The organism is Aeromonas sp. FDAARGOS 1405, assembly GCF_019048265.1.
In the GTDB taxonomy this organism is placed as follows: Bacteria; Pseudomonadota; Gammaproteobacteria; order Enterobacterales; family Aeromonadaceae; genus Aeromonas; species Aeromonas veronii_A.
In genome coordinates, this window is sequence record NZ_CP077311.1 from 1,032,501 (window position 1) to 1,143,409 (window position 110,909).

Here is a 110,909-nt window from a genome sequence, read left to right on the forward strand (position 1 = left end):
TATAACCGCCGGCGCGCTCCAGGTAGCGCGGGCCCAGTTCATTGAACAGCTTAGCCACGATCGCGTTATCGCGAGTGCGGGCAAATGCCAGACGACGATTAGCAACGCTATCAGTCTTGGCAAGGGTGATCAGCGGTTCAACTACACGACGCAGCTCTTTTGCCTTAGGCAGAGTTGTCTTGATGATCTCATGACGAACCAGGGAGCTGGCCATGTTGCGGAACATAGCCTGACGATGGCTGCTGTTCCGGTTCAGTTGACGACCACTCAAACGATGGCGCATGACCTTATCCTTCTAACTAAATCTGTGAAACCCGTAATCTGGATTACTCGTCAGCGATGCTGGCGGGCGGCCAGTTCTCAAGGCGCATGCCAAGAGACAGACCACGGGAGGCCAACACGTCCTTGATCTCAGTCAGGGACTTCTTACCGAGGTTAGGAGTTTTAAGCAACTCAACTTCGGTACGCTGTACCAGATCACCAATATAGTGGATAGCTTCTGCCTTCAGACAGTTCGCAGAACGAACTGTCAGCTCCAAATCATCGACAGGACGCAGCAGAATCGGATCAAACTCGGGTTTCTCTTCTTTCTTCTCGGGCACGCTGACATCGCGCAGATCCACGAAGGCTTCCAGTTGCTCAGCCAAGATAGTGGCAGAACGACGGATGGCTTCTTCAGGATCCAGAGTACCATTGGTCTCCATGTCGATAACCAGCTTGTCCAAGTCGGTACGCTGTTCCACACGTGCTGCCTCAACATTGTAGGCAATACGAACGATGGGGCTGAACGCAGAGTCCAGCAGCAGGCGACCAATAGGACGCTCTTCATCATCGTTGTGAACACGAGCAGAAGCAGGCACATAACCACGACCGCGCTGAACTTTCAGGCGCATGCTGATTTCAGCATTGGCACCAGTCAGGTGGCAGATTACGTGCTCCGGGTTTACGATCTCGACTTCATCACCGTGAGTGATATCACCTGCGGTAACGGGGCCTGTTCCAGACTTGGTCAGGGACAGAGTTACCTCGTCCTTGCCTTCCAGCTTCACAGCGATACCTTTCAGGTTGAGCAGGATTTCAAGAATGTCTTCCTGTACACCTTCTTTGCTGCTGTACTCATGCAGTACACCGTCAATTTCGACTTCAGTAACTGCACAACCGGGCATAGAAGACAGCAAAATACGACGCAGGGCGTTACCCAGCGTGTGACCAAAGCCACGCTCAAGTGGCTCAAGAGTCACTTTCGCATGAGTCGGGCTAACTTGCTCGATGTCAACTAGCCGCGGTTTAAGAAAATCTGTTACAGAACCCAGCATTGTGTCCTCTCTTTAGAAGCTAGCTTTACTTGGAGTAAAGCTCGACGATCAGCTGTTCGTTAATGTCGGCAGACAGGTCGGAACGCTCCGGCAGGCGCTTGAAGGCACCTTCCATTTTAGCGGCATCAACCTCTACCCAAGTCGGCTTCTCGCGCTGACCAGCAACCTCAAGGGCAGCTTTGATACGCGCTTGCTTCTTAGCCTTCTCACGAACGCAGATCACGTCCTCAGGGGAAACCTGGAAAGAAGGAATGTTCACAACGCGGCCGTTTACCATGATGGCCTTATGGCTCACCAGCTGACGAGATTCAGCGCGGGTAGCACCGAAGCCCATGCGGTATACGACGTTGTCCAGACGACCTTCCAGCAGCTGCAACAGGTTTTCACCGGTGTTACCCTTTTGACGGGCAGCGTCGCGGTAGTAGTTGCGGAACTGTTTTTCCAATACGCCGTAAATACGACGAACTTTTTGTTTCTCGCGCAGTTGTACACCGTAGTCGGACAGGCGGGGCTTACGAGCGCCGTGCTGACCAGGAGCGGTGTCAATCTTGCACTTAGAATCAATCGCGCGAACACCAGACTTCAGGAAGAGGTCTGTGCCCTCACGACGGCTAAGCTTAAGCTTAGGACCGATATATCTTGCCATCTTCTTTCTCCAACAATCCTAGACCAAGTAGCTACCAGCGTTACACGCGGCGCTTCTTGGGAGGACGACAACCGTTGTGCGGGATCGGAGTCACATCAGTAATGTTAGTGATGCGGAAACCAGCCGCGTTCAGGGCGCGGATGGAAGACTCACGACCGGGACCCGGACCTTTGACCATGACTTCCAGGTTCTTGACGCCATATTCTTTGGCCATCTCACCAGCGCGTTCAGCAGCTACCTGAGCAGCGAACGGGGTGGACTTACGAGAACCACGGAAACCGGAACCACCAGAAGTAGCCCAAGACAGAGCGTTGCCCTGACGGTCAGTAATGGTCACGATTGTGTTGTTGAAAGATGCATGAACGTGCGCAATACCGTCGCTCACTTGCTTTTTAACGCGCTTGCGAGCACGAGTCGGAGTTTTAGCCATTTTCTACCTTCCCGTTACTTCTTGATAGCCTTGCGCGGACCCTTACGGGTACGAGCGTTGGTCTTGGTACGTTGACCACGAACAGGCAGGCTACGACGGTGACGCAAACCACGGTAGCAACCCAGATCCATCAAACGCTTGATGTTCATGGAAATCTGACGACGCAGGTCACCTTCAACGGTGAATTTACCTACTTGTTCACGCAGACTCTCGATCTGAGCTTCGTCCAGGTCTTTAATTTTCACATTCTCAGCGATACCGGCTGCGGCACAGATGGCCTTGGAGCGGGTACGACCGACGCCATAAATAGCAGTCAAAGCGATGACTGCATGCTTATGGTCAGGAATGTTAATGCCAGCGATACGGGCCACTATTCACTCCTACATATAGTAGATTACGACCACCACAAAGCCCGTGAGCGGATACGTGGCGGTCAACCAATACACAACAAAAGTTGGCTGGCTATAGTAGCCAGCACAACTATTTGTTGCAAGTACTAACCGTAAAAAATTAGCCTTGGCGCTGTTTATGCTTTGGCTCGCTGCAAATCACACGCACCACACCGTGACGCTTGATGATTTTGCAGTTACGGCAGATTGCCTTAACGGAAGCACGAACTTTCATTGCTTAACTCCGTAACTACGCCGACCTTTAGCGGCCGTAGCCCTTCAGGTTGGCCTTCCTCAGGACGTCACCATATTGATGAGACATCATATGGGTTTGTACCTGAGCCATGAAGTCCATGATAACCACCACAATAATCAGCAGCGAAGTGCCACCGAAGTAGAACTGTACGTTCCAAGCAGTCATCAGGAACTGGGGTACCAGACAGATAAAGGTTATATAGAGCGCACCTGCCAATGTCAGGCGAGTCATAACCTTATCGATATAACGTGCTGTCTGCTCGCCCGGGCGGATCCCCGGGATAAAGGCTCCACTCTTCTTCAGGTTATCTGCTGTCTCGCGGGGGTTGAACACCAGCGCGGTATAGAAGAAACAGAAAAAGATAATGGCTGCTGCATACAGCATCTCGTAAAGCGGCTGACCCGGCTGCAGGACCATAGAGACCTGTTGCAGGATATCAGCGACTTTACCCTCACCCTGACCAAACCAGGAGGTAATGGTCCCCGGGAAGAGGATGATACTGGATGCGAAAATCGCAGGAATCACACCAGCCATATTCACTTTCAACGGCAGGTGTGTGCTTTGCGCAGCAAATACCTGGCGGCCTTGTTGACGCTTGGCATAGTTAACGACGATACGACGCTGACCACGCTCCACGAACACCACAAAGTAAGTCACTGCGAAAACAATCAAGCCCAGCAACAACAACAGCAGGATGTGCAATTCCCCTTGACGTGCCTGTTCGGCCGTAGCGCCAATGGCATGCGGCAGACCAGCAACGATACCTGTGAAAATAATCAACGAGATACCATTACCAATCCCACGCTCGGTAATCTGCTCACCCAACCACATCAAGAACATGGTACCGGTGACCAGACTCACAACCGCTGTGAAATAGAAGCCCAAACCCGGATGAGTCACGAGTCCTTGCATCATATTCGGCAGACCGGTTGCAATACCAATGGCCTGGAAAGTTCCCAAAACCAGCGTGCCCCAACGGGTATATTGGCTAATCTTGCGACGGCCGGATTCACCCTCTTTCTTGAGTTCAGCAAGAGCAGGATGAACCACTGTCAGCAGCTGGATAATGATCGACGCCGAAATGTACGGCATGATCCCCAACGCAAGAATAGAAGCACGCGATAGTGCACCACCACTGAACATGTTGAACATCTCAATGATGGTGCCCTTCTGTTGCTGGAACAACTCGGCCAGTACGGCGGCGTCAATACCAGGAATCGGCACATAAGAGCCTGCACGGAAAACGATAATCGCCCCGAGAACGAAGAGCAGACGGCTCTTTAGTTCACTCAGACCACCCTGTGCTTTAACATCCAATCCTGGTTTCTTAGCCATTGTACTGATTATTCCTCGATTTTACCGCCAGCGGCCTCGATGGCTGCACGTGCACCTTTGGTGACGGACAGACCACGAACGGTCACAGCACGGTCAATGTTGCCAGACAGAACAACTTTAGCGAACACGATGTTCTTGGTCAGAACGCCGGCTTGCTTCAGAGTGCTCACGTCGACTACATCACCTTCTACCAGGGCGATTTCGTTCAGGCGCACTTCGGCAGATACCAAAGATTTGCGAGAGAAGAAACCGAACTTCGGCAGACGGATTTTCAAAGGCATCTGGCCGCCTTCGAAACCGTTGCGGACTTTACCGCCACCGGAACGAGAGGTTTGACCTTTAACACCACGACCACCGGTCTTGCCCAGACCAGAACCGATACCACGGCCCGGACGGTGCTTAACGCGCTTGGAACCAGCGGCCGGAGACAGAGTATTCAGACGCATGCTTAGCCCTCCACCTTAACCATGTAATAAACCTGGTTGATCATACCACGTACGCAAGGAGTATCTTCCAGCTCAACGGTGTGACCAATGCGACGCAGACCCAGACCACGCAGAGTCGCCTTGTGCTTTGGCAGACGGCCGATAGAGCTGCGAGTTTGAGTTACTTTTACAGTGTTAGCCATGTCGCATTACCCCAGAATTTCTTCAACGCGCAGACCACGCTTGGCAGCGATCTGTTCCGGTGACTGACCGTGAACCAGAGCGTCTACAGTTGCGCGAACAACGTTGATTGGGTTGGTGGAACCGTAGGTCTTAGCCAGCACGTTGTGGATACCAGCAACTTCCAGAACGGCACGCATGGCGCCGCCTGCGATGATACCAGTACCTTGAGAGGCCGGCTTCATGAACACGGTGGAACCGGAGTGAACACCTTTCACCGGGTGGTGCAGGGTGCCGTTGTTCAGTTCAACCTTGTTCAGGTTACGCTTGGCCTGTTCCATTGCTTTTTGAATAGCAGCCGGAACTTCACGGGCTTTACCGTAACCGTAACCTACACGGCCGTTACCATCACCCACCACGGTCAACGCGGTGAAGGACATGATACGACCACCTTTAACAGTTTTCGAAACACGGTTTACTGCAATGAGCTTTTCTTGCAGTTCGCCGGCTTGAGATTCGACTTTAGCCATCTTCGACTCCTAGCTTAGAACTGAAGACCAGCGTCACGTGCGGCAGCTGCCAGGGCAGCGATGCGACCGTGATACTTGAAACCGGAACGATCGAAAGATACGTTCTGAACGCCTTTGGCAATAGCACGCTCAGCGATAGCTTTACCTACAGCGGTAGCCGCATCTGCGTTACCGGTGTATTTCAGAGCTTCACTGATGGCTTTCTCTACTGTGGAAGCAGAGGCCAGAACTTCGGAACCGTTGGCTGCAATAACCTGCGCATAGATATGACGCGGGGTACGGTGAACAACCAGACGGGTAGCTCCCAGTTCCTGCATCTTTTTCCGAGCACGAGTAGCACGACGGAGACGAGCTGCTTTCTTGTCCATAGTGTTACCTTACTTCTTCTTAGCTTCTTTAGTACGCACTTGCTCGTTGGCATAGCGTACACCCTTGCCCTTGTAGGGCTCCGGAGCGCGGTAAGCACGGATATCGGCGGCGACTTGGCCAACCAGCTGCTTGTCGACACCACGCAGAACGATTTCTGTGGCAGTCGGGCACTCAGCGGTCACACCAGCCGGCAGCGCATGCTCTACCGGGTGAGAGAAGCCCAGAGCCAGCGCAACAGCATTGCCCTTGATGGAGGCTTTATAACCTACACCAACCAGCTGCAGCTTGCGCTCGAAGCCTTGGGTAACACCGATTACCATGTTGTTGACCAATGCACGGGCAGTACCGGCCTGAGCGTCAGCACCAGCGATGCCGTCGCGCGGGGCGAACTTCAGTACATTGTCTTCTTTGGTCACTTCTACACCGGCGTGAATAGAGCGAACCAGGGAACCTTTACCACCTTTGATAGACAGTTCCTGGCCGTTCAGAGTCACCTCTACGCCAGCAGGAATAGTGACGGGTGCCTTAGCAACACGAGACATTTCCTACCTCCTATTAAGCGACGTAGCAGATGATCTCACCGCCCATGCTTGCTTTACGGGCAGCACGGTCAGTCATCACACCTTTAGACGTGGACACGATAGCAACACCGAGACCGCCCATAACTTTCGGCAGATCAGTAGTGCGCTTGTAAATACGCAGGCCGGGACGGCTCACGCGTTGGATCAGTTCTACAACTGGCTTGCCCTGGAAATATTTCAGTTCAATTTCCAGTTCCGGCTTCACGTCACCAGCTACGGAGTAGCCAGCGATGTAACCTTCTTCTTTCAGCACTTTGGCGATAGCCACTTTCAGCTTGGAAGAAGGCATGGAAACCGCAACTTTGCTCGCCGCCTGACCGTTACGGATGCGGGTCAGCATATCCGCGATCGGATCTTGCATGCTCATAAGTCTAACTCCCGAGATTCGTTACCAAGAAGCCTTCTTCAGGCCCGGAATTTCGCCCTTCATGGCATGCTCACGCACCTTGATGCGAGACAGGCCAAACTTGCGCAGGAAACCGTGCGGACGACCAGTAATATTGCAACGGTTACGCTGGCGGGACGGACTGGAATCACGGGGCAGCTGTTGCAGTTGCAGTACAGCATCCCAACGCGCTTCTTCAGAAGCGTTCATGTCAACGATGATAGCTTTCAGCTCGGCACGCTTGGTCGCGTACTTGGCTACCAGCTTGGCACGCTTTGCTTCGCGCGCTTTCATGGATGTTTTAGCCATAACCCTAACCTTACTTGCGGAATGGGAAGTTAAAGGCAGCCAGCAGAGCACGGCCTTCTTCATCGGTATTCGCGGAAGTGGTGATGGTGATATCCAGACCACGGACGCGATCGACTTTGTCATAGTCGATTTCCGGGAAGATGATCTGCTCACGCACGCCCATGGAGTAGTTACCACGACCGTCGAACGCTTTAGCGTTCAGGCCACGGAAGTCACGGATACGCGGTACGGAGATGCAGATCAGCCGTTCCAGGAACTCCCACATACGCTCGCCACGCAGGGTTACTTTACAACCTATCGGGTAGCCTTCACGAATCTTGAAGCCCGCAACAGATTTGCGAGCTTTGGTGATCAGCGGCTTCTGACCGGAAATGGCAGCCATATCGGCAGCAGCATTTTCCAGCAACTTCTTGTCAGAGATCGCTTCACCAACACCCATGTTCAGGGTGATTTTCTCGATCCGAGGGACTTGCATGATAGTCTTGTAACCGAACTGCTTTGACAGTTCATTTACTACATCGGATTTGTAGTAATCATGCAGTTTCGCCATCGTTAAACTCCAATTACTTCACAAGTTCGCCGGTGGATTTGAAGAAACGAACTTTTTTGCCGTCTTCAATCCGGAAACCAACGCGGTCAGCTTTGCCAGTGGCAGAGTTGAACAGCGCTACGTTTGATACATCGATGGGGGCTTCTTTGGTGACGATACCGCCAGCCTGACCCAGTGCGGGTACCGGCTTCTGGTGTTTCTTCACCTGATTGATGCCTTCCACGATTACCTTACCTTTAGCAATCAGAACCTGAGTGACTTTGCCACGCTTGCCCTTGTCTTTGCCGGTAAGAACAATCACTTCGTCTTCGCGACGGATTTTAGCTGCCATCGTTCGACTCCTTACAGTACTTCGGGTGCCAGGGACACAATCTTCATGAACTTCTCATTACGCAGTTCACGGGTCACCGGGCCAAAAATACGAGTACCGATTGGCTGTTGGTTGTTGTTAAGCAACACAGCCGCATTGTTGTCGAAACGGATGACAGAGCCGTCCGGACGACGAACGCCTTTACGGGTGCGTACGACCACCGCGTTATACACATCACCTTTCTTCACTTTACCGCGAGGAATGGCTTCCTTGATGGAAACCTTGATGATGTCGCCGATGCCGGCGTAACGGCGGTGCGAGCCACCCAGAACCTTAATACACATTACACTGCGAGCGCCGGAGTTGTCGGCAACACCCAGCATACTTTGCATCTGGATCATCTTAGTGCTCCGCTTTGTTTACTTCTTATCCCTAATGGGATCTGGCTGCCTTCAAAAGGCGCGAAACTATAACACAGGATTTTCAGAAAAGGTAGCCTAAAAAACAAACGGCCCCTGAAAGGGGCCGCTTGGACTACAAAGTACCGATTAGGCCTTTTCTACAACGGCAACCAGGGTCCAGGACTTGGTCTTGGACAGCGGGCGGCATTCGCGGATTTCCACGAGGTCGCCAGCTTTGCATTCGTTGTTTTCGTCATGCACGTGCAGCTTGGTAGTGCGCTTGATGATCTTACCGTAGATCGGGTGCTTTACCTTGCGCTCGATAGCAACAGTGATGGACTTGTCCATCTTGTCGCTGATTACACGACCTTGCAGAGTACGGATCTTGTCAGTCATTACGCACCTGCCTTCTCAGTCAGTACAGTCTTGATACGTGCGACGTCACGACGCACTTGTTTCAGAGTGTGAGTCTGAGCCAGCTGGCCGGTGGACGCTTGCATGCGCATGTTGAATTGCTCACGCAGCAGGCCCAGCAGCTCCTGGTTCAGTTCTTCGACGCTCTTTTGACGCAGATCTTGGGCTTTCATCACATCACCGTCTTAATTACGAAAGTGGTCTGAACAGACAGCTTAGCTGCGGCCAGGGCAAACGCTTCACGCGCCAGAGCCTCAGGTACACCGTCCATCTCGTACAGAACCTTGCCAGGCTGGATCGGGCAAACCCAGTATTCCACGTTACCCTTACCTTTACCCATACGAACTTCGAGGGGTTTTTCGGTGATGGGCTTGTCCGGGAACACACGGATCCAGATCTTACCTTGACGCTTAACGTGACGGGTCATGGCACGACGGGCTGCTTCGATTTGACGAGCAGTCAGTTGACCACGGGATGTCGCCTTCAGGCCAAAGGTACCGAAGGATACTTCGTTACCAGAGGTGGCCAGACCGCGGTTACGACCCTTGTGGGTCTTGCGGAATTTAGTACGCTTAGGTTGCAACATTTACCGAATCTCCTTACTTAGCAGCGCGGCGCTTGTTGTCACGCTTGGGCTTTGCAGGAGCTTGCTCTTGAGCAGCGGCAGCGTTAACAGCAGCCAGACCGCCCAGAACTTCGCCCTTGAAGATCCAAACTTTAACGCCGATCACACCGTAAGTGGTGTGGGCTTCAGAAGTTGCGTAGTCGATGTCGGCACGCAGGGTGTGCAACGGCACACGACCTTCACGGTACCATTCGGTACGCGCGATTTCAGCGCCGCCCAGACGACCGGAAACTTCCACTTTGATGCCCTTGGCACCCAGGCGCATTGCGTTCTGTACGGCGCGCTTCATAGCACGACGGAACATTACACGACGCTCCAGCTGGGAAGTGATGCTGTCGGCAACAAGTTTGCCATCCAGCTCCGGCTTGCGGACTTCGGAAATGTTGATCTGAGCAGGCACGCCAGCAATAGTGGCTACAGCTTTGCGCAGCTTCTCAACGTCTTCGCCTTTCTTACCGATGACAACACCCGGACGAGCGGTGTGAATGGTCACACGGATGCTCTTGGCCGGACGCTCAATGGTGATCTTGGACAAGGACGCGTTTTTCAGTTCCTTGGTCAGGAACTGGCGTACTTGAAAATCGCTGTACAGGTTGTCAGCGAAGTCTTTGGTGTTCGCGAACCAGGTAGAATTCCAAGGCTTGGTAATACCCAGGCGAATGCCATTAGGATGTACTTTCTGACCCATTGCTTATCTCCCAGCCTTAGCGTCGGATACCACTACAGTGATGTGAGCGGTACGCTTGAGGATACGATCCGCACGACCTTTGGCACGCGGACGGATGCGCTTCATGGAGGGACCTTCGTCGACCATGATAGTAGCAACACGCAGCGCGTCGATATCGGCGCCTTCGTTGTGCTCAGCGTTTGCAATGGCAGATTCCAGCACTTTCTTAACCAGCACTGCAGCCTTTTTCGGGCTGAAGGTCAGGATATTCAGAGCCTTGTCTACGGACAGACCACGTACTTGATCGGCTACCAGACGAGCTTTCTGGGCAGAAGTACGGGCATAACGGTGTTTAGCGATAGCTTCCATCATTTATCCCTTAGCGCTTCTTAGCCTTCTTATCAGCAGCATGGCCGCGATAAGTACGAGTCGGTGCGAATTCACCCAGTTTGTGACCGATCATTTCTTCGGTAACGAAAACCGGAACGTGCTGACGACCATTATGGACAGCGATGGTCAAACCGATCATGTTCGGGATGATCATTGAACGACGGGACCAGGTTTTAACCGGCTTTTTATCCCCGCTTTCCACCGCTTTCTCTACCTTCTTCAGCAAGTGCAGGTCAATAAATGGACCCTTCTTGAGAGAACGTGGCATGGTGATTCCTCTATGTTAACAATTACTTGTTACGACGACGTACGATGTACTTGTCGGTACGCTTGTTCTTACGGGTCTTGAAGCCTTTAGCCTTCTGGCCCCATGGGGACACAGGCTGCATGCCCTTGTTACGACCCTCACCACCACCGTGCGGGTGGTCAACCGGGTTCATCGCCATACCGCGAACGGTCGGACGAATACCACGCCAGCGGTTTGCACCGGCTTTACCCAGTTGACGCAACATGTGCTCGGAGTTACCGACTTCACCGATGGTAGCGCGGCACTCGGCCAGAACTTTACGTACTTCGCCGGAACGCAGACGCAGAGTTACATAGTTACCTTCACGAGCCAGGATCTGGATGAAAGTACCAGCGGAACGAGCCAGCTGGGCACCTTTACCAGGCTTCATCTCTACAGCGTGAACGGTAGAACCAACCGGGATGTTGCGCATCGGCAGGGCGTTACCTACCTTGATGGCTGCATCAGCACCAGAAGCGATCGCGTCACCAGCTTTCAGGCCTTTCGGAGCCAGGATGTAACGACGCTCACCGTCTGCATACAACACCAGAGCGATGTTAGCGGTACGGTTCGGATCGTATTCCAGACGCTCTACTTTAGCCGGAATACCGTCTTTGTCGCGCTTGAAGTCGACGATACGGTAGTGCTGCTTGTGACCACCACCGATATGACGGGTAGTGATGCGACCGTTGTTGTTACGACCACCGGACTTGCTTTTGCTGTCCAGCAGAGCGGCGAAGGGCTTGCCCTTGTACAGCTCTTGATTGACGATCTTGACGACGTGGCGGCGGCCCGGAGAAGTAGGCTTGCACTTAACGATTGCCATTTTTGAGAACTCCTCTTACTCGGCTGCGCCCATGAAGTCGATGTCCTGACCAGCTTTCAGGGTCACATAGGCCTTTTTCCAATCGGAACGACGGCCTACGCGTGCACCTGCGCGCTTGGTCTTACCCTTCATGTTCAGGGTACGGACGGTCTCAACTTCGACCTCGAACAGTTTCGCAACTGCAGCTTTGACTTCCGCCTTGGTGGCATCAACAGCAACTTTGAACACGATAGTGTTCTGCTTTTCTGCGACCATGGTGCTCTTTTCAGAGATGTGCGGAGCCTTCAGAACTTTCAGCAGACGCTCTTCACGGATCATGCCAGCATCTCCTCGATTTGCTTAACTGCGTCAGCAGTCATCAGAACCTTGTCGAAAGCGATCAGGCTGACCGGGTCGATACCGGCAACGTCACGCACGTCAACTTTGTACAGGTTGCGAGCAGCCAGGAACAGGTTCTCATCGACTTCAGCAGTCACGATCAGAACGTCAGTCAGTTCCATTTCTTTCAGCTTGGCGATCAGTTCTTTGGTCTTCGGAGCTTCGATGCCGAACTTCTCAACAACGATCAGGCGCTCTTGACGTACCAGCTCGGACAGAATGCTACGGATAGCGCCGCGGTACATCTTCTTGTTTACTTTCTGGCTGTGATCTTGCGGCTTAGCAGCAAAAGTCACACCACCGGAACGCCAAATGGGCGAACGGATGGAGCCAGCACGGGCACGACCAGTACCCTTCTGACGCCACGGCTTTTTGCCGCCACCAGACACTTCAGAGCGAGTCAGCTGCGCACGAGTACCCTGACGGGCACCAGCGGCATAAGCAACGACAACCTGGTGAACCAGAGCTTCGTTGAATTCGCGCCCGAAGGTAGTCTCGGAAACTTCAAGAGCGCTCTTGGCGTCTTTCATTACCAATTCCATTACTATCTCCTCAGACGTTACGCTTTGACGGCAGGTTTAACGATCACGTTGCCGTTGGTTGCACCCGGTACTGCACCTTTGATGAGCAGCAGGTTGCGTTCAGCGTCAACACGAACCAGTTCCAGGTTCTGAGTCGTTACACGCTCAGCACCCATGTGACCAGCCATCTTTTTGCCCTTGAATACACGACCCGGAGTCTGGTTCTGACCGATAGAACCCGGAACGCGGTGAGACAAGGAGTTACCGTGGGTCATATCCTGGGTGCGGAAGTTGTGGCGCTTAACAGTACCAGCAAAGCCCTTACCTTTGGATGTGCCGGTAACGTCTACCAGCTTAACGTCAGCGAGAAGATCTACTTTCAGCTCGCTACCAACAGTGAAAGTTTCACCGTTGTTCAGGCGGAATTCCCACAGACCGCGACCGGCTTCTACACCAGCTTTGGCGAAGTGGCCAGCTTCCGGCTTGGTTACACGGCTGGCTTTCTTGGCGCCAGTGGTAACCTGAATAGCGTTGTAGCCGTCGGTTTCTACAGATTTGACCTGAGTTACACGGTTAGCTTCAACTTCGATAACAGTCACCGGGATAGAAACGCCATCTTCAGTGAAGATGCGAGTCATACCCACTTTGCGACCTACAAGACCGATTGTCATTGTTATCAACCTCTTTCCGTAATTAACCCAGGCTGATCTGGACGTCTACACCAGCTGCCAGATCCAGACGCATCAGGGCGTCTACGGTCTTGTCAGTCGGCTCAACGATGTCTACCAGACGCTTGTGAGTGCGGATCTCGTACTGATCACGCGCATCTTTGTTGACGTGCGGGGAGATCAGGACGGTGAAGCGCTCTTTGCGAGTCGGCAGCGGAATAGGACCGCGAACCTGCGCGCCAGTGCGCTTTGCAGTTTCAACGATTTCCGCAGTGGATTGATCAATCAGGCGATGATCAAAAGCCTTCAGGCGGATACGGATTCTTTGGTTCTGCATTGACAGAGCTCCAATAGATAAAAGAACATAAATCAACACCGCCCGACCGAGATTTCTCCCGCCAGAGGTGCGATTTTTCACGTTTCCTCCCATATCGGGAGGACTGTATGGCTGGTCTCTGCAAGCAGTAAACTCAGCAACAGACATATCGTCTGGCTTACCTCATGGGTAAGCGGAGGGGATTATACGGATTTTTCAAATTTGCGCAAGGGAGAGCGAACAGATTATGCGCAGTTTTATGTGACAGATGGATCTCGCCTGCGGCAACGCGCTCTGCTGCCAACACCCAGGTAACGACAATGTTACAAGCAGACTGGTAGACTGTGCGCTTGCCTCTGTCAGTGGAACGACATCCCATGCTCAAAGATCAAAAGAAAGCCTATCAGTATGGCCTCTGCGCCGTTGCCCTCTGGTCGACGGTCGCCACAGCCTTCAAGATCTCCCTCGCCTATTTCGAACCTGTGCAACTGTTGCTTGTGGCCGCCTTCACCTCGACTCTCACGCTGACAGCCGTCGTCGCCAAACAGGGCAAGCTGCCGCTGCTGGGGAGCTACATCAAGGCCCGCCCTTTCTACTACCTGACTCTGGGTGTGCTGAACCCCTTTCTCTATTACTTGTTGCTGTTCAAGGCGTATGACCTGCTGCCTGCCCAGCAGGCACAGACCCTCAACTACACTTGGGCTATCACTCTCAGTCTGCTTGCCGTCCCCTTTCTCGGCCAGAAGCTGCGTCGGCGCGATGGCGTAGCCATCGTGTTGGGATATTTTGGCGCACTGGTGATCGCTACCAGAGGGGATGTATTCGGCCTGCAGTTCGACAGCCCCCTCGGCGTGACGCTGGCACTGGTCTCGACCCTCATCTGGGCCAGCTACTGGATCCTCAACACCCGCAATCAGGGGGATCCCATCGTCAGCCTGTTGCTCGGCTTTATGATCAGCCTGCCCTTTATCGTCGTTGCGACCTGGTTGCTCTCCGATTTTGCCATGACCGCCTGGCAGGGATGGGCTGGAGCCATTTATGTGGGACTGTTCGAGATGGGTTTCGGTTTCGTGCTCTGGCTGATGGCCCTGCGCCACGCTACCAACACAGCCCCCATCAGCAACCTCATCTTCATCTCGCCGTTTGCCTCGCTGGTGCTGCTCAACCTGTTGATCGGCGAAGCTATCCATCCGGCCACCCCCATCGGGTTGGCGCTCATCGTTGCCGCCCTGCTGATCCAGCAGCTCAAGTACGGCAAACGCTATCGTGCATCAGCCGATACAAAGAGCTGACCATGCAGAAGGGCGTATCCACGGATACGCCCTTCTCTCAATCCATCCACTCCTGTGGCTGATGTTTTGGCAGCCGCATCTCGACCAGCAAGCCGCCGAGCTCCGAGCTCCCCAACCGGATAGTACCGTGGTGCTGGGCGACAATTTTGGCCACAATTGCCAACCCCAAGCCACTGCCACCGACAGTGCGGGCGATATTCCCCTGAGTAAATGGTTTCAGTACCCGGGAATAGTCCTGCTCGGGGATGCCGGGGCCATCATCGGAGAGGCGCAGACGCACCCAGTGCCCATCGTCCTTCAATTCGGCATGCAACCTGCTCGCCCCATAGCGTAGCGAGTTGCTTGAGAGGTTGTTCAGCACCCGCCGGATGCTGACCGGATTGCAAGCCACCCGCACAGCCTCTTGTGGCAGCGCCAGATCGACGTCCAGCCCCTGCTCCGAATAGATCAACAGGGTATCGTGCACCAGCTGGGTCAGATCGACAGGTACCGGAGCCTGCCCCTCATCCGGGCGGATGTAATCGATGAACTGATCGATGATGGCATTGGACTCATCAATATCTGAGTTGATGCTCTCCTTGAGATATTCGTCACCGGAGGACATCATCTCGGTAGCCAGCCGGATACGGGTCAGCGGGGTTCGCAGGTCATGGGAAACCCCCGCCATCATCAGGTTACGCTCTTCGATCAGGCTCTTGATGGAGTGGGACATATGGTTGAAGGTGCGGGTCAGACGGCGTACCTCCCGTGACCCCAGCTCTCCCAGCGCCTCGGGGAAATGTCCCTTGGCCACGGCAACCGCGCCAGCCTCGAGATCCTCGAGCGGACGAACCAACTGGCGTGCAAAGCGCCAGGCCGCAAACAGGGTGATCACCAGCAGCACGCTCAGATAGATGATGAGGGGTTCGATATCGTCATCTTCAATCTCGGTCAGCGGGATCCGCACCCAGATTTTGCTGGCCTGTGGCGGCTGGATCCAGATGATGTAGTGATCCTGGATCTCGACCCGCACCTTGGCCGGGCCACCCAGTTCGCGGCTTATGTTCTCCTCCAGATAGGGGTACGGCTTGGCATCGTTGAAGCCATGCTGCACCGCCTCGCTCTGGGTATAGATGTCGGTACCGGTCGTCACATAGACCAGCGCCTCGGCATCTTCACTCAACGCCAGCTGCTCGGTATTGACCGGAAAGATCAGCTTGACCTGATTGGCCAGCAGGTGACTGATCTGTTTGACGGTGGGTGCCAGCAGATAGTTGTAGAAGGTGACATAGGAGACCGCTTGATAGACCACCAGAACGGCGGCCAGGAACCAGAGCATGCGCGAGAACATGCTGCCGACCTTTTTCATGCACCGTCACCATCTGGTACAAACACATACCCCAGACCCCAGACGGTCTGTAGATAGCGGGGCTGGGCCGGATCCTGCTCCAGCAGGCGGCGCAAGCGGGAAACCTGAACATCGATGCTGCGCTCGGTGGCGGTGTATTCGCGGCCACGGGCCAGATTCATCAGCTTGTCGCGGGAGAGCGGTTCACGCGGATGGCTGACCAGCACCTTGAGCACCGCAAACTCACCGCTGGTGAGCGCCATAGGCTCGCCATCCCGGCTCAGCTCGCGGGTCGCGAGATTGAGCTGGAAGGCCCCGAAGTTGACCACCTTCTCTGCAGCCGAGGGGGCCCCGGGCAACTCGACGGTATGACGGCGCAGCACGGCACGGATCCGCGCTAGCAGTTCGCGGGGGTTGAACGGCTTGGGCAGATAGTCATCGGCCCCCATCTCGAGCCCGACGATGCGATCCACTTCATCCCCCTTGGCGGTGAGCATCAGCACCGGGATCTGGTTACCCGCTTCCCGCAGACGGCGGCAGATGGAGAGCCCATCCTCCCCCGGCAACATCAGGTCGAGCACCATCAGGCTGAAGTTTTCACGAGTCAGCAAGCGATCGGCCTGCTCGCCATTGGCCACGCCGCGCACCACGAATCCCTGCTCGGTGAGATAGCGTTCCAACAGGGAACGTAATTTCAGGTCATCGTCCACGACCAGGACCTTGTATTGCTGCTGACTCATTGCTTTGCCTCTTCATTCTTTAGCTGCCCCCAATACTAGGGGGGGATATAGCGGGAGCAAAGCACAAATATGTTACCGGTTATTACCCGTCCCGAGAGCGTGACGGCCATCAAGTCACTGCGCTGGCCAGCGACTCCCTGAATGGCGCCAGCCGAGCCATCACGATTTCCCTCGACAGCAAGAGGACAAAAGCTAATATTCCCGAGCAGTTAGCGATGAATACCCCTCTTTGACCAGGTCCGCATCACCATGAAGACAAAGCTGATCACCCGCGAAGGCTACAACAAGCTGAAAGAAGAGCTCGATTTCCTCTGGCGCCAGGAGCGCCCCGAGGTAACCAGAAAGGTGGCATGGGCCGCCAGCCTGGGGGATCGCAGCGAAAATGCCGACTACCAGTACAACAAGAAGCGGCTGCGGGAGATCGACCGGCGGGTGCGCTACCTGCGCAAATGCCTCGAAGAGCTGGGGATCGTCGACTATGCCCCCGCGCAGGAGGGCAAGGTCTTCTTCGGCGCCTGGGTCGAGGTGGAAAACGATGAGGGCGAGACCAAGCGCTTTCGCATCGTCGGCTATGACGAGATCTTCGAGCGCAAGGATTACATCTCCATCGACTCCCCCATGGCCCGCGCCCTGCTCAAGAAAGAGGTCGGTGATGAGGCCATCGTCCGTACGCCAGTTGGTGACGTCTGCTGGTATATCAACGAGATCAGCTACCCCAAATAGCCGGACTGCTGGCGCGCTGCTTGCCACAGCCACATCCTGAGTCACAGGTGCAACGGCAAGATAGGCGCCCTCCCCTGCGACTTTATCAGTCTGACGGGTGCAGACCCCGGCGCAGGGTGGCATCCCGCAACACGACCCCATATAGTGCTCACACTTGGCGCCTGATGGCGCGGACTCGACCACAGAGGCCCTCAACAACATCATGATGCAAACCATAGAGAGACAGATTGCCGGTGAGCTCCATGCTCGCCCCGAGCAGGTGCAGGCCGCAGTGCGCCTGCTGGATGAAGGCTCGACCGTGCCCTTTATCGCCCGTTACCGTAAAGAGGTGACCGGCGGTCTGGACGACAGCCAACTACGTACCCTGGAGAGCCGCCTCGGCTATCTGCGTGAACTGGAAGATCGCCGTCAGGTGATCATTCGCTCCATCGAAGAGCAGGGCAAACTGACCCCCGAGCTGATGCGCGAATTGAATGGCGCCGACAGCAAGACCCGGCTGGAAGATCTCTACCTCCCCTACAAGCCCAAGCGCCGCACCAAGGGGCAGATGGCGATCGAAGCCGGGTTGGAGCCGCTTGCCAACCTGCTGCTCAGCGACCCGATGCAGGATCCCGAGCAAGCTGCAGCCACCTTCCTCAATCCCGAACAGGGCATTGCCGACAGCAAAGCGGCCCTCGACGGCGCCCGCTATATCCTGATGGAGCGCTTCGCCGAGCAGGCCGACCTGCTGGAGAAGCTGCGGGACTACCTGTGGCAGAATGCCACCCTGCGCGCCCGCGTGGTGGCAGGCAAGGAGCAGGAAGGGGCAAAGTTCAAGGATTACTTCGAACACGACGAACCACTGCACAAGGCCCCCTCCCACCGGGTGCTGGCCATGTTGCGCGGCCGCAATGAGGGGCTCCTCAATCTGGCGCTGGTCACCGGTGAAGACGAGAGTGCCAGCCCCTGCGAAGGGATCATTGCCCACCACCTCAAGCTCAATCTGCAGAACCGCCCGGCCGACAAATGGCTGCAGGGGGTAGTGAGCTGGACCTGGAAGATCAAGCTCTCCCTGCAGATGGAAACCGAACTGATCGGCCGCATCCGCGAATCGGCAGAGGAGGAGGCAATCAAGGTGTTCGCCATGAACCTCAAGGATCTGCTGATGGCGGCCCCGGCGGGCATGCGCTGCACCATGGGGCTGGATCCGGGCATCCGCACCGGGGTCAAGGTTGCCGTGGTGGATGCCACCGGCAAGCTGGTCGATCACGCCACCATCTATCCGTTCGAACCGAAACGCCAGATTGATCAGAGCCTCAAGACCCTGAGCGAGCTGTGCCAGAAACACAAGGTCGAGCTCATCAGCATCGGCAACGGTACCGCCTCGCGGGAGACCGACCGGCTGGTGAGCGACCTGTTCGAGCGCTACCCCGCCGCCAAGGCGCAGAAGATAGTGGTGAGCGAAGCAGGAGCCTCGGTCTACTCCGCCTCCGAACTCGCCTCTCAGGAGTTCCCGGATCTCGACGTCTCGATCCGTGGCGCCGTCTCCATCGCCCGCCGCCTGCAAGACCCGTTGGCCGAACTGGTCAAGATCGATCCCAAGAGTATCGGGGTCGGCCAGTATCAGCACGACGTCGGCCAGAGCCAGCTGGCCCGTCGGCTGGATGCCGTGGTTGAGGATTGCGTGAACGCGGTCGGGGTCGATGTGAACACCGCCTCGGTCGCCCTGCTCAACCGGGTTTCCGGCCTCTCCCAGACGCTGGCCCAGAACATCGTCGCCTATCGGGATGAGCACGGCGCTTTCAAGAGCCGTCAGCAGTTGCTGAAAGTGAGCCGACTCGGCCCCAAAGCCTTCGAACAGTGCGCCGGCTTCCTGCGCATTCGCGGCGGCAGCAATCCCCTCGACAGCTCGGCGGTGCACCCCGAGTCCTATCCGGTGGTGGAGCGGATCCTCGCCAAGCTGGAGCAGACAGTGGAGAGCCTGCTCGGCAACAGCAGCCTGCTGCGCAGCCTGAAACCGGCCGATTACACCGATGAGCAATTCGGTGTGCCCACCGTCACCGACATCATCGGCGAGCTGGACAAGCCGGGCCGCGACCCGCGCCCCGAGTTCATAACCGCGACCTTCAAGGAAGGGGTGGAGCAGATCAGCGACCTGGTGCCAGAGATGGTACTGGAAGGGGTGGTCACCAACGTCACCAACTTCGGCGCCTTCGTCGATATCGGTGTTCATCAGGACGGTCTGGTGCACATTTCCTCCCTGACCGACCGTTTCGTCAAGGATCCCCGTGAGGTGGTCAAGGCGGGCGACATTGTGCGGGTCAAGGTGCTGGAAGTGGACGCCCCGCGCAAGCGGATCAGTCTGACCATGCGCCTCGACGCAAAGGCAGGGCAACCCGCCCGCAAGCCGGCTGAAGCGCGCAACAGCAGTGCTGGCAACACCAAACCAAGAAATGAGCCGCGCCAAAGCCCCCCTATGGGTGGTGCCATGGGCAACGCCTTCGCGGCAGCGCTCTCCAAAGCGAAAAAGTAACGACACCTTCCGGAACGCCTCTGAATGCCAAAAGCCCCGCAAGGGGCTTTTTTACACGCGAAGCTCAGGATCACTGCGTCAGGGCAGCAAGAATACTTTCGGGCTCTCCATGCTGGGCCAGCACCTCCCGCAGTCGGTTGAATGCCTTGCAGGCCTCTTGCGGATACTTGCCATAAGAGACGACGCCGGTGTGGCTCCAGCCTGCCGCCAGCATCACTTTCTTCTTGAAACTGGTTCCTTCAGTTCCCCCTCCTCCGAGCTGCATCAGAAACTGCTCCATCTGCAGGTGGGGGGGCGGTACACGGGAGAAGGTGGTGAAATCTTCCGCTTTGACTTCATCGAAATGCATGACAGCTCCTGTGAAATTGGAATGGGCCTGATCTTCAGGTTAGTTGCAAAACAGGGAAAGGAGCTGAAAGTTTGGCGAGGGTGATTCAGATATGCAGACTGAGGGACTGGGTCGAGGCCGGGCTGACAGCCTGTTGATAGCGGCCCGCGATGACGCTGTTGCGCTTGTCCATATAGGCGCTCAGAACACCGCCCGATTTCGCGCTCTGCTCGGCCATCAGCTCTTTGCGTGCCTTGGCTTCACTGGCGGCGGCGCTGCGCGCGACGGCCAGATCCTGCGCGGAAGGCTCGGCAGGCGCCAGCGCCGCAGTGCGGATCTGCTGCATCTTGGCGATGGTAGCCGCAGGGTCACCGGGTACGACACTGGTATCGATCTGGACTTCGCCACCCGTTGCATAACGCTTGCCATCCGGCCCTTGCGTAAACTGATAGGTGGGCGAGCTGGCGTACTCTCCACCCGCAGACTGGTGAGCCTGCTCGTGAGTACGCACCTCCTTGTCACGCTCGACAAGATCCTGAACCTGCTGCTCTTGCCGCTGTTGCTGCTCCTGCTGTTTGGGATCTTGCTGCTTGCGCTGCCCATCCTCACCGGTTGCCTCAACAAAACGATTGTCTGGCAGTGTCGTCGGCGCTAATTGCCCGGTTTCACGGCTGTTCTGGGAGCTCTGATTGCTGGAGGCCTGACCGGCTTTGGATTTCTCTTTCTGGGAGCCGACTTCAGATTCGGCAACGGAAGCTTGGCCCGCTCGGGCCTGAGGGATCAGTTCTGCCCGGCGATTATCCGTCCTCGCCGCTTCCACCTGAGGTTGCAGCTGTGTCGGAATAAGGGGGGGCAGACTGACATTGATGTTCATCTCACACCCGGATGTCGATCAGGGTTCCCATCATATCGCTGGCGGTCTGCACTACCTTGGCGGAAGCGCCAGCCTGCAGCTCGGCCACCTTGAGATTGACGAGCTCATCGGTCACTTGCACCTGATCCCCGCTGGGGGTGTTGAGACGGGCGATCTGATTGGATGCCTTGTCGGCAATCTGCTCGGCTCGCTGAAATCCCTGTACCCCGCTGTTGAAAGCAGAATCAATACGCATGATGTTACTCCTCTGGTCACAGCTTAATTATCCGCCAGACCAGAGGATTAATGAAGCTTGTTGGCTATTTTTTATCCAACAAAATCTCGAACGATTTCAATGAATTCGTCAGGGTGGGAGATAAAAGGTGCGTGTGAGGCCTTATTGAGGGTCACGCTGCGGCTGGCAGGATAGAGATCATCCAGCAGGGGAATGGCCGCCTTGGGTACCAATGAATCCAGTCGCCCATAGATCCGCAACCAGGGCAGATCGAGCTCCTGCAGCGGTTCGCGCAGGTCAATCTCGGCCAACAGTGTCAGTCCAGCCTCGAGTGCGGCAAACTCGGGCGCCGGCCGCTCGGCCAGCCAGTGGCGCAACTGACGGATATCGTCCCGGGCATGTTCGCTGCCCATCGCCTGGATCGCCAGAAAGCGCTCTATGGTCTGGCGAAAATCCCCCGCCAGCATCTGGTTGAAGCCGGTCAGTACCTTGGGGGCGATCCCCGGCCACTCGTCGCGGGCCATGAAACAGGGGGAGCTGGCCACGGTGATCAGGGAGTGCAGCCGATCGGGATGCATCAGCGCCAACTGGCTTGCCACCAGCCCCCCGAGCGACCAACCAAGCAGATGGCACTTCTGCGGCATGATGGCAGCCACCTGCTCGGCAAGCCAGGGCAGGCTGTAATCCACCTCGTCTGCCAGCGGGCTGTTGCCAAAACCGGGCAAATCCACTAGATGAACCCGATAGTGGGACGCCAACTGTTGGGCAATGCCATGCCAGACCGCACCATTCATCCCCCAACCGTGCAACAGCACCAGATCGGGCCCCTGGCCAAACTGCTCTACCGATATGCTCATCTAGACTAAAGATCCCTGTTCATGCTCTTGGGGTCAGCATGTTAAAGCGACTGCTCGCTAAAGCAAGCCCACTGCTCGGCAGCCACGCCGACTGGCAAGGGAGCTGCCTGCTCTGTCATCAGCCTTGTGACAACGAGCCCCTGCTCTGCAGCTGGTGTCGGCAGGCGTTGCACCAATCAGAGCCAAGATGCCGCCTCTGCGCCGCACCGCTGGCTGACTATATAAAAGAGAGCATACCGGTCTGCGGCCGCTGCCAGCGCAGACCTCCCCCCTGGGAGCGGCTGCAGGTGATCGGCGACTACCAAACCCCCTACCCCATGCTGATCCCCCGGCTCAAATATTCCGGCCAGATCCTGCTGGCGCCGCTACTGGCACGCCTCTTGGCCGATCATCTGGATGGCCGCGAGCCGCCGGAGGCGATCATTCCTGTTCCCCTGCACTGGTGGCGACAGTGGCGGCGCGGTTTCAATCAGGCGGAGGAGATCGCGCACACCCTTGGCGAGCTCACCGGCATTCCCTGCGACAACACCCTGTTGCAGCGCATCAAGGCAACCCCACAGCAAACAACTCTCAGCGCCGGGCTGCGACGGCGCAATCTGCGCGGGGCATTCCGGATCCGCCCCCACCACTATCGCCATGTTGCCCTGCTCGATGACGTTGTGACCACAGGCGCCACCGCCGGTCAGCTCAGCCGTTTGCTCCATGAGAGCGGCATCACAAAGGTAGAAGTGTGGGCAATCTGTCGTACCCTTCGGCACAGCAAGTAGCCATCGGCATGCTACCCAAGCATTAATAACCGCGTTATCATGAATACCCTAGTCGTACACTCAGGTTTATGAGGATAGTGATGATCAGCATTTCCGACGCCGCCCAGGCCCATTTCCGTAAACTGCTGGAAAAACAGCCTGATGGCACCAATATCCGGGTGTTTGTGGTCAATCCGGGAACCCAGAATGCCGAGTGTGGCGTATCGTATTGCCCGCCCGATGCCGTGGACCCGGAAGATCAACACCTGCCCTTCAGCGGCTTCGACTGCATGGTCGATCCCCTGAGCGCCCCCTTCCTGGTGGATGCCACCATCGACTTCGTGACCGATCAGATGGGCTCCCAGCTCACCCTGAAAGCACCGAACGCCAAGATGCGTAAAGTGGCCGATGACGCGCCGCTGATCGAGCGCATCGAGTACGTGTTGATGTCCGAAGTGAACCCCATGCTGGCCGGTCACGGTGGCAAAGTCACCCTGGTCGAGCTGACTGAAGACAAACTGGCCATCCTGCAGTTTGGCGGTGGTTGCAACGGTTGCTCCATGGTCGATTACACCCTGAAAGAGGGGATCGAGAAGCAGCTGCTAGAGAAGTTCCCGGGTGAGCTCAACGGTGTGAAAGACGCCACCGAGCACCAGCGCGGCGACCACTCCTACTACTGATTTGCAGCCCTTGCAGCAAAGAAAAGGCCCCGCCATCTGGCGGGGCCTTTTGCATGGACAATCGGCAGATTACTCGTCCTTCTTGTCTCGCGACAGCAGGGCGATGGCCGCCTCTTTCGGGTTCTTACCCTCGTAGAGCACCTTGAAGATCTGCTCGCAGATGGGCATCTCGACGCCGCAGCGGGCCGCCAGCAGATGCACCTCTTTGGTGTTGCGATACCCCTCCACCACCTGACCGATCTCGGTCATGGCGGTGTTCACATCCTTGCCTGCCCCGAGGGCCAGCCCGAAGCGACGGTTGCGCGACTGGTTGTCGGTACAGGTGAGCACCAGATCCCCGAGCCCCGCCATCCCCATAAAGGTTTTGGCATCGGCACCCAGCGCCGCGCCCAGACGCTGCATCTCCACCAGACCCCGGGTGATGAGCGCGGTTCTGGCATTGGCGCCAAACCCTAGCCCATCGGAAAGACCGGCACCGATGGCGATGACGTTCTTCACCGCCCCGCCCAGCTGCAGACCGACGAAGTCCGGATTGGTATAGACCCGGAACGAGCGGCCACAGTGCAGCAGATGGGAGAGATCGTCGGCGAACTCATCGTGAGTCGAGGCGACCGAGATGGCGGTCGGCAGACCGGCAGCCAGCTCCTTGGCGAAGGTGGGACCAGAGATCACCGCCAGCGGTATCTCGTCACCCAGCACTTCACGGGCCACGTCCTGCAGCAGACGGCCACTGTCCGGCTCCAGACCCTTGGTGGCCCAGGCGATACGGGTATCGGGGCGCAGGAAGGGTTTGATCCGGATCAGCACATCGCCAAATACATGGCTCGGCACGACCAGCAGCAGCACGGGAGCCGCTTGTACCGCACGTTGCAGATCCGCAGTCAGCTGCAAATCGGCGGGAAAAGGGACATCAGGCAAAAATGCCTTGTTGCAGCGGTCTTGTTCCAACTCGGCGACATGAGCGGGGTCGTGACCCCACAGCAGGGTCGGATGACCATTGCGCGCCAGAGAAATGGCAAGGGCGGAGCCATAAGACCCCGCCCCCAAGACCGAGATAGCGATCTGGTCAGCCATTATCAGGCTTCCGCAGTCGCCTGCTGGGCCTGTGCTTGCGCCATGTGCTGGGCAAACAGGGCATCGAAGTTGACCGGTGCCAGGTTCAGCTGCGGGAAGGAACCCTTGCTCACCATGTTGGCCACGGCTTCGCGGGCATACGGGAACAGGATGTTCGGGCAGAAGGCAGCCAGGCAGTGAGCCAGTTGCGGCTCCGGCAGGTTACCGATGGTGAAGATACCGGCTTGCTGTACTTCGCACAGGAAGGCGGTTTCGGTTTCCAGTTTGCAAGTCACGGTCAGAGTCAGGACAACCTCATACACGTTCTCAGCCAGGATGTTGGTCTTTGTATCCATATCCAGCTTGACGTCCGGCTGCCACTCTTTCTGGAAGATGTGCGGGGTGTTCGGCGCTTCGAAAGAGACATCCTTGGTGTAAACACGCTGGATGTGGAATTCCGGTTGTACTTCCTGGTTGTTGATCTCGTCAGCCATTTCGTTTGATTCCTTGTTATATGGATAAGTGGGCTCAGGCCCTGCTTAAATCAGCGTTTCTTGGTTACCGGCAGATTCTCTGCACGCCATTGGGCCATGCCACCGCCGAGCACGTAAACCTGCTTGAAGCCAGCTTTGCTCAGCTGACGGCCCGCGCCGCCCGCAGTCATTCCCGACTCGCACACCACTATGATGGGGGCATCTTTATGCTTTTCAACCGGGCCCAGATTATTGCTCTGGATCTGGGTCAGCGGCAGGTGCTGGGCACCGGCCAGATGGCCCTTGGCATACTCTTCCTGACTGCGAATATCCACCACGGTGGCATTCTCGCGGTTGATCAGCAGGGTCGCGGTGTGGTTGTTGACGGTTTTTACCGGGGACAAACGGGCACGCACAGTGGTGTAAACCAGGGCGCCAGCCAGACCCAACCAGGCTGCGGTCAGCAGCGGGTTACGGGCCGCAAAATCCAAATACTCTTGCATCTTCTACTATCCAGGGACCAAGACAAGGGCCCGAGTATACATGGGGGTATTGATAAGATCAGCCATCTTGGCGGCAAAGCGCGAGCAGGCTCCCATCATCATTGGGCAGCGAGCATGGCAGGAAGGGCGTGGCTTGCGGGGCCACGGGAGCGCCCCTTGGCTATCAGGTGACTATTTCGGCAGATGTAGTAATATTACGCTAGTTTCATTTCCCGCATTTTTTCCAATCCGAGAGGACATAGTCTTATGTCAACAGCTAAGAAACCTTTGGTTCTGGTCATCATGGACGGTTGGGGCTACAGCACCAAGCAAGAGCACAATGCCGTCGCTGCCGCCAAGACTCCCAACCTCGATCGTCTGGCCCGTGACTACACCAGCACCCTGATCTCCGGCTCCGGTCTGGACGTCGGTCTGCCGGATGGCCAGATGGGCAACTCCGAAGTGGGCCACGTCAACATCGGTGCCGGTCGCATCGTCTATCAGGAGCTGACCCGCATCTCCAAAGACATCCAGGACGGCGACTTCTTCCAGAACGTCGAGCTGGCCAAGGCTGTTGACGCTGCCGTCACCAACGGCAAGGCCGTGCACATCATGGGCCTGATGTCCCCGGGTGGCGTACACAGCCACGAAGAGCACATCATGGGCATGATCGAAATGGCTGCCAAGCGTGGCGCCGAGAAGATCTACCTGCATGCCTTCCTGGATGGCCGCGACGTTCCGCCGCGCTCCGCCCAGTCCTCCATCGAGCTGTTCGACGCCCTGTTCGCCAAGCTGGGCAAGGGTCGTTTCGCCTCCATGATCGGTCGTTACTTCGCCATGGATCGGGACAACCGCTGGGATCGCGTGCAGCAAGCCTATGACCTGATGACCCAGGGCAAGGGCGAGTTCACCGCCGAGAGCGCCACCGAAGCACTGGCTGCCGCCTATGCCCGCGACGAGAACGACGAGTTCGTCAAAGCCACCCGCATCGGCGAAGCTGCACCGATGGAAGATGGTGATGCACTGATTTTCATGAACTTCCGTGCCGACCGTGCCCGTGAAATCACCCGCGCCTTCGTTGACACCGACTTCACCGGCTTCGCCCGTGCAGTCGAGCCGAAGCTGAACTTCGTGATGCTGACCGAATACGCGGCCGACATCAAAACTGCCTGTGCCTACCCGCCGACCGCTCTGGTCAACACCCTGGGTGAGTGGCTGGCCAAGCAGGGCAAGACCCAGCTGCGCATCTCCGAAACCGAGAAGTATGCTCACGTCACCTTCTTCTTCAACGGTGGCGAAGAGTCCTGCTTCACCGGCGAAGATCGCGAGATCGTGGCCAGCCCGAAAGTGGCGACCTATGACCTGCAGCCGGAGATGAGCTCCGAAGAGCTGACTGACAAGCTGGTTGCGGCCATCAAGAGCGGCAAGTACGACGTCATCATCTGTAACTACCCGAATGGCGACATGGTTGGCCACACCGGTGTGTTCGATGCCGCCGTCAAAGCTTGTGAAGCCGTTGACCACTGCATCGGTCGTGTCACCGACGCGCTGGCCGAAGTGGGTGGCGAGTGCCTGATCACTGCCGACCACGGCAACGCCGAGAAGATGCTGGACGAAGAGACTGGTCAGGCCCACACCGCCCACACCAATCTGCCGGTTCCTCTCATCTATTTCGGTCGCAAAGCCGAGGTAGTTGAAGGTGGCAAACTGTCCGATCTGGCCCCCACCATGCTGACCCTGATGGGTCTTCCGGTGCCGCCGGAAATGACTGGCAAGCCCCTGATGATTCTGAAATAATCCTTCCCCATGCGGGGATGCGAAGTTATTTCAAACAAAACCAGTCGCGTCGGCCTGTTGGCCGGCGCGCTGTTTTTTTGCCTGTCATTTGGCGCCAGCACACCGGCTTTGGCCGCCAATCAGCAGCTGGGGACCATGCAGTCCCAGATCAAAGAGCAACAGAAGACCATCAAGCTCAGCAAGCAGGAGCTTGCCAAGCTCAATACCCAGCTCAAGGCTGACGAGCAGGCCATCTCGGCCGCCGCCGCCAAACTCAACCAGACCAAGCAGCAGTTGAAGCAGAACCAGCAGACGCTGGCGACCCTGCAAAAAGACAAGCTAGCGCTGGAAGTTCAAGCCAAACATCAGAAGCAGTTGCTGGCCAAACAGGCGGAGAGCGCCTTTCAGGCGGGCAACCACGACTACCTCAAACTGCTGCTCAATCAGCAGGATCCGGCCAAACTGAGCCGCTCACTCGACTACTACGACTACCTCAACAAGGCCCGCATCGAGGCCATCGACGCCCTGCGCGCCACCCGTGACAAGCTGGCGAAAAACCAGCAGGCCACCAAAGAGACCGAAACCAGACTGCAGACCCTGCTTGCCGAACAGCAGGAGCATCACCAGGCCCTGCTGGCCAGCCAGCAGAGCCGGGCCAAGGTGCGCAACCAGTTGCAGCAGTCGGTACAGGATGACGAGCAGAAGCTCTCCAAGCTGGTCAAGGCGGAGAAGGCGCTGAAAGCGCGGCTGGAGGAGCTGCGCCGCCAGCGGGAAGAGCAGGAGCGCCGCGAACGGGCCGAACGGGAACGGCTGGCCAAGCTGAAAGCGGAACAGGAACGTCAGCGCAAGCTGGCCGAGCAGCGCCGCGCCGAGCAACAACGACTTGCCGCCCAGCAGAACAAAACCGTCAAACCGGCAGAACCGGTCGAAGAGATGTCCAGTACCAAACCGGAGCGAGGCTCTGGGATTGGGACCGCAGGTTACTACAGCGGGCTCAAGACCAATGGCAGCCTGCGCTGGCCGGTACAGGGGCCGATCCTCATCGCCTACGGCTCGCCGCGCACCGCCCAGCTCAAGTGGAAAGGAACCCTGATCGGCGCCAGCGAAGGAACCCAGGTAAAGGCGGTCGCACCGGGACAAGTGGTTTACGCCGACTGGCTCGACGGCTTCGGTATGCTGCTGGTAATCGATCACGGTAAGGGCTACATGAGCCTCTACGGTCACAATCAGTCGCTGCTGCGTCAGGTTGGCCAGAATGTGGAACAGGGTGAACCAGTGGCACTGGTCGGTGACAGTGGTGGCCAGGACAGACCGGGCCTCTACTTCGAAATTCGCTATCAGGGCGAGGCCATCAACCCGACCAAATGGCTGGCCAAGGGTTGAGTCAACCCGGCCGACAAACGCATCACACGCTCACTAGCAAAAGCCTGCATCACGCAGGCTTTTGTCGTTTCAGGAGTACAGCAACCCGCTGTCACTCCCATTTGATGAAAAATTACCTATTTTTTTGCTCGACTCAGGGGAAGACAACCAGACCTATCTGCTCCAGCAATGTCTGCTGCTGATCCTCGTTGATCTGTACTCCCTGCAGATCGACCCGGCGCAGATCCAGCCCTGGCAGATCGCACTGGCGCAGATCGCAGCCCTGCAGCTTGAAGCTGGTCCAGTCAATCTGGCCAAACTCGGAGCCGCTGAGATCGGAACCCGCCAGCGAGGCACCAAACAGGTTGGCCCCCTGCCAACGGTTGCCGGTCAGCTCGCACTTCTCCAGCAGGCAGCCCTCGAAGCTGGCATAGCTGAAGTTGTTGCCGGTCAGATGGGCCTCGCAGAAGTAGCTTTTGGCGGTGATCTGGTTGGCGAAGCTGGCATGGCTGAAGTTAATACCGACCGCCTGACAGTCGCGCATCTCCAACCCCAGACACTGGCTGCGGCTGCAATCGGCCATGGTGAGATCGCAGCGTAGAAAGCTGGCCTCGCGCAGATCGCAACCCTGCAACAGGCAGCCCCGTTCGCTCTCCCGATCGTAGAAGCTGCAGTCGATGAAGCGGCTATCGCTCAAATCCAGCCAGGAGAAGTTGCAGCCGATAAAGCGGCACTCCGAGAACTGCTCCCCCTCCACATCCTGTTGCTCGAACCGGACATCCACAAACTGCTTGCCTCTGATCATCGGAAAACTCCTGCCAAAACGGCTTCATATGCTGACTTTATCCGCCAAAAACGGTAATGTTACATGTAACATCCACGCTGGACACCCCTATGAGCCCCACCCGCAAGCGCCGCCCCACCCTGCAAGATATCGCCGACCAGACCGGCGTGACCAAGATGACTGTCAGCCGCTATCTGCGCGACCCGCAGACCGTGGCGGAGGGGACCCGCGAGCGGATCGCAGCTGTAGTGGAAGAGCTGGGTTATATCCCCAATCGGGCGCCGGATATTCTCTCCAACGCGACCAGCAAGGCGATCGGCATCCTGATCCCCTCACTTTCCAACCAAGTATTCTCGGCGGTGATCCACGGCATCGAGTCGGTGACCCGACCGGCCGGCTACCAGACCCTGCTGGCCCACTACGGCTACAGTCCGGAGCGGGAGGAGGAGCAGGTCGCGTCCCTACTCTCCTACCATGTGGATGGCCTCATCCTCTCCGACAGCCAGCACACAGAGCGCACTCGCAAGATGATCGCCACCGCCGGCATTCCGGTGGTGGAGACCATGGATCTGCCGCAAACCCCCATCGATATGGTGGTCGGCATGGACCATAGAGCCGCGGCCCGGGCCATGGTAACAGAGATGCTGCGCCGGGGCCGACGCAAGGTGGTCTATCTGGGGGCGCGGCTCGACGTGCGCACCCAGCTGCGGATGGAGGGTTACTATCAGGCGATGACCGACTTCGGCCTCACCGGCCAGCATCTGCTGACCGAACAATCCTCCAGCTTCACTCTGGGGGGCGAGCTGCTGGATCAGGCGCTGGTGCGCTATCCCGACCTCGACGGCCTGTTCTGCACCAACGATGACCTGGCGGTGGGTGCTCTGCTGCAGTGTCAGGCCAAGTGGATCCCGGTGCCCCAGCAGATCGCCATCGCCGGTTGCAACGCTCTCGACATCGGCCACGCCATGACCCCCAAACTGGCCAGTATCGCCACCCCGCGGGAAGCGATCGGTCGGGAGGCGGCCACCATGCTGCTGGCTCGTCTCAACGGCCAATCCCAACCCGACACCCGCAAGGATATCGGCTTCTCCCTCTATGTCGGGGAGAGTCTGGGCTGACCCCCAGCCATCATGGCGTGTTTAACCGCTATGATGGCGCATTCTGCAACCTCTTATCACAATCCTCTGCTCTATGCTGGCCCGGCATTACAGCCACATTTCAGGAGCAGAAAATGAACAACACCGAACGATTGCGAGCCTGCCTGCAGCGCGTTGTCTGCGATCCTCGTTTTACCCTGGCCGAGCTCGACCAGTGGTTCACCCCGGACTACTGCCAGCAGGTGAATGGCGAGCATCTCGACTACCCCGCCTTTTGCCAGCACATTGCGGCGCTGAGAGCTCATCTGGCCGAAGCCACCATCGAGTTTGTCGCCACAATCGCGCAAGGGGACAGGGTGCACTCGACCCATGTGGTGCGAGCTACCCGCTACGATGGCGCCCCACTGGTCTGCAAGGTGAGCGGCCTCTTCACCTTTCGCGACGGCAAGATCTGCCAGACCGACGAGGTGACCTGCCTGCTGAGCGGCAGCAAGCAGGATGCCGACATAGGTTCACGACGCTGAGCCACGCCGGGCGAAGCGCTGGAGCGCGCGGGAGAAGGCGGCGGGATCTTCGTAACCAAGCAGGTCGGCAATCTGCACCGATGTGAACCCCTGATACTGCAACTGACGGGCCCGCCCCATCACCACCTGCTCTCGCCACTGGCGGAAGGTACAACCCAGCTGCTGGAGGAAAAGCCGGTTGAGGGTGCGCAGCGAAGCGCCGCAATCCATGGCCAGCTCGGCAAGCATGGTGTTGATGGAGGGTGCCTGACAGAAACGCTCCAGCACCCGCAGCAGGCGCGGGTCGAGGTTGGCCGCCAGCGCAGGCTGGGCTGCTTGCGAAACAGCTCGCACCAACTCGTGGCCAATCACTGTCAGATAGGCCTCCTGCTCGGCCCCCTCCTCCAGATCGCTCAGGCGGTCAAAGAGCCCGGCCAGCAGCGGCGTTACCTGCCGCAGACCAAAAGGGGCTGATGCGGACGAATCGGTATAGATAAGCGACAGGCGAGAGTGGCGCAGCACGCGAAACTCGTGCTCCCAGCCCGCCGGAATAAAGCAGAGCTGGCCGGCAACCAGCAGCTCGCTGGCAGCACCGCCGGTGATAACACCGCCACCTTCGTGCATGTAGCAATACTGGGCCTGCGGATGGCAGTGCCGCGGAGTGAAGTGCCCTTGCGGGCAGGAGCGATGGAGAAAGGACATGCCGACCAGCCGGATAAGAAACCGACCACGACCATAAGGGAGCAGACGGCACCCTGTAAATGGCTTTGCCGCTGTCAGAATGGCCAAAAGAAACAGGCCACCCGAGGGTGGCCTGTTTGGTTTTCTGCACACAACTGATGCTTAGCGTTTTACCAACTCAACCGCTTCGCGGGAGAGGCGGGTCACCTCTTCCCAGTTACCGTTCTTGACGGCCTCGGCCGGCAGCATCCAGGAGCCGCCGACGGTGGCAACGCACTTGAGCGCCAGATAGTCGGCCACGTTTTTCGGGCCGATACCGCCGGTCGGGCAGAACTTCACCTGGGGCAGCGGCGCGGCAATGGCGGAGAGCGCCTTGGTGCCGCCGTTCGCTTCGGCCGGGAAGAACTTCAGGTGGTCATAGCCCGCTTCCAGCGCCTGCATCACTTCAGACGGAGTTGCCACACCCGGGATCAGCGGCGCGGTGCTCTTGGCCGCGTGAGCCAGCAGGGCCGGCGTCATCCCCGGGGAGATGACGAAGCGGGCACCGGCGGCAACGGCTGCGTCAAACTGCTCGCAGTTGAGCACGGTACCAGCACCGACCATGGCATCCGGCATCGCCTTGGCAATGAGGGCGATGGCATCGAGCGCCACCGGGGTGCGCAGGGTGATTTCGAAGACAGAGATGCCGCCGTCGAGCAGCGCCTTGGCCATCGGCAGGGCTTGATCCAGCTCGTTGATAACCATCACGGGTACCAGCGGGGAGGCGGCAAACACCTCGGCCGGGGTCACTTTCCAGTTCTGCATAGCTCTTCCTTAGTCAAAGATGGTGGCGCCACACTCGGCGCTCGATACCGCGCGACGCATCACGCTGAACAGTTCACGGCCCCACCCCTCTTGTTCCGGAGTGAGGTCAATCTCGGCCTGGGTACGGCCACTCAAATCGGTCAGGCAGTCGAGGCTGCCGTTTACCGCATCAACCCGCAGCAGGTCGCCGTCGGCCAGCAGGCCGATGGCCCCGCCGTGCAGCGCTTCCGGGGTGACGTGGATGGCGGCCGGGATCTTGCCGGAGGCACCGGAGAGACGGCCATCGGTGACCAGCGCCACCTTGTAACCCGCCTTCTGCAGGTTGCCGAGCACCGGCATCAGCTTGTGCAGCTCCGGCATACCGTTGGCGGCCGGGCCATTGTGGCGCACCACGATAACGGCATCCTGATTGAGATCGCCCGCCTTGTAGGCCGCTTCCACCGCATGCTGGGAGGAGAAGACCCGCGCTGGTGCTTCAATCACCCGATACTCGGGAGCCACGGCGGAGACCTTGACCACGGCGCGGCCCAGATTGCCCGCCAGCAGCTTGGTGCCGCCGGTGGCCTGGAACACGCTACCGGAAGGCGACAACACGCTCGCGTCGCCGCTCTCGCCCACCGGCTGCCATACCAGCTGGCCATCGACCAGTGCCGGACGGCTGAGGTAATCCTGCATCTCGCCAAAGACCGGAGTGGCATCCATGTGGATCAGCCCCTCTTGCGCCAGACGGCGCATCAGGCCGGGCACGCCGCCCGCCTGTTCGAAGGCGTTGACGTCGGCCGGGCCGTTCGGGTACATGCGAACCAGCAGCGGCACCACGTCGGAGAGATCGCTGATGTCATCCCAGGTCAGTACCAGACCGGCCGCGCGGGCCAGTGCCACCATATGGATGCTGTGGTTGGTGCTGCCGCCGGAGGCGAGCAGGGCCACCAGACCGTTGACCAGCGAGCGCTCATCCAGCACCTCGCTCAACGGGCGATAGGCCGGGGAACCCGGGATCATGGCGCTGATACGACGGGCCGCTTCGGCGGTCAGGGCGCGGCGCAGCTCGCTATGCGGGTGCACAAAGGCGGAGCCCGGCAGCATCAGGCCCATGGCCTCGAACACCAGCTGGTTGGTGTTGGCGGTGCCGTAGAAGGTGCAGGTGCCTGCTGCGTGGTAGGCGCCGCACTCCATCTCCAGCAGGGCATCGCGACCCACTTCACCGGCGGCGTACTTCTGACGCACCTTCACCTTCTCGTCGTTGCTGATGCCGCTCGCCATGGGGCCGGCAGGAACAAATGCCGTCGGCAGGTGAGCGTGGGAGAGGGCCCCCATGATCTGACCCGGAGCGATCTTGTCACAAATGCCGAGCAGCAGGGTGGCGTCGAAGGTGTTGTGAGAGAGCGACAGCGCGGTCGCCTGGGCGATTAGGTCGCGGGAGAAGAGGGACATGTCCATTCCCGGCTGACCCTGGGTCACGCCATCGCACATGGCGGGCACGCCGCCGGCGACCTGGGCGCTGTGGCCCAGCTCGGCCAGTACCGCCTTGATCTGATCCGGATAGCCCTGATAGGGCTGGTGTGCGCTCAACATATCGTTGTAGGCGGTGACGATGCCGACGTTAGCGCGGGTCATATCGAGAATGCGACCCTTCTCGTCACTGCTGCAGGCGGCCACGGCGTGGGCCAGGTTGCCGCAGGCCAGCGCGGCGCGGGTCTTGCCCTGCTCTGCCTGACGCTGGATGCGGGCCAGAAATGCCTGACGACGGGCGATACTGCGCTCGCGGATGCGGGCGGTGACGTCGGAAATTACCTGATGAATCATTGGGCTTGCTCCAATGCTGTGACGGCGCGGTCAACCACCTGTTCGAAGGTGCCGTCTATATCAATGTGGAATACACCGGCTTCGCCATCCGGGCGCTCCAGAGTATCGAACTGACTTTGTACCATGCTTTCACGCATGAAGTGGCCCTTGCGGGCACGCATCCGCTCGAGGATCAGCGGCTGGCTGCCATCGAGGAAAATGAAGCTGACCGACTCGTTGCCTTCGCGGATCTGGTCGCGGTACTTCTTTTTGAGGGCGGAACAGACAATGATGCCGGTCTCGTTCTTCTGCTCGAGACTGTAGGCGGCGTCGCGGATCCGCTCCAGCCAGGGGGCACGATCCTCATCGTTGAGGGGGTTGCCGCCAGCCATCTTCTGGATGTTGGCCTTGGGGTGCAGGTCATCACCATCGATGAACTTGGCGCCCAGCGCTTCGGCCACTTTCAGACCCACGCTGGATTTGCCGCTACCACACACACCCATCACGATAATGCACTTACCCGCCATAATTTGACCTCTGTCCCACTTTTCAAAAAACCAGCTGTTGATGGGTTCTAATCTAACACGTTACCGGTAACATGTTACCGGTAACGATTGAAAATGTGAAGTCTGCCACAGACTGAGCAAACCCATAGTCACCTGGGCATATGATGTTGAGCCCTTGCCATAAATCTAAATAAATCATAAAGATATGGTTTGCCGACGGATCGGCAAGGTGTCACGACTGAACTTGGAAAAAGGAACGCATAACAATGTCTGACCTCTCCCTGATCATGACAGCCGCCGGCTCGATTGTGCTGCTGCTCTTCCTGGTGATGAAGGCCCGGCTCCACGCCGTGGTAGCCCTGATCTTGGTCTCCATGGTGGCGGGTCTCGCCGCTGGCATGAACCCGGCCGATATCGCCGCCACCATCCAGAAAGGGATGGGTGGCACCCTCGGTTTCGTCGCGGTAGTGGTGGCGCTGGGCGCCATGTTCGGCAAGGTGATGGAAGTGACCGGTGCCCTCGACCGGGTGGCCCACACCCTGCTCGGCAAGTTCGGCGTCAAGCGCGCCAACTGGGCCATGGCACTGACCGGCTTTGTCTGCGCCCTGCCGCTCTTCTTTGACGTGGCCGTGGTGCTGCTGATCGGCGTCGCCTTCGCCATCGTCCGTCGTGGCGGCGGCAGCGTAGTGAAGATCGGTATCGCCCTGCTGGCGGGTATCGCCACCTGTCAGGCGTTCCTTATTCCGGCGCCGGGCCCGATCCTGGTCGCTTCCCAGCTGGGTGCCGACTTCGGCTACATGATCCTGTTCGGCCTGATCGCCGCCATACCGGCGCTGATCCTGGCGGGCCCGCTGTTCGGTGACTTCATCAGCAAGATCGTCGATGTACCGCTGCCTGCCGATGCCCAGAACAGTGTCCACGATGACAGCAAATCCCTGCCCTCCTTTGGGCTGGCCATGGGCCTCATCGGTCTGCCGCTGCTGCTGATCGGCCTCAAGACCATCGTCGGTCGTTTCGTCGAGGCGGGCTCCACCCTGCACAACTGGCTGGAGTTCATCGGTCACCCCTTCACCGCCATCATGGTCGCCTGTCTGGCCGCCTTCTATCTGCTGGGCATTCGCCGCGGCATGTCCCGTGACGAGGTGATGAGCGTCTGCAACAGCGCCATCCAGCCGGCGGGCGTCATCATTCTGGTGACCGGTGCCGGTGGCGTGTTCAAGCAGGTGCTGGTTGATTCCGGTGTGGGTGCCGCCCTTGGCAACATGCTGGCCGATTCCGGTCTGCCCATCGTCGCGCTGGCCTTCATTCTGGCCGCTGCGGTACGGGTGATTCAGGGCTCTGCCACCGTCGCCATGCTGACCGCCTGTGGTCTGGTGCTGCCGATGCTGGAGCCGCTCGGCCTGAACGGTGCCCAGCTGGCGGCCGTCACCATCGCCATCGGCGGCGGTGCCATCGTGCTCTCCCACGTCAACGACTCCGGTTTCTGGCTGGCCAACCGCTACCTCGGCCTCACCGAGAAGCAGACCCTGCAGACCTGGACCGTGATGGAAACCATCATCGGCACCACCGGCGGCGTGATGGCGATGATCATCTACAGCTTCCTCTGACAAGGGCAAAATGCTGACAAAAAGGCCTCACTCGTGAGGCCTTTTTCATCTTTCTGATGATTCTTTCTTTGGCTGAGAGGGCGAGATTGCTAGAATCGCCTATTCATCGCTCCGAGTGGAACGCTTAACCCCGTGATTTCAGGTTTATCTATGCATTCATCGGCCCATTATCGACAACTGCTGGCGCGCCTGCCCCAGATCGCCGTCGCAGCGGATCAGTTTGAAGTGCTCTACAGCGCCCAGGATTTCAAACGCCGCATTCTTGCGCTTATCGCCAGTGCCACCCGGCGCATCTATCTGGTCGCGCTCTATCTGCAGGATGACGAAGCAGGCCGGGAGATCCTCTCCGCCCTCTACGCCGCCAAGCAGCGCAATCCGGCCCTCGACATCAAGCTGTTCGTCGACTTTCACCGTGCCCAGCGCGGCCTGATCGGCAAGGGCAAGCAGGGCGGCAACCACCTGATGTATCAGGCCATGGCTGCCGAACACGAGCACCAGATCGAAATCTACGGCGTGCCGGTCAAAGGGCGCGAGCTGCTCGGCGTGCTCCACCTCAAGGGCTTCATCTTCGATGATGTGGTGCTCTACTCCGGTGCCAGCCTCAACGACATCTACCTGCACCAGCAGGATCGCTACCGCTTCGATCGCTATCACCAGATCACCAGCCCGGAGCTGGCCCGCAGCATGGTCAACTATGTGGATGACCTGTTCGTGAAGAGCGACGCGGTGCAGCGACTGGATCACAGCGATATCCCCAGCGCCAAACAGCTGAAGGGGCCGATCCGCCGCTTCAAGCAGAACCTGCGCCAGAGCCAGTACCGCTTCAGCACCATGCCGGTCAACACCCAGGAGGTGGCCGTCACCCCCATGGTGGGTCTGGGCAAGCGCAACAATCAGCTCAACCTGATGATCCGCAATCTGGTGCGCGCCACCGAGCGGGAGATCTTTATCTGTACCCCTTACTTCAACCCGCCCAAGGAGTTGAGCAAGGATATCGAGGATCTGCTGCAGCGCGGTTGCAAAGTCACCATCGTAGTGGGCGACAAGACCGCCAACGACTTCTTCATTCCGCCGGAAGAGAAGTTCTCCACCATCGGTGGCCTGCCCTATCTCTACGAAACCAACCTGCGCAAGTTTGCCGAGCGCAACCAGCGCCACATCGACGACGGTCGCCTCAACCTGATGCTCTGGTGTTGCGAGCGCAACTCCTACCATCTCAAGGGGATCTTCGTGGATGACGAGTGGGCCCTGCTCACCGGCAACAACCTCAACCCCCGCGCCTGGGCGCTGGATCTGGAGAACGGCCTGCTGGTGCACGATCGTCGCCACCTGCTGCGTCCCCAGTTCAACGCGGAGCGGGAGAACATCCTGACCAACACCAAGCGGATCAGTCACTTCGATCAGGTGGAGCAGATCCAGGACTACCCGGAACAGGTGCGCAAGCTGCTGGGACGGATCCACCGGGTCAAGGCCCATCTGCTGCTCAAGCGGATTATCTGACCCTGGGCGCCATGCGCCCGCACCTTGCCTGTTGGCAACCACACAAAGGCCTCCCGTTTTCGGCAGGCCTTTGTTATATCCGCCGTTTCCCCCGCCTTGGCGGCCCTGCCAGCAGCAACTCGGCTTGCATCGGCCCCTCAACAACCCCTATCATCTGGACATATTTACAGTGTTTTCGGGCATCTAATTGATGAAATTGGATAAAATTCCTCTCGATAGCCTCAAGGGTGTCGGCAGCAAGATGCTGGAGAAGCTCGAGCGGCTGGGGCTGGCCACGGTACAGGATCTGCTGTTCCACCTTCCCCTGCGCTACGAGGACCGCACCCAGGTGTGGCCCATCGGCGATCTGCCGCCCGGCCTGCACGGCGCCGTCGAGGGCGAAATCCAGGACACTCAGCTGGTGATGGGGCGCCGCCGCATGATGGTCTGTCGCATCAGCGATGGCACCGGCACCCTCACCCTACGCTTCTTCAACTTCACCGCCGCCCAGAAAAACAGTCTGGCGGCGGGCCGCCTGATCCGCTGTTTTGGCGAGGTGCGCCCCGGCAAATACGGGCTGGAGATGGCCCACCCCGAGTACAAGCTGCTCGGCGAGGAGCAGGCCGGTCAGACCGAAGAGGCGCTCACCCCCGTCTACCCGACTACCGAAGGGCTACGCCAGCTCACCCTGCGCAACCTCACCGATCAGGCGCTGGCCCAGCTCGACCTCTATGGCGTGGAGGAGCTGCTGCCCGCCGGCCTCTATCCCCACCAGATTGAACTGGCCGCCGCCCTGAAACTGCTGCATCGCCCGCCCCCATCGGTAGCGCTGCCGCTGCTGGAAAGCGGCCAACATCCGGCCCAGCAGCGACTGGTACTGGAGGAGCTGCTGGCTCACAATCTCTCGGTACTCAAGGTACGTGCTCAGGCACAAACCCAGCTGGCCCGCACCCTCAAACCGGCGCCTGCGCTGGTCGAACAGCTGCTCGGCGCCCTGCCGTTCAAGCCCACCGGCGCCCAGAGCAGGGTGGTAGCCGAGATAAGCAAGGATCTGCAACAGAGCCACCCCATGATGCGGCTGGTGCAGGGGGATGTGGGCTCCGGCAAGACCCTGGTCGCAGCGCTGGCCGCCCTGCAGGCCATCGGCAACGGCTGTCAGGTGGGCCTGATGGCGCCGACCGAACTGCTGGCGGAACAACACGCCATCAACTTCGCCAAGTGGCTGGAGCCGCTCGGCATCGGAGTCGGCTGGCTGGCGGGCAAGCAGAAAGGCAAGGCACGGGAGGAGGCGCTGGCCGCGATCAAAGATGGCAGCGTCAAGATGGTGGTGGGCACCCACGCCATCTTTCAGGAGCAGGTGGTGTTCCAGCGTCTGGCGCTGGTCATCATCGATGAACAGCACAGATTCGGGGTGCATCAGCGCCTCGCCCTGCGCGAGAAAGGGGAACGTGAGGGGGTGCATCCCCATCAACTCATCATGACCGCCACCCCCATCCCCCGCACCCTAGCGATGACAGCTTATGCCGACCTCGACACCTCGGTGATCGACGAACTGCCGCCGGGCCGCAACCCCATCACCACAGTCGCGCTGCCCGACAGCCGTCGCGGCGACGTGATCGAGCGGGTCAAACTCGCCTGCACCGAGGGCAAGCAGGCCTACTGGGTCTGCACCCTGATCGAGGAGTCGGAGGTGCTGGAGTGTCAGGCCGCCGAGGATACCGCCGCCGAGCTGCAAAACCTGCTGCCCGGCCTGCATATCGGGCTGGTACACGGCCGGATGCGGCCGGTGGAGAAACAGCGGGTGATGGAGGAGTTCAAGGCAGGCATACTGCAACTGCTGGTCGCCACCACCGTCATCGAGGTGGGGGTGGATGTGCCCAACGCCAGCCTGATGATCATCGAGAACCCGGAACGGCTCGGGCTGGCGCAGTTGCACCAGCTGCGCGGTCGGGTTGGCCGGGGAGCGGTGGCCTCACACTGCGTGCTGCTCTATCATGCCCCCTTGTCCAAGACGGCCCAGAGCCGGCTCGGGGTGCTGCGGGAAACCAACGACGGCTTCCTCATCGCCCAGCGCGATCTGGAACTGCGCGGCCCGGGGGAACTGCTCGGCACCCGCCAGACCGGTCTGGCCGACCTCAAGATCGCTGATCTGGTGCGGGATCAGCCGCTTATTCCACAGGTGCAAAAAATGGCGCGCTTCCTGATGGATAGGCATCCGAGTCATGTCGAACCCTTGATACGGCGCTGGCTCGGCTTACGGGATCACTATTCCAATGCCTGATCGAGGTAGATGCAGAAAATGGACACATGTCCTCATGGATAGGCATCCAAGCCATGTCGAACCCTTGATTCGCCGTTGGCTCGGTCTGCGAGACCACTACTCAAACGCCTGACAACACATCCCAAAACAGGAGGAAAGCACCCATGAATTCCTGGCTACGCGGCCTGCTCTACACCTTCGCCTTCCTGCTGCTGTTTGTCTGGGTTGCCCTCGGCCTGTTCGACGCCGAGCGCGCCAAAGGCCCCATCGCCAGCTGGATCAGCCAGCAGACCGGCGTGCCGGTCACCATAGGGCGACTGGTGTTCAACCCGCTGCACCCCTACACCCTGCTGGCGGAGCAGGTGCGTTACGGCGATGCGGTCTCCCTAGACAAGATCTATCTGGAGGTCGAGAGCATCGACTGGCTGAGCCGCGACGTGCGCATCGCCCATCTCGATCTCATTCGCCCCGCCATCAAGCTGCCGCTGCCCAACCAGCTACCTAGCCTGCCGGTGCACTCCCTCACCATCAGCGACAGCACCATAGACAGGCTCAGTCTGGAGAGCCCCGAGCTGACCCTGCGTGGACTCAATGCCACCCTGAGTGACTGGGAGCTGATCGACCCGAAACGGCAACCACAGGCCAACCTGAGCCTCAATATCGGCCAGCTGGAGACTCCGCAGTTCACCTTCGCCCGTCTCAACCTGCAAGGACGGCTGGAAGGAGAAGTGCTGCGCACCGACAAGCTGGTGACCAACCTGTTTGACGGTCTGCTGGAGACCGGCATGGTGCTGGACTGGCCCGCTCGCACCCTGCAACTGCATGACCTCAAGGCGCGCGGCATGCGGGTCGAGCTGGGGGATCTGACACAGCAAGGCTTCCCGCAGCGCTTCCCGTTGCAAAGCGTATCGCTGGATCGTGGTCAGCTGGACGGCGTCAGCCTCAACGACATCAATCAAGAACTCTCCTTCAACAACTTCAGCGGCCAGCTCACCGCCTTCAACTGGCAGGCGGGCAGCCAGCCCACCGGCTATCTGAGCGGCACCCTGGGCGACATGGGCCGTGGCCTGTTCCAGCTGGAGGAGATCAAGGGCAAGCTCGCCTTCTCGCCCCAGCAGATCGACGGCGAACTGCAGGGCAAGGCCTATGAAGGGGAGTTCAATGTCGAGCTCTCCCTCGATAGCCAGCAGCAGAAGCTGACCCTGAAAGACGTGGCGCTGAGCGGCATGGATATCAGCCTGCCGCAAGGGTGGTGGCAGGATTGGCAGAGCTGGCGCCCGCAGCAGGTCGATATCCGCAAGCTGGCGTTCGACAAGCTCAAGGTGCTCTCCTTCGACGATACCCTGCCCCTGTCGCTGACCGGCTGGCAGCTCTATCTGAGCGATCTCGCCCTGCGCGATAACCAACCCGGCCCGCTGCTCGGCCGTGCTCGTATCGAGAGCAAGTGGTTCGAGCTGGTGTGGGATGGCCTCAGCGCCCGCAACGGCGAACTGTATGGGGAGCTGACCCCCAGCTCCTGGCAACTGGGCAAGCTCACCAGCTCGCTGCCGGATGAGGGCTCCCTCAGCCTGAGTGGCCAGTGGGGCCGCGAACCGGGCCAGAGCAGCCGCCTCCAACTGCAGGCGACCAAGCTGGATCTACAGCAATGGGGCAAGCTATTCCACTCCCCGGTCTCCTTTGCCGGCAAGGCGGACGTGAGCGCCGACCTGCAAGCCGAACACGGCAAAACGGCGGGCGAGTGGCGCCAGACCCTGCAGGGCAGCTTTGCCCTCGATGCCGACGAGCCGTTCTGGGACAAGGTAAAGATAGATCCGCTGCTGGATGAGTGGTTCAAGGGAGCGACCCCGCCCACCCTGACGCCGGAACAGCTGTGGCAGGCGATGCAGGAGGGTGACACCCCCTTCTACCGCATCAAGCTGCAGGGCAAGATCGACAAGGGGCAACTACAAGTCGAGCAGGCTGGCGCCTCCACCATCACCCATCTGCTGGCGCTGCAAGGTGGGATCGATCTGGTCAACGAGCAGTGGCAGCTGGATCTGGGGATCCTCAACGGCAACCGCTGCGCCGAGCTGCTCGGCCAGTGGCGCGGGCCGTTGACGGAACCCACGCTGGCCTGGAGCTTCCCGCAGAAGCAGGACTCTTGCGGCTGGGAAGTGGGAGTACGCTATCCGCCGCAAGGCAACAGCGCCCCGCTCTGGCGACCGGCTCCCGCAACGAAAGCCCAAAACCAGGCCCAAGTGCAGACCCAAGCCGGGCAGACAAGCGACAGCCAACAAGGGTAAAAACAGACAAGGCCTCATGATGAGGCCTTGTTGTTTGATGGGGAAACGACGCGGTTACTGGCCCGGACGGCGGGGCGGCTGCACCACATAGTGACCGCAGAACTCCGCCGCCAGCTTGCTGCCGCTGAACAGCTGGATCTTGAGGCTGAAGGTGGCAGGCTCCCCCCGTTTGAGCGGCTGCAGCACAGCGGGCATCCCCTCGCGGGCTACTCGCGCCTCCGGCTCCTCATCGACCGGGCCATGATATTTGATGGAGCTCTCGGCCAGCACCGGCTCGCCCACCAGCCCCTCCTCTTTAAGCTGCAACCAGATCAGCCCCCAGCCTGCCAGCACGCACTGGCTGTAGACACTGCCGGCGAACATGCTGCCATGCACGTTGAAGTTGGCCGCCAGATTGGCCTTGAGGTGGAAGGTCTGGCCGTCGTAGTGGCTGATGTGCATCCCCATCTTCTCACTGATGGGTACCCCGCGCGACCAGCGGGTGGTGAGATCCTGACACCACTCCGGGCGGTACTGGATAGTCTGCAACGGGCTCAGGGATTTGATCATCTGGCGATGGGGAATCCGACCAAAGGAGACGGGGCCGCCCCCCACTTCGAGAAAGCCACACTTGCGATAGAACTCCACCGCCTCCTGGCGGGCGTTCATCACCAGCCGTTTCACCTTCTCGCTGCGGGCCAGCTGCTCGAGATCCTCCACCATTTTGGCGCCCAGCCCCTGGCCGCGATATTCGGGACGCAGCGCCATAAAGCGGATCTGCGCCTCGTCACCGCCGATAAAGAGGCGGCCCACAGCGATGGGAGTACCATCGGGAGCCAACATCAGACGGTGAATGGCGACCGTATCGTATTCGTCCCGCTCGGAACCGACGGGCAGATTGAAGGGCTTACGCAGAAGCTCCCAGCGCAACTGGTAGTAGGCATCCAGCTCGGCGACTGTCTGAGGGGTGACTACCCGGTACATAGTTTCATCCTTGAGTTACACTGGTCGGAAACCATCTTGCCGTGCAAATTCATGGACTTCAATCTGCAAGCGTACCAAGCCGATCACTTGTTGCACCTCAGCGTCAAACCCCAGCGCCGCCTCACGGTACAGGAAAATGACCAGCACCGCTGGCTGGAGATAGACGGCGTGGTGCAATCCGCCATGTCGCTCGCCGACCCCGCCGCCCTCTGTCTGCCTCATCAGCGGGTCATCGCCTGCCTGCTGCCGGAGCAGGCCACCCGGATCCTAGAACTGGGTCTGGGTGGCGGCGATCTCACCCGCCATCTGAGTCAGCGCTGGCCCGATGCCCGCCACGAGTGCGTCGACCTCGACGAAGAGGTGCTGACCATTTATCAGCAGTTTTTCCAGTATCAGGAGAGCGATGAACGCGCCGCTCCGGCACTCCATCAGGCCGATGCCCTCGCCTTTCTCGAGCAGAGCGAGCAGCAGTACGACCTCATCCTGCTCGATCTCTTCAGTCAGGATGGCAACCCGCTGCTGCTGTTTCAGGAGCGGCTCTACCGGGCGCTGGCCCCCCGCCTGACCGGCCCCCTGGTCATCAACCTGCTGCCGCGCACCGAACTGGAGCTAACCCACGCCCTGACGCTGATCGAGCAGTGGATTGGCCCGGCTACCCCCTATCCGGTCGCTGGGCTTATCAACGTGATCGTCCACGTCACACCGCGGGACGAAACATCCTCAGACCTGTAGCCAAAAGGTCGTTGGTCCCTCGTTGACCAGCGCCACCTTCATGTCGGCGGCAAAACGCCCGGTTGCGGCCGGGATGCCGCTGGCGGCGGCCTTGGCCACGAAGTAGTCATAGAGCCGCTCGGCCTCGCTCGGGTGAGCACCGCAGGAGAAGCTGGGGCGCATCCCTCGCTTGGTATCCGCCGCCAGCGTGAATTGGGAGACCACCAGTAGACTGCCGCCGATCTGGCTGACATTGAGGTTCATCTTGCCCTCCTGATCCGGAAAGATGCGATAACCACTGACCCGATGCAGCAACTTGTCGGCCTTGGCCTCGTCATCCCCCTGCTCTACCCCGAGCAGTACCAGCAATCCCTGACCGATGGCGCCGGTCACCTCCCCCTCGACAGTCACGCTGGCCTCGGAGACCCGCTGAATCAGTGCAATCACATCCCTCTCCTCTCAAAACAGAACGACCGCCCCCTCACAGGGGCGGTCGTCGATGCTACCAATAAACGGGTGGCCAAGGCGATGGCTTAGCCCAGCTCTTCACTGGCTGGCTTCTCGTATTCACCGAGGCAGGCCGTGGTTTCAGCCCCCAACAGCACCACCAGCCAGCTGAGATAGACCCAAACAAACAGGATCGGGATGGTGGCCAGCGCGCCGTAGATGGCCTGATAGGAGGGGAAGTTGGTGATGTAGATGGCAAAGCCGCGCTTGGCCAGCTCGAACAGGGTCGCCGCTACCAGCGCACCGATAAAGGCGTGGATCAGCCGCACCTTGCAGTTCGGCACCACGGTATAGACCAGCAGGAAGGTGAGCACCGAGAAGAGGAACGGCAAACCGCGCAACAGCAGATAACCGATACCGAACAGGCTTTCGGCGCCAAACAGCCGCAACGAGAAGATGTAGGAGGAGATGGCGATACTGGCCCCGATAAGCACGGGCCCCAGGGTCAGGATCATCCAGTACATGGCAAACGCCTGCGCCAGCGGGCGGCCCTGGGTCGAACGCCAGATGTAGTTGAGGTTCTTGTCGATGGCGGAGATCAGCATCAACGCCACCACCACCAGCGCCCCAATCCCCACTGCCGTGGTGTTGGTGGCATTGGCGACGAAGCCGTCGATGTACTCCTTGAGCATGTCTCCCGCAGTCGGCACAAAGTTGTGGTAGACGAACTGCTCCATCGCCTGCTTGAGGCTCTGGAACACCGGGAAGGCGGACATCATGCCAAAGACCACGGCGATCATCGGCACCAGCGAAAGCAGGGTGACATAGGCCAGATAACCGGCGGTGACCGTCAATCTGTCCTGCTGGAAACGGCCCCAGACAAACTGGGCAAAGTGGCGACCATCATGGCGCAAGAAGGAGAGGGCGTGGGCCAAACGGCCGCTGACAGGCTGCTGCATCTTGATTCTCGTTAGCGTCATAGTGGCAATATTGTGTCAGAGGAGAGCGCTGTTTGACCACCTTTGCACCCGATTTGCCTCCATCTGCCCCAACCTGTCGCCCGGCTGGCGTCTCTGGCTGTCGTCAGAAGCAGAAATAAAAACGGCCCCGCTATGGGGCCGTTTGCAATGCCGGATTACAGCATGTAGTCCGCGGGCAGCTCGATGCGGGCGACGCCGGAGGCCACCGCCGCCAGCGCCACGGCGCGGGCAACCCGCGGCAGCAGACGGGCATCCATCGGCTTGGGAATGACGTAATCCTTGCCGAAGGCGAGCTCGTTGACCCCGGCGGCGGTCAGCACCTCGGCCGGCACCGGCTCCTTGGCCAGCGCGCGGATCGCCTCGACCGCGGCAATCTTCATGGCATCGTTGATGCGGCTTGCACGGGCGTCGAGGGCACCGCGGAAGATGAAGGGGAAGCAGAGCACGTTGTTGATCTGGTTCGGGTAGTCGGAGCGGCCGGTGCCCATGATAAGGTCGCTACGCACCCCGTGGGCCAGCGCAGGCTTGATCTCCGGATCCGGGTTGGAGCAGGCGAAGATCACCGGATTGGGCGCCATCAGGGCGACCGCTTCAGCGGGCAGCACATCGGGGCCGGAAACACCGACAAACACATCAGCCCCTTCGATGACATCCATCAGGGTACGCAACGGGGTCTCGTTGGCGAAACGCTGCTTGTACTTGTTGAGATCGCTGCGGCCGGTGTGAATCACCCCCTGACGATCCAGCATGAAGATGTTGTGCGCTCTGGCGCCACACTTGATCAGCAGATCCATGCAGGCGGTGGCGGCAGCCCCCGCCCCCATGCAGACGATGCGGCTGTCACTGATCTGCTTGCCCTGCACTTCCAGCGCGTTGAGCAGACCGGCGGCGGTGACGATGGCGGTACCATGCTGATCATCGTGAAACACCGGAATATCGCAGCGCGCGATCAGCGCCTCTTCAATCTCGAAACACTCCGGCGCCTTGATATCTTCCAGATTGATGCCACCGAAGGTATCGGCGATAGCCGCCACCGTGTCGATAAACTGCTGGCTGGTCTCGTGCTTCACCTCGATGTCGATGGCGTCGATGCCGGCGAAGCGCTTGAACAGCAGGGCCTTGCCCTCCATCACCGGCTTGGAGGCCAGCGGCCCCAGATTGCCCAGCCCCAGAATGGCGGTGCCGTTGGAGATGACGGCCACCAGATTGCCCTTGCCGGTATAGCGGTAGGCATCGGCCGGGTTGGCGGCGATCTCGTGCACCGGCTCGGCAACACCCGGGCTGTAGGCCAGCGCCAGATCACGGGCGGTTTCGGCAGGCTTGGTCAGGGCGATGGCAATTTTGCCCGGTACGGGCTGGGCGTGGTAATCGAGTGCTTCTTGACGCAGATCGGACATGGGGGACCCCGATGTGGTTGGTGCAAATGAGGTGCCGACAGGGGGCACACAGAAGGGCGGGGATCATAAAAGAAAGCGCTGAGCATGCCCAGCAGATCATGCTGCCATCAGCCAGATCAGACCAGTTATTTCAGCACCTTACCCCGCCCGCACATACCACTTTAGTTATAGATCCTGCTATGTGGGGTAAAAATGGCGCAAAAAGGGCGGCAAGTTGGCCTTGCCGCCCTTTCTGTCAGTGCTGTAGACCTGACTCAGTTGCCCAGATAGACCGGCAACAGATTTGCCATAGACAGAAAGTGGAACAGCGCGGTCGCCAACCCGAACAGGATCAGCAACCAGGCCATCAGCTTGCCGCCGGGGGTAACGAAGTGGGGAGTCACTTCGCCCCGCTCGGCCCGCGCCCGGGTGCGCAGCACCAGCAGTGCCGGGATGATGCAGGTCCAGATGGTGGCTGCAGCACCGGCATAGCCGATGGCCAGCAGGAAGCCAAACGGGAAGAGCAGGGAGAGCACCAGCGGCGGCAGGAAGGTGACCGCCCAGGTCTTGCAGCGACCGGCGCGGCTGTTATCGAACTTGAACAGATCAGCCAGATAGTCGAACACCCCGAGCCCCACCCCGATAAAGGAGGAGAGGATCGCCGCCATGGAGAAGCCGTTGATGGCGCTGGCCACCTTCTCCGATTCGATCACCCCTGAAAGCGCGGAGAGCAGCACACTCACGTCTCCCCCTTTGGCAATCACAGGGGCAAAATCCTGACGGGGCAGGTTGCCGAAGATCCCCAGCAGCCAGAGCACGTAGAGCGCCAGCGCGATCAGGGTTCCCCCCAGAATGGCCCATCTGGCCTGCTGCTCGTTCTGGTAATAGGCACGCAGGGAGGCAACAGAGTGGTGATAGCCGAACGAGGTGAGCGCCACCGGCAGCATCGCCATGGCATAAGGGGCGTAGCGACTCTCGCTGCCCGCCAGATCGAGCAGGGTCGGCAGCTTGATACTGCCGAGCAGCCCGGCCACACCGAGGGCGAAACTGAGGATCATGAAGGCGATCAGCACCACCGAAATACGGTCAACGGCGCGAGTCGAGTGCCACACCACCGCAGAGAAGAGCGCCACGAACAGCACGGATGCAAGCTTGCTGTCGATCCCCAGTATCCCCTGCAGGATGGCACCGGAGGAGGTGATATAGGCGTAGAGCAGAATGCCGCCAACAAAGTAGACCGAGAGGTTGTTGAGGAGATTGAGCTTCTCCCCCAGCAACTCGCGAGTCACGGTATTGAAGGAGACCCGCATATCGTGGTGCTGGAAGGATTCCAGCAACATCCAGCCGGAGAGGGTCATCATCACCATGGTGACGGTCAGCGCCAGCACCGACCAGAGGGTCCAGGCCCCCGCCCCCGAACTTGGCAGACCGAGCATGCCGGCCCCCACGCAGACGCTGGCAATGATGCAGGCGCCCCCCAAAATTGACGGTTTTTTCTTCATAATCCCTTCTTTTTCTGACTGATTATCTATCCGCGGTAAACAAGACCGCGGCATGATGCCAGCCTTTGCCATGAGACGCCTACCACTATCTGCCATAACCGGGCATGGCCGCCGCATAAAAAATGCCCCGAACGGGGCACTCTATAAGCGGAAATGGTGTGAAGAGGGTTAATCCATCACCGGAATGCCCGCTCTCGCTTCGGCCTGACGGGCAATGGCCTCGGTCATCCCCTGAAAGATAAAGAGGTGGAACGGCAGCATGGCCAGCCAGTAGGCCAGCCCCCAGGCGCCCTGCGGATGCCAGTGAGCGGTGACCCGGATGCGGGTCAGACCCGACTCCTCCGGCAGGATATTGAACTCCAGCCGCCCGACGCCCGGGGCCTTCATGTTGAACAACAGATCGAGCCTGCGCCCCTCATCCACCCCGAGGATCTGCCAGGAGTCGAGCATATCCCCCTTCACGAAACGATCCGGATTGGTGCGGCCACGGGTGCGGGCCGGGCCGCCGATCAGATGATCCATCCATTCGCGCACCACCCACAGCTGGTTCATGTAGAAGTAGCGCTGCTCACCCCCCAACTGCTGCAACACCTGCCACACCACCTCGGGGGAGGCGAGGCAGATGGCCTCGCCGCTGGCGGTACGGTCATAGAAACCATATTCGGGATGGCGCCAGCGCAGGCCGAGCGGCGTCTCCTGCCCCTGCTGTTCGGCACCCAGCTTCTGCTCCAGCGCCAGACTCTCCGCCAGCGCCTCGTCGAAGCTGAGCAGGGTCTGGGGAAGCAAGGCGCGCAGCGGGCCGTCATCGGCTGGAATATCGTGCTTGAGACCCCCCACCAGCGCCTTGGCCACCGGCTGCGGCACAGAAGTGACAAACTGCAGCCACCAGGCGGAGAGGCGCGGACTCAGAAACGGAATGGGAATGATGGGACAGCGCTTGCCGATATGGGCGGCGAACTTCTGCAACTGCTGTTGATAGCTGAGCAGCTCGGGGCCGACCGCATTGAAGATGCGGCCATCCACCTCGTCGGCTTCCACCAGCCCGCCCAGATAGTGAAGCAGGTTGGACAGCGCAATCGGCGGCGTGCGCGAGCGCACCCATTTGGGCGTCACCATCATCGGCAGGTTAAACACCAGATCCCGCATCACCTCGAACGCCGCCGAACCGGGCCCTATGATGATGCCGGCGCGCAGTTCCACCGTCGGCACGCCGGAGTCACGAAACAACTCGCCACAATGGCGGCGGGAGTTGAGATGGCGACTGTTGCACTGCTCCGGCTGGATTGCCCCGAGATAGATGATGCGGCGCACCCCGGCGGCGCGGGCCGCCGCCGCAAAGTTCTTCACCCCCTGCTGCTCCAGCCGGTGAAAATCGGCCCCCGCCCCCATGGCATGCACCAGATAGAAGACGGTATCTATGCCCGCCAGCGCAGGCAGCAAGGTGGTGGGCTTGAGGCTATCGGCGAGGCGAAACTCCACCCCCTCAGGCAAGCGGCAGGGACGGCGCGCCCCGGCAATCACCTTGTAGCCGAGGGTTTGCAGGTGAGGCACCAGATAGGAACCGATATAGCCTGCCGCTCCCATCACCAGACAATTACGCATGAGTGCAGCCCTCAGCATCATTGATGCAAGGGGCGCCAGACAGGAATCCACCATAGCCCGCCACGTCCATCACCAGACAATTTCTCATGTAATTCTCCCTATCCTCATCGATGCCGCTTGTCAGCCAGCGCGCGCAACGCTACCTGAAAATGTTCAACTAGAGCGCCACTATCCAGTCTCTTGCCATCCTGCCACGCCACCACCTTGCAACCTAGTACTAACCACCTCTCTGATTAGTCCGATTTGGTGTTAATCCCGGTTCATTCGCTGGTCGATAACTGACCAGATGTATAGCGCCGAGGGCGAAGATATGCGCATCGATCACTACGACCTCCAGGGAGAGGTGCAATACCGGCAGCAACAGGCGCAGGCCCGCAAGGTGCGCAGACTGGGGCCGGTCGCGCCGCAGGCCAATGGCGTGAGCGGAACGGCCGCCACACCGCCATCCGGCGAGCAGCGAACCACCTTGATGCAAGCCAGTGCCCTGACGCTGCAAGCCAGCAGCCGGAGCAATACCCAGACTCCCCCGCAGACAACAGCCGCGCCAGCCAAGGCAGAGGGGAGCAGAAATCAGGAGGAGAACGGCGTTCCCAACGACGGGCTCGACAACCACCAGCGGCTTATCAAGCTGATGATCGAGGCGATGCTGGGCCACGAGATAGAGCTGCCGGATCCGATCAAACCGACCGACCAGAGCGCGGAGGGGGTGAACTCCCCGACGGGCGACAGCAGTCAACCCGCCGCCGAGCCGGATCAACTGGTGGAAGTAACCGACAGCCTGCTGCAAAAGGAGCAGCTCAACGTAGTCGCCTCGGCCAGCATAGAGACTCAGGATGGCCAGAGCCTGCAACTTGATCTGGGTTTTGTGCTGGACTGGCGCCAGCTCGATATCAGCAAGCGCCGCACTACCCTCAATGCCCTCAAGGATCCACTGGTGCTCAGTCTGGATGGAAAAATCGCCGGTCTGACCGACGCCCGGGTCAAGTTCGACATTGATCAGGATGGCAAAGAGGATAGCCTGCCGGGCTTGAGTGAAGGCAGCGGCTTTGTGGCGCTGGATCGCAACGGCAACGGCACCATAGATGACGGCGGCGAGCTGTTCGGGGCCCGCTCCGGCAACGGTTTTGGCGAGCTGGCGACCCTGGATGAGGATGGCAACGGGGTGCTGGACGAGCGGGATAGTCAGTTCTCGGCGCTGCAATTCTGGCAGCCGGAGCAATCCCCCATCGCCCTGGTGGAGCTGGGGATCGGCGCCATCCTGCTACGCCCCCTCGACACCCCCTTCCACCATCTGGGGGAGAGCGGCAATCAGGGGGTGCTGCGCCAATCCGGCCTCTATCTCACCGAGCAGGGTAAAGGAGGCTGGGTGCAGCAGATCGATCTGCGGGTCTGAGCCTTTAAACGGAATCAGCAGCCCGGTCGCTGACGAGATCTGCCAGCGACCGTCTCCGGTGCCATCAACTGAGCTCGGTGGGATCGATATCCAGACTCCAGCGCACCTTTTTGGTCTCGGACCAGCCTTCCAGCTCCTTAACCGCCCAATCCAGCAGCTGGGCCAGCGGGGCCCGGTTCGGCCCCTGCACCAGCAACTGCATGCGGAACTTGCCCGCCTTGCGCTCCATAAAACCGCTGATGGGTCCCAGCACCTGAACGTGGGGATAGCGGGCGCTGCGCAGGGTATCGGCGAGGCGGGCGAGGAACAGCTGCACCTCGTCACGGCCGTTGGCCTCGGCGCGGAACAGCCCCTGATAGCTGAACGGCGGCAGCCCCAGCAGGCGGCGCTCTTTCAAGGCCGTATCGGCGAAGTGGCCGTAACCGTTCTGGGTCAGATCCTGCAGCAGGGCATGTTCCGGATGGTGGCTCTGCAGCACTACCAACCCGGGTTTGCTGGCGCGCCCGGCACGACCCGCCACCTGGGTGTAGAGCTGGGCCAGCTTCTCGGCGGCGCGAAAATCGGCGCTGAACAGGGCGCCATCCACATCCAGCAGCCCCACCAAGGTCACATCCGGGAAGTGGTGGCCCTTGGCCAGCATCTGGGTGCCAATCAGGATCTTGTACTTGCCCGCCTTGATGTCGCCGAGATGGGCCTCCAACTCCCCCTTGCGGCGGGTGTTGTCCCGATCGATGCGTACTACGGGATATTGCGGGAAAACCTTAGTGAGCAACTGCTCCAACTGCTCGGTGCCCACCCCGGAGCCGATGAGCTCGTTGCTGCCACACTCGGGGCAGTGGTGGGGCAGCGGGCGCACGCTGTCACAGTGGTGGCAGTGCAGCCGTCGTCCAGCCTGATGCCAGGTGTACCAGGCATCACAGCGCTCGCAGGCGGCGCTCCAGCCACACTGGTGGCAGATAAGAGCCGGGGCATAGCCACGGCGGTTGAGAAACAGCATCACCTGATTGCCCGCCGCCAGATGCTCCGCCATCAGCTGCTCCAACTGGGGGGAGAGCCCGGCCTGCAACCGCACGTTCTTGATATCCAGGATCACCTGACGGGCGGTCTGGGCATTGCCGGCACGGCGAGTCAGTGTAAGGTGGTGATACTTGCCGGTGCGGGCGTTGTGCAATGTCTCCAGGGACGGGGTGGCCGAGCCAAGCAAGATCGGAATACCGGCACGATGGGCCCGCATCACCGCCAGATCCCGCGCGTGGTAGCGAAAACCGTCCTGCTGCTTGAAGGAGCCGTCGTGCTCCTCGTCGATGATAATGATGCCGAGGTTGTGAAACGGGGTGAACACCGCGGAGCGGGTGCCGATCAGGATGGCGGCACCGCCGTCACGGCAGGCGAGCCAGGCGTCGAGCCGCTCCCTGTCGTTCATGGCCGAGTTCATCGCTACCACAGGCACGTTGAAGCGGCGCCGGAAGCGGTTGATGGTCTGCGGGGTGAGACCGATCTCCGGCACCATCACCAGCGCCTGCTTGCCCGCCTTGAGCAAGGGCTCGAGGATGCTTAAATACACCTCGGTTTTGCCGGAGCCTGTGATGCCATCCAGCAGAAAGGCACCAAACTTGTCGCTCTGGCTGGTGACGGCGGAGACGGCCAATGCCTGTTCGCCATTGAGGCGCAGCCCCTCCCCCGGCTCGAAACGGGCAGCCCAATCGCCATCGTGGCTCGGCTCCAGCGAGCGCTTCTCCAGCAACCCCTTCTTCTCCAGCGCAGTGAGGGCTGCGCTCTGGATCTCCTCCTGCTTGAGGGCGGAGGGGGTCTGCGGCCCCTTGCGCAGCAGGGCGAGCGCCTGCTGCTGCTTGGCCGCCCGCTTGAGTTCGTTGAGATCGATGGCCATACCGGCCTCGGTGGCGAACCAGAACTCCAGCTCGCGATAGGCGGCAGGCTCCCCCCTGCGCACCAGCACCGGCAGGGCGTGAGGCAACACCTCACCCAGCGGATACTGGTAGTAGCTGGCGCTCCAGTTCATCAGCGCCAGAATATCCGGCCCCAGCACCGGCGTCGCATCGAGTACGCGCTTGATGGGCTTGAGCTTGTTGCGAGGCACCTGGCTGTCAGCCGGATGATCCACCACCAGCCCGACCAGGGTCTGGGGACCGAAAGGGATCTCGACCCGGCAACCGGGGGCAGGTAACGGCAGGGGAGAGAGATAGTCGAAGTGACGGCGTAACGGTACCGGGACAGCGACACGAACCAGATCCAGCGTTTGGGAAGAATTCACCAGGGGTTGCCTATTTTTTCTGCGAAGCCACTTGCCTGATCTCAGGCATTTCCTATATTATTCGCAGCCTTTGAAACTGTGTTCAACAATCGTGTGGTGTCCGACAAGAGATCGGATGGCGACACGGCCTATTAATTGAGGTTGTCCATGAAAGCTGGTATCCATCCTGACTACGTAGCCATCACCGCCAAGTGCTCTTGCGGTAACGTCATCAACACTTTCTCTACCATCGGTAAAGATCTGAACCTGGACGTGTGCTCCGAGTGCCACCCGTTCTACACCGGCAAGCAGAAAGAAGTTTCTAGCGGCGGCCGCGTAGACAAGTTCAACAAGCGTTTCGGTGCGATGACCACCAAGAAGTAATTTTACTTCTGAAGAATTCTGAAAAAGGCGCCCATCGGGCGCCTTTTTTACGATCCCTATTTTTCATCCTTCATGTTCCCGCAGCCAGACGCACTCTCCCCTACTGGCCAAATCCTTTGGAACGCCGCAAATAGACATACCCCTCACCAGGGCTGCCCCAGCGCGGGCTCCCTGCGTTGTCATAGGCGCGATCCAGCAATCTGACGCTATCGGGGCCAATCCAGATATGCTGCACCAACGTCGTGGCACCTCCAAAATCGGTGGAGCAATGGCCCACCCGGGTATGACCGGCATATTCGCCGGAGGGAGTGCGTGTCAGCCAGATCTCGCAACCGTGGCGCAAGGAGAGCTGCTGCGGGGTCAGACTGTCGAGCAGGGCGGGATCATGCCAGGCACCGGCAAAATCGGTGGCACGGGGCATGGTCAGCTCTGCCATCAGGATCCGCCCGTCAGGGGCGGGGGAGAAGCGATAGATGCGCTGGCGGAAGGGACGGACGGAGCGCAGACTCAGGTACTGCTCGGCATAGACCCAGCGATAGCCCTGATAGCCGGGCCAGATCTCCATCAGGCGCAGCTCGGCACTGGTAAAGCGGCTGTCGTAACTGGCCTGCTCCCGGCTCGTAAAGGCCCCGTTGAACCAGCTGAGTAGCGGCTCCATACCGGGCTTGAGTGGGGTAGCCTGAGGCGCCGAACCTGCCAACACCAGACAGGAACAGAGCAGCCCGAAGACGGCCACCAACAACTTTGCCATCGAATCCTTCCGAATCATCATAGTGGCGGCGATTATATGAGCGAATTTCCCCAATAACAGCCATTACGATCAAATCATTACCACTCTGGTGCAAAAACCTCACAAGGATGCCAGTCCGCTCACTAAACCCGATATTTTGCCACCGCCTTGTTGAGCAGCTGGGCCTGCTCGTTGAGACCCTCGCTGGATCTCGCATTTTCCTCCGCCATGATGCTCGACTCCTGGGCGATGTCGCGGATGTTGTTGACGTTGCGGTTCACCTCGTTGGCCACCAGACTCTGCTGTTCGATGGCGGCGGCAATCTGGGTGCTCATGTCCATGATGTTGGTAACATCCTGAGTGATCTGCCCCAGCAACTCCCCTGCTGTACTGGCCTGATCCGAGCTGCGGTTGCCCTGCTCGCGGCAGGTTGCCATCACCTCGACGATGCTGCCGGTCTGTTTCTGCAGCGAGCTGATGATGCCGGCGATCTCCTGGGTCGATTTCTGGGTACGGATGGCCAGATTGCGCACCTCATCGGCCACCACCGCAAAACCACGTCCCTGATCCCCTGCCCGAGCTGCTTCGATGGCTGCGTTGAGGGCCAGCAGGTTGGTCTGCTCGGCAATACCACGGATCACGTCAAGCACGGAGCCGATGGTCTCGCTCTCTTTTTGCAGCTGGCTCACCTCGCGGGATGAGCTCTCCAGATTGCCCGCCAGCGAGCGGATCTGCTCGACAGTATTCTCGACCGCAGTCCGCCCCTCCATCGCCTTGTTGTTAGTCGCCTGCGCATTGTTGGCCGCCTGCTCGGTGTTGCGGGCGATCTCTTCGATGGTGGAGCCCATCTCGGTGGACGCGGTCGCCACCATGTCGGTCTCCTGCAGCTGGCGCGCCGCCCCTTCACTGGTGCGTTTGACGTTGGCCGAGAGGTGATCAGCCGCTTCGGTCAGGGTGTGCACGCTCTGCTTCACATCGCCGATCAGGTCGCGAAACCCGCCCAGCATCACATCGAGATTGCCTGCCAGTTGGGCCATTTCATCTGCCCCGCGCAGATCTATCTTCAGGCGCAGGTCATTATCCTGACGAATGCGGTTGACGGTATCATTCACCTGAGTAATGGGACGGTCGATGCTGCGCCCCAGCAGCACGCTCATGATGCCGATCAGCACCACAATCACCCCGCCACAGACCAGCATCAGGCTGTTGAGGCGAGCGCTCTGCCGCTCCAGCTCAGCGACAATGTGCTGATCGACGGCGGCAAACCCCTGTTCGGTCTGATGCACCAGATCCCGCATCTGGTTGCGCAGCCCCTCATCCTCTTTCAGCCCCAGTATCTGCATCCCCTGCACCAGCGCCACAAAGTCCTGCCGGTACTGCTTGCTGGCCTGCTCCAGCTTGCCGCGACCCGCCTCCGGCAAAGTGGCAAGGCTATCCTGAAAACTCTTGTGCAAGGTTTCGAAACGCTCCAGATACTGGATATCGGAGCGCAGCATGAAGTCTTTCTCCGCCCGTCTCAGCTGCAACATGGTGATAAGCAGCCCCTGCTGATCCAGCTGCTTGAGCCCATTCTCCACCTCATGCACCGCCGCCCTCAGCTTGCCATAGAGCCCCTCCTCAGGCCCCAGACCAATCTTCTGCTGCTGGACCACCAGATCGTTGAAGGCTTTGCCATAACCGCTGATCTGCTGATCCAGTCTGGTCAGCTCCCCCTCGACGGCCGCCAGATTGTCATCAGTCACCAGCTCCCGGTTGTGCTGGTGAAAATCTGACAGCCCCTGATTGAAGCGCTCGACGAAGGTCATATCCTTACGGATCAGAAAATCCTTCTCGGCCCGCCGCAAGTTGAGCATGGCGATCTCCAGCTGGTCGATATTGCGCTGGGCTTCGGTCAGATGACGGTGCACCTGGCTGGAGTAGATAAACAGGCCGCTCAGTACCAGCATGGCAACGGCAACCAGCACGGTATTCAGGATCAACTTATGACGGATAAGCACGATGGACCTCTCGCAAACTGGCAGTGAACTGCATTGAGCTTATGCAGAAAAGCGGCGACAGGTGATCTGTGCAAGGAATATTCATTGAAATGCCACACCCACTCCTTATACTGGTTGCACCTGTTTCCAGCCGTGGATTTGACACTATGGAATACAATACTTCTGAACTGTGCGACATCTATCAGGACATGGTGGATGTGCTTGAACCCATGCTCTGCTCCTTCGGCGGCCGCGCCTCTTTCGGCGGCGTCATCACCACCGTCAAATGCTTCGAATCGAATGGCCTGATCCGTGAACTCGTCAAAGAGAACGGACTGGGACGCGTCTTGCTGATCGATGGCGGTGGCTCCATGCGCCGTGCCCTGATTGACAGCGACATCGCCACCACGGCGGCCGAGAATGATTGGGAAGGGATTGTCTGCTACGGCTGCGTCCGCGAAGTCGATATTCTGGAAGATCTGGATATCGGCATTCAGGCACTGGCAGCCATTCCGGTCGGTGCCGACAGCAAGGATGTAGGGGAGACCGATCTGCCGGTCAACTTCGGTGGCGTGACCTTCCTGCCTGACGACCACCTCTACGCCGATACCACAGGGGTGATCCTCTCCCCCGAGGCACTCGATATCGAGTAAGCCACAAACAGCGTGACGACGGGAGCCTTGGCTCCCGTTTTTTATGCCTGCAACTTGCTGAAAAATGACAAAAAAGAGGGCCAGATAAACTGGCCCTTAACTGGAAGCAATGTGAGCAATGTCGTGCCTTCACAAGAAGTCCATCACGTTGGAACGAATGAAGTCTTTCCCGGAAAACAAGTTAACAATAATCATTCTCATTTAACTAGGCAAGCGCTATTTGCAGAAAGTGCAAAAAAATTGACCACCGCGAAGGGTGGTCAATCTGGTCAGGCTTGCCGGGTGGCCGTTTGCAGACTGGATAATCCGGCCTCACCCACCAGCTTGCGGCTGAGGTAGCGCAACAAGACACCGTAGAGCGGCACGAACAAACCAAGGCTTATCAGCAACTTGAATACGTAATCGACGGTTGCGATCTCGACCCAGTGCTCTGCCATGAAAGGATCTGTGGTGCGCCAGAAGGCCACACTGAAGAAAGCGATGGTATCAACCAGATTACCGAACAGGGTGGAGGCCGCAGGTGCAATCCACCACTGCTTGAGCAGACGCAGGCGGTTGAACACCATCACATCCATGAACTGACCCACCAGATAGGCCATAAAGCTGGCCAGCGCGATACGCGCTACGAACAGGTTGAACTCGGCCAGATGACCAACGCCCTGGAAACTCCCTTCGAAGAAGAGCACAGAGAGCGCATAGGAGACTGCCAGCGCAGGCAGCATCACGGTCTGGATAATCTTGCGTGCCAGACCGGCACCGAAGATCCGCACCGTCAGATCAGTGGCCAAGAAGATAAACGGGAAGCTGAACGCACCCCAGGTGGTATGGAAGCCAAACACGGTGATCGGCAGCTGCACCAGATAGTTGCTGCTGGCAATGATCAGAATGTGGAACAACGACAGGCGAACGAGCGCCGTTTGGTACTGCGCAGGGGTCAGATTCATCTTGTGACCTTTTTGGTTAATGGGGTTAGGGAACCCATATCGCCACCATTGGCGATAATCGAGGGGCGAGATTATACGCCCCCAAACCGATAGTTCAATCTTTATGCGATTACGCTTGTCCAGGTTGGCCAGCGGCAGAGCTGGCCTTGTGGGCGATAGTCACGCCTTGTGCAGTCTGGCGAGCCAGAGCAGTACCTCCCGATCCGCCGGGCGCACCGTCTCCAGCCAGCAGCCGCTGTAGTGTTCATACTCCAGCCGAAACTGGCTCCCTTCAAACTCCAGCAACCAGCTATGGCGATCGGCCCCCGCATCCTGCTCGAGCGGCTGCAGCTCCCACTCTCGCAGCAAGACCTGCGCCAACAGCGGAAACGAGTCCCACTCGAGCGCCGGACAATCCAGCGTCACTACGCCAACTTCGCTATCTACCTGTTTGATTTGCCAACTCATGCCCAATCTCTCAGCTGCTGCAGGAGAGCTCACCACCGCAATACCATGCCGGAGTCGGGGTGGCGAGATCCTCATATTCGGGTTGTTCATCATAGGGGCGTTGCAGGGCGGCGAACAGCCGCTCGAACGGCCGCATATCCCCTGTGTCGGCGGCGTCGATCACCTGCTGGGCCAGCGCATTGCGCAGCACATACTTGGGATTGATGGCATCCATCTGCGCCTTGCGCACGGCATCCTCGCTTCCTTCGCGCATTAGCCGCGCCCGATAGCGCTCCAGCCACTCCTGCCAAACACCAGGTTCAGACAACAGGGCCAGCAGAGACGCAGGCCACGCCCCCTCTTGCGTTACCTCACTGAGACGACGAAGGAACAGGTGGTAATCCACCTTGTGGGCCGCCAGCAACCGGAACAACTCGCGGAACAGCGCCGGGTCATACTCCTCCCACACCGCCAGCCCGAGTTTGGCCCGCATCAGCTCGGAGTAGTGCAGCATCAGCTGCTGCTCGTACTGGGCCAACGCAGCAGCCAGCGCATCACCGTCTACATGGCCAGCCAGCGCCTGTGCCAGCTTTTGCAAATTCCAGTAACCGACCGCGGGCTGCTGATCCAGCGCGTAGCGGCCCGCAGGGTCCGAGTGGTTGCAGACAAAATCGGGCACGTAAGCATCGATAAAGCCGTATGGCCCGTAATCCAGCGTCAAGCCGAGCAGCGACATGTTGTCGGTATTCATTACCCCGTGACAGAAGCCCGCCGCCTGCCATTTGGCAATCAGCCGCGCGGTGCGGCGCACCACTTCGGCAAACAGTTCGGCACCACTCTCCTGTTCGGGGAAGTGGTGGCGCAGCAGATAGTCGATGAGTGGCGGGATCTTCTCCCCCTGCCCGCTCCAGGCGAAATACTCGATATGACCGAAGCGCAGATGGCTGGGGGCGGTGCGCAGCACGGTCGCCCCGGTCTCCACTAGCTCGCGGTAAACGGGCTCCTGACTCCCCACCAATACCAGCGCCCGGGTGGTCGGGATGCCGAGGGCATGGAGCGCCTCGGAGGCGAGATACTCGCGGATGCTGGAGCGCAGCACGGCGCGGCCGTCGCCAAAGCGGGAAAACGGCGTCTTTCCTGCCCCCTTCAGGTGCAGATCCCAGCGCTGACCATCCGGCGCCAGCTGCTCACCCAGCAACAACGCGCGACCATCCCCAAGCCGCGGGCTATAACCCCCGAACTGATGGCCGGCATAGACCTGCGCTACCGGCTGCATACCGGGCAGTACTTTTCCCTCGCCACAACAGGCGATCCAGTCAGCCTCGCTGACGCCTCCCAATCCCAGCTCATCCAGCAAAGCCCGGTTGAGATGAAGCAACCGGGGCTGCTGCAGCGGCTGGGGGGCCACGGGTTCACAGGCCCAGGGCAACTCGGTCGCAAAAGTGTTGATCAACTTCATGGTTGTACCATTCGTCCCTGCGTATGCTCGTGTCACTCTTTATACTGCCGTCAGCCATGCTTGCGCTAACTGGCAACCATCATTTTTCAATTCAAGGAGAAGAAGATGCAAAAATGGGTATATGCCCTGCCCTTGCTGGCACTGGCGTGGGGTCATCAGGCCAAGGCTGCCGATATTGAAGCCGGCAAGGCCAAGGCGGCGGTCTGTGCGGCCTGCCACGGGGTGGAAGGCAAGGCGATGATCCCCAACTATCCCCATCTGGCGGGTCAGAATGCAGCCTATCTGGTGAAACAGTTGAAAGCGTTCAAGGATGGCACTCGCAAAGAGCCCTTGATGGACCCCTTCATGGCGCCCCTGACCGATGCGGATATCGACAATCTGGCCGCCTTCTACGCCAGCCTGAAATAACCTCGCGTCTGACCCCAGGTTCTTCCGAGCCGCGCTTACCGTGGTCGATTAGGCTGCCTAATCGACCCTAACGACGGCAGTAGTCGATGATCAGATCCATAAAGGCTTCGCCAAAGCGCTCTAGCTTGCGGTGCCCGACACCGTTGATAGCCAGCATCTCGTCTTCGGTCATCGGCATCAGCTGAGCCATCTCCACCAGGGTCGCATCGTTGAACACCACGTAAGGCGGCACCTCTTCGTCCTCGGCAATCTGCTTGCGCAGGCCGCGCAACTCCTTGAACAGCCGTTTGTCGTAGTTGGCGTTGTCGAGCAGGCCATTGCGCTTCTCCTTGCGGCTGGAGATGGGCTGCAAGCGGGGCACCGCCAGTTCCAGCTTCACCTCGCCACGCAGCACGGGGCGGGCCGCCTCGGTCAACTGCAACACCAGATTGCGGGTGATGTTCTGGGTCAGCAGCCCCTTGTGGATCAGTTGGCGGATCACACTCATCCAGTATTCGTGGCTCTGATCCTTGCCGATGCCGTAGGTCGAGAGCTTGTCGTGGCCGTGATCCTTGATACGCTGGTTGAGGGAACCGCGCAGCACCTCCACTACATAACCCACCCCGAAATTCTGCCCCACCCGCCAGACGCAGGAGAGCGCCTTCTGGGCATCTTCGGTGCCGTCATAACTTTTGGGCGGATCGAGGCAGATATCGCAGTTGCCGCACGGCTTGTCGTTGTACTCGCCGAAGTAGTTGAGCAGCACCTGACGGCGGCAGGTTTGCGCCTCGGCAAACGCCGCCATCACGTTGAGCTTGTACTGCTCCACCTGCAGCTGCTGGGGATTCTCGATGTTGTCGAGCAGGCGGCGCACTCGGCCGATATCGGCGGGATCGTAGAGCAGCAACGCCTCGGCGGGAGTGCCATCGCGCCCGGCACGGCCGGTTTCCTGATAGTAGGATTCAATGTTCTTCGGAATGTCGTAGTGCACCACGAAGCGTACGTTGGGCTTGTCGATACCCATACCGAACGCCACCGTCGCCACCACTATCTCGATGTCATCCTTGAGGAAGGCATCCTGCGTCTGCTGGCGCTGCTCGAGCGGCAGTCCCGCATGATAGGGCGCGGCCTTGCAGCCGTGGCGGGATAGCCGCTCGGCCACCTCCTCCACCCGGTTGCGGCTGGAGCAGTAGACGATGCCGCAGTTGCCCTTCTGGCTCTGCACGTAACGCAGCAGCTGCTCAGCGGCCTTGAACTTCTCCACCAGGCTGTAGCGGATATTGGGGCGATCGAAGCTGGCGGTGTGGATAAAGGGATCGTTGAGCTCCAACCGGTGGAGCATGTCGCTGCGGGTCGCCTCGTCGGCAGTGGCGGTCAGCGCTACCACCGGCACCTGCGGGAACCACTGTTTTAGCCGCCCCAGCGCCGCATACTCAGGCCGGAAATCGTGGCCCCACTGGGAGACGCAGTGCGCCTCGTCGATGGCGAACAGCCCGAGCGGCAGCTCGGCCAGCCGATCCATAAACTCGTGCTGCAGCAAGCGCTCGGGGGAGACATAGACCAGCTTGATCTCGCCGCGGCGCATGGCGGCAAAGTTCTGGATCATCTCCTCCCGACTGAGGGCCGAGTTGATGTAGACCGCCGCTACGCCGTTGGCGCGCAGGCTGTCGACCTGATCCTTCATCAGCGAAATAAGAGGAGAGACCACCACACCGAGCCCGGGCCGCAGCAGTGCCGGGATCTGGTAGCAGAGCGACTTGCCGCCGCCAGTGGGCTTGAGCACCAGCGCATCGCGCCCCGCGACGATCTGCTCGATGATTTCGAGCTGACCCGGCCGAAACTGCTGATAGCCGAAGACCGCCTGCAGCAGGGCAAGCGGACTCTCTGGCTGAGGATCTGGCAGGGTTTCGGCAATCGCGGTCATGGGCTCTCCTTTGGGGTCGCCATTCTAAAGCAGCCGCCGCCCACAATAAACCTGCCATTGCGACTGTTAAGGAACTGTTGCAGACTGGCTGGAGTTTTTACTCGGCTTTGATGACAAGGATTGGGATCAGAGAATGAAACAGATGCTCAAGAAGATGGCGCTCAGTGGCATTGCCAACCTGTTTGCCGAGAAGATGCCGTTCAACAAGCTGATCGGCATGCAGGTGACCCACTACGACTTCGACAAGGTGGAACTGCGCATCAAGATGGACGACAAGCTGATCGGCAACCCTTTCCACAACATCCTGCACGGCGGCGTCACCGCCACGCTGCTGGATGTGGCAGGCGGTATGATAGTCGCCGCCTCCTGCATCGACGAGCTGGAGGAGTTCTCCCCCAGCTATCTCAAGGAGCGCTTCGCCCGCCTAGGCACTATCGATCTGCGGGTGGATTACCTGCGCCCGGGACGCGGCAACGAGTTTATCGCCACCGCCCACATCATCCGGGCTGGCAGCAAGGTGGCCGTCGCCCGGATGGAGCTGCACAACGAAGAGGGCACCCACATCGCCTTCGGCACTGGTACCTATCTGGTGGGTTGAACCAAGTTAGTGCATAAAAACCACGCGGCTAATCTACTTTTAATCATTAGATTCCTTACCCCCTCTGGCCGAACAAGGTCCATACTGATAGTCGGGATTGTGTGCAGAGGGAGGATTGCAGGCGATGAGTGCGAAACTGGCCATCAAACCATCCAGAGCCTTGTTGACACAGCTCGAGTCCATGCTCGACGAGGTGCAGACACCCGAGTGTCGCCACTGGTTGGAACAGGAGCTTGAGGGGTATTCTCTCTCCTCACCCCTGCCTTGGTATCGCATCGTTCCCTGTCGGCAACGCGGTCACTTTCTGGATCTGAAAACGGGAAAATATTTGACCTGTCATATCAACAGTCAAACGCTATGCCAACGCGATCTGGCCCAAATTCAGTTCATTTATGCCCGTGAACCCGCCGCCCACTATTTGCTGCAACGCAATTCCGGTATTGAACCCTGGCCAGAACAGCTGCTGGAAGATTATCAGGAGCAGTTGATCCCCGGCCATCTATGCCTGCAAGCCTGGCATGAGCCCGTTATTTCATTACGTGCACAACTGATGGAGGGAATAGAACATTTCATTAGTGAGTACCCCAAGCACGCGGCCTTGCTGCCTCAACACAGTTTCAAGGCTTTGCGGCATCAGCACTGGCATATCTGAGTAAGCGCCTGGCGCGCAAGGAGGGCACCATAGACAAGACCCATAGCGAGATTGCCACAATCTAGAGTGCCGGAGTCAGGATCAGACTCCACCGATGGGCCACCGAGCGGTGGCCCTTTTAATGTCTGTGGGCTTGCTTCGACCCTGCATACATCAAGTCAGATCACTTGGCCAGGTAACAGGTCAGCAGCTAATGAAAAACCGAGTAACTGGAAGGAAAATGCAAAAAGGCCGCTCTATTGAGCGGCCTTTTCAAATTTGGTCGGTGTGAGAGGATTCGAACCTCCGACCCCTTCGTCCCGAACGAAGTGCGCTACCAAGCTGCGCTACACACCGATGTCTGCGGGACGGGAATTTACCGAAAGCCCAGACCTGACACAAGCCTTTTTTGCATTTTGCAGGAAAAAAAGTGCTGTTCGCTCAACTATTCAGCACTCTTTTCATCCGTTTACCGGGCTGCAGCCAGCTGGTGACATTCCGGTAACCGACTGTCAGGCCAGGCGCAGGGATGCCGGTCCCAGCAGACGGCGCTGCCAGTCAGCCACAGTGCCATGCTCCAGCCAGTCGGCTGCATGCTGGCGCCAGTTGGGGGAAAGGGCCGGATTCTCCAGCAACATCAGCAGATCCGCTTCATTGCGCACCTGATTGAATAGGATATCCGCCGTGCGCTTCACCGTCAGTTCGGGATAGGGTCTGTCTACCAGCTCCATGGCCGACTCCGGCGACACCCTCCCCTCCTCCAGCACCCGCAGCAGCCAGCCACAACGGCCATTCAGTTGCATCACCTGCGACATCTGGCCATAGCCAAAGCGCTGGTTGAGCTTGAAACAGGGGGATCTCGGCTGGCTGATCTGGATCAGCGCCTCGCCGAGTCGATAGACATCGCCAATGCAGGCTTGCACCTCGGTCAGCCCGAGACCGGAGAGGTTCTCGCCAAAGGCGGCAGGTTGCCAGGCTGTACGTGGCGCAGGCAAGCCCAGCGCGGTTTGCCAGGTCTGCCACCAGAGATAGTGATCGGCCGGATAGTAGTGGAGCGCCCGATCCGGGCCACCGTGGTGGCGCGTGTCACACTGCTCATCCCCTTCCAGACCGGCAAAGGTACAGCGAACTGGTGCAGAGATCGGTTGCTTGTGAATGGCGCTGGTGAGGCCGGGCACCAGCTCGGTGCCACGACCACTGAAAAAGGAGATCCGCATACTCATCCTCCGGATTGACGAGAGTAGGCGGATCTTATCATCTGACGAGTCAGGCGACTGCCTGCATCTGGTTGCTCATGGCGATCTCGGCGCGACGGCGCTTCTCCGCCTTGGCCATCAGATACCAGCTGCCGAAGGTAAAGAGCGATACCGACAGCAGGATCAGGCTGGCTACCGCGTTGATCTCGGGTTTCACCCCGAGCCGTACCGCCGAGAAGACCTCCATCGGCAAGGTAGTGGAGCCCGGGCCGGAGACGAAGCTCGCCAGCACCAGATCATCCAGCGACAGGGCGAACGACATCATGCCGCCTGCTGCCAGCGAGGGGGCGATCATCGGGATGGTGATCAGGAAGAACACCTTCCACGGCTTGGCGCCAAGATCCATGGCCGCCTCCTCTATGGAGAGATCCAGCTCCCGCAACCGCGCCGACACAACGATGGCTACGTAGGCGGTACAGAAGGTAGTGTGCGCGATCCAGATGGTCAACATGCCCCGCTCGGCGGGCCATCCCACCAGCTGGGCCATCGCCACGAACAGCAGCAGCAGCGACAGACCGGTGATCACCTCGGGCATCACCAGCGGTGCCGTCACCATGCCACCGAACAGGGTGCGACCACGGAAGTGGGGAATTCGGGTCAGCACGAATGCCGCCACCGTCCCCAGCGCCACCGCGGCGATCGCGGTGTAAAAAGCGATCTCCAGCGAGCGGAACACGGATCCAATCAGCTGCTTGTTGTCGAGCAGGCCGAAGTACCACTTGAGTGACCATCCGCCCCACACCGTCACCAGCTTGGAGGCGTTGAAGGAGTAGATCACCATGATGATCATGGGCAGGTAGATAAACAGCAGCCCAAGCCAGAGCATCAGCTTGGCAAAACCGAAACGTCTCATCATGCCTTGCCCTCCAGCTCTTTGGCCTGGTTACGGTTGAAGAGGATGATCGGAATGATCAGCACCGCCAGCATCACCACCGCCAGTGCAGAGGCGACCGGCCAGTCGCGGTTGTTGAAGAACTCCTGCCATAGCACCTTACCGATCATCAGGGTCTCCGGGCCACCCAGCATTTCCGGAATAACGAACTCCCCCACCACCGGAATAAACACCAGCATGCAGCCGGCGATAATGCCGTTTTTGGAGAGCGGCACAGTGATCTGCCAGAAACGGGTCAGGTTGCGGGCCCCTAGGTCGGAGGCCGCCTCCAGCAGGCTCTGATCGTGTTTGACCAGATTGGCGTAAAGCGGCAGCACCATGAAGGGCAGATAGGAGTAAACGATGCCGATATAGACCGCTAGGTTGGTATTGAGGATCTGCAGCGGTTCGTCAATCAGCCCGATCCCCAGCAAGACGCTGTTGAGCAGGCCGTTGTTACTGAGGATCCCCATCCACGCATAGACCCGGATCAGAATGGCGGTCCAGGTCGGCATCATGATCAGCAACAGCAGAACGGTCTGGGTCTCCTTGTTGGCCCGAGCGATGGAGTAGGCCATCGGATAGCCAATCAACAGGCAGAGCAGGGTGCTGACGAAGGCCATCTTGAGGGAGCCCAGATAGGCTGCGATATAGAGCTCATCCTCCTGCAGCAGCAGGTAGTTCCCCATATTGAGCAGGATGGTGAGCTGATTGTCGGCCCAGCTCACCACGTCGGTGTAGGGCGGGATCGCCACATCCGCTTCCGCAAAACTGATTTTTACCACTATGACAAAGGGCAGCAGGAAGAAGAGGAACAGCCAGAAGAAGGGGATGCCGATCACCAGCCGGCGCCCTCCGCCCCGCTTCAGTCGTTGCAAGATCTTCATGATTGCAGCACCACGCCGCTGTCATCTTCCCAGTAGAGGAACACCTGGTCATCCCAGGTTGGCCGCTTGCCGTGGCGTTCGGCATTGGCGATGAAAGCCTGAACGATTTTGCCCGAGGGCAGCTGGATGTGGTACACCGAGTGTCCGCCCAGATAAGCGATGTCATAGACCTCGCCCTTGGTCCAGTTGAAGTCCGGATGCTCGATTTCGGCCGGCTTTTGCAGGCTCATCAGCAGCTTCTCCGGCCGCAGGGCGTAGGTCACCTTCTTGTTCTCGGCACGGGAGCTGATCCCGTGGCCCACATAGATGGGCTGCTCCAGATCGGCACAGGCGATGATGGCGTGGTCCTGCTCATCCTCCACCAGCAGGCCGTCGAACAGGTTGACGTTGCCGATGAACTCGCACACCAGCCGACTGGCCGGGGTTTCGTAGATATCCATCGGGCTACCGATCTGCTCGATACAACCGTGATGCATGATGGCGATCCGCTCCGCCATGGTCATGGCCTCTTCTTGATCGTGGGTCACCATGACACAGGTAACCCCGACCCGCTCGATGATCTCCACCAGCTCCAGCTGCATCTTGGAGCGCAGCTTCTTGTCGAGCGCCCCCATCGGCTCATCAAGCAGCAGCAACTTGGGACGTTTCGCCAGCGAACGGGCCAGCGCTACCCGCTGGCGCTGGCCACCGGAGAGCTGGTGAGGCTTGCGACGGGCATACTGGGTCATCTGTACCAGCTTGAGCATCTCTTCGACACGGGCGTCGATCTCGGCCTTGGGCAGGCCATCCTGCTTGAGACCGAAAGCAATATTCTGTGCCACCGTCATATGGGGAAACAGGGCGTAGGACTGGAACATCATGTTGATGGGGCGTTCATAGGGGGGCATATCGGTGATATCCACCCCGTCGAGGAACAGACGCCCTTCGGTCGGGCGCTCGAACCCTGCCAGCATCCGCAGCAAGGTCGATTTACCGGAACCGGATCCTCCCAGCAGGGCGAAGATCTCCCCCTTGTGAATATTCAGGGAAACATTATCGACCGCCAGGGTTTCATCGAACTGCTTGCTAACCCTGTCTATTTTTACCAGCACTTCTTTGCGTTGCTGGCTGCCCTCAAGGGCTTTCTTGTAGGCACTGGAGGCTATCGCCATTACCAAACTCCCTAACGTGATACTGGCCTCACGGCCAATCCATAAAAGCGATTTGGCGCCCCAGAGCGGGCACCAAGGTCAGGTACCGGACTTGATCTTGCTCCAACTCCGGGTGATTTGACGCTGTACCGCGCGGGAATGTGCCTCCTGCACATAGAGCCGCTCCAGCACAGCCTGAGGCGGATAAACCCCCTCATCATTGCGCACCGTCTCATCCATGAACTCGCCAGCCTTGGCATTGGGATTCGCATAGCCCACATAATTGCTGACCTTGGCGATCACCTCGGGCTGCAGAACATAGTTGATGAGAGCATGTGCCTCTTTGACATTGGTGGCATCAGACGGGATCGCCATCATGTCAAACCAGAGATTGCCCCCCTCTTTAGGAATGCTGTAGGCAATCTTCACCCCCTTGCCGGCCTCGTCGGCACGGGCTGCCGCCTGCAAGATGTCGCCGGAAAAGCCCGCTGCCACACAGATATCGCCGTTGGCGAGATCACCTATGTATTTGGAGGAGTGGAAGTAGGCCACATAGGGGCGCACCTTGAGCAACTGCGCCTCGGCGCGCTTGATATCGGCCGCGTCCTGGCTGTTGGGGTTCAGTCCAAGGTAGTTGAGGGCAGCCGGGATCATCTCGTCTGCCGAGTCGAGGAAGGCGACGCCGCAACGGGAGAGCTTCTCCATGTTTTCCGGCTCGAAGATGGCCGCCCAGGAGTCGATCTTGTCGACCCCCAGCACCGCCTTGATTTTGTCGACGTTGTAGCCGATGCCGTTGGTTCCCCACAGATAGGGCACCGCGTACTGATGGCCCGGATCCACCTTCTCGAGCTGCTTGAGCAGCACGGGATCCAGGTTGGCCAGATTGGGCAGCAAGCTCTTGTCCAGCTTCTGGAAAGCCCCCGCCTTGATCTGCTTGGAGAGGAAATTATTTGAGGGCACCACCAGATCGTAACCGGTCCGTCCGGTCAGCAACTTGCCTTCCAGGGTTTCGTTGGAGTCAAATACGTCATAGACGGTCTTGATCCCGGTCTCCTGCTGGAAATCGCTGAGGGTGGTCTCGCCGATATAGTCAGACCAGTTGTAGAAATGGAGCACAGGGGCTGCCTGGACTGCATTCGCCAATCCCATGGTCAGCGCTATGGTTAGCAATCTGGTTGTATTCACGGTGTCAGTTCTCCTGTTCAGTGGTTGACCGTCTGCGCATCCATTCGCGCGGCCCATCCGGATGGATGGCATCACTACCCTCCCGGCCGAACTGCGGACCGGGAGGGGTATTCGTTACTTACCGGACTTGATCTTGGTCCAGCTGCGGGTCATCAGACGCTGCACCTTGGCCGGCAGATCCGGGAAGGTGTAGATCTTCTGCAAGGTTGCAGAGTCCGGATAAACCCCCGGATCGGTACGGATCGCCTCGTCAACCAGCGGGGTCGCAGCCTTGTTGCCGTTAGGCGCCTGCACCTGATTGGTGATGTTGGCGATCACGTCGGGCTTCATCAGATAGTTGATGAAGGTGTGGGCCGCCTCGACGTTCTTGGCATCCGCCGGGATGGCGATCATGTCAAAGAAGCTGCCTGCCCCCTCTTTCGGAATGGTGTAGGTAAGTGCCACGCCATTTTTGGCTTCCGCCGCCCGCGCCTTGGACTGCTGCAAATCCATGGAGTAACCGACAGCAACACACAAGTTGCCGTTGGCCAGATCCGAGATGTACTTGGAGGAGTGGAAATAGGCGGTATAGGGACGAATGGAGAGGAACAGCTCCTCGGCCTTCTTCAGCTCGTCCGGCTTCTGGCTATCCGGTTTGAAGCCCAGATATTGCAGGGCGGCCGGTAACATTTCGGTCGGCGAGTCGAGGAAGGAGACGCCGCACTCCTTCAGCTTGGCCATGTTCTCCGGCTTGAACACCAGATCCCAGGAGTTGAGCGGCGCATCGGCCCCCAGTACGGCCTTCACCTTCTCGGCATTGTAGGCATAACCGATGGTGCCCCACAGATAGGGGATGGAGTACTGGTTGCCCGGATCGCTCGGGTCGAGCGCCTTGAGCAGGTCGGTATCCATATTTTGCCAGTTGGAGAGCTTGGACTTGTCCAGCTTCTGGAACACGCCAGCCCTGATCTGTTTGGCCAGGAAGGGGTTGGACGGCACCACGATGTCGTAGCCGGATTTACCAGCCAGCAACTTGGCTTCCAGTACCTCGTTGCTGTCAAACACGTCATAAACCACCTTGATGCCCGTCTCCTTCTGGAAGTTTTCCAGGGTATCCGGGGCGATATAGTCGCTCCAGTTGTAGACGTGCAACACCTTCTCTTCAGCCATTGCTCCGGCACTTGCCATGACCAGAGCCACAGAGGCAGCGATCACTCCCGTTTTGAAAGACATCATCCTTGTCTCCTAAGCAAATTGTATGCGCATGCCAACCTGCCCGGCCGCACCTCAACCCTTCAGCTTGGCGGCTGTCAGATCCAGACTGAGCCTGGCTAGCTTGACCAATTCATCAACCTGTTCCTCGGTGATCACCAAGGGGGGCGATATGATCATGGTATCGCCTACCGCCCTCATCACCAAGCCATTGTTAAAACAGAATTCCCGGCAAGTCATCCCGGCATTGGCATGGGCCGGGAAACGCCGGTTGGTCTGCTTGTCCTGGACGATTTCCAGGGCTGCGACCAGCCCGCGGCCACGGGTTTCACCCACCAGCGGGTGGTCAGCCAGCTCTGCCCAGCGGCGCTGCAAATAGGGGCCGATGGTATCATGCACTCGCTTAACTATGCTCTCCTTTTGCATAAGCTGGATATTGGCCACCGCCACCGCGCAAGAGACCGGATGGCCCGAGTAGGTGAAGCCGTGGTTGAACTCGCCCCCCTCTTCCACCAGCCCCTTGGCAACCCGGTCACTCACCATCACAGCGCCGAGCGGCAGATAACCGGAGGTAATCCCCTTGGCCAGACACATCAGATCCGGCTTGATGCCAAACCCTTCGCTGGCAAACCAGTGGCCGGTACGGCCAAAGCCGCAGATCACCTCGTCGGCTATCAGCAAAATGCCGTAGTGATCGCAGATGCGCTGGATCTCCGGCCAGTAGCTGTCAGGCGGAATGATGACACCGCCCGCCCCCTGGATCGGCTCGCCGATAAAGGCGGCCACCTTCTCCACCCCCAGCTCCAGAATCTTCTGCTCCAGCTGACGGGCCCGCTCCAGCCCGAACTCGTGGGCACTCATCCCCTGCCCCTCACCGAAGTGATAAGGCTGGTCGATGTGCACTATGCCGGGAATGGGCAGACCACCCTGGGCATGCATCCCTTTCATGCCACCCAGACTCGCCCCCGCCACGGTGGAGCCGTGATAGGCGTTGTGGCGGCTGATGATCACCTGTTTTTCCGGTTGCCCCTTGCTGGCCCAGTAGTGGCGCACCATCCGCAGCACGGTGTCGTTGCACTCGGAGCCGGAGCCGGTAAAGAAGACATGGTTGAGATGGGATGGCGTCACTTCGGCCAGCAAGGTGGCCAGCTCGATCACCGGCGGGTGCGCGGTCTGGAAGAAGAGGTTGTAGTAGGGCAACTGCTGCATCTGACGGGTGGCAGCATCCACCAGCTCCTGCCGACCATAGCCCATATTGACGCACCAAAGCCCCGCCATGCCGTCCAGAATGCGCTTGCCTTCGGAGTCTTCCAGATAGACGCCACTGGCTTTGGTGATGATACGGCTGCCCTTCTTGTTCAGAGCCTGAAAGTCGGTAAAGGGGTGCAGGTGGTGGCTGGCATCCTGCTGCTGCCACTCACGGGTAGTCTGTTGCATTGTTAGCTCCTCGGTTCCTTCGATTTAGCTGGTTCTGTTCGTCAATCATCAGGAGGGCTGCCACTCCCGCAATCACTGCCACTTTCGCGTGGACTGCGGCACGGCCTGCTCCTCACATCCTTCAATTCGAGCCAAAAACTGTTATCAACCATGCAACCAGAGCGGTGGCGAGCCAACTTCCGCTCACAACCATCCGCAGGCGGAGGCACTCCTCCATCCCGTATTACCGGTTACAGGCAGGGGAGGCAGCCTGCCTCCCCGATTCGGACGATGCGTGGCCGGCACGCATCCGGGTCAGACGTTCAGCAGCAGGAACTCTCGCTCCCAGCGGCTGATCACCCCGAAGTAGGTCTCGTACTCTTTGCGTTTGACCGCGACAAAGGCGCGTGTGAAACGCTCCCCCAACATCTCCTTGATCGGCTCGCACTGTTCGAGATGGCTGAGCGCCTCCTCCAGCGAGCGGGGCAGACTGTAGGGCAGGTCGTAGGCGCTGGATTTCATCTCCTGCATGGGCTCCAGCTTCTCCATCATGCCGAGATAGCCGCACGCCAGGGTGGCGGCCAGCGCCAGATAGGGGTTGGCATCGGCACCGGCGAAGCGGTTCTCCACCCGGCGGGCACTGGGGTCGGAGAAGGGTACCCGCAGACCACAGGTGCGGTTCTCGACACCCCACTGGACGTTGCGTGGCGCGCTCTCACCGAAGGTGAGGCGGCGGTAGGAGTTGACGTTGGGAGCCAGCAGGGCTGTCACCGCCGGGGTGTACTTCTGCAGACCTGCGATGAAATGCATGAAGAGTTCGGAGTTGCCGCCATCCGGGGTACCGAACAGATTTCGACCGTTCATATCCTCCAGACTCTGGTGGATGTGCATGGCGGAGCCCGGCTCGTTGCTCATCGGCTTGGCCATAAAGGTGGCGTAGATGCCGTGGCGATGGGCCGCCTCACGCATGGTGCGCTTGAAAAGGAACACCTGATCCGCCAGATCGATGGCATCCCCGTGCAGGAAGTTGATCTCCATCTGGGCAGCACCGGACTCGTGGATCAGGGTATCCACCTCCAGCTCCTGCGCTTCGCAGTAGTCATACATGTCTTCGAAGATGGGATCGAACTCGTTGACCGCATCGATACTGAAGGACTGGCGAGCGGTCTCCGGACGGCCGTTGCGCCCTACCGGCGGCATCAGTGGATAGTCGGGGTCTTCGTTGCGGGTGACCAGATAGAACTCCAGCTCGGGCGCCACCACCGGCTTCCAGCCCTGAGCCTCGTAAAATGACAGAACCCGACGCAGTACGGAGCGAGGTGCAATGTCGATCAGCTTGCCGTTGACGTCGTAACAGTCATGGATAACCTGAGCGGTAGGTTCCAGCGCCCAAGGGACGAAACGGATGGTGTTGGGGTCAGGATAGAGCTGCATGTCCCGCTCCAGCGGATCGATCATGCTGTCGTCATCCGGATATTCGCCGGTCACTGTCTGGGTGAAGATCACCTCGGGCAGACGCATGCCCCCTTCTCGCAAAAACTTGTTGGCTGGGATGATCTTGCCCCGGGCGTTGCCGGTGAAATCAGGGAAGAGACACTCCACTTCCGTGATGCGATTGCTCTCCATCCAGCCCTTGATACTGTCCATGTTAAACCCCGACTCTACGGTTGCCATTGGCAAGGGTGTCTAATATATGGAACACCCTTGTTATCAAATTGTAATCAACACCACCATAAAAGCCCGCTATCAGGGGTAATGTCAAGCAGTGGTGTTTAAAAAACTATAAATAACGGCGCATATAATGACCAAGTCGGCACCAAATACTAAACACTCGTGGTCTCGCCTCTCCCCAGTGCAAAGCCGGTGCCAACCGGCCAAATCCAGATGTCAGATCCCGTCAGATCAGCCGCTAAAGGGGCCATTTTTTTGCAAAGGCGCACAATCCCTGTCCTATTTGCTTTGCTTGGCTGCTTTTTTTTGGTACAAGGCCCGCCCTGATTTGCACTCTCTTGCATGAAAACGGTGCAAATCAGACGAGAAGGGCTTGGTCTGCAGGCAGACAGCCCCCATAAACAGGGATAATTGGGTTAGTAAACTGACTGGTAGTAAATCGTATGTGTGATTTCATGACTGAAGACCAACTGGCCTTTTACAAGGGGCAGATCGAGCGGCAGATCGCCGAGCTCGAAGAGCGCCTGAACTCCCAGGCCAGCCAGGCCATCGCCACCGACACCAACGAGATGGCCGATGAAATTGACCGTGCCAGTATCGAGGAAGCCCGCCGTCTGGAGCTGAACCGCATCGAGCACGACAAGCTGCACCTGCGCAAGCTGAGGGGCGCATTGAAGCGAATGAACGATGGAGATTTCGGTTACTGTGAATCTTGTGGTGACGAGATCTCTCTCAAGCGGCTGCAAGCTCGTCCAGAGTCCCGTTTCTGCGTCGAATGCCAGAGCACCAAGGAATTTAACGATACCCACGTGTTCCGCCGCGTCGCCTGATTCTTCGAAGAACCGTCACCATTCAGGTGCAACAGACGCCAACAAGGCTGGGCCCGCGCTCAACCTTGCACAACGCCTCGCAGCAAGATGGTGACAAGTTCTGTTAGACTCCGGACACCTTCCGGAATCTACAGGAGAATAGAGAGTGAAATGGCTCATCAAACTGTGTTTGTGCCTGCCACTGCTGGCACAAGCACAGGTTCTGACGGTCAAGGTTCCCAGCCGTCCCGTCAACAATCTTGATCAGGAGTACCAGCTCAAACTGCTGGAACTGGCCCTGACCCGCTCCGGACAACCCTTTCGCATCCAGCCTGTCGAACTCGACCTCAACCAGTTCACCCTTCAGCAGCAGCTGAGCAAGGGCAAGACCATCAACGTCTTCTGGATGGGTACCTCCAGCGCACTCGAATCCTCCCTGATTGCCGTCCCCATTCCGCTGTTTCGCGGACTGGAAGGATTGCGGCTGTCGTTCATCCACGCGGACGCTCAGGAGAAGTTCAACCAGATCAATACCCTGGCCGATCTCAAACAGCTGAAGGCGGCGCAAGGGGTCGGTTGGGCCGATAACAAAATTCTGGAAAATGCGGGCATCCCGACCTTCTCCGGCCGATACAGCAGCCTGTTTCGCCTTATCAACGACGGCGACAAGATCGACTTCTTCCCGCGCGCCCTGGTGGAGATCTTCGCCGAGCGCAGCGAGCTGGTGGCGCAGTATCCCAACCTCGCTATCGAGCAGCATCTGCTGATCCGCTACCCCTTCGCCCAGTTCTTCTTCGTCAGCCCCGAATACCCCAAGCTGGCCAAGGCGATTCAGACCGGGCTGGAGCGGGCCTATGCCGATGGCAGCTTTATGAAGTTCTTCAATGACAACCCCAAGATCCGCGAAGCGCTCGCCAGCGCCAACCTCGATCAGCGGGTCACCATCGCCCTGCCCAATCCGGATATGACCCCGTTGCTAAAATCCATTCCGGCCCAATATTGGGAGTATCCACCGCAGGGATAAGCATCCCGAGCGCCTGACCATGAGGGTCGGGCAGCGAGAACACAGTGCGCCAGGGAGGTGCCATGAAGGGAATCCAGGAGTGGTTTGCGGAGTATGGCCAGAGCCATCGCCATCCGATAAACGTCGCCATCCACAAACTGGCGGTGCCGGGCATCTATCTCTGCTCGCTGGCGCTGCTCTGGTGTCTGCCACACGGGCCCTTGCCAGAGCCCCTCAACTGGGCGGCAGTGGCAGCCATTCCGGTGCTGCTGTTCTATCTGCAGCTGTCGTTTTCGCTGTTCGCGGGGATGACCGGGCTGACCGCGCTGGGACTGTGGCTCTGCCACCAGTGGCAGGGGCCGCTGCTGTGGCCCGCAGTGGCAGGGTTCGTGCTGCTCTGGATAGCCCAGTTTGTCGGCCACAAGATCGAGGGCAAGCGCCCCTCCTTCCTCGCCGACCTGCAATTTCTGCTGATCGGCCCCGCCTGGGTGCTTGCCAGCCTCTATCGTCGCGTGCGCCTTCCCTACTGAGGAAGGCCAACAGGAGAGACCATGACACATCGCCACACGATCAATAACACCCTTCGCCGCGCCCTGCCCCTGCTGCTGGGAGCCCTGTTTGCTGGCCCGGCGCTGGCCGACAAAGCCGACCCGGTCGGTGAAGTGAGCACCGCCTTCAAGCTCTTCGGCCCCAACCACAAGATCCTGGTGGAGGCGTTCGACGACCCGCGCATTAACGGCGTCGCCTGCTATCTGGCTCGCCCCAAAACCGGTGGCGTCAAGGGCGGGCTGGGACTGGCGGAAGATCCCTCCCACGCCTCCCTGTCGTGCCACCAGATCGGCCCCATCACCCTGCCCGAGAAGCTGAAGGCAGGGGAAGAGGTGTTCGATGTCAGCACTTCGCTGGTGTTCAAGGAGCAGAAAGTGGTGCGTTTTTACGACAAGAAACGCAATGCACTGGTTTACCTGACCTACAGCACCAAACTGGTAGATGGTTCGTACAAAAGTGCAGTCAGCGCCGTTCCCATCATGCCGTGGGGACAATAACCAGCCGGTTTGTCCGGTGATAGCTGACCCATTTTGTTGTAATTTGACGACACACACGCTGCGGAGCACATACCATGAAAGTCGCCGTATTCAGTACCAAGAGCTATGACAAAGAGCATTTCAACCAGGCCAACAGCCAGTACGGCTTCGACCTGGAGTTTTTCGATGTGCGGCTGGAGGCCAAAACGGCCCGACTGGCTCACGGCTTCCCAGTGGTGTGTCTGTTCGTCAATGACGATGCCGACCGCGAGGTATTGACCGAACTGGCTGCCAACGGCACCCAGGTGATCGCCCTGCGCTGCGCCGGTTACAACAACGTGGATCTGGCCGCGGCCAAAGAGCTGGGGCTGAAAGTGGTGCGGGTGCCCGCCTACTCCCCCGAGGCGACCGCAGAACACGCGGTCGGCATGATGATGTGCCTCAACCGCCGCATCCATAAGGCTTATCAGCGCACCCGCGACGCCAACTTCTCGCTGGAAGGGCTGGTCGGCTTCAACATGCATGGCAAGACCGTTGGCGTCATCGGCACCGGCAAGATCGGTCTGGCCGCCCTGCGCATCCTCAAGGGCTTCGGGGTTCGCCTGCTGGTCAACGATCCTTACCAGAATCCGGCAGCCATCGAGCTGGGAGCCGAGTACGTGGATCTCGATACCCTGTTCCGCCAATCCGACATCATCAGCCTGCACTGCCCGCTGTTCAAAGAGAACTACCACCTGTTGAACAAGGAGGCGTTCGCCAAGATGAAGGACGGGGTGATGATCATCAACACCAGTCGTGGTGGCCTGCTCGACTCCAACGCCGCCATCGAGGCGCTCAAGACCTCCCGTATCGGCGCGCTGGGGCTGGACGTCTACGAAGAGGAAGAGGATCTCTTCTTCTCCGACAAGTCCAACGAGGTGATCACCGATGACGTGTTCCGCCGCCTGTCCGCCTGCCATAACGTGCTATTCACCGGCCATCAGGCGTTTCTGACCCGCGAGGCACTGCACGCCATCGCCGATACCACCCTCGGCAATATCCGCGCTATCGAGAGCCAGGGTCGCTGCGAAAACGAAGTGGAGTAATCCTCTCGCACCCGTAGCCATGAACGACAGAGGGAGCCATTCCCTCTGTTATCCACACCGACATGCTCCCCCCCGTGTATTTTCCCCTGCGCCCTCAATATCCGGGGTGCCGGGTTGTGAGACCCGGCGCCTTCGGGTAGGCTAGCCCCCCTTTTTTATTCAGGAGTCTGGCGCCCATGTTTATCGGATTTGATTACGGCACCTCCAACTGTGCCGTGGCCGTGATGGAACAAGGTAGCCCCAGGCTGCTGAATCTTGGCGCATCCCGCTATCTCCCCTCCACCCTGCATGCGCCCCACCGGGATGCCATCGCCGGTCTGTTGGCCGAAGGGCTGGCCCCCGCCCAGCAGGCGGAGTACCTCAAGCTGCGTGGCCCCGTGGTCACCCGCGCCCAGACGGTTCGTCGCCAGATGCGCGAAGAGGGACTGATCGACGAGCTGAGCTTTGGCGGTGCCGCGCTGGAGCGCTATCTGGAAGAGCCGGACGACGGCTACTACATCAAATCGCCGAAATCCTTCCTCGGCGCTTATGGCCTCAAGGCCCCCCAGATCGCCCTGTTTGAAGACATCGTCTGCGCCATGATGCTCCATGTCCGCCAGCAGGCGGAGCAGCAGCTCGGCGCCCCGATCCGCCAGGCGGTGATCGGCCGACCGGTCAACTTCCAGGGTCTGGCGGGGGAAGAGAGCAACCAGCAAGCTATCGCCATCCTGACCGAGGCAGCCCGTCTGGCCGGTTTCGAGCAGGTGGAGTTCCTCTATGAACCGGTGGCCGCCGGGTTTGAATTCGAGGCGCGCCTCACCGAAGACGCCGTGGTGCTGGTGGTGGATATCGGTGGCGGTACCACCGACTGCTCCATGCTGCGGATGGGCCCGAGCTACCGCGATCAGCTGGATCGCAGCGGCGATCTGCTCGGCCACAGCGGCCAGCGGATCGGCGGCAACGACTTCGATATCCGCCTGACGGTGGAAGGGATGATGCCGCTGCTCGGCATGCACGAGACCCTCAAGACCGGCAAGCCGCTGCCCCACCCGCTGTTCTGGGATGCGGCCGCCATCAACGACGTCAGCGCCCAGAGCCGTTTCTACAGCCTCGACACCGCCCGCCAGCTACAGGACCTGCAGCTCGACAGCCAACCCGGCAGCAAGCTGGGTCGTCTGGCCAGCCTGCGGGCCCACAAGCTGAGCCACCAGCTGGTATGGCGTGCCGAGCAGGGCAAGATCGCCCTCTCGGAGCAGGAACTCAATCGCCAGTCGCTGGCCGAGCTGGAAAAAGGGCTGGAAGCGGAACTGACCCGTGAACAGCTGGCCAACGCCTCGGCCCTGCTGCTGGAGAAGATTGGCGAGCTGATGGACGAAGCGATTGCCGCCGCCGGTGTGCAGCCGGATCGCATCTTCGTCACCGGCGGTAGCGCCCGCTCGCCGCTGATCGCCAGCTTTATCCGCCAGAAGCTCCCGTCCATCCCGCTTGAAGGGGGCGATGACTTCGGCTCGGTGGCTGCGGGTCTTGCCCGTTATGCCGAGCGGCTGTTCGCCAACTGAGCCCTGAGATAGCGTAAATCGATGGCAACATCACCCGTGTGTTGCCATTATGCGACAGTCATGCGGGACAAGGGGCGACAGAAGCGGTCGGTCGTCCCCTCTCCCGCCCTGCTCCCGACTGCCCAAAAAGGGTATTCTTGACGCTCCCCCAACCGGAGCCCCCTCATGCCCAGATTGCCCTTTTTGCTGATCCCCCTGTTACTGCTCGCTGGCTGCAGCTCGACCGCCTTTGTTCAGCAAGATCTGCAACACCACCACTGGGTACTGAGCAAACTGGATGGCGAACCGATCAAGGCCCCCCGCGACAATCCCCCCGATTTCGAGATCGGCGAGCACTTCACCGTCAACGGCATCGCCGGTTGCAACCGCTACTTCGGTCAGGGCCATCTGGAAGATGACAAACTGTGGGTCACCAGTCTGGGCAGTACCGAAATGGCCTGCATGCCACCGCTCGACACTATCGAACAGGCTGTACTGACCACCCTTACCGAGGGTGCGACCCTGAGCGGCACCAGTCAGAACCTGATCCTGCAGGGCAAACAGCACCGTTTGGAATACACCTTGCGCGACTGGGTGTTCTAGCGCTCACAAAGCCGCATCACAAACAGGAACATGTTGTCCGGCTGTGGCACAATATGAGGCAGAGTTCGCAATGGAGGCTGCCTCAGCCATGTCGATGGATCGCCTGTTTGACAAGATCAAACAACTCCCCACTATTCCCAAGCTGCTGCACGAGTTGATGCAGAGCTTCAACGACGAGAATGCCCGCATCGACGAGATTGCGGCCAAGATCGCCATGGATCAGGTGATCAGCGTCAAAGTGCTGCGGATGGCCAACTCGGCCGCCCTGCGCCGGGGCAACGAAGTGACCTCCATCGAACAGGCGGTGATCCGGCTCGGCTTCAACCGGCTGCGCTCCGTGGTGGTCGCCTCCGGCATCATCGGCACCTTCAAGGCCCCGCCCAGCTTCGACAAGAACAAGTTCTGGACCGAGACCTTCCAGGTCGCCACCATAGCCAAAACCCTGGCCCAGGAGGCCAAGGTGATGGATCCCGAGACCGCCTTCACCTGCGCTCTGATCCACAACATCGGCGAACTGCTTATCCAGAGCACCTTGCCGGAAGAGGCCGAGCTCATCAACATGGCGATCCAGAACGGCAGCAGCCGGGTCGAGGCCCAGCGGGAGATGCTGGGCTACGACTATGCCCAGCTCGGTGCCGAGCTGGCGCGGCGCTGGAACCTCTCCGAGGCCTTCGTCGATGCCATCTCCCAACAGCTTGACCCGCTCTCCCACGATCCGGTCAGCAAGGAGGCGGTGCTGATCCGCCTCGCCGTGTTTATCTCCTTCGCCTGGAACGCGGGCGTGCCTGCCCAGGCCATCATCGCCCGCTTCCCCAAACCGCTCGCCGACCAGCTGGGACTGGATCCCAAGTCGCTGGCAGGCCAGCTCGAAACACTGCATGAACAGGGTAATGCCCTCGCCGATCTTCTGACTCAATAAGCATCATGACCCATCCGTTTCTGTTTCATCCCCAGGTGGCGCCCTGGTTCAAAGAGAGCGCCGACGCACTGCAATTGACTCTTTTTAGCGAGCTGGATGCACCGATCCGCGAGGTGTGGCTGCGCCACGAGCCGGATAACGAGGAGTACCTGATCCCGATGACGGCGGTCTCCACCCGCGATCGGCTGCAGGTGTGGCAGGCGACCCTGCCGCTCATCAAAGGACAGGATATCCACCTCTACAGCTTCAAGTGCCTCACCGACGAGGAGCAGTGGTGGCTGCACGGGGCGGGCGTCAGCGCGTCCATGCCGCCACGGGAGCAACATTTTCGCTTCAACAGCCTGCACCAGCCACCGGCCTGGGTGCAGGATCAGGTGTTCTACCAGATCTTCCCCGACCGCTTCTGCAACGGCGATCCATCGCTGAGCGTCAAGCATCACGAGTACGAATATCGCGGCAAAGCGGTGATCAGCAAGGCGTGGGGCGAGCCGGTCAGTCGTCATGAAGAGGGCCACGGCGCCTGCGAATTTTACGGCGGTGATCTGGCGGGCATCGATGCCAAGCTGCACTATCTGCAATCTCTCGGGGTAACGGCGCTCTACCTCAACCCCATCTTCGATTCGCCGAGCAACCACAAGTACGACACCCAGGACTACTTCAAGGTGGATGCCCACCTCGGCAGCAACGAGCAGTTCGCCGAGCTGACCCGCAACCTGCACCAGCGCGGCATGAAGATCATCCTCGATGCGGTGGTCAACCACACCTCTACCGAGCACCCCTGGTTCTGCCCGCCACTGGGCGCCCAGAGCAACCCGGACTCCCCGTGGCGCAGCTTCTACACCTTTGACAAACAAGGGGATTACGTCAGCTGGAAGGGCATTCGTAGCCTGCCCAAGCTCGACTTCTCCTGCGAGAAGGTACAGGACGCCGTCTATCGGGCTGACGACGCCATCCTCCGTTACTGGATGCGCTCCCCCTACCAGATCGATGGCTGGCGTTTCGACGTCATCCACATGCTGGGTGAGCGCGGCACCGCCGAGGGCAACAGCGGCCACGTGCGCGCCATTCGCGGCGCGGTGAAGCAGGAGAACCCGGACGCCTACGTGCTGGGCGAGCACTTCTTCGAGGCGAGCCAGTGGCTACAGGGGGATCAGGAGGACGGCGCCATGAACTACTACGGCTTCGCCCATCCGGTCCGCGCCTTCCTGGCCGGCAAAGATATCGCCTACCACCCCATCAAGATCAGCGCCGAAGAGCTGGATCGCTGGCTCAAGCTGGCGCGGGCCCACATCCCGTTCAAGAACCAGCTGGCCCAGTTCAACCTGCTGGACAGCCACGATACCGCCCGTTTCCTCCATCTGCTGGGAGAGGACAAGCAGCGGATGCGTCTCGCCGCCACCCTGCTGCTCACCTATATCGGTGTACCCTCCATCTACTACGGCGATGAAGTGGGGCTATCCGGCGGCAACGACCCGGACTGCCGCCGCTGCTTCCCGTGGGATACCACAGACTGGGATCACGTGCTGCACGACCACTATCGTCGGCTGATCCAGATCCGCCGCCAGCGCCCCTCCCTGCGCCGTGGCGATATCCAGACCCTCTACGCCGGGCCCCACAGCTATGTGTTCGCCCGTACCCTGCAAAGCGATCAGGTGGTGGTGGCCTGCAACCGTCACCCGAGCGAGCCGCGCACCATCAGCCTGCCCCTGTGGCAGACCGCGAGCCCGGCCAGCCGCTTCACAGACGCCTTCAACGGCGAAAAGTTCGAAGTAGTACAAGGCGAATTGCAGCTCACCATCCCGGCCAACTCGGCCCGGGTACTGATCTCCAGCTGAGCGAACAACTTACGCGCTGAAAAACAAAACCGGAGTCCAAGGCTCCGGTTTTTTATTCCGTTCAATCCACCATGGCGTTCGGCTCTTTGCCTGCCGACATCAGTAATTGATGCTGACGTAGGGTACTTCCGGCACCTGCCAGCGCTGCTTGAGGTATACGGTGAGCACGAAGAAGAAGTTGGCCAGCAGGTTAGCGAAGCGATAGAGAATGGGATCGAAGGCCACCTCGCTCTCTTCCAGCCTGACCAGCAGCCGCACCACCTTCTTGCTGCCGCAGCGGCACAGATGGAGGGTGGGAATGGGCTGCGGCCCCTGTGGCAGCACAAAACCGGTGACGCTGCCGCGACTCGCCTCGTTGTAGTGGTCGTAACGGGCCTTGAGCCACTCAAGGTCTGCATCGAAGATCCCCAGCTTGCCGCGTACCGAGCCGTTTAGGTTGTAGATAAGTCGCTGCAACGCCGCGAGATCCACCAGCATGGGCTCGGTATCGGCATCCGGCGCAAGGTGTGACAGCACGGCCCCGACCTGACAGCAGAGCTCGTCGGTGGCGATTTCAAAATCACATTTGAGCGAGCTTTCAAAGATAAAGGGGTAGCAGAGCTCGCGCTTGTCTCTTGGCTTCTTGGGGTTCATGGGGCAACCGGATTGGAGAAAAGGCCAGTTTGCCAGCCCCGGGAAGGGCTGGCAAACGGCAGCTCATTACTTGCGTTACGCGCTGTGGCTCAGGCGTTCTTACTGGCGGGCTCGGTGGACGGCTGGAACTGGCCAATCATCCGCAGCGCCTCCAGCATCCGCTGGTTGAAGTTGGTGAAGCTGCTGATCTGTGCCGGATCGCTCTGACCGCGAGCGGCCAGCACTGCCGGGGTCAGCGCCTGTTGCTGGGACTCCGGCAGCAGGGTATCTGCCTGCTTCTGTACCTGATCCAGCTTGGGCAGATAGTCGGCAAACGGCTTGAGCAGATCCTGCAGGGAGCTGGCCCCCTGATAGGTCTGGCTCAACTTGACGCTCTGCTTGAGTTTGAGGGAATAGGAGGCCAGCTGACTGTCGTCCAGCTTCAGTTCATTCGCCTTATCCAGCAGATCCTCGAAGTTGCCGGAGAAGAAGTTCCCCGCCAGCTCGTCGATCCCCTTGACCAGCTTGCCGATGGACTCCATCTCGTCGCTGTTGAGATCCCCCTCCAGTGAGAAGCTGAAGCTCTGACTCGATTTGAGGCTGAACTGACTGCCGCTCTCATCCTTCTGGGACTTGGTCTGCCAGCTGTCGTTGAAGCGCAGCACCACCTTGTCGCCATCCTTGGTCTGGATTTCCAGATAGCCCTGCTGGCGGCTGGCCATCTCGGCCTGCCCCATGTCGGTCGGGGAGACCTTGCCGAAGAACTCCTTCTCGAACTCCTCGAGCCCTTTCTGGATCAGCTTGTAGCTCTGATCGATACCGGTTTTGATATCGTCGTTGTCAGTCGCCCACTTGCCGAGCTGCTTCTTCGCCTCCTCAAAGCCCTTGTCGACCCCCTTGCGGGCCTGCTCCATCATCCCGGTCAGGTCGTCGTCGGATTTGCCATCGGCCCGCGCGGCACCAAGCCGCCCGGTCACAAACTGCAGCACGTTGTCCGCCACCGACTGGAAGTCGAACAGGGTCTCCGGGGTGATCTCCTCGGGCTCTTTCACCTTCGGCGCCTGATAGCCCTGGCCGTTGATCTCCAGCGAGAACTGCAACGCCTGCTGGATCAGCACCTGCGCCCACTTGGGCGGCTTGTGCAAGGAGACCTCCTCCTCGCTCTTGACCTGTTTCTGCTCCGCCGGTTGGGGCGATTTGGGAGAAACACCCACTCCCTTGGGTTGGGCTGCGCCCACGCCTTCGATCTGCATAATGTGTCCTCCCACCATGCCTGTAGATCAGCTATCGGCCTGACTGAACACTTCTTGACCACAAAATACTGGACAATCTGCGGCTGGCTTTTAAAATCGGGCCCCTTTGGGTGGCCTGTTGCCTTCCCCCGATTTCGACCCGGCCCGGCCGGTGTGCATGTGAGGTATTTATGACCCAGTCCCAACAGCCTTCCGCGAACGCTCCGGCGCCTAGAACCGCGGCCGACTATCAGGCCCAACTCGACGAAAAGCGCGCTCGCCTCACCGAGCTGTTTGCCGGCTTCACCCTCCCGGCACTGGAAGTGCACAGCTCGCCGGCGGAGTACTACCGGATGCGCGCCGAATTTCGCATCTGGCACGAAGGGGATGACCTCTTCCACTGCATGTATGCCCCGGCGACCAAAGAGATCATCAAGATAGACCACTTCCCCACCGCCAGCCGCCTCATCAACCAGTTGATGCCGCTGCTGCTGGAGGGGCTGCGCCCACACCCGGTGCTGCGCCGCAAGCTGTTCCAGATCGACTACCTCTCCACCCAGTCCGGCCAGATCATTGTCAGCCTGCTCTATCACCGCAAGCTGGAGGCCGAATGGCAACAAGCCGCCGAAGTGCTGCAGGCCGATCTGCGCGCCAAGGGGTTCGAGCTGCAATTGATTGGCCGCGCCCACAAGCAGAAGATCTGTCTGGGGGATGACTTCGTCATCGAACAGCTCAACGTGGAGGGTCGCCAGCTCATCTACAAGCAGGTGGAGAACAGCTTCACCCAGCCCAACGCCGCCATCAACGAGCAAATGCTGGCCTGGGCGCTGGATGTGACCAAGGGGAGCGAAGGGGACCTGCTGGAGCTCTATTGCGGCAACGGCAACTTCTCCATCGCGCTGGCGCAGAACTTCCGCAAGGTGCTGGCCACCGAGATCGCCAAGCCAAGCGTCGACTCCGCCCAGTTCAACATCGCCGCCAACGGCGTCGACAACCTGATCATCCTGCGCATGTCGGCCGAAGAGTTCACCATGGCGATGCGTGGCGAGCGGGAGTTCAACCGCCTCAAGGGGGTCGATCTCAAGAGCTACCAGTGCAACACCATCTTCGTCGACCCGCCCCGCGCCGGTCTCGACGATGCGACCGTCAAGCTGGTACAGGAGTACGACAACATCCTCTACATCTCCTGCAACCCCGAAACCCTGCAGGCCAACATGACCGTGCTGGGCGAAACCCACGAGATCGCCCGTTTCGCCCTGTTCGACCAGTTCCCCTGGACCCATCACATGGAAGCCGGGGTCTATCTGCGTCGCAAGGCCGATTGATTAAGGCAGACAGGAAAACAACAACAGGGCCGGATGGCCCTGTTTTGTTATTGGCTCAACATTGACCTTACTCCAGTCGGAAGTGGCCCACGATCTCCCGCAGCCGGTCGTAGGTTTGCTGCATCGCGGCGGAACTGGCAACCGTCGCTTCGCCATTGTGGGTCAGCTGGCGGATCACTTCGGCAATGGCACTCATGTTGCGATTGATCTCTTCAGCCACCGCACTCTGCTGCTCCGCTGCCGTGGCGATATGGCTGATGAGATCATTGATCTCCACCACTTCCCCCGCCATCAGATCCAGCGACTCGTTGACTTTAGTGGTGTTCTCGGCAGCCCCCTGACAGCTCTGCTTGGTGTTGCCCATGGCCTCCACCACAGTCCGGGTGCCCCGCTGCAGGCTGGCCAGCATGGTCTGGATCTCTGCAGTGCTCTTCTGGGTACGGGCCGCAAGCGAGCGTACCTCATCCGCCACCACCGCAAAGCCACGACCCTGTTCCCCGGCGCGAGCCGCCTCGATGGCGGCGTTGAGCGCCAGCAGGTTGGTCTGTTCGGCAATGCTGCCGATCACCCCCAATACAGAGCCAATCTGCTGCACATCCTGCTGCATCGCCTCGATGGAACGGGCGGTCTCCTCCACCTCGTCCACCAGCGCCATCACGCTGGCCATCGCCTGATCCACTACCTGGCGGGACTGGCTCGCCAGCTGCTGGCTCTGGCCGGTAAGCTGGGCGGTGCTGGCCGCACTCTCGGAGACGGAGACCGCGGTGCGGCTCATCTCGTTGATGGCGGTCACCACCTGCTCGGTCTCGCGCACGTGGTCCGCCAATAGGGACTGGGCGGCGCCGGTCTGGCTGGCCAGCCCCTCGATGCCGCTGTTGAGCTGGCCGCTCGCCTGTTGCACCTCCCCCATCATCTCCTGCAAGCGTTCGATAAAACGGTTGATCCCGGCCGAGATCTGGCCCAGGTCATCCTTGCTGGTCACCGCCAACCGGCGGGTGAGATCGCCGCTGCCGCGAGAGAGCTCCAGCACCAGATCCCGTAACGAAACAATGGGTCGATAAGCCACGTTGAGCGCCAGCATTGCCAGCACCATCACCACTATCGCCACACCAAACAGCGCCATGATGATCTGGCCGTTGAGTGACCGGGTCATGGCACGGATATAGTCAAGATCGATGTAGCCGGTCAGGGTCCAGCTGTTACCGCGAATATCCAGCTGGTTGGGGCGCGCTTCGCTCTCCCCCTGCGGTTTGCTGCTGTAGAGCTCATTGCCCTGGCCGTCGGCCAGCGAGAAGTAGCGCCCCTCGCCGCTCATCTTCTCCAGTAGGCTCTTGAACTCGCTCATGTCGAGGTAGTAGAGATAGGCCGAATCTGCACCTCGCGGCACCAGTATGGTGATGACCGGCTTGCCATCCACCTGTTGCAGCGGGCTGACGGTGATCTGGTTGTTGGCGGCGGGGATCAGCTTGCGCAGCGCATCGACCCTGGCGCTGTCGTTGATGACACCGCTCACGTCGAACGCCATGTCGCCGATCACTTTGACGATATTGTGAAAGCCGGTCTCTTGCAGGGTCTTCTTGACGTTGGTCACCCCGAAGTTGAGGTTGGCGGCCAGCAGGATTTTCTGATTGATGTCGCTGGCCAGCTTCTCTTTGACCAGAGTGATCTGTTCGTTGATGTTCTTGGTCGCCTGGGTGCGGATGTAGGCGCTGATGAAGTGATTGACGCTGAACCAGGCGGTACCGATGGTGACCAGAATGGCCAGCAGCAACAGGACGTAAATCTTGACCTTGAATGGCATGGGATCCCTCCAGAAGAGAGGGCTGGCAGCGCCAACCCTCCCTGCCAATCGTTATTTCTTCTTGGCGTACTTCATGGAATCCAATGCCACCGCCAGAATGATGATGCCGCCCTTGATGATGAACTGCCAGTAAGGGCTGACCCCGATATAGGTCAAACCATAGTTGATCAGGGTGAAGATAAGTACGCCGGTGATCACACCCGCGACCGTTCCCACCCCGCCGGCAAACGACACGCCGCCCACCACGCACGCCGCGATGGCATCCAGCTCGTACATGAAGCCGAGGTTGTTGGTGGCGCTACCGATACGGCCTGCTTCCAGCATGCCGCCGAAGGCGTAGAAGACCCCCGCCAGCGCATAGATCATTACCAGATTGACCGCCACATTGACGCCGGAGACCTTGGCCGCCTCGGGGTTGCCGCCGATGGCGAAGATGTTTTTGCCAAAGCGGGTCTTGTTCCACAGCACCCAGACAAAGACGCTGGCGATGGCCGCATAGAAGGTGAGATAGGAGAGCTTGAATCCTCCTATCCGGATAAAGCCCTGCGCGAAGCTGGAGAAGCGGGGGTCAAACCCGGCCACCGGCGAAGCCCCTACCGAGTCAAAGTAGAGGGAGTTGATACCGTAGACGATGATCATGGTGCCCAGGGTGGTAATGAACGGGGTAACGTTCAGGTAGGCCACGATCAGACCGTTGACCAGACCAATCAGCGCCCCCACCACACAGACCAGCAGGATCACCGCAGGAATGGGCACCTCCCCCAACGTCGGGAACACCTTGTTGACGTTGGTCAGCGCCTGCAACATGGTTGCTGCTATGAGTGCCGCCAGACCGACCTGACGACCGGCCGAGAGATCCGTCCCCTGAGTGATGATGATGCCCGCCACCCCCAGCGCTATGATGACCCGCACCGAGGACTGGGTCAGGATGTTGCTGAAGTTGGTGAGGCTCAGGAAGGAAGGCTCCTGGATCACGATGACCATGAGCAGCACCAGCAGCACCAGATAGATGGCGTTTTCCTTGAGCGCCTGCATCAGATTGAAATTTTTAGCCGACTCCATAAATGTCTTCCTGTCTCTAGAGGTACAGAGATGCCAGGCGCAGTATCTCGCTCTGGTCAGTTTCTTTGGTATTGACGATCCCGGCGACCCGGCCATTGCTCATCACCATGATGCGGTCGGTGATCCCCAGCAATTCCGGCATCTCTGACGAGATGATGATGATCCCCTTGTCCTTCTTCGCCAGCTCCAGGATGAGCTGGTAGATCTCGAACTTGGCCCCGACGTCTATGCCGCGGGTGGGCTCGTCGAGCATCAGGATCTCCGGCTGGGTCAGCAGCCAGCGACCGATGATCACCTTCTGCTGGTTGCCCCCGGAGAGGGAACCTATCTGGGTCTGCTGGGTCGGCGTCTTGACCCGCATGGAGTCGATCACCCACTGGGTATCGCTCTTCATCTTGTTGTCGCTGAGCAGCCCCATGGAGCCCTTGTAGCTGTCCATGTTGGCGATCAGGGAGTTGAAGGCGATATCGAGCCGGGAGTAGATACCGGTGGAGCGGCGCTCTTCCGTCACCAGCGCAAAGCCGTTGCGGATCGCTTCGTGGGCGTTGTGGTTGGCCACCTCTTTGCCGTGCAGCTTGATGCTGCCCTGACTGCGATCGCGAATACCGAACAGGGTCTCGACGATATCGGTGCGCTTGGCCCCCACCAGTCCGGCGATGCCGAGGATCTCCCCCTTGTGCAGGTTGAAGGTCACATCCTGAATGGAGGGCTGGTTTTTCGCCGTCAGGTGTTCGATCTCGAGGATCACCTCTTTCGGCTGGTTGGTCTTTTCCGGGAAACGCTGGGTCAGTTCACGGCCGACCATCATCCCGATGATCTGATCCATGGTCATGCCCTTGAGCGGCTGGGTTGCCACCCACTGGCCATCCCGCAATATGGTGATCTCGTCACAGAGCTGGAAGATCTCCTCCATCTTGTGAGAGATGTAGACGATGCCGCACCCCTTCTCCTTCAACTTGTTGATGATCTTGAAGAGGTGGTTCACCTCTTTCTCGGTCAGGGAGGAGGTGGGTTCATCCATGATGACGATCTTGGCGTCGTAGGAGAACGCCTTGGCGATCTCGATCATCTGCATCTGGGAGACCGACAGGGTCGCGACCTTCACCTTGGGGTCGATGTCGATATCCAGCTCATCGAAGATGCGCTTGGTGTCGTCATACATCTTGCCGTGGTCGATAAACCACCCCTTGGTGGGGTAGCGGCCGAGCCACATGTTGTCCATCACGGTACGCTGCAGCACCAGGTTGAGCTCCTGATGCACCATGGAGACGCCATTTTCCAGCGCCTCTTTCGAGGAGGTGAAGTTGATCTCCTGCCCCTTGAAGAAGATCTTGCCCTGATCCTTCTCGTAAATGCCGAACAGGCACTTGAGCAGTGTGGATTTTCCCGCTCCGTTCTCGCCCATCAACGCATGCACAGAATGAGGACGGACCCGTAAATTGACATTATCGAGTGCCTTGACGCCGGGAAAGCTCTTACTGACGTCAATCATCTCCAACAGCCATTCTGATTGTTGCTGTGTTGTCATATCAGCCATCACATCTGGTTGAAAAAAGGGCAAGGGGATCTCCCTTGCCCTGGAGGAGGGAATTACTCGAATTGGGACAGGTTGTCTTTATCCACACCGACGTAGGCAACACGTACAACCTTGTCGACGATATTCCACTTGGTGCCTTCACCGGCCGGTTTGCCTTCAGCCAGGTTCTTGGTCAGCTCGAAGGTGGCTTTGGCCTGGTTGGCCGCATCGTTCAGCACGGTACCCGCCATGGCACCGCTCTTGACCATGGCCAGCGCTTCCGGCAGCGCATCGACGCCGAACACCGGAATGGCAGTCTTGCCCTGTGCTTTCAGTGATTCGACTGCGCCCATTGCCATGCCGTCGTTGTTGGCGATGACCACTTCGATCTTGTTGGCGTTGGGGCCGGAGATCCAGGCGTCCATCTTGTCTTTCGCCATGGCGGTATCCCACATACCGGTATCCATATGCAGTTGTTCAGTCTTGACGCCGCCATCGTTCAGGGTCTTGACCACGTAGGAGGTGCGCGCTTCGGCATCCGGGTGGCCCGGCTCCCCTTTCAGCAGCACGAACTGGATCACGCCATCCTTGTTCAGATCCCACTCCGGATGGGCTTTCCAGTGTTTGGCAATCAGCTGACCCTGGATGATCCCTGACTCCTTGGAGTCGGTACCCACGTAGTAGGCCTTGTCGTAGCTGGCCAGATCGGTAGCGCTTGGCTCCTTGTTGTAGAAGACCACCGGGATATCTTCGCCACGGGCTTTCTCAATCACCACCGGTGCCGCAGCGGGGTCAACCAGGTTGATGGCCAGCGCCTTCACCCCTTTGGCCAGCAGCACGTCGATCTGGTCGTTCTGCTTGGACTGGTCGTTCTGGGAGTCGTTCATCAGCAGTTCCACCCCCGGAGTGGCTGCCGCCTCCTTCTCGATGGCCTTGCGCACGACCGCCATGAAGTTGTCGTCGTACTTGTAGACGGTTACCCCGATACGGGTGTCAGCCTGGGCATTGGCTCCAGCCATCATGCCCATCAGCAGGGCGGCAACTGTGGTCAGTTTTTTCATTATGTGTGCTCCGATGTGTCTATCTGTGTTGTAGGGTGGCGAGCAATTGAGCAAGCGCCAATCAATGTAATCAGTTTGTTGTCATTTCTTCTGTGATCATGACGACAAAATGAAAACGATTACACTCTGTTACATTGAAACTTTGTTTTTATTTTTCAAATGCATATGAATAAAAATCAGTTTTGAGACTCAATCATTTCCACAGCATTGAGGCTAGTCGTTACTGGCCTGTTGTCAAAATGGCGCACTGGCTAGGCAGTCGTCTCAATAGCTGGCTTAACAGAGAGTGCAGCCCCAACGGTAACGATGCTCGAGCAGTTGATACTCGGGACGCACGCTCTGGCTCCAGGAGTCATCTCCGCCCACTCCCATGTGAGCACCATCGAGACAGACCCACAGCCCCTCCTCTGCCACCAGATCGCTCTGGTGACGAGCAGCGGCCAGCTGTTGCTGACTGAAGCGGCTGGCACTGAAATGGAAGCTGCCGCTCACCGTCGTGCTGCCCAACTGCAACTGGCGGGTATCGCAGCGCAAGCCGTTGTCGCTCGGGAAGATGTAAGGGGTATGCATCGCCTCCAGCGGCAAACTCCAGCGCCCCAGATCGGCGCCCAACAGGCGATCCGGATAGTTCTCATGAGGGCCACGCCCCAGCCATTCTGCTCGCGCCGGTACCTCGGCCAGATGGAGCAACAGACCGATCCGCGGTAGCGAAGGCAGCACCTGCGCCAGCTCGGTCTCTATCTCCAGGCTCATGGCGCCATCGTCGGTAAAGCGGTGATGCCAGTGACTCACCAGCAGCAGCTCATCGCGGTGGAAGTAGCCATGGCTGACACGGATATCCCCTCCGGCGACCGCGAGCCCCAGACAGCGGTGCTGCCACTGACCGAGACCACAGCCCTGCCAGAGGGCAATCCAGGAGCCAGGGTCGGCGTGATCCGCTTCGCTGGTGCCGATGTCGTTGTCGAGCGGCGCCCGATAGAAGTGATCCATGATCGGCGCCAGCAGCTGCTCCTGCCCCGATTTTTGCCAACTGGTGATACGGCCGCTCTGCTTGTCGAGCCACCACTGGCTGTTTGCGGCGGTGATCCGCCAGCCATCCGGCTGCTCGCTCAGGGTGGCGGCAGCGGCGGGAGCAGGCAGAGCAAGGGGGGTCGGCAGGGTGAACTGCTGACGGGCGACCTTGTGATCCGCCTGCGACCAGGGGGTGGCCTGCGGCTGAACGATGGCCAGATCGAGCCAGGCCAGTGAACCTGCCGCAAAGGTGGGCAACGCCTCGCTCAGGGTCAACTCGACCACCCCCTGTGGCGCCAGCTCAAGGGAAACGTCCCCCTGCTGCTGCACATGACCGTTCTCGCACAGCTGCCAGCAAAGCCGCTCGTTGTCGGTTTCCCGGAACAGGTATTCGCTCTCGATCCGCACCCGCAGCGGGGTGTGCTCGAGCAGGGTGAAGTGGAACGGCTGCTGGGCACGCTTCGCCTCGCACAGGGCAGGATGGGGGGTACGATCCGGGAACAGCAGACCGTTGCAGCAGAACTGGCGATCGTTTTGCACATCACCGAAGTCGCCGCCATAGCCCCAGTAGTGGCGGCCATCGGCGGTGTATTTGTCGAGCCCCTGATCGACCCAATCCCAGACAAACCCGCCTTGCAGGCGTGGATGATCGCGAAACGCCTGCCAGTAGTGGGCGTAGCCCCCCAGACTGTTGCCCATGGCGTGGGCATATTCGCAGAGGATCAACGGCCGGTGCTCGCCGGGCAGGCCGATCCACTTGGCCAGCGCCCACTTGGGCACCGCCAGGAAGGGTTGATCCTGATGGGTTCTGGCATACATGGGGCAGATGATGTCGGTGGCCGGGGTATCGGCCCCACCCCCCTCGTACTGCACCGGGCGGCTCGGGTCGCTGCGCTTGATCCAGCCATACATGGCATCGTGGGCCGGGCCGTAACCCGACTCGTTGCCCAGCGACCAGATGATGATCGAGGGGTTGTTGAAATCCCGTGCCACCATGCGGGTCGCCCGCTCCAGAAAGGCGTTACTCCAGGCGGGATCCCGCGCCAGCCGCCCCATGGGGGTCATGCCGTGGGTCTCCAGATTCGCCTCGTCCACCACATAGAGGCCGAGCCGATCGCACAGGCGATAGAAGTCGGGGTGGTTGGGATAATGGGAGCAGCGCACCGCGTTGAAGTTATGGCGCTTCATCAGCAGCAGATCCCGCTCCATGGTGGCGCGATCAATGGCATACCCTTTGGCGGGGTGGTGTTCGTGACGGTTGGCACCACGGATCAGCAGCGGCTGGCCGTTGACCAGCAGCAGGCCACCACGGATCTCCACCACCCGAAAGCCCACATCGCACGCCTCACTCTCGATGGCGCGGCCCTGCTCGTCCAGCAGGGTCAGGGTCAGGCGATAGAGATGAGGCGTCTCGGCGCTCCACTTGCGCGGCGCAGCCACGTCGAGCCAGAACTCGGCGCGATCGTCATACGCCCCTTTTTCATCAATAGCTTGGGTGCCGATTGGCTGGCGCAGGGTCACGACCCGCTCGCTACCGTCATAGAGATTGGCCTCTACCGACAGACCAGCCCCATTGGCTACCTGCAGTGCAATCTTGAGACGGCCATCCCGATAGCAGGCATCCAGCTCGGGGGTCACCCGCATATCCATAAGATAACGGGACGGTTTGTGCAGCAGGCTGACGGAGCGGAAGATCCCTGACAGCCACCACATATCCTGATCTTCCAGATAGGAGCCATCGGACCAGCGCAGCACCAGCACCGCCAGCCGGTTGCGACCGGCTTGCAGATAAGGAGTCAGATCGAATTCGGCGGGCAGCCGGCTGTCCTGGGAGTAGCCGACCCAGCGGCCGTTGCAGAAGAGATAGAAGGCACTGCTCACCCCGTCAAAGATGATCCGGCTCTGGCCGCTGGCCAGCCAGTCGGCGGGCAGCTCGAACTCGCGGGAGTAGCAGCCAGTAGGATTGTCTGCCGGCACTCGCGGTGGATCGCAGGGAAAGGGGTACTTGATATTGGTGTAGATGGGGCCATCGGTGAGCGGCCGCGCAGCTGGATAGGCGGCATCCAGCTGCCAGTTGCCCGGCACTGTAATGGGGCAAGCATCCACCAGATCCTGCGCCAGCCAGCTCTCGGGCACCAATTCGGGAGCGGCAAAGAAGGAGAAGCGCCACTCGCCATCGAGCAAGAGACGGGAGGAAGAGGCCAGATCCCCCCTGGCATCCGCTTCGCTGCGCCAGCTGAACATGGGGGTATGGGCAGCCAGCCGGTTTACCGATGTAATGGCCTGAGTCTGCCAATCCTGACGCGCCACTATCTCCCTGAGCATTCACTCTCTCCCTGCTGATTGGAAAACGTATTCAGTCTAGAGAAGTATGACGCAGGGAACGGCGATCTCGCTCACACAGATGTAAACGATTACACCAATTTTGTTAAGTAAAGCGGAGTAAAAATGATTAAAAATAGGTAAAACAATAACTGTGCAAGAAACGGCCCCGAACAGGGCCGCAAAAGGGGGCTATCCGGCCCGAACCGGTGCCACCGAGTGGCGATTGATCAGGGTGGGGGTATAGATCCGGCTCTGGGTCGCGTCACTCTCCCCCGCCGCCAGCTGAATGGCCAGCTTGGCCGCCTGGGCCGCCATCAGCTCGATGGGATAGCGCATGGTGGAGAGCTTGGGGCGCAGATATCTGGCATAGATGATGTCATCGAAGCCCACCACCGAGACCTCCTCCGGCACTCGCAGGCCGTTGTCCGCCAGCACGGAGATGGCGCCCGCCGCCATGGCATCGTTATAGGCAACCACAGCGGTCACCTTGAGCCCCTTGGCAAGCAGATTGAGCATGGCGCGCTCGCCCCCCTCCTCGTTCGGCGTGCCGCTCTCGATAAGCTCGGGATCGGCTGCCAGACCCGCTTCCATCAGTCCATCCTGATAACCCTGCAGGCGCAAGGTGGCATCCTCAATGGCGTGATCCGAGCTGATAAAGGCAATATGGCGGTGACCCAGTTCGATCAGGTGGCGAGTTGCCGTGGCCGCACCAAGCCGGTTGTTGAGGGCGATGCAGCGCCCCTTGAGGGCAGGAATATCGCGGTTGATCAACACCATGCCGGGCACCCGCATGGCGTAATCGCACAGTTCCTCGTCGCTCAGCGCCTTGCTGTGCACCACCAGCGCCTCGCAACGCTTGCCGATCAGCAGCTCGATCGCTTCACGCTCCTGACGCGCCTTGTGAAAACCGTTACCCATCAGCAGGTGAAGGTTCTGCTCGACGGCGATGCCGGAGACCCCCTTCACCAGTGCGCCGAAGAAGGGATCCGCCACGTCACCGACCACTACCCCCATGGTGTCGCAGGTCTGGCTGACCAGTGCCCGCGCGTTGGCGTTGGGGGTGTAGCCCAGTTCGGCCATGGCCTTCTGCACCACTTCGCGAGATGCGGCGCTGGCCTTGGGGGAGTTGTTCATCACCCGTGAAACCGTTGCCACCGACACATTGGCCAAACGGGCGACATCCTTGATGGTGCTCATGCTGTTTTCACTTCTTTCACTGTGCGATAGAGCGCCATTATACCCAGCAAACCCATTGAAAACAGGGGTGAAATAAATATCTGCCGTCAGGATAATCACAAAAACAGTGTAATCGTTTACACTGTTTTGCAAGCAAGCTCACAGTTTGGTCGCCACACCCTCGGCTAGACTCCTTCCAGACACTTTTTCAGTGGAGAGCAAGATGAACGTTCTGGTCACCGGCGGCTGCGGATATATCGGCAGCCACACCTCTCTGGCCCTGCAAGCCGCAGGCATGACCCCGGTCGTGGTGGACAACCTCTGCAACAGCAAGCGCAGCGTGTTGACTCGAGTCGCCGCTATCAGCGGCCAGCAACCCGTGTTCTATCAAGGGGATATTCGCGATGCCGCCCTGCTGGACCGGATCTTCGCCGAGCAGCAGATCGACGCAGTAATCCACTTTGCCGCCCTCAAGGCGGTCGGCGAGTCGACCCGCATTCCACTGGATTACTACGAGAACAACCTCGGCGGCACCCTCACCCTGCTGCAGGCGATGAAACGGGCCGGGGTGCACAATCTGGTGTTCAGCTCCTCGGCCACCGTCTACGGCGATCCCGCCACTCTGCCGATCCGTGAGGATTTCCCCCGCAGCGCTACCAACCCCTACGGTCGCTCCAAGCTGATCATCGAGGAGATCCTCGAGGATCTGCAGCTGGCCGAGCCCCACTGGAGCATGACCCTGCTGCGCTACTTCAATCCGGTCGGCGCCCACGAATCGGGCACCATGGGTGAAGACCCGCAAGGTATCCCCAACAACCTGATGCCCTATATCACCCAGGTGGCCATCGGCCGTCGCGACTGCCTGTCGGTTTTTGGAAACGATTACCCAACTGTGGATGGCACCGGCGTGCGCGACTACATCCACGTGATGGATCTCGCCGAGGGGCACGTCAAGGCACTGCAACACTGCGCCAACAAGGGTGGCGTGCACACCTACAACCTGGGCACAGGTCAGGGCCAGAGTGTGTTGCAGCTGGTCGCCGCTTTCTCCGCCGCCTGTGGCAAGCCGCTGCCGTTTCGCATCGAACCGCGTCGCCCTGGTGACATCGCCGCCTGCTGGGCCGATCCGGCCAAGGCAGAGCGGGAACTGGGCTGGCAGGCGACCCGGGGCATAGACGCCATGTGCGCCGACAGCTGGCGCTGGCAATCGGCCAACCCGAACGGTTACGAGGAGTAGGCCTGCCTGCTCCCTGTTAATAAACGACTTTAGTTTTCCATACCTTATTCAGGAGAGATGATGTTCAACCCCGTCGATCATCCCCATCGCCGCTTCAACCCGCTGACCGGCCAGTATGTGCTGGTCTCCCCCCACCGGGCCAAACGCCCCTGGCAGGGACAGGTGGAGAAGGTGAGTCAGGCCCCCAAACAGGCCCACGATCCCGACTGCTTCCTCTGCGCGGGCAACACCCGGGTCACCGGTGACATCAACCCCGACTACAAGGGCACCTTCGTTTTTACCAACGACTTCGCTGCCCTGATGCAGGATACCCCGGCCGCCGACAACGCAGGCGACCCCCTGCTGAAGCTGGAAGCCGCCCGCGGCACCAGCCGGGTCATCTGCTTCTCGCCGGATCACGGCAAGACCCTGCCCGAGCTGCCGCTGCCCGCCATCGAAGGAGTGATCACCACCTGGATGGATCAGGTCACCGAGCTGTCGGCTCAGTGGGAGTGGGTGCAGGTCTTTGAAAACAAAGGCGCCGTCATGGGCTGCTCCAACCCGCACCCCCACGGCCAGATCTGGGGCAGCGACTTCCTGCCCAACGAGATCGCCCGCGAAGAACAGCACCAGCGAGACTGGCTGGCCGAGCATGGCCGCCCCATGCTGCTCGAATATGTGGAGCGGGAGCTGGCGGATCGCTCGCGCATCGTGGTGGAGACCGAACACTGGCTTGCCGTAGTCCCCTTTTGGGCCGCCTGGCCGTTCGAAACCCTGTTGCTGCCCAAGGCGCACGTCCCCTCCATGCTGAACCTGACCAAGGCCCAGCAGCAGGATCTGGCGGTGGCGCTCAAGGAGCTCACCAGCCGCTACGACAACCTGTTCGAGTGCAGCTTCCCCTACTCCATGGGCTGGCACTTTGCGCCGCCCAAGTCGGAGTGCCCCGAGGCGTGGCAACTGCACGCTCACTTCTACCCGCCCCTGCTGCGCTCCGCCACCGTGCGCAAATTCATGGTGGGCTTCGAGATGCTGGCCGAAACCCAGCGCGACCTTACCCCCGAGCAGGCCGCCCAGCGGCTGCGCGCCCTGAGCCCCATTCACTACAACCAGACCAGCCAAACCAATGAGGAGGCCCAATGACCCCCAGCCAACGCGTCAGCACCGTTTTTGCCGAGCAATTTGCCAAAGCGCCCGATCTGCTGGTGCGCGCCCCCGGCCGCGTCAACCTCATCGGTGAACATACCGACTACAACGACGGCTTCGTGCTGCCCTGCGCCATCGACTACGAGACCTGCGTCGCCATCGGCCTGCGCGATGATCGACAAGTGCAGGTGATCGCCGCCGACTACGACAACCAGCGCGACCTGTTCGACCTCGACCAGCCCATCGAGCACCACCCCAGCCAACGCTGGAGCGACTACATCCGCGGCGTGGTGAAATATCTGCAGGAGCGCGGTTATGCCCTGCGCGGCCTCGATCTGGTGGTCTCCGGCAACGTGCCGCAGGGGGCGGGGCTCTCCTCCTCCGCCTCACTGGAAGTGGCCATCGGTCAGGCCTTCAAGGAGGCGCTGGGGCTCGATATCAGCCAGGCGGAGATCGCCCTCAACGGTCAGCAGGCGGAGAACAAGTTCGTCGGCTGCAACTGCGGCATCATGGATCAGATGATCTCCGCCAGCGGCAAAACCGACCACGCCCTGCTGCTCGACTGCCGCTCGCTGGAGACTCGCCTCATCCCCATGCCCACCGATCTGGCGGTGCTGATCGTCAACTCCAATGTGCGCCGCGGTCTGGTGGATAGCGAATACAACACCCGCCGCCAGCAGTGCGAAGCGGCCGCCCGCCACTACGGGGTCAAGGCGCTGCGCGACCTCGATCTGGCCGGACTGGAAGCGGGCAAAGCCGGGCTGGATGAGGCCTGCTATCGCCGTGCCCGCCACATCGTCGGTGAAAACGCCCGCACCCTGGCGGCCGCCGATGCGCTGGCGAGCCACGACCTGACCCGCCTCGGCGAGCTGATGGCCGAGTCGCACGCCGCCATGCGCGATGACTTCGAGATCACAGTGCCCGCCATCGATGGTCTGGTGGAGATCATCAAGGCCAGGATCGGCACCGAAGGCGGCGTACGGATGACTGGCGGCGGCTTCGGCGGCTGCGTGGTCGCCCTGCTGCGCCCCGAGAAGGTGGCCGAGGTGATCGCCGCGGTTGAAGCCGAGTATCCGACCCGCTTCGGCCTCAAGGCTGACTGCTACGTCTGCTCTGCCAGCGCCGGTGCAGGCAAGCTATGAGCAGCGCCATGACACCATTCGAACTGGAAAACGAGGAGGGGCTGCGCCTGCGCGGCCTCGACTTCGGCGCCACCCTCACATCCCTCACCCTGCCGGTGGCGGGCAAACGGCGCGAAGTGCTGCTGGGTTGTGCCGACAACGCCTATCCAGCCCAACAGGTGTGGCTGGGCGCGGTGGCGGGACGTTTTGCCAACCGCATCGGCGGCGCCGAGCTGCTACGCGATGGCCAGCGCTGGCCGCTGGATGCCAATCAGGCACCCAACTGCCTGCATGGCGGGCAGGCGGGCTTTCATCGCCAGCGGTGGCAAATCAAAGAGCTGGAAGCGGATCGGGTCAAGCTGGTGCTGCTCTCCCGGGCGGGGGATCAGGGCTTTCCCGGCAATCTGCGGGTAACCCTGGAGTACCGGCTGGAGCAGAGCGATCTGGTGGTGGATTTCATCGCCAGCACGGATGCCGCTACGCCGGTCAGCCTCACCAGCCACGCCTACTTCAATCTCGATGACAACCCCGACGGCGGCGATGTGCGTGACCACCTCATCAGCATCAATGCCGACCACTTCCTGCCGACCGACCCGAGCGGTTTGCCGATCGCCATCACCCCGGGGGAGGGGCCATTCGATCTGCGCCAAGAGCGCCTTGTCGGGCTGGATTGGCTGAGCCATCCCCAGCAGCAACAAGCCAAGGGATACGACCACGCCTTTGTGCTAAACGGCCCGGCGCAGGAGTGGGCTGCTCGCGTGGTATCGGGTGACAGACAGCTGGCAATGGAGGTCTACACCAACCAGCCCTCGCTGCAGCTCTATACCGGCAACTGGCTGGCCAATACCCCGAATCGCCAGGGTTTGGCGCACCGGGATCACGACGGCTTCTGTCTTGAGGCACAACAGCTGCCGGACAGCCCCAATCGCCCCGAGCTGGGCAACCCCTGGCTGCTGCCGGGCGAGCGCTATCACCATCAGACCCGCTACCGTTTTATCCGCGACTGACTTAAAGGTTTCACAATTTTTCCGTAGCAGCGCCAGCAACATTCGAGCAAGATAAGCCGCCCCGAGCTCCTTCCGGGGCGTTTTTGCATCAACGTAGCAAGGATTCTGTTCGATGACTGACACTTATAGCCTGCTGGTCGCCTTTATTCTGGGCGTCGTCGAGGGGCTGACCGAGTTCCTCCCCGTCTCCTCCACCGGCCACATGATTATCGTCGGCCATCTGCTGGGCTTTGAAGGGCCCAAGGCTGCCACTTTCGAAGTGGTGATCCAGCTTGGCTCCATCCTCGCCGTGGTCGCCGTCTTCTGGCGCCGCCTGTTTGGCCTGATTGGCATCCACTTCGGCCAGAAGCCGTCCCGGGATCACGCCACCCTGTCGCTGATCCACGTCATCCTCGGCATGCTGCCCGCCATCGTGGTCGGTCTGGCCATCCACAGCTGGATCAAGGCCAACCTGTTTGGTCCACAGACCGTGATGTACGCGCTGGTCGCGGGGGGCATCCTGCTCATCATCGCCGAGAAGTTCCGCCCCGCCGTTACAGCCGAAACTCTGGATGACATCAGCTACAAGCAGGCGTTCGGCATCGGTCTGTTCCAGTGTCTGGCCCTGTGGCCCGGCTTCTCCCGCTCCGGCGCCACCATCAGTGGTGGCATGCTGATGGGGATCAGCCGTCACGCCGCCGCCGAGTTCTCCTTCATCATGGCGGTGCCCATGATGGTGGCGGCCAGCGGGCTTGATCTCTACAAGAGCCGCGATTTTCTCTCGATGGCCGACTTCCCGATGTTTGCCGTGGGCTTTATCACCGCTTTCGTGGTAGCGATGTTTGCGATCAAGACCTTCCTGACATTGATCCGCCGCATCGACTTTATCCCGTTCGCTATCTACCGCTTTATCGTGGCATTCGCCGTCTATCTGGTGTTTGTCGCCTGACCGGCAACCAGCAATCAAATGAAAAAAGGGACCAATCTGGTCCCTTTTTCTATGGCGTCATGGTGCTCAGTAGAGGTGCTGGCTGATGCCATTCAGCAGCCGCGACAGCCCCTTGGTGAACTGCACCGGCGCATCCTGCACCGTGTAGCAGAGGCAGCCATCTGGCGTATGCGGGCTATGGGAGTGGCTGGCATCGCGCCAGATGAAATCTCCCACCTTGTAAAGGGTATCGCCATCCTGAATATTGCCAGCCAGCAGCAGGGTCAGCTCATAGCCCTGATGGGTGTGCTCGGGGATGCGACCGCCCGCTTCGATATGGAGCAGGCTGGCGCGGGCACCCATCTCGTCCAGCGGCAGACTCTGCTGACGAATGGCCCCGATATGGCGCCACTTGGGCGAACGATAGCGGGCCAGCACCCGTGGCAAACGGTAGGCGTGACCGGCTACCTCCAGCTCTCCGGGCTGGGCTCGGGGCTGGCCATGTGTTGGCTCGGAGAGGGGCTCTGCCAGCGGCTGGGCCAGAATATCCGCCAGCATGGCGTCGAATCCGGCGTCCAGTCCCACTTCATCGCGGGAGTCCAGCTTGGGCTCTACTGGCGAGGCAAGATATTGCTGCGCCAGCTCCTCTTCGAATGTCTTTAGTCGGGCAGCACAATCGGGGCAGAGTTCACAGTGGGCGGAGAGCCCCACCGCCAGCGGCAGAGGCAGCTCGTCGGCGGCGAAGGCACGCAGCATAGGGTCGGTCGGATGGGCTTTAATCATGGCCTTGCTCCACTTGCTCTTTCAGTTTCTGTAACGCCAGCCGGAGGCGGGACTTGATGGTGCCGAGTGGCACGCCGAGTCGCTCCGCCAACTCCTGCTGGGAGAACTCCTGCAGATAGATGCCACGCACCACCTGCTGTTGCGGCTCCGGCAGGGTGCCCAAATAATGGGCCATCTGACGGGTCAGCACCGCATCTTCCCCCCCGCTCAGGTGCTCCTCTTCGGCCTGAAACTCCAGCACCGGCCACAGCTCCTCGGCACAGAGATCCTCCTTGCTGGCGCGACGACGGCGCAGCATGTCGAAGCACTGGTTGCGCATCACGGTATAGATCCAGGTGGTCGGCGCCCCCTTCTCGGGGTGGTAGAGACGCGCCTTCTGCCACACCAGCAGCATGGTCTCCTGCACCAGCTCCATGGCGTTGGCTTCGCTGCCGAGGTGGCGCAGGCCGTAGCTGCGAATACGCGGCGCAAAGTGTTGGAACAGGCGGGCAAAAGCAGCCTTGTCGGCCTGCTCTGCCACCCTGATCAGCAGAGATTTGAGGTCGCCATCCGGGTTATCCATCACGGGCGAGGTCCTGCGTATGGTCGAGTGTGGTTGGCCAGTATATGCCATTGCGCCATCCCTTTGGTGTGCTGTCGAACATGCTGTGGTGATGACTTGTACGGCGCTGCGGCAGTGGCGGATCAGCGGGTCAGGAAAAAATCAGTGGCTGGCCACCAGTACCCCCTTGAGCAGAGCGATGGCGGGCTGATTGTCGGCGGCGGCCAGCAGCAGTTGTTTCTGTTCAGGGGGGATCGGCAGCACCTCCAGCCAGCGCTGGGCCACCCAGTTGCCATCGTCCCAGCAGGGGGCGGGATAGAGGGCGGCATAGTCGGGATAGTCGGCAAACACCTCCCGCAGCGCATCAACCAGTGGCAGTTGATCGGGATGGAGCCGGCGGGGCGGCCAGGCCGTCAGCGGCGTCACCTCGCCGATACGCAGGCCATCCTGCTCCTGCCACAGATCCTCTATCTGCACCCGCTCCACCCCCTGCACCGTGATCCCCAGCATGCCGTCCGGCAGCCGGTCGAAATCGATGATGGTAACCCGGGTGGCGATGGGCAGCATGTTGCGCAGGGCGTCGGGCTGGCGAGGGTCCACCATGCAGAGGGCAAAGCCGGGCTCCCCCGCCTCGGCGATCATCCGCTGGTATCTCGGTTCGAAGATCCGCAGCGGCATGACACCGCCTGGCAGCAGGTGGGCAGATAGGGGAAACAGCGCCAGTCGCATCGCAAACTCCTCGGTTGGGAACCTCTGTTGATACGCCGGGCCAGAGGGAGGAGATCATTCCCGTCAGCGGAAAGGAAAAACCCTTAACAATCAGGGGAAAATAGCCTGGACAAGCCGCTTCGATATGCAGTAGAAATGGATAAGCACCGTAATTTCCGCCCAATATTCTGGAATATGGCGCCAAACGCAGTGAAATATCCGCCCGACAGCGAGCGGCGGGTCATCCCTATAGTTTTCTCGGGCCGATGCGGGTAAAATTCACGCCCTTATATATCAGTCATTTTTCGACGCGCAACCTTGGTGGTCAGTTATGAAAGAGCATATTCATCATCTACTTGAACAAACGGTAGCCAATCTCAAGTCAGCAGGCGTCCTGCCGGCGGACCTGGAAGCCCGCGTGCAAGTAGACCGATGCAAGGAAAAAGCTCACGGCGACCTGGCTACCAACCTGGCCATGCTGCTGGCCAAACCGGCCCGCAAGAATCCCCGTGAGCTGGCAGCGGCCATCATCGAGCACCTGCCTGCCTCCGACCTGATCGCCAAGGTCGAGATCGCCGGTCCCGGCTTCATCAACTTCTTCTTCGACCAGCGCTGGCTGGCCGGTCAGGTCGAGGCCATGGTGACCTCTGCCAACGCCAACGTACGGTTGCCCGCGCCACAAACCGTGGTGGTGGACTACTCCGCCCCCAACGTGGCCAAAGAGATGGCGGTGCACCACATCCGCTCCACCGTACTCGGTGACGTAGCTGCACGCGCGCTGGAATTCCTCGGCCACAAAGTGATCCGTGCCAACCACATCGGCGACTGGGGCACCCAGTTCGGCATGCTGATCGCCTATCTGGAGAAGATGTCCAACGAACACGCCAGCGACATGGCGCTCAAGGATCTGGAAGCCTTCTACACCCAGGCCAAGCGTTGCTACGACGAAGACGAAGCCTTCGCCGAGCGCGCCCGTAACTACGTGGTCAAGCTGCAGGGCGGCGATGAGTACTGCCGTACCATGTGGAAGAAGCTGGTCGACATGACCATGGAACAGAACCAGATCAACTACGACCGCCTGAATGTCTCCCTGACCAACAAGGACATCATGGGCGAGTCCATGTACAACGACATGCTGCCGGAGATCGTTGCCGACCTGAAAGCCAAGGGGCTGGCGGTCGAGAGCGAAGGCGCCACCGTTGTCTTCCTGGACGAGTTCAAGAACAAGGATGGTGAGGCCATGGGCGTCATCATCCAGAAGAGCGATGGCGGTTTCCTCTACACCACCACCGACATCGCCTGTGCCAAATACCGTTATGAAACCCTGGGCGCCGACCGTGTCATGTACTTCATTGACTCCCGTCAGCACCAGCACCTGATGCAGGCCTGGACCATCACCCGCAAGGCGGGCTATGTGCCGGAATCCGTACCGCTTGAGCACCACGCCTTCGGCATGATGCTGGGCAAGGATGGTCGTCCCTACAAGACCCGCTCCGGTGGTACCGTCAAGCTGGTTGACCTGCTGAACGAAGCGGAAGAGCGCGCCGCAGCCTTGCTGGAGAGCCGCAACAGCGACCTCTCTGCCGAAGAGAAGGCCAATGTGGTCAATGCCATCGCCATGGGCGCGGTCAAGTATGCGGATCTCTCCAAGAACCGTACTACCGACTACATCTTCGACTGGGATCTGATGCTGTCGTTTGAAGGCAACACTGCCCCTTACCTGCAGTACGCCTACACCCGTATCCAGTCCATCTTCCGCAAGGCCAACATCGATGCCGAGACGCTGACCGGCAACGTGACCCTGAACGAAGAGGCCGAAGAGGTGCTGGCCCAGAAGCTGATCCAGTTCTCCGACGCGGTCAACGGCGTGGCAGACAAAGGCATGCCGCACCTGCTCTGTACCTACCTGTACGAGTTGTCCGGCAACTTCATGACCTTCTATGAAGCCTGCCCGATCAACAAGGATGGCGTGGACGAAGCAACCCGTCAGAGCCGTCTGCTGCTGTGCGCCGCCACCGCCAAGGTACTGAAACTGGGCCTCGGCGTACTGGGCATCCATACCCTGGAGCGCATGTAATAGATGGCAACCCGGGATTATGTCGGCAGCCGCCCGCGACGTCGGGCGGGTGGCCGCAATACCAAGAAAGCGGCCCCTCGCCGCTTTCCTGTTATTCCAGTGCTGCTGGTCGTGGCACTGCTGGCAGGCTTTGGTGGCTTCCTTTACATGATCAATGGCAAGGGCAGCGACGCCCCCACCATCGAAGAGCAGGTAAAGGCCAACAAGCCAAAACCACAGAACAACGGGTTGCCACAGGAGAAGTGGAGCTACATCGAACGGCTTGAGAACAAGCAGGTTGATGTTATCGAGCCACCGCCCCAGCCGGGCGTACTGCCACCGCCCCCCGCCGATACTCTGACCCTGCAGCCGGAAAAGCTGCCGCAACCGGTACCGACCGACATTCCCCAACCGGGGACGCCCATCGGCCAGTCCAAACCCTATCAGACCAATCCGGCGACAACGCCTGACAACGGTGCGCCCGTTGCCAGCGCTCGGGAACAGGTGATCGATCGCCAGGCCGAACGGGAACGGATGGAGCGGGAGATCCGTGCCGAGCTGGAGCGGGAGCGGGCCGAAGCAGCCAAGGCCAAAGCGGCTACCCCACCAGCCCAGACCGCAGCCGCCGACAGCAGTCGCTATATGATGCAGTGCGCGGCTCTGCGCTCGCAGGATTCCGCAGAGTCGCTCAAGGCACGTATCGCCTTCACCGCCGGTCTCTCTTCCAGCCTGCAGGTGGTCAACACGGCCAACGGCACCGTCTACAAGGTGATGGTGGGCCCCTTCAACGGCAAGGCGGCCGCCGACGCGGCCAACGGCAAGCTGCAGAGCTCCGGCATCAGCGGCTGCATTCCCAAGAAAGGGTAATCCGCATACCGATGACGCAAGGCCGGGTGGCAACACCCGGCCCTGTTCTTTTGGTGCCACTCGCCCCCCCCCTGTTTGCTACCCCGTTTATCCCGACCAAAGGCAGGGTTGAAAAGCCCGTTTGCCATCCCCATCTTTCTTGCCATGCACAGTCAGGCCGTCATTCGGCTCAAGCGAGGTAAGTAAAGTGACTACCATAGTTTCAGTTCGCCGCAACGGTCAGGTCGTCATCGGTGGCGATGGCCAGGTCTCTCTTGGCAACACCGTCATGAAGGGCAACGCCCGCAAGGTTCATCGTCTCTATAACGGCAAGGTGCTGGCCGGTTTCGCTGGCGGTACCGCCGACGCCTTCACCCTGCTCGAGCGTTTCGAAGCAAAACTGCAGGCCCATCAGGGTAATCTGGAGCGCGCCGCCGTGGCGCTGGCCAAAGATTGGCGCACCGATCGCGCTCTGCGCCGCCTCGAAGCACTGCTGGCCGTGGCCGACGAACACAAATCCTTCATCATCACCGGCAACGGTGACGTGGTGCAGCCGGAGCACGATCTCATCGCCATCGGCAGCGGCGGCAACTTTGCCCAGTCCGCCGCCATCGCCCTGCTGGAAAACACCGAGCTGGATGCCAGGACCATTGTCGAGAAGTCCCTCAAGATTGCGGGCGACATCTGCGTCTTCACCAACGGCAACCACACCATCGAAGTGCTGGACTACGCCGCCAAATAAGGCCACCAGCCAAACCCAATTTCCCAAGGGGTGGGCACTGCCCGCCCCGGATACAGGAACACCATCATGTCCGAGATGACCCCGAGAGAAATCGTCCACGAGCTGGATCGTCACATCATTGGTCAGGCCGATGCCAAGCGCGCCGTTGCCGTTGCCCTGCGCAACCGCTGGCGCCGGATGCAGCTCAACGAAGAGATGCGCCATGAAGTGACCCCGAAAAACATCCTGATGATCGGCCCGACCGGTGTCGGCAAGACCGAGATCGCCCGTCGTCTGGCCAAGCTGGCCAACGCCCCCTTCATCAAGGTGGAAGCGACCAAGTTCACCGAAGTGGGCTATGTCGGCAAGGAAGTGGACAGCATCATCCGCGATCTGACCGATGCCGCCATCAAGCTGGTGCGCGAAACCGAGATGGAGAAGATGAAATACCGCGCCGAAGAAGCCGCCGAAGAGCGCATCCTCGACGCCCTGCTGCCCAACCCGCGCAACACTTGGGGTGAGGAAGAGAAAGCCGACAACTCCAACACCCGCCAGATCTTCCGCAAGAAACTGCGGGAAGGTCAGCTGGATGACAAGGAGATCGAGCTGGAGCTCTCCGCCTCCCCGATGGGCGTCGAAATCATGACCCCGCCGGGCATGGAAGAGATGGCCAACCAGCTGCAGGGGCTGTTCCAGAACCTGGGCCAGAACCAGAAGAAGAAGCGCAAGATCAAGGTCAAAGAGGCCATGAAGGCGCTGATCGAAGAGGAAGCGGCCCGTCTGGTCAATCCTGAAGAGCTGAAGCAGAAAGCCATCGCCGCTGTCGAGAACAACGGCATCGTCTTCCTCGACGAGATCGACAAGATCTGCAAGCGCGGCGAGAGCTCGGGCCCCGACGTCTCCCGTGAAGGGGTACAGCGCGACCTGCTGCCGCTGGTTGAAGGTTGCACCGTCAACACCAAGCACGGCATGGTCAAGACCGACCACATCCTGTTTGTCGCCTCCGGCGCCTTCCAGATCGCCAAGCCGTCCGACCTCATCCCCGAGCTGCAGGGCCGTCTGCCGATCCGGGTCGAGCTGACCGCTCTCACCACCGATGACTTCGAGCGCATCCTGACCGAACCGAACGCCTCCCTGACCGATCAGTACAAGGCGCTGATGGCCACCGAAGGGGTCAACATCGAGTTCACCAAGGATGGCATCCGCCGTCTGGCCGAAGCGGCCTGGCAGGTCAACGAGCGTACCGAAAACATAGGTGCCCGTCGTCTGCACACCGTGATGGAGCGCCTGATGGAAGATATCTCCTATGACGCCTCCGAGAAGTCCGGCGAGACCTTTGTCATCGACACCGACTACGTCAACGCCCATCTCGGCAAGCTGATTGAAGACGAGGATCTGAGCCGCTTTATTCTGTAAGCGCGCCCCTCCCGATAAAACGCCTCCCTTCGCGGAGGCGTTTTTATTTCTCCACCACCTCCGTCATCTGCCCGGATTCTGGCCCACACCTGCGGCAACCCGTTCAATCCCAAGCCGTTTCCAAACTTCCCCTTGCCAACGCCCGCCGTTTTTTCATCCCCGCTGAAATCTGCTCAAAAAAAGATCTTTCCTATTCTCGGCGGCTGATTTATACACACGTATAAATCAGATCAAAATCTGTGCAGCAGGAACCTGAAAGATGAATCCAACCCGGCAGAAACTGCTCGATACCGGCCTCGCCATCGCCACCGAGAAGGGGCTGCGCGGCCTGACGGTGCGCGAGCTGGCGGCGGCGGCAGAGGTGAACCTCGGCTCCTTCGTCTACCACTTCGGCAACCGCGACGCCTTCATCGACGAGCTGGTCGAGCTCTGGTATGCCCCCCTCTATGACGAGCTCAAGGCAGTGGCAGCCAAAGGCTCCTACCCCTCTGCCATTGCCATGTTCGAGGCCACCATGGAGGCGCTGATCGGGCTGGTGGCGCGCCAGCGCGGCTTTATCAACCACCTGTTTGGCGATGCGCTGGCGGGTGAAGGGGCGGCCCAGCGCTTTCTGCTCAGCCTGCCGCGCCGCCACCCCCTGCTGCTGATCGAGCAGGTACGGATGGCACAGGCGGAAGGGTCACTGGTCGCCGGTCACCCGCTCCAGCTGATGATCTTCATCATGGGGTCGGTCGGCCTGCCGCTGGTGATCGCCGGCAGCGGTCGCCAACTCGGCTGGCTGCCCGAACAGGCAGCCCCTTTTCTCAGCCAGATAGACAACCCCGAGGCCGCCAGACAACGGCTGGTATGGGCACTGCGCGGCCTGCGCCCCACCGACATGAAAGAAGGAGAAGCGGCATGAAACAACGCATTGTAATCGCAGCCCTGCTGCTAACCGTTATCGGTGGCTACCTCTGGTGGCAGGGGCGCCCCACCGACGGCTCCATCCTCTACGGCAATGTCGATATTCGCGACGTCAATCTGGCCTTTCGGGTCGGCGGTCGCGTCGATCAGGTACTGGTCGATGAGGGGGATAGGGTAAAAACCGGCCAACTGCTGGCCCGCCTCGATCCGGCGCCCCTCACCCACAGCCGCGACAGTGCCCGCGCCAATCTGGCTGCGCTCACTGCCGCCAACACCTTGATCCACAAAGGCTATCGCAGCGAAGAGACCGACCGTGCCCGAGCCGCACTGGCCGCCGCCGAAGCCGCTGCGCTGGAGGCCGACCAGCAGTGGCGCCGCCAGAGCGCACTGGCCGCCACCGGTGCCATCTCCCGCGGTCAGCTCGATACCGCCCGCTCCCAGCGGGATCAGACCCAGGCGCAGGTGCGCTCCGCACGCGAACAGCTCGCCCAGCTCGAAACCGGCTACCGCCCGGAGGAAATTGCCCAGTCCGATGCCCAGCTGGAAGGGGCCAAAGCGGCGCTCGCCAGTGCCGAACTGGCGCTGGCAGATGCCAGCCTGACCGCCCCCAGCGACGGCATCATCATCAGCCGCGCCGTCGAGAACGGCAGCATGGTGCAGAGCGGAGCGACCGCCTTCAACCTCTCCCTGACCGCGCCAGTCTGGGTGCGCGCCTATGTGGAGGAGCCCTGGCTCGGCCACTTCCCGAGCGGCGCCAAGGTAACCCTCACCACCGACTCGCGGCCGGATCAGCCCTATCACGGGGTGGTGGGCTTTGTCTCGCCGACCGCCGAGTTCACCCCGAAATCGGTGGAGACGCCGGACCTGCGCACTCACCTCGTCTACCGGCTGCGCATCGTGGTGCAGGATCCCGACCCGGCCCTGCGCCAAGGAATGCCGGTCACCGTCAGGCTGGCGCCATGAGCTGCGCCATCTCCCTTGAGGGGCTCACCAAACGCTTTGGTGAGCGGGTCGCCCTCAACGCCATCTCGGCCACTATTCCGGCTGGCGGCATCACCGGGCTGGTCGGCCCCGACGGCGCGGGCAAGAGCACTTTGCTGCGCCTGCTGGCCGGTTTGCTGATCCCCGAAGCGGGCACCATCCGGGTGCTGGGGCTGGATCCGGTGAGCGAGGGGGATCTGCTGCGCCAGCGCCTCGGCTACATGCCCCAGCAGTTCGGCCTCTACGAGGATCTCAGCGTGCTGGAGAACCTCACCCTCTACGCTGACTTGCGCGGCGTACTGGAGCCCGAACGCACGCCCACCTTCGCGCGGCTGCTCGCCTTCACCGATCTCGCTCGCTTCACCGCACGACCGGCGGGCAAGCTCTCTGGCGGGATGAAGCAGAAACTCGGGCTGGCCTGCGCCCTGCTCGGCACCCCGGATATGCTGCTGCTGGACGAACCGGGGGTCGGGGTCGATCCCATCTCCCGCCGCGCCCTCTGGCAGATGGTGCGCGAGCTGGCCAAGGGGGGGATGACGGTGCTCTGGAGTACCGCCTATCTCGATGAGGCGGAGCTGTGCGACCACGTGCTGCTGATGGCGGATGGCGAGGTGCGCACCAGCGGCACACCGGCCAATCTGATGGGGGCCATGGCCAGCCGCTGCTGGCTGCTGGAGGCGGGGCAGCTGGATGGCCGCGAGCGGCGCGCCCTGCTGCGCCGGGCACTGGCTCACCCGGCGGTGATGGATGGCGCGGTGGCGGGGGAGCGGGTTCGCCTGCTGCTGCACCCGGGCATGACGCCCCCACCGCTCCCGGAGCTGCAACTGGCCAACGGCGCCTTTCAACCGGCCCAGCCCCGGCTGGAAGATGCCTTTATCGACCTGCTCGGCGGCGGCCCCGGCGGGGAGTCGAGTCTGGCAGCCGGGATGCGCGAAGCGGAACTGCCGCAGGGGGTCTCCCCCGAGGCGG

Annotated in this window: 116 protein-coding genes and 1 tRNA gene (2 of these 117 cut by a window edge); 42 read left to right on the forward strand and 75 right to left on the reverse strand. The window is 59.9% G+C overall.

What is annotated here, in order from left to right:
- The 28 genes from rplQ to rpsJ form a co-directional block, all read right to left on the reverse strand.
- A protein-coding gene (gene rplQ, locus I6L35_RS04885; protein WP_005307999.1) for a 50S ribosomal protein L17 crosses the window boundary here: on the reverse strand, nucleotides 1-283 show its 5' portion. The gene continues 101 nt to the left of window position 1, outside the view; the window shows 283 of its 384 coding nt (coding positions 1-283); it begins with the start codon at nucleotides 281-283; the stop codon falls past the left edge of the window.
- 43 nt (nucleotides 284-326) lie between these two features.
- Nucleotides 327-1,316: a DNA-directed RNA polymerase subunit alpha gene (gene rpoA, locus I6L35_RS04890; RefSeq protein ID WP_005307997.1), complete on the reverse strand. Its 990-nt coding sequence runs from the start codon at nucleotides 1,314-1,316 to the stop codon at nucleotides 327-329.
- Between the two features lie 25 nt (nucleotides 1,317-1,341).
- Nucleotides 1,342-1,962, reverse strand: a complete 621-nt coding sequence (gene rpsD, locus I6L35_RS04895; protein WP_005342696.1) for a 30S ribosomal protein S4 — start codon at nucleotides 1,960-1,962, stop codon at nucleotides 1,342-1,344.
- A gap of 40 nt (nucleotides 1,963-2,002) precedes the next feature.
- The gene (gene rpsK, locus I6L35_RS04900; RefSeq protein ID WP_005307993.1) at nucleotides 2,003-2,392 is read right to left on the reverse strand and encodes a 30S ribosomal protein S11; all 390 of its coding nucleotides are present in this window, start codon (nucleotides 2,390-2,392) and stop codon (nucleotides 2,003-2,005) included.
- Between the two features lie 14 nt (nucleotides 2,393-2,406).
- Nucleotides 2,407-2,763, reverse strand: coding sequence for a 30S ribosomal protein S13 (rpsM, locus tag I6L35_RS04905; protein WP_005307991.1), 357 nt, complete (start codon nucleotides 2,761-2,763; stop codon nucleotides 2,407-2,409).
- Between the two features lie 139 nt (nucleotides 2,764-2,902).
- Nucleotides 2,903-3,016 carry a 50S ribosomal protein L36 gene (gene rpmJ, locus I6L35_RS04910; RefSeq protein ID WP_005319705.1) on the reverse strand — a complete coding sequence of 38 codons (114 nt, stop codon included), beginning with the start codon at nucleotides 3,014-3,016 and terminating at the stop codon, nucleotides 2,903-2,905.
- Nucleotides 3,017-3,043: 27 nt separating this feature from the next.
- Nucleotides 3,044-4,372 (reverse strand): preprotein translocase subunit SecY, encoded by a 1,329-nt coding sequence (gene secY / locus I6L35_RS04915; protein WP_005307989.1) that lies wholly within the window; start codon nucleotides 4,370-4,372, stop codon nucleotides 3,044-3,046.
- An 8-nt stretch (nucleotides 4,373-4,380) separates the two neighbouring features.
- The gene (gene rplO / locus I6L35_RS04920) at nucleotides 4,381-4,818 is read right to left on the reverse strand and encodes a 50S ribosomal protein L15 (RefSeq protein WP_005342691.1); all 438 of its coding nucleotides are present in this window, start codon (nucleotides 4,816-4,818) and stop codon (nucleotides 4,381-4,383) included.
- Nucleotides 4,819-4,820: 2 nt separating this feature from the next.
- Entirely contained in the window at nucleotides 4,821-5,000 is a 180-nt protein-coding gene (gene rpmD, locus I6L35_RS04925; RefSeq protein WP_005307985.1) for a 50S ribosomal protein L30, read from the reverse strand.
- Nucleotides 5,001-5,006: 6 nt separating this feature from the next.
- Complete coding sequence (rpsE, locus tag I6L35_RS04930; protein WP_005342686.1) at nucleotides 5,007-5,507, reverse strand: 30S ribosomal protein S5; 501 nt, start codon at nucleotides 5,505-5,507, stop codon at nucleotides 5,007-5,009.
- Nucleotides 5,508-5,521: 14 nt separating this feature from the next.
- Nucleotides 5,522-5,875, reverse strand: a complete 354-nt coding sequence (gene rplR, locus I6L35_RS04935) for a 50S ribosomal protein L18 (RefSeq protein WP_005340606.1) — start codon at nucleotides 5,873-5,875, stop codon at nucleotides 5,522-5,524.
- Nucleotides 5,876-5,884: 9 nt separating this feature from the next.
- A complete protein-coding gene (gene rplF / locus I6L35_RS04940; RefSeq protein ID WP_005307981.1) occupies nucleotides 5,885-6,418 on the reverse strand; it encodes a 50S ribosomal protein L6 in 534 nt (177 codons plus the stop codon).
- A gap of 13 nt (nucleotides 6,419-6,431) precedes the next feature.
- Complete coding sequence (gene rpsH, locus I6L35_RS04945; protein ID WP_005307980.1) at nucleotides 6,432-6,824, reverse strand: 30S ribosomal protein S8; 393 nt, start codon at nucleotides 6,822-6,824, stop codon at nucleotides 6,432-6,434.
- A 21-nt stretch (nucleotides 6,825-6,845) separates the two neighbouring features.
- Entirely contained in the window at nucleotides 6,846-7,151 is a 306-nt protein-coding gene (gene rpsN, locus I6L35_RS04950; RefSeq protein ID WP_005340609.1) for a 30S ribosomal protein S14, read from the reverse strand.
- A 10-nt stretch (nucleotides 7,152-7,161) separates the two neighbouring features.
- Nucleotides 7,162-7,701, reverse strand: coding sequence for a 50S ribosomal protein L5 (rplE, locus tag I6L35_RS04955; protein WP_005331162.1), 540 nt, complete (start codon nucleotides 7,699-7,701; stop codon nucleotides 7,162-7,164).
- Nucleotides 7,702-7,714: 13 nt separating this feature from the next.
- Nucleotides 7,715-8,032 (reverse strand): 50S ribosomal protein L24, encoded by a 318-nt coding sequence (gene rplX, locus I6L35_RS04960; RefSeq protein WP_005307977.1) that lies wholly within the window; start codon nucleotides 8,030-8,032, stop codon nucleotides 7,715-7,717.
- 11 nt (nucleotides 8,033-8,043) lie between these two features.
- Nucleotides 8,044-8,412 (reverse strand): 50S ribosomal protein L14, encoded by a 369-nt coding sequence (gene rplN, locus I6L35_RS04965; RefSeq protein WP_005307975.1) that lies wholly within the window; start codon nucleotides 8,410-8,412, stop codon nucleotides 8,044-8,046.
- Between the two features lie 147 nt (nucleotides 8,413-8,559).
- The gene (gene rpsQ, locus I6L35_RS04970; RefSeq protein WP_005307966.1) at nucleotides 8,560-8,808 is read right to left on the reverse strand and encodes a 30S ribosomal protein S17; all 249 of its coding nucleotides are present in this window, start codon (nucleotides 8,806-8,808) and stop codon (nucleotides 8,560-8,562) included.
- A complete protein-coding gene (gene rpmC, locus I6L35_RS04975; protein ID WP_005307965.1) occupies nucleotides 8,808-8,999 on the reverse strand; it encodes a 50S ribosomal protein L29 in 192 nt (63 codons plus the stop codon). Before rpmC ends, rpsQ begins: the two co-directional genes overlap by 1 nt.
- On the reverse strand, nucleotides 8,999-9,412 hold the full coding sequence (gene rplP, locus I6L35_RS04980) for a 50S ribosomal protein L16 (protein WP_005340612.1): 414 nt from the start codon (nucleotides 9,410-9,412) through the stop codon (nucleotides 8,999-9,001). Before rplP ends, rpmC begins: the two co-directional genes overlap by 1 nt.
- A gap of 13 nt (nucleotides 9,413-9,425) precedes the next feature.
- Nucleotides 9,426-10,139, reverse strand: a complete 714-nt coding sequence (gene rpsC / locus I6L35_RS04985) for a 30S ribosomal protein S3 (protein WP_005307962.1) — start codon at nucleotides 10,137-10,139, stop codon at nucleotides 9,426-9,428.
- 3 nt (nucleotides 10,140-10,142) lie between these two features.
- Complete coding sequence (gene rplV, locus I6L35_RS04990) at nucleotides 10,143-10,487, reverse strand: 50S ribosomal protein L22 (RefSeq protein WP_005319741.1); 345 nt, start codon at nucleotides 10,485-10,487, stop codon at nucleotides 10,143-10,145.
- Between the two features lie 10 nt (nucleotides 10,488-10,497).
- Nucleotides 10,498-10,776, reverse strand: coding sequence for a 30S ribosomal protein S19 (gene rpsS, locus I6L35_RS04995; protein ID WP_005307960.1), 279 nt, complete (start codon nucleotides 10,774-10,776; stop codon nucleotides 10,498-10,500).
- A 22-nt stretch (nucleotides 10,777-10,798) separates the two neighbouring features.
- A complete protein-coding gene (gene rplB / locus I6L35_RS05000; RefSeq protein WP_005340614.1) occupies nucleotides 10,799-11,620 on the reverse strand; it encodes a 50S ribosomal protein L2 in 822 nt (273 codons plus the stop codon).
- A 15-nt stretch (nucleotides 11,621-11,635) separates the two neighbouring features.
- Nucleotides 11,636-11,935 carry a 50S ribosomal protein L23 gene (rplW, locus tag I6L35_RS05005; protein WP_342690021.1) on the reverse strand — a complete coding sequence of 100 codons (300 nt, stop codon included), beginning with the start codon at nucleotides 11,933-11,935 and terminating at the stop codon, nucleotides 11,636-11,638.
- A complete protein-coding gene (rplD, locus tag I6L35_RS05010) occupies nucleotides 11,935-12,540 on the reverse strand; it encodes a 50S ribosomal protein L4 (protein ID WP_005340616.1) in 606 nt (201 codons plus the stop codon). The genes rplW and rplD overlap by 1 nt, the downstream gene beginning before the upstream one ends.
- Before the next feature lie 17 nt (nucleotides 12,541-12,557).
- Nucleotides 12,558-13,190, reverse strand: coding sequence for a 50S ribosomal protein L3 (rplC, locus tag I6L35_RS05015; protein WP_005340620.1), 633 nt, complete (start codon nucleotides 13,188-13,190; stop codon nucleotides 12,558-12,560).
- A gap of 22 nt (nucleotides 13,191-13,212) precedes the next feature.
- A complete protein-coding gene (rpsJ, locus tag I6L35_RS05020; RefSeq protein WP_005307944.1) occupies nucleotides 13,213-13,524 on the reverse strand; it encodes a 30S ribosomal protein S10 in 312 nt (103 codons plus the stop codon).
- A 356-nt stretch (nucleotides 13,525-13,880) separates the two neighbouring features.
- On the opposite strand from rpsJ, the gene I6L35_RS05025 reads away from it, so the two are divergent.
- Complete coding sequence (locus tag I6L35_RS05025; RefSeq protein WP_216979698.1) at nucleotides 13,881-14,795, forward strand: DMT family transporter; 915 nt, start codon at nucleotides 13,881-13,883, stop codon at nucleotides 14,793-14,795.
- A gap of 37 nt (nucleotides 14,796-14,832) precedes the next feature.
- Here I6L35_RS05025 and envZ read toward each other — a convergent pair whose 3' ends face one another.
- Both envZ and ompR read right to left on the reverse strand, forming a co-directional pair.
- Nucleotides 14,833-16,143 carry a two-component system sensor histidine kinase EnvZ gene (gene envZ, locus I6L35_RS05030; protein WP_216979699.1) on the reverse strand — a complete coding sequence of 437 codons (1,311 nt, stop codon included), beginning with the start codon at nucleotides 16,141-16,143 and terminating at the stop codon, nucleotides 14,833-14,835.
- Nucleotides 16,140-16,862, reverse strand: a complete 723-nt coding sequence (gene ompR / locus I6L35_RS05035; protein ID WP_005340625.1) for a two-component system response regulator OmpR — start codon at nucleotides 16,860-16,862, stop codon at nucleotides 16,140-16,142. The genes envZ and ompR overlap by 4 nt, the downstream gene beginning before the upstream one ends.
- A 249-nt stretch (nucleotides 16,863-17,111) precedes the next feature.
- On the opposite strand from ompR, the gene greB reads away from it, so the two are divergent.
- Together greB and I6L35_RS05045 are read left to right on the forward strand one after the other, a co-directional pair.
- Complete coding sequence (gene greB, locus I6L35_RS05040; protein WP_005340627.1) at nucleotides 17,112-17,585, forward strand: transcription elongation factor GreB; 474 nt, start codon at nucleotides 17,112-17,114, stop codon at nucleotides 17,583-17,585.
- Nucleotides 17,586-17,787: 202 nt separating this feature from the next.
- Nucleotides 17,788-20,097, forward strand: coding sequence for a Tex family protein (locus tag I6L35_RS05045; protein WP_216979700.1), 2,310 nt, complete (start codon nucleotides 17,788-17,790; stop codon nucleotides 20,095-20,097).
- A 70-nt stretch (nucleotides 20,098-20,167) separates the two neighbouring features.
- Here I6L35_RS05045 and I6L35_RS05050 read toward each other — a convergent pair whose 3' ends face one another.
- The 4 genes from I6L35_RS05050 to bioH form a co-directional block, all read right to left on the reverse strand.
- Complete coding sequence (locus I6L35_RS05050) at nucleotides 20,168-20,446, reverse strand: hypothetical protein (protein ID WP_005355353.1); 279 nt, start codon at nucleotides 20,444-20,446, stop codon at nucleotides 20,168-20,170.
- An 85-nt stretch (nucleotides 20,447-20,531) separates the two neighbouring features.
- Entirely contained in the window at nucleotides 20,532-21,299 is a 768-nt protein-coding gene (locus I6L35_RS05055; protein WP_216979701.1) for a putative metalloprotease CJM1_0395 family protein, read from the reverse strand.
- Between the two features lies 1 nt (nucleotide 21,300).
- Nucleotides 21,301-21,534, reverse strand: coding sequence for a flagellar hook protein FlgE (locus tag I6L35_RS05060; protein ID WP_042054219.1), 234 nt, complete (start codon nucleotides 21,532-21,534; stop codon nucleotides 21,301-21,303).
- Nucleotides 21,535-21,605: 71 nt separating this feature from the next.
- Nucleotides 21,606-22,370, reverse strand: a complete 765-nt coding sequence (bioH, locus tag I6L35_RS05065; protein ID WP_042054220.1) for a pimeloyl-ACP methyl ester esterase BioH — start codon at nucleotides 22,368-22,370, stop codon at nucleotides 21,606-21,608.
- A gap of 38 nt (nucleotides 22,371-22,408) precedes the next feature.
- Between bioH and I6L35_RS05070 the strand changes: the two genes are divergently transcribed.
- The gene (locus I6L35_RS05070; protein WP_042054221.1) at nucleotides 22,409-23,137 is read left to right on the forward strand and encodes a ComF family protein; all 729 of its coding nucleotides are present in this window, start codon (nucleotides 22,409-22,411) and stop codon (nucleotides 23,135-23,137) included.
- An 80-nt stretch (nucleotides 23,138-23,217) separates the two neighbouring features.
- A complete protein-coding gene (nfuA, locus tag I6L35_RS05075; RefSeq protein ID WP_005340636.1) occupies nucleotides 23,218-23,796 on the forward strand; it encodes a Fe-S biogenesis protein NfuA in 579 nt (192 codons plus the stop codon).
- A 69-nt stretch (nucleotides 23,797-23,865) separates the two neighbouring features.
- On the opposite strand, the gene gpsA is transcribed toward nfuA, so the two are convergent.
- From gpsA to I6L35_RS05090, 3 genes are read right to left on the reverse strand one after another with little or no spacing between them, the layout of a single operon-like run.
- Nucleotides 23,866-24,870 carry an NAD(P)H-dependent glycerol-3-phosphate dehydrogenase gene (gene gpsA, locus I6L35_RS05080; protein WP_216976306.1) on the reverse strand — a complete coding sequence of 335 codons (1,005 nt, stop codon included), beginning with the start codon at nucleotides 24,868-24,870 and terminating at the stop codon, nucleotides 23,866-23,868.
- Between the two features lie 2 nt (nucleotides 24,871-24,872).
- Nucleotides 24,873-25,343, reverse strand: a complete 471-nt coding sequence (secB, locus tag I6L35_RS05085) for a protein-export chaperone SecB (RefSeq protein WP_005340639.1) — start codon at nucleotides 25,341-25,343, stop codon at nucleotides 24,873-24,875.
- Nucleotides 25,344-25,393: 50 nt separating this feature from the next.
- A complete protein-coding gene (locus tag I6L35_RS05090) occupies nucleotides 25,394-25,825 on the reverse strand; it encodes a rhodanese-like domain-containing protein (RefSeq protein WP_216979702.1) in 432 nt (143 codons plus the stop codon).
- 246 nt (nucleotides 25,826-26,071) lie between these two features.
- On the opposite strand from I6L35_RS05090, the gene gpmM reads away from it, so the two are divergent.
- Together gpmM and envC are read left to right on the forward strand one after the other, a co-directional pair.
- Complete coding sequence (gene gpmM / locus I6L35_RS05095) at nucleotides 26,072-27,601, forward strand: 2,3-bisphosphoglycerate-independent phosphoglycerate mutase (protein WP_108541472.1); 1,530 nt, start codon at nucleotides 26,072-26,074, stop codon at nucleotides 27,599-27,601.
- Between the two features lie 9 nt (nucleotides 27,602-27,610).
- Complete coding sequence (gene envC, locus I6L35_RS05100; protein ID WP_216979703.1) at nucleotides 27,611-28,963, forward strand: murein hydrolase activator EnvC; 1,353 nt, start codon at nucleotides 27,611-27,613, stop codon at nucleotides 28,961-28,963.
- A gap of 133 nt (nucleotides 28,964-29,096) precedes the next feature.
- Here envC and I6L35_RS05105 read toward each other — a convergent pair whose 3' ends face one another.
- Nucleotides 29,097-29,747 (reverse strand): Qnr family pentapeptide repeat protein, encoded by a 651-nt coding sequence (locus I6L35_RS05105; RefSeq protein WP_005340643.1) that lies wholly within the window; start codon nucleotides 29,745-29,747, stop codon nucleotides 29,097-29,099.
- 89 nt (nucleotides 29,748-29,836) lie between these two features.
- Here I6L35_RS05105 and I6L35_RS05110 point away from each other — a divergent pair, with 89 nt between their 5' ends.
- A complete protein-coding gene (locus I6L35_RS05110; RefSeq protein ID WP_076493932.1) occupies nucleotides 29,837-30,844 on the forward strand; it encodes a substrate-binding domain-containing protein in 1,008 nt (335 codons plus the stop codon).
- 113 nt (nucleotides 30,845-30,957) lie between these two features.
- Nucleotides 30,958-31,347: a nuclear transport factor 2 family protein gene (locus tag I6L35_RS05115; RefSeq protein WP_158110199.1), complete on the forward strand. Its 390-nt coding sequence runs from the start codon at nucleotides 30,958-30,960 to the stop codon at nucleotides 31,345-31,347.
- Here the strand turns inward: I6L35_RS05115 and I6L35_RS05120 are convergent.
- From I6L35_RS05120 to I6L35_RS05135, 4 genes are all read right to left on the reverse strand, one after another.
- Nucleotides 31,336-32,028 (reverse strand): AraC family transcriptional regulator, encoded by a 693-nt coding sequence (locus I6L35_RS05120; RefSeq protein WP_158110198.1) that lies wholly within the window; start codon nucleotides 32,026-32,028, stop codon nucleotides 31,336-31,338. The two genes, I6L35_RS05115 and I6L35_RS05120, sit on opposite strands and share 12 nt — an antisense overlap.
- Before the next feature lie 141 nt (nucleotides 32,029-32,169).
- Nucleotides 32,170-32,811: a bifunctional 4-hydroxy-2-oxoglutarate aldolase/2-dehydro-3-deoxy-phosphogluconate aldolase gene (locus I6L35_RS05125; RefSeq protein ID WP_216979704.1), complete on the reverse strand. Its 642-nt coding sequence runs from the start codon at nucleotides 32,809-32,811 to the stop codon at nucleotides 32,170-32,172.
- A gap of 9 nt (nucleotides 32,812-32,820) precedes the next feature.
- Entirely contained in the window at nucleotides 32,821-34,617 is a 1,797-nt protein-coding gene (gene edd, locus I6L35_RS05130) for a phosphogluconate dehydratase (RefSeq protein ID WP_216979705.1), read from the reverse strand.
- Nucleotides 34,614-35,123, reverse strand: a complete 510-nt coding sequence (locus tag I6L35_RS05135) for a gluconokinase (protein ID WP_005340649.1) — start codon at nucleotides 35,121-35,123, stop codon at nucleotides 34,614-34,616. The genes edd and I6L35_RS05135 overlap by 4 nt, the downstream gene beginning before the upstream one ends.
- 245 nt (nucleotides 35,124-35,368) lie before the next feature.
- On the opposite strand from I6L35_RS05135, the gene gntU reads away from it, so the two are divergent.
- The 4 genes from gntU to I6L35_RS05155 all read left to right on the forward strand — a co-directional run bounded on the left by gntU (nucleotide 35,369) and on the right by I6L35_RS05155 (nucleotide 42,730).
- Complete coding sequence (gene gntU / locus I6L35_RS05140) at nucleotides 35,369-36,709, forward strand: gluconate transporter (RefSeq protein ID WP_216979706.1); 1,341 nt, start codon at nucleotides 35,369-35,371, stop codon at nucleotides 36,707-36,709.
- Nucleotides 36,710-36,859: 150 nt separating this feature from the next.
- Nucleotides 36,860-38,209 (forward strand): CDP-diacylglycerol--serine O-phosphatidyltransferase, encoded by a 1,350-nt coding sequence (gene pssA / locus I6L35_RS05145; RefSeq protein ID WP_005342654.1) that lies wholly within the window; start codon nucleotides 36,860-36,862, stop codon nucleotides 38,207-38,209.
- Nucleotides 38,210-38,399: 190 nt separating this feature from the next.
- Complete coding sequence (gene recG / locus I6L35_RS05150) at nucleotides 38,400-40,469, forward strand: ATP-dependent DNA helicase RecG (protein WP_216979707.1); 2,070 nt, start codon at nucleotides 38,400-38,402, stop codon at nucleotides 40,467-40,469.
- 143 nt (nucleotides 40,470-40,612) lie between these two features.
- Nucleotides 40,613-42,730: an AsmA family protein gene (locus I6L35_RS05155; protein ID WP_216979708.1), complete on the forward strand. Its 2,118-nt coding sequence runs from the start codon at nucleotides 40,613-40,615 to the stop codon at nucleotides 42,728-42,730.
- Between the two features lie 54 nt (nucleotides 42,731-42,784).
- Here I6L35_RS05155 and I6L35_RS05160 read toward each other — a convergent pair whose 3' ends face one another.
- A complete protein-coding gene (locus I6L35_RS05160; protein ID WP_139477767.1) occupies nucleotides 42,785-43,693 on the reverse strand; it encodes a bifunctional GNAT family N-acetyltransferase/hotdog fold thioesterase in 909 nt (302 codons plus the stop codon).
- A gap of 51 nt (nucleotides 43,694-43,744) precedes the next feature.
- Here I6L35_RS05160 and I6L35_RS05165 point away from each other — a divergent pair, with 51 nt between their 5' ends.
- On the forward strand, nucleotides 43,745-44,425 hold the full coding sequence (locus tag I6L35_RS05165; RefSeq protein WP_216980245.1) for a spermidine synthase: 681 nt from the start codon (nucleotides 43,745-43,747) through the stop codon (nucleotides 44,423-44,425).
- Here the strand turns inward: I6L35_RS05165 and dtd are convergent.
- The 5 genes from dtd to I6L35_RS05190 form a co-directional block, all read right to left on the reverse strand.
- Nucleotides 44,414-44,851, reverse strand: a complete 438-nt coding sequence (gene dtd, locus I6L35_RS05170) for a D-aminoacyl-tRNA deacylase (protein WP_216979709.1) — start codon at nucleotides 44,849-44,851, stop codon at nucleotides 44,414-44,416. The genes I6L35_RS05165 and dtd overlap by 12 nt on opposite strands.
- Before the next feature lie 86 nt (nucleotides 44,852-44,937).
- Entirely contained in the window at nucleotides 44,938-45,810 is an 873-nt protein-coding gene (locus I6L35_RS05175) for a virulence factor BrkB family protein (RefSeq protein ID WP_005340664.1), read from the reverse strand.
- 176 nt (nucleotides 45,811-45,986) lie between these two features.
- On the reverse strand, nucleotides 45,987-47,228 hold the full coding sequence (locus tag I6L35_RS05180; protein WP_216979710.1) for a malic enzyme-like NAD(P)-binding protein: 1,242 nt from the start codon (nucleotides 47,226-47,228) through the stop codon (nucleotides 45,987-45,989).
- 254 nt (nucleotides 47,229-47,482) lie between these two features.
- Entirely contained in the window at nucleotides 47,483-48,709 is a 1,227-nt protein-coding gene (locus I6L35_RS05185; RefSeq protein ID WP_005355439.1) for an aromatic amino acid transporter, read from the reverse strand.
- Nucleotides 48,710-48,877: 168 nt separating this feature from the next.
- Nucleotides 48,878-50,311, reverse strand: a complete 1,434-nt coding sequence (locus I6L35_RS05190; RefSeq protein ID WP_216979711.1) for a DUF2867 domain-containing protein — start codon at nucleotides 50,309-50,311, stop codon at nucleotides 48,878-48,880.
- 286 nt (nucleotides 50,312-50,597) lie between these two features.
- On the opposite strand from I6L35_RS05190, the gene I6L35_RS05195 reads away from it, so the two are divergent.
- The gene (locus tag I6L35_RS05195; RefSeq protein WP_216979712.1) at nucleotides 50,598-51,704 is read left to right on the forward strand and encodes a hypothetical protein; all 1,107 of its coding nucleotides are present in this window, start codon (nucleotides 50,598-50,600) and stop codon (nucleotides 51,702-51,704) included.
- A gap of 64 nt (nucleotides 51,705-51,768) precedes the next feature.
- Here I6L35_RS05195 and priA read toward each other — a convergent pair whose 3' ends face one another.
- Nucleotides 51,769-53,976, reverse strand: coding sequence for a primosomal protein N' (gene priA / locus I6L35_RS05200; protein ID WP_216979713.1), 2,208 nt, complete (start codon nucleotides 53,974-53,976; stop codon nucleotides 51,769-51,771).
- Between the two features lie 147 nt (nucleotides 53,977-54,123).
- On the opposite strand from priA, the gene rpmE reads away from it, so the two are divergent.
- Entirely contained in the window at nucleotides 54,124-54,339 is a 216-nt protein-coding gene (rpmE, locus tag I6L35_RS05205) for a 50S ribosomal protein L31 (protein WP_005340673.1), read from the forward strand.
- A gap of 100 nt (nucleotides 54,340-54,439) precedes the next feature.
- Here the strand turns inward: rpmE and I6L35_RS05210 are convergent, their stop codons facing one another.
- Together I6L35_RS05210 and I6L35_RS05215 are read right to left on the reverse strand one after the other, a co-directional pair.
- Entirely contained in the window at nucleotides 54,440-55,090 is a 651-nt protein-coding gene (locus tag I6L35_RS05210; RefSeq protein WP_005340675.1) for a chromophore lyase CpcT/CpeT, read from the reverse strand.
- A gap of 122 nt (nucleotides 55,091-55,212) precedes the next feature.
- Complete coding sequence (locus I6L35_RS05215; RefSeq protein WP_216979714.1) at nucleotides 55,213-57,066, reverse strand: methyl-accepting chemotaxis protein; 1,854 nt, start codon at nucleotides 57,064-57,066, stop codon at nucleotides 55,213-55,215.
- Between the two features lie 146 nt (nucleotides 57,067-57,212).
- Between I6L35_RS05215 and rraA the strand changes: the two genes are divergently transcribed.
- Nucleotides 57,213-57,698, forward strand: a complete 486-nt coding sequence (rraA, locus tag I6L35_RS05220) for a ribonuclease E activity regulator RraA (protein ID WP_005340678.1) — start codon at nucleotides 57,213-57,215, stop codon at nucleotides 57,696-57,698.
- A gap of 269 nt (nucleotides 57,699-57,967) precedes the next feature.
- On the opposite strand, the gene I6L35_RS05225 is transcribed toward rraA, so the two are convergent.
- From I6L35_RS05225 to I6L35_RS05235, 3 genes are all read right to left on the reverse strand, one after another.
- Nucleotides 57,968-58,642 carry a 7-cyano-7-deazaguanine/7-aminomethyl-7-deazaguanine transporter gene (locus I6L35_RS05225; protein ID WP_216979715.1) on the reverse strand — a complete coding sequence of 225 codons (675 nt, stop codon included), beginning with the start codon at nucleotides 58,640-58,642 and terminating at the stop codon, nucleotides 57,968-57,970.
- Nucleotides 58,643-58,801: 159 nt separating this feature from the next.
- Nucleotides 58,802-59,089 (reverse strand): DUF3630 family protein, encoded by a 288-nt coding sequence (locus tag I6L35_RS05230; RefSeq protein WP_216979716.1) that lies wholly within the window; start codon nucleotides 59,087-59,089, stop codon nucleotides 58,802-58,804.
- 10 nt (nucleotides 59,090-59,099) lie between these two features.
- Nucleotides 59,100-60,527 carry a YdiU family protein gene (locus tag I6L35_RS05235; protein ID WP_216979717.1) on the reverse strand — a complete coding sequence of 476 codons (1,428 nt, stop codon included), beginning with the start codon at nucleotides 60,525-60,527 and terminating at the stop codon, nucleotides 59,100-59,102.
- 105 nt (nucleotides 60,528-60,632) lie between these two features.
- Here I6L35_RS05235 and I6L35_RS05240 point away from each other — a divergent pair, with 105 nt between their 5' ends.
- Nucleotides 60,633-60,935, forward strand: coding sequence for a cytochrome c (locus I6L35_RS05240; RefSeq protein WP_005340687.1), 303 nt, complete (start codon nucleotides 60,633-60,635; stop codon nucleotides 60,933-60,935).
- A gap of 67 nt (nucleotides 60,936-61,002) precedes the next feature.
- Here I6L35_RS05240 and recQ read toward each other — a convergent pair whose 3' ends face one another.
- The gene (gene recQ, locus I6L35_RS05245) at nucleotides 61,003-62,838 is read right to left on the reverse strand and encodes an ATP-dependent DNA helicase RecQ (protein WP_042081697.1); all 1,836 of its coding nucleotides are present in this window, start codon (nucleotides 62,836-62,838) and stop codon (nucleotides 61,003-61,005) included.
- A 133-nt stretch (nucleotides 62,839-62,971) separates the two neighbouring features.
- Here recQ and I6L35_RS05250 point away from each other — a divergent pair, with 133 nt between their 5' ends.
- On the forward strand, nucleotides 62,972-63,436 hold the full coding sequence (locus I6L35_RS05250; RefSeq protein ID WP_042054246.1) for a thioesterase family protein: 465 nt from the start codon (nucleotides 62,972-62,974) through the stop codon (nucleotides 63,434-63,436).
- A 124-nt stretch (nucleotides 63,437-63,560) separates the two neighbouring features.
- The gene (locus tag I6L35_RS05255; RefSeq protein WP_005356927.1) at nucleotides 63,561-64,088 is read left to right on the forward strand and encodes a hypothetical protein; all 528 of its coding nucleotides are present in this window, start codon (nucleotides 63,561-63,563) and stop codon (nucleotides 64,086-64,088) included.
- A gap of 259 nt (nucleotides 64,089-64,347) precedes the next feature.
- On the opposite strand, the gene I6L35_RS05260 is transcribed toward I6L35_RS05255, so the two are convergent.
- The 9 genes from I6L35_RS05260 to I6L35_RS05300 all read right to left on the reverse strand — a co-directional run bounded on the left by I6L35_RS05260 (nucleotide 64,348) and on the right by I6L35_RS05300 (nucleotide 73,650).
- A tRNA-Pro gene (locus I6L35_RS05260) sits at nucleotides 64,348-64,424 on the reverse strand.
- Between the two features lie 155 nt (nucleotides 64,425-64,579).
- Entirely contained in the window at nucleotides 64,580-65,284 is a 705-nt protein-coding gene (locus tag I6L35_RS05265) for an MOSC domain-containing protein (RefSeq protein ID WP_216979718.1), read from the reverse strand.
- Between the two features lie 49 nt (nucleotides 65,285-65,333).
- A complete protein-coding gene (locus I6L35_RS05270) occupies nucleotides 65,334-66,176 on the reverse strand; it encodes an ABC transporter permease subunit (RefSeq protein ID WP_058059408.1) in 843 nt (280 codons plus the stop codon).
- The gene (locus tag I6L35_RS05275) at nucleotides 66,176-67,081 is read right to left on the reverse strand and encodes an ABC transporter permease subunit (protein WP_216952653.1); all 906 of its coding nucleotides are present in this window, start codon (nucleotides 67,079-67,081) and stop codon (nucleotides 66,176-66,178) included. The genes I6L35_RS05270 and I6L35_RS05275 overlap by 1 nt, the downstream gene beginning before the upstream one ends.
- A complete protein-coding gene (potA, locus tag I6L35_RS05280) occupies nucleotides 67,078-68,232 on the reverse strand; it encodes a polyamine ABC transporter ATP-binding protein (RefSeq protein WP_216952652.1) in 1,155 nt (384 codons plus the stop codon). Before potA ends, I6L35_RS05275 begins: the two co-directional genes overlap by 4 nt.
- A gap of 78 nt (nucleotides 68,233-68,310) precedes the next feature.
- Nucleotides 68,311-69,396 (reverse strand): polyamine ABC transporter substrate-binding protein, encoded by a 1,086-nt coding sequence (locus I6L35_RS05285; RefSeq protein WP_201937656.1) that lies wholly within the window; start codon nucleotides 69,394-69,396, stop codon nucleotides 68,311-68,313.
- A gap of 114 nt (nucleotides 69,397-69,510) precedes the next feature.
- Nucleotides 69,511-70,608 (reverse strand): extracellular solute-binding protein, encoded by a 1,098-nt coding sequence (locus I6L35_RS05290; RefSeq protein ID WP_201937706.1) that lies wholly within the window; start codon nucleotides 70,606-70,608, stop codon nucleotides 69,511-69,513.
- Between the two features lie 54 nt (nucleotides 70,609-70,662).
- A complete protein-coding gene (locus I6L35_RS05295; protein ID WP_216979719.1) occupies nucleotides 70,663-72,024 on the reverse strand; it encodes an aspartate aminotransferase family protein in 1,362 nt (453 codons plus the stop codon).
- Between the two features lie 294 nt (nucleotides 72,025-72,318).
- On the reverse strand, nucleotides 72,319-73,650 hold the full coding sequence (locus I6L35_RS05300) for a glutamine synthetase family protein (RefSeq protein ID WP_005342613.1): 1,332 nt from the start codon (nucleotides 73,648-73,650) through the stop codon (nucleotides 72,319-72,321).
- 467 nt (nucleotides 73,651-74,117) lie between these two features.
- On the opposite strand from I6L35_RS05300, the gene I6L35_RS05305 reads away from it, so the two are divergent.
- From I6L35_RS05305 to malZ, 9 genes are all read left to right on the forward strand, one after another.
- Nucleotides 74,118-74,504, forward strand: coding sequence for a TraR/DksA C4-type zinc finger protein (locus I6L35_RS05305; protein WP_216952650.1), 387 nt, complete (start codon nucleotides 74,118-74,120; stop codon nucleotides 74,502-74,504).
- Between the two features lie 145 nt (nucleotides 74,505-74,649).
- Entirely contained in the window at nucleotides 74,650-75,507 is an 858-nt protein-coding gene (locus tag I6L35_RS05310) for a hypothetical protein (RefSeq protein WP_216979720.1), read from the forward strand.
- A gap of 62 nt (nucleotides 75,508-75,569) precedes the next feature.
- Nucleotides 75,570-76,016, forward strand: coding sequence for a DUF962 domain-containing protein (locus tag I6L35_RS05315; RefSeq protein ID WP_216979721.1), 447 nt, complete (start codon nucleotides 75,570-75,572; stop codon nucleotides 76,014-76,016).
- Nucleotides 76,017-76,037: 21 nt separating this feature from the next.
- Complete coding sequence (locus tag I6L35_RS05320) at nucleotides 76,038-76,532, forward strand: CreA family protein (RefSeq protein ID WP_216979722.1); 495 nt, start codon at nucleotides 76,038-76,040, stop codon at nucleotides 76,530-76,532.
- Between the two features lie 74 nt (nucleotides 76,533-76,606).
- A complete protein-coding gene (locus tag I6L35_RS05325; protein ID WP_128815648.1) occupies nucleotides 76,607-77,596 on the forward strand; it encodes a 2-hydroxyacid dehydrogenase in 990 nt (329 codons plus the stop codon).
- Nucleotides 77,597-77,772: 176 nt separating this feature from the next.
- Nucleotides 77,773-79,134 carry a molecular chaperone gene (yegD, locus tag I6L35_RS05330; protein ID WP_100652295.1) on the forward strand — a complete coding sequence of 454 codons (1,362 nt, stop codon included), beginning with the start codon at nucleotides 77,773-77,775 and terminating at the stop codon, nucleotides 79,132-79,134.
- Nucleotides 79,135-79,299: 165 nt separating this feature from the next.
- Nucleotides 79,300-79,716, forward strand: coding sequence for an META domain-containing protein (locus I6L35_RS05335; protein WP_005340725.1), 417 nt, complete (start codon nucleotides 79,300-79,302; stop codon nucleotides 79,714-79,716).
- Between the two features lie 70 nt (nucleotides 79,717-79,786).
- Nucleotides 79,787-80,635 carry an HDOD domain-containing protein gene (locus I6L35_RS05340; RefSeq protein WP_064341032.1) on the forward strand — a complete coding sequence of 283 codons (849 nt, stop codon included), beginning with the start codon at nucleotides 79,787-79,789 and terminating at the stop codon, nucleotides 80,633-80,635.
- Between the two features lie 5 nt (nucleotides 80,636-80,640).
- A complete protein-coding gene (gene malZ / locus I6L35_RS05345) occupies nucleotides 80,641-82,470 on the forward strand; it encodes a maltodextrin glucosidase (RefSeq protein ID WP_216979723.1) in 1,830 nt (609 codons plus the stop codon).
- A gap of 99 nt (nucleotides 82,471-82,569) precedes the next feature.
- Here the strand turns inward: malZ and I6L35_RS05350 are convergent, their stop codons facing one another.
- Both I6L35_RS05350 and I6L35_RS05355 read right to left on the reverse strand, forming a co-directional pair.
- Nucleotides 82,570-83,103, reverse strand: coding sequence for an ATP--cob(I)alamin adenosyltransferase (locus I6L35_RS05350; protein ID WP_216979724.1), 534 nt, complete (start codon nucleotides 83,101-83,103; stop codon nucleotides 82,570-82,572).
- Nucleotides 83,104-83,192: 89 nt separating this feature from the next.
- A complete protein-coding gene (locus I6L35_RS05355; RefSeq protein WP_216979725.1) occupies nucleotides 83,193-84,335 on the reverse strand; it encodes a DUF5610 domain-containing protein in 1,143 nt (380 codons plus the stop codon).
- A 170-nt stretch (nucleotides 84,336-84,505) separates the two neighbouring features.
- On the opposite strand from I6L35_RS05355, the gene trmA reads away from it, so the two are divergent.
- Nucleotides 84,506-85,639, forward strand: coding sequence for a tRNA (uridine(54)-C5)-methyltransferase TrmA (trmA, locus tag I6L35_RS05360; RefSeq protein ID WP_216979726.1), 1,134 nt, complete (start codon nucleotides 84,506-84,508; stop codon nucleotides 85,637-85,639).
- Between the two features lie 67 nt (nucleotides 85,640-85,706).
- On the opposite strand, the gene I6L35_RS05365 is transcribed toward trmA, so the two are convergent.
- From I6L35_RS05365 to I6L35_RS05390, 6 genes are all read right to left on the reverse strand, one after another.
- Nucleotides 85,707-87,440, reverse strand: coding sequence for a methyl-accepting chemotaxis protein (locus tag I6L35_RS05365; RefSeq protein WP_216979727.1), 1,734 nt, complete (start codon nucleotides 87,438-87,440; stop codon nucleotides 85,707-85,709).
- Between the two features lie 51 nt (nucleotides 87,441-87,491).
- Nucleotides 87,492-88,502: a galactose/methyl galactoside ABC transporter permease MglC gene (gene mglC, locus I6L35_RS05370; protein WP_005342585.1), complete on the reverse strand. Its 1,011-nt coding sequence runs from the start codon at nucleotides 88,500-88,502 to the stop codon at nucleotides 87,492-87,494.
- 16 nt (nucleotides 88,503-88,518) lie between these two features.
- Nucleotides 88,519-90,039: a galactose/methyl galactoside ABC transporter ATP-binding protein MglA gene (mglA, locus tag I6L35_RS05375; RefSeq protein ID WP_041234376.1), complete on the reverse strand. Its 1,521-nt coding sequence runs from the start codon at nucleotides 90,037-90,039 to the stop codon at nucleotides 88,519-88,521.
- 53 nt (nucleotides 90,040-90,092) lie between these two features.
- A complete protein-coding gene (gene mglB / locus I6L35_RS05380) occupies nucleotides 90,093-91,079 on the reverse strand; it encodes a galactose/glucose ABC transporter substrate-binding protein MglB (protein WP_005340747.1) in 987 nt (328 codons plus the stop codon).
- A gap of 276 nt (nucleotides 91,080-91,355) precedes the next feature.
- Nucleotides 91,356-94,415 (reverse strand): beta-galactosidase, encoded by a 3,060-nt coding sequence (locus I6L35_RS05385; RefSeq protein WP_216979728.1) that lies wholly within the window; start codon nucleotides 94,413-94,415, stop codon nucleotides 91,356-91,358.
- Nucleotides 94,416-94,604: 189 nt separating this feature from the next.
- Nucleotides 94,605-95,612: a substrate-binding domain-containing protein gene (locus I6L35_RS05390; protein WP_088868202.1), complete on the reverse strand. Its 1,008-nt coding sequence runs from the start codon at nucleotides 95,610-95,612 to the stop codon at nucleotides 94,605-94,607.
- A 202-nt stretch (nucleotides 95,613-95,814) separates the two neighbouring features.
- Between I6L35_RS05390 and galE the strand changes: the two genes are divergently transcribed.
- The 5 genes from galE (at nucleotide 95,815) to bacA (ending at nucleotide 101,006) form a co-directional block, all read left to right on the forward strand.
- On the forward strand, nucleotides 95,815-96,828 hold the full coding sequence (gene galE, locus I6L35_RS05395; protein ID WP_216979729.1) for a UDP-glucose 4-epimerase GalE: 1,014 nt from the start codon (nucleotides 95,815-95,817) through the stop codon (nucleotides 96,826-96,828).
- 60 nt (nucleotides 96,829-96,888) lie between these two features.
- Complete coding sequence (locus I6L35_RS05400) at nucleotides 96,889-97,947, forward strand: UDP-glucose--hexose-1-phosphate uridylyltransferase (RefSeq protein WP_216980246.1); 1,059 nt, start codon at nucleotides 96,889-96,891, stop codon at nucleotides 97,945-97,947.
- A complete protein-coding gene (galK, locus tag I6L35_RS05405) occupies nucleotides 97,944-99,092 on the forward strand; it encodes a galactokinase (protein WP_216979730.1) in 1,149 nt (382 codons plus the stop codon). The genes I6L35_RS05400 and galK overlap by 4 nt, the downstream gene beginning before the upstream one ends.
- A complete protein-coding gene (gene galM / locus I6L35_RS05410; RefSeq protein WP_216979731.1) occupies nucleotides 99,089-100,078 on the forward strand; it encodes a galactose-1-epimerase in 990 nt (329 codons plus the stop codon). The genes galK and galM overlap by 4 nt, the downstream gene beginning before the upstream one ends.
- A 112-nt stretch (nucleotides 100,079-100,190) precedes the next feature.
- Entirely contained in the window at nucleotides 100,191-101,006 is an 816-nt protein-coding gene (bacA, locus tag I6L35_RS05415; RefSeq protein ID WP_069527669.1) for an undecaprenyl-diphosphate phosphatase, read from the forward strand.
- Between the two features lie 66 nt (nucleotides 101,007-101,072).
- Here the strand turns inward: bacA and I6L35_RS05420 are convergent, their stop codons facing one another.
- From I6L35_RS05420 to I6L35_RS05430, 3 genes are all read right to left on the reverse strand, one after another.
- On the reverse strand, nucleotides 101,073-101,768 hold the full coding sequence (locus I6L35_RS05420; RefSeq protein ID WP_216979732.1) for a ChrR family anti-sigma-E factor: 696 nt from the start codon (nucleotides 101,766-101,768) through the stop codon (nucleotides 101,073-101,075).
- Complete coding sequence (locus I6L35_RS05425; RefSeq protein ID WP_005355542.1) at nucleotides 101,761-102,330, reverse strand: sigma-70 family RNA polymerase sigma factor; 570 nt, start codon at nucleotides 102,328-102,330, stop codon at nucleotides 101,761-101,763. Before I6L35_RS05425 ends, I6L35_RS05420 begins: the two co-directional genes overlap by 8 nt.
- A gap of 141 nt (nucleotides 102,331-102,471) precedes the next feature.
- On the reverse strand, nucleotides 102,472-103,038 hold the full coding sequence (locus I6L35_RS05430; RefSeq protein WP_216979733.1) for an LON peptidase substrate-binding domain-containing protein: 567 nt from the start codon (nucleotides 103,036-103,038) through the stop codon (nucleotides 102,472-102,474).
- Between the two features lie 310 nt (nucleotides 103,039-103,348).
- Here I6L35_RS05430 and argS point away from each other — a divergent pair, with 310 nt between their 5' ends.
- From argS to I6L35_RS05465, 7 genes are all read left to right on the forward strand, one after another.
- Nucleotides 103,349-105,094: an arginine--tRNA ligase gene (gene argS, locus I6L35_RS05435; RefSeq protein ID WP_005355547.1), complete on the forward strand. Its 1,746-nt coding sequence runs from the start codon at nucleotides 103,349-103,351 to the stop codon at nucleotides 105,092-105,094.
- Between the two features lie 3 nt (nucleotides 105,095-105,097).
- On the forward strand, nucleotides 105,098-105,940 hold the full coding sequence (locus tag I6L35_RS05440) for an SPOR domain-containing protein (RefSeq protein ID WP_159157858.1): 843 nt from the start codon (nucleotides 105,098-105,100) through the stop codon (nucleotides 105,938-105,940).
- Between the two features lie 187 nt (nucleotides 105,941-106,127).
- A complete protein-coding gene (gene hslV, locus I6L35_RS05445; RefSeq protein WP_005342555.1) occupies nucleotides 106,128-106,661 on the forward strand; it encodes an ATP-dependent protease subunit HslV in 534 nt (177 codons plus the stop codon).
- Nucleotides 106,662-106,727: 66 nt separating this feature from the next.
- Nucleotides 106,728-108,056, forward strand: a complete 1,329-nt coding sequence (gene hslU, locus I6L35_RS05450; RefSeq protein WP_033136355.1) for an HslU--HslV peptidase ATPase subunit — start codon at nucleotides 106,728-106,730, stop codon at nucleotides 108,054-108,056.
- A gap of 259 nt (nucleotides 108,057-108,315) precedes the next feature.
- Entirely contained in the window at nucleotides 108,316-108,957 is a 642-nt protein-coding gene (locus I6L35_RS05455; protein ID WP_005342550.1) for a TetR/AcrR family transcriptional regulator, read from the forward strand.
- Nucleotides 108,954-109,922 carry a secretion protein HlyD gene (hlyD, locus tag I6L35_RS05460; protein WP_216979734.1) on the forward strand — a complete coding sequence of 323 codons (969 nt, stop codon included), beginning with the start codon at nucleotides 108,954-108,956 and terminating at the stop codon, nucleotides 109,920-109,922. Before I6L35_RS05455 ends, hlyD begins: the two co-directional genes overlap by 4 nt.
- Nucleotides 109,919-110,909 carry the 5' portion of an ATP-binding cassette domain-containing protein gene (locus tag I6L35_RS05465; RefSeq protein WP_216979735.1) on the forward strand. It continues 779 nt past the right edge of the window, so only the first 991 of its 1,770 coding nucleotides appear in the window; its start codon is at nucleotides 109,919-109,921; the stop codon falls past the right edge of the window. Before hlyD ends, I6L35_RS05465 begins: the two co-directional genes overlap by 4 nt.

What these genes read in the sequence shown, in the direction of transcription:
- rpoA (WP_005307997.1), bottom strand. Translation starts at nt 1,316, where the DNA reads ATGCTGGGTTCTGTAACAGATTTTCTTAAACCGCGGCTAGTTGACATC.
- rpsD (WP_005342696.1), bottom strand. Translation starts at nt 1,962, where the DNA reads ATGGCAAGATATATCGGTCCTAAGCTTAAGCTTAGCCGTCGTGAGGGC.
- rpsK (WP_005307993.1), bottom strand. Translation starts at nt 2,392, where the DNA reads ATGGCTAAAACTCCGACTCGTGCTCGCAAGCGCGTTAAAAAGCAAGTG.
- rpmJ (WP_005319705.1), bottom strand. Translation starts at nt 3,016, where the DNA reads ATGAAAGTTCGTGCTTCCGTTAAGGCAATCTGCCGTAACTGCAAAATC.
- secY (WP_005307989.1), bottom strand. Translation starts at nt 4,372, where the DNA reads ATGGCTAAGAAACCAGGATTGGATGTTAAAGCACAGGGTGGTCTGAGT.
- rplO (WP_005342691.1), bottom strand. Translation starts at nt 4,818, where the DNA reads ATGCGTCTGAATACTCTGTCTCCGGCCGCTGGTTCCAAGCGCGTTAAG.
- rpmD (WP_005307985.1), bottom strand. Translation starts at nt 5,000, where the DNA reads ATGGCTAACACTGTAAAAGTAACTCAAACTCGCAGCTCTATCGGCCGT.
- rpsE (WP_005342686.1), bottom strand. Translation starts at nt 5,507, where the DNA reads ATGGCTAAAGTCGAATCTCAAGCCGGCGAACTGCAAGAAAAGCTCATT.
- rplR (WP_005340606.1), bottom strand. Translation starts at nt 5,875, where the DNA reads ATGGACAAGAAAGCAGCTCGTCTCCGTCGTGCTACTCGTGCTCGGAAA.
- rplF (WP_005307981.1), bottom strand. Translation starts at nt 6,418, where the DNA reads ATGTCTCGTGTTGCTAAGGCACCCGTCACTATTCCTGCTGGCGTAGAG.
- rpsH (WP_005307980.1), bottom strand. Translation starts at nt 6,824, where the DNA reads ATGAGCATGCAAGATCCGATCGCGGATATGCTGACCCGCATCCGTAAC.
- rpsN (WP_005340609.1), bottom strand. Translation starts at nt 7,151, where the DNA reads ATGGCTAAAACATCCATGAAAGCGCGCGAAGCAAAGCGTGCCAAGCTG.
- rplE (WP_005331162.1), bottom strand. Translation starts at nt 7,701, where the DNA reads ATGGCGAAACTGCATGATTACTACAAATCCGATGTAGTAAATGAACTG.
- rplX (WP_005307977.1), bottom strand. Translation starts at nt 8,032, where the DNA reads ATGGCAGCTAAAATCCGTCGCGAAGACGAAGTGATTGTTCTTACCGGC.
- rplN (WP_005307975.1), bottom strand. Translation starts at nt 8,412, where the DNA reads ATGATCCAGATGCAAAGTATGCTGGGTGTTGCCGACAACTCCGGCGCT.
- rpsQ (WP_005307966.1), bottom strand. Translation starts at nt 8,808, where the DNA reads ATGACTGACAAGATCCGTACTCTGCAAGGTCGTGTAATCAGCGACAAG.
- rpmC (WP_005307965.1), bottom strand. Translation starts at nt 8,999, where the DNA reads ATGAAAGCCCAAGATCTGCGTCAAAAGAGCGTCGAAGAACTGAACCAG.
- rplP (WP_005340612.1), bottom strand. Translation starts at nt 9,412, where the DNA reads ATGTTGCAACCTAAGCGTACTAAATTCCGCAAGACCCACAAGGGTCGT.
- rpsC (WP_005307962.1), bottom strand. Translation starts at nt 10,139, where the DNA reads ATGGGTCAGAAAGTACATCCTAATGGCATTCGCCTGGGTATTACCAAG.
- rplV (WP_005319741.1), bottom strand. Translation starts at nt 10,487, where the DNA reads ATGGAAGCTATCGCTAAACACCGTTATGCCCGTACTTCTGCCCAGAAA.
- rpsS (WP_005307960.1), bottom strand. Translation starts at nt 10,776, where the DNA reads ATGCCACGTTCTCTCAAGAAGGGTCCATTTATTGACCTGCACTTGCTG.
- rplB (WP_005340614.1), bottom strand. Translation starts at nt 11,620, where the DNA reads ATGGCAATCGTTAAGTGCAAGCCTACTTCTCCGGGCCGCCGCCACGTC.
- rplD (WP_005340616.1), bottom strand. Translation starts at nt 12,540, where the DNA reads ATGGAATTGGTAATGAAAGACGCCAAGAGCGCTCTTGAAGTTTCCGAG.
- rplC (WP_005340620.1), bottom strand. Translation starts at nt 13,190, where the DNA reads ATGACAATCGGTCTTGTAGGTCGCAAAGTGGGTATGACTCGCATCTTC.
- rpsJ (WP_005307944.1), bottom strand. Translation starts at nt 13,524, where the DNA reads ATGCAGAACCAAAGAATCCGTATCCGCCTGAAGGCTTTTGATCATCGC.
- I6L35_RS05025 (WP_216979698.1), top strand. Translation starts at nt 13,881, where the DNA reads ATGCTCAAAGATCAAAAGAAAGCCTATCAGTATGGCCTCTGCGCCGTT.
- envZ (WP_216979699.1), bottom strand. Translation starts at nt 16,143, where the DNA reads ATGAAAAAGGTCGGCAGCATGTTCTCGCGCATGCTCTGGTTCCTGGCC.
- ompR (WP_005340625.1), bottom strand. Translation starts at nt 16,862, where the DNA reads ATGAGTCAGCAGCAATACAAGGTCCTGGTCGTGGACGATGACCTGAAA.
- greB (WP_005340627.1), top strand. Translation starts at nt 17,112, where the DNA reads ATGAAGACAAAGCTGATCACCCGCGAAGGCTACAACAAGCTGAAAGAA.
- I6L35_RS05045 (WP_216979700.1), top strand. Translation starts at nt 17,788, where the DNA reads ATGATGCAAACCATAGAGAGACAGATTGCCGGTGAGCTCCATGCTCGC.
- I6L35_RS05050 (WP_005355353.1), bottom strand. Translation starts at nt 20,446, where the DNA reads ATGCATTTCGATGAAGTCAAAGCGGAAGATTTCACCACCTTCTCCCGT.
- I6L35_RS05055 (WP_216979701.1), bottom strand. Translation starts at nt 21,299, where the DNA reads ATGAACATCAATGTCAGTCTGCCCCCCCTTATTCCGACACAGCTGCAA.
- I6L35_RS05060 (WP_042054219.1), bottom strand. Translation starts at nt 21,534, where the DNA reads ATGCGTATTGATTCTGCTTTCAACAGCGGGGTACAGGGATTTCAGCGA.
- bioH (WP_042054220.1), bottom strand. Translation starts at nt 22,370, where the DNA reads ATGAGCATATCGGTAGAGCAGTTTGGCCAGGGGCCCGATCTGGTGCTG.
- I6L35_RS05070 (WP_042054221.1), top strand. Translation starts at nt 22,409, where the DNA reads ATGTTAAAGCGACTGCTCGCTAAAGCAAGCCCACTGCTCGGCAGCCAC.
- nfuA (WP_005340636.1), top strand. Translation starts at nt 23,218, where the DNA reads ATGATCAGCATTTCCGACGCCGCCCAGGCCCATTTCCGTAAACTGCTG.
- gpsA (WP_216976306.1), bottom strand. Translation starts at nt 24,870, where the DNA reads ATGGCTGACCAGATCGCTATCTCGGTCTTGGGGGCGGGGTCTTATGGC.
- secB (WP_005340639.1), bottom strand. Translation starts at nt 25,343, where the DNA reads ATGGCTGACGAGATCAACAACCAGGAAGTACAACCGGAATTCCACATC.
- I6L35_RS05090 (WP_216979702.1), bottom strand. Translation starts at nt 25,825, where the DNA reads ATGCAAGAGTATTTGGATTTTGCGGCCCGTAACCCGCTGCTGACCGCA.
- gpmM (WP_108541472.1), top strand. Translation starts at nt 26,072, where the DNA reads ATGTCAACAGCTAAGAAACCTTTGGTTCTGGTCATCATGGACGGTTGG.
- envC (WP_216979703.1), top strand. Translation starts at nt 27,611, where the DNA reads ATGCGGGGATGCGAAGTTATTTCAAACAAAACCAGTCGCGTCGGCCTG.
- I6L35_RS05105 (WP_005340643.1), bottom strand. Translation starts at nt 29,747, where the DNA reads ATGATCAGAGGCAAGCAGTTTGTGGATGTCCGGTTCGAGCAACAGGAT.
- I6L35_RS05110 (WP_076493932.1), top strand. Translation starts at nt 29,837, where the DNA reads ATGAGCCCCACCCGCAAGCGCCGCCCCACCCTGCAAGATATCGCCGAC.
- I6L35_RS05115 (WP_158110199.1), top strand. Translation starts at nt 30,958, where the DNA reads ATGAACAACACCGAACGATTGCGAGCCTGCCTGCAGCGCGTTGTCTGC.
- I6L35_RS05120 (WP_158110198.1), bottom strand. Translation starts at nt 32,028, where the DNA reads ATGTCCTTTCTCCATCGCTCCTGCCCGCAAGGGCACTTCACTCCGCGG.
- I6L35_RS05125 (WP_216979704.1), bottom strand. Translation starts at nt 32,811, where the DNA reads ATGCAGAACTGGAAAGTGACCCCGGCCGAGGTGTTTGCCGCCTCCCCG.
- edd (WP_216979705.1), bottom strand. Translation starts at nt 34,617, where the DNA reads ATGATTCATCAGGTAATTTCCGACGTCACCGCCCGCATCCGCGAGCGC.
- I6L35_RS05135 (WP_005340649.1), bottom strand. Translation starts at nt 35,123, where the DNA reads ATGGCGGGTAAGTGCATTATCGTGATGGGTGTGTGTGGTAGCGGCAAA.
- gntU (WP_216979706.1), top strand. Translation starts at nt 35,369, where the DNA reads ATGTCTGACCTCTCCCTGATCATGACAGCCGCCGGCTCGATTGTGCTG.
- pssA (WP_005342654.1), top strand. Translation starts at nt 36,860, where the DNA reads ATGCATTCATCGGCCCATTATCGACAACTGCTGGCGCGCCTGCCCCAG.
- recG (WP_216979707.1), top strand. Translation starts at nt 38,400, where the DNA reads ATGAAATTGGATAAAATTCCTCTCGATAGCCTCAAGGGTGTCGGCAGC.
- I6L35_RS05155 (WP_216979708.1), top strand. Translation starts at nt 40,613, where the DNA reads ATGAATTCCTGGCTACGCGGCCTGCTCTACACCTTCGCCTTCCTGCTG.
- I6L35_RS05160 (WP_139477767.1), bottom strand. Translation starts at nt 43,693, where the DNA reads ATGTACCGGGTAGTCACCCCTCAGACAGTCGCCGAGCTGGATGCCTAC.
- I6L35_RS05165 (WP_216980245.1), top strand. Translation starts at nt 43,745, where the DNA reads ATGGACTTCAATCTGCAAGCGTACCAAGCCGATCACTTGTTGCACCTC.
- I6L35_RS05175 (WP_005340664.1), bottom strand. Translation starts at nt 45,810, where the DNA reads ATGCAGCAGCCTGTCAGCGGCCGTTTGGCCCACGCCCTCTCCTTCTTG.
- I6L35_RS05180 (WP_216979710.1), bottom strand. Translation starts at nt 47,228, where the DNA reads ATGTCCGATCTGCGTCAAGAAGCACTCGATTACCACGCCCAGCCCGTA.
- I6L35_RS05185 (WP_005355439.1), bottom strand. Translation starts at nt 48,709, where the DNA reads ATGAAGAAAAAACCGTCAATTTTGGGGGGCGCCTGCATCATTGCCAGC.
- I6L35_RS05190 (WP_216979711.1), bottom strand. Translation starts at nt 50,311, where the DNA reads ATGCGTAATTGTCTGGTGATGGGAGCGGCAGGCTATATCGGTTCCTAT.
- I6L35_RS05195 (WP_216979712.1), top strand. Translation starts at nt 50,598, where the DNA reads ATGTATAGCGCCGAGGGCGAAGATATGCGCATCGATCACTACGACCTC.
- rpmE (WP_005340673.1), top strand. Translation starts at nt 54,124, where the DNA reads ATGAAAGCTGGTATCCATCCTGACTACGTAGCCATCACCGCCAAGTGC.
- I6L35_RS05210 (WP_005340675.1), bottom strand. Translation starts at nt 55,090, where the DNA reads ATGGCAAAGTTGTTGGTGGCCGTCTTCGGGCTGCTCTGTTCCTGTCTG.
- rraA (WP_005340678.1), top strand. Translation starts at nt 57,213, where the DNA reads ATGGAATACAATACTTCTGAACTGTGCGACATCTATCAGGACATGGTG.
- I6L35_RS05225 (WP_216979715.1), bottom strand. Translation starts at nt 58,642, where the DNA reads ATGAATCTGACCCCTGCGCAGTACCAAACGGCGCTCGTTCGCCTGTCG.
- I6L35_RS05230 (WP_216979716.1), bottom strand. Translation starts at nt 59,089, where the DNA reads ATGAGTTGGCAAATCAAACAGGTAGATAGCGAAGTTGGCGTAGTGACG.
- I6L35_RS05235 (WP_216979717.1), bottom strand. Translation starts at nt 60,527, where the DNA reads ATGAAGTTGATCAACACTTTTGCGACCGAGTTGCCCTGGGCCTGTGAA.
- I6L35_RS05240 (WP_005340687.1), top strand. Translation starts at nt 60,633, where the DNA reads ATGCAAAAATGGGTATATGCCCTGCCCTTGCTGGCACTGGCGTGGGGT.
- recQ (WP_042081697.1), bottom strand. Translation starts at nt 62,838, where the DNA reads ATGACCGCGATTGCCGAAACCCTGCCAGATCCTCAGCCAGAGAGTCCG.
- I6L35_RS05250 (WP_042054246.1), top strand. Translation starts at nt 62,972, where the DNA reads ATGAAACAGATGCTCAAGAAGATGGCGCTCAGTGGCATTGCCAACCTG.
- I6L35_RS05255 (WP_005356927.1), top strand. Translation starts at nt 63,561, where the DNA reads ATGAGTGCGAAACTGGCCATCAAACCATCCAGAGCCTTGTTGACACAG.
- I6L35_RS05265 (WP_216979718.1), bottom strand. Translation starts at nt 65,284, where the DNA reads ATGCGGATCTCCTTTTTCAGTGGTCGTGGCACCGAGCTGGTGCCCGGC.
- I6L35_RS05270 (WP_058059408.1), bottom strand. Translation starts at nt 66,176, where the DNA reads ATGAGACGTTTCGGTTTTGCCAAGCTGATGCTCTGGCTTGGGCTGCTG.
- I6L35_RS05275 (WP_216952653.1), bottom strand. Translation starts at nt 67,081, where the DNA reads ATGAAGATCTTGCAACGACTGAAGCGGGGCGGAGGGCGCCGGCTGGTG.
- potA (WP_216952652.1), bottom strand. Translation starts at nt 68,232, where the DNA reads ATGGCGATAGCCTCCAGTGCCTACAAGAAAGCCCTTGAGGGCAGCCAG.
- I6L35_RS05290 (WP_201937706.1), bottom strand. Translation starts at nt 70,608, where the DNA reads ATGTCTTTCAAAACGGGAGTGATCGCTGCCTCTGTGGCTCTGGTCATG.
- I6L35_RS05295 (WP_216979719.1), bottom strand. Translation starts at nt 72,024, where the DNA reads ATGCAACAGACTACCCGTGAGTGGCAGCAGCAGGATGCCAGCCACCAC.
- I6L35_RS05300 (WP_005342613.1), bottom strand. Translation starts at nt 73,650, where the DNA reads ATGGACAGTATCAAGGGCTGGATGGAGAGCAATCGCATCACGGAAGTG.
- I6L35_RS05305 (WP_216952650.1), top strand. Translation starts at nt 74,118, where the DNA reads ATGTGTGATTTCATGACTGAAGACCAACTGGCCTTTTACAAGGGGCAG.
- I6L35_RS05315 (WP_216979721.1), top strand. Translation starts at nt 75,570, where the DNA reads ATGAAGGGAATCCAGGAGTGGTTTGCGGAGTATGGCCAGAGCCATCGC.
- I6L35_RS05320 (WP_216979722.1), top strand. Translation starts at nt 76,038, where the DNA reads ATGACACATCGCCACACGATCAATAACACCCTTCGCCGCGCCCTGCCC.
- I6L35_RS05325 (WP_128815648.1), top strand. Translation starts at nt 76,607, where the DNA reads ATGAAAGTCGCCGTATTCAGTACCAAGAGCTATGACAAAGAGCATTTC.
- yegD (WP_100652295.1), top strand. Translation starts at nt 77,773, where the DNA reads ATGTTTATCGGATTTGATTACGGCACCTCCAACTGTGCCGTGGCCGTG.
- I6L35_RS05335 (WP_005340725.1), top strand. Translation starts at nt 79,300, where the DNA reads ATGCCCAGATTGCCCTTTTTGCTGATCCCCCTGTTACTGCTCGCTGGC.
- I6L35_RS05340 (WP_064341032.1), top strand. Translation starts at nt 79,787, where the DNA reads ATGGAGGCTGCCTCAGCCATGTCGATGGATCGCCTGTTTGACAAGATC.
- malZ (WP_216979723.1), top strand. Translation starts at nt 80,641, where the DNA reads ATGACCCATCCGTTTCTGTTTCATCCCCAGGTGGCGCCCTGGTTCAAA.
- I6L35_RS05350 (WP_216979724.1), bottom strand. Translation starts at nt 83,103, where the DNA reads ATGAACCCCAAGAAGCCAAGAGACAAGCGCGAGCTCTGCTACCCCTTT.
- I6L35_RS05355 (WP_216979725.1), bottom strand. Translation starts at nt 84,335, where the DNA reads ATGCAGATCGAAGGCGTGGGCGCAGCCCAACCCAAGGGAGTGGGTGTT.
- trmA (WP_216979726.1), top strand. Translation starts at nt 84,506, where the DNA reads ATGACCCAGTCCCAACAGCCTTCCGCGAACGCTCCGGCGCCTAGAACC.
- I6L35_RS05365 (WP_216979727.1), bottom strand. Translation starts at nt 87,440, where the DNA reads ATGCCATTCAAGGTCAAGATTTACGTCCTGTTGCTGCTGGCCATTCTG.
- mglC (WP_005342585.1), bottom strand. Translation starts at nt 88,502, where the DNA reads ATGGAGTCGGCTAAAAATTTCAATCTGATGCAGGCGCTCAAGGAAAAC.
- mglA (WP_041234376.1), bottom strand. Translation starts at nt 90,039, where the DNA reads ATGGCTGATATGACAACACAGCAACAATCAGAATGGCTGTTGGAGATG.
- mglB (WP_005340747.1), bottom strand. Translation starts at nt 91,079, where the DNA reads ATGAAAAAACTGACCACAGTTGCCGCCCTGCTGATGGGCATGATGGCT.
- I6L35_RS05385 (WP_216979728.1), bottom strand. Translation starts at nt 94,415, where the DNA reads ATGCTCAGGGAGATAGTGGCGCGTCAGGATTGGCAGACTCAGGCCATT.
- I6L35_RS05390 (WP_088868202.1), bottom strand. Translation starts at nt 95,612, where the DNA reads ATGAGCACCATCAAGGATGTCGCCCGTTTGGCCAATGTGTCGGTGGCA.
- galE (WP_216979729.1), top strand. Translation starts at nt 95,815, where the DNA reads ATGAACGTTCTGGTCACCGGCGGCTGCGGATATATCGGCAGCCACACC.
- I6L35_RS05400 (WP_216980246.1), top strand. Translation starts at nt 96,889, where the DNA reads ATGTTCAACCCCGTCGATCATCCCCATCGCCGCTTCAACCCGCTGACC.
- galK (WP_216979730.1), top strand. Translation starts at nt 97,944, where the DNA reads ATGACCCCCAGCCAACGCGTCAGCACCGTTTTTGCCGAGCAATTTGCC.
- galM (WP_216979731.1), top strand. Translation starts at nt 99,089, where the DNA reads ATGAGCAGCGCCATGACACCATTCGAACTGGAAAACGAGGAGGGGCTG.
- bacA (WP_069527669.1), top strand. Translation starts at nt 100,191, where the DNA reads ATGACTGACACTTATAGCCTGCTGGTCGCCTTTATTCTGGGCGTCGTC.
- I6L35_RS05420 (WP_216979732.1), bottom strand. Translation starts at nt 101,768, where the DNA reads ATGATTAAAGCCCATCCGACCGACCCTATGCTGCGTGCCTTCGCCGCC.
- I6L35_RS05425 (WP_005355542.1), bottom strand. Translation starts at nt 102,330, where the DNA reads ATGGATAACCCGGATGGCGACCTCAAATCTCTGCTGATCAGGGTGGCA.
- I6L35_RS05430 (WP_216979733.1), bottom strand. Translation starts at nt 103,038, where the DNA reads ATGCGACTGGCGCTGTTTCCCCTATCTGCCCACCTGCTGCCAGGCGGT.
- argS (WP_005355547.1), top strand. Translation starts at nt 103,349, where the DNA reads ATGAAAGAGCATATTCATCATCTACTTGAACAAACGGTAGCCAATCTC.
- I6L35_RS05440 (WP_159157858.1), top strand. Translation starts at nt 105,098, where the DNA reads ATGGCAACCCGGGATTATGTCGGCAGCCGCCCGCGACGTCGGGCGGGT.
- hslU (WP_033136355.1), top strand. Translation starts at nt 106,728, where the DNA reads ATGTCCGAGATGACCCCGAGAGAAATCGTCCACGAGCTGGATCGTCAC.
- I6L35_RS05455 (WP_005342550.1), top strand. Translation starts at nt 108,316, where the DNA reads ATGAATCCAACCCGGCAGAAACTGCTCGATACCGGCCTCGCCATCGCC.
- hlyD (WP_216979734.1), top strand. Translation starts at nt 108,954, where the DNA reads ATGAAACAACGCATTGTAATCGCAGCCCTGCTGCTAACCGTTATCGGT.